This window comes from Comamonas sp. 4034, assembly GCF_050434545.1.
In the GTDB taxonomy this organism is placed as follows: domain Bacteria; phylum Pseudomonadota; class Gammaproteobacteria; order Burkholderiales; family Burkholderiaceae_C; genus Comamonas; species Comamonas odontotermitis.
This window is the reverse complement of the sequence record NZ_JBNDIT010000014.1, coordinates 1-110,616: the sequence shown is the minus strand read 5'-3', so window position 1 is coordinate 110,616 and position 110,616 is coordinate 1. Positions and strand designations below refer to the sequence as shown.

General features: G+C 63.9%; 107 protein-coding genes (1 of these 107 only partly in view). 63 read left to right on the top strand and 44 right to left on the bottom strand.

Going from position 1 to position 110,616, the window contains the following annotated elements; all coding sequences use genetic code 11:
- The 4 genes from ABIE32_RS15570 to ABIE32_RS15555 form a co-directional block, all read left to right on the top strand.
- Positions 1 to 216, top strand: the 3' end of a protein-coding gene (locus tag ABIE32_RS15570) for a GlcG/HbpS family heme-binding protein (RefSeq protein ID WP_184704932.1). Its footprint begins 261 nt before the window's first position; only the last 216 of its 477 coding nucleotides appear in the window; its start codon lies beyond the left edge, outside the window; it ends in the stop codon at positions 214 to 216.
- Between the two features lie 63 nt (positions 217 to 279).
- On the top strand, positions 280 to 1,311 hold the full coding sequence (locus tag ABIE32_RS15565) for a 2Fe-2S iron-sulfur cluster-binding protein (protein WP_429017496.1): 1,032 nt from the start codon (positions 280 to 282) through the stop codon (positions 1,309 to 1,311).
- A gap of 2 nt (positions 1,312 to 1,313) precedes the next feature.
- Positions 1,314 to 2,093 carry an SDR family oxidoreductase gene (locus tag ABIE32_RS15560; protein ID WP_429017494.1) on the top strand — a complete coding sequence of 260 codons (780 nt, stop codon included), beginning with the start codon at positions 1,314 to 1,316 and terminating at the stop codon, positions 2,091 to 2,093.
- A 201-nt stretch (positions 2,094 to 2,294) separates the two neighbouring features.
- On the top strand, positions 2,295 to 3,386 hold the full coding sequence (locus ABIE32_RS15555) for a ProQ/FINO family protein (RefSeq protein ID WP_429017492.1): 1,092 nt from the start codon (positions 2,295 to 2,297) through the stop codon (positions 3,384 to 3,386).
- 313 nt (positions 3,387 to 3,699) lie between these two features.
- Here ABIE32_RS15555 and ABIE32_RS15550 read toward each other — a convergent pair whose 3' ends face one another.
- The 3 genes from ABIE32_RS15550 to lplT all read right to left on the bottom strand — a co-directional run bounded on the left by ABIE32_RS15550 (position 3,700) and on the right by lplT (position 6,524).
- Positions 3,700 to 4,200, bottom strand: coding sequence for a glutathione peroxidase (locus ABIE32_RS15550; protein WP_429017490.1), 501 nt, complete (start codon positions 4,198 to 4,200; stop codon positions 3,700 to 3,702).
- A 9-nt stretch (positions 4,201 to 4,209) separates the two neighbouring features.
- The gene (locus ABIE32_RS15545; RefSeq protein ID WP_224151000.1) at positions 4,210 to 5,091 is read right to left on the bottom strand and encodes a DMT family transporter; all 882 of its coding nucleotides are present in this window, start codon (positions 5,089 to 5,091) and stop codon (positions 4,210 to 4,212) included.
- 128 nt (positions 5,092 to 5,219) lie between these two features.
- Complete coding sequence (gene lplT / locus ABIE32_RS15540; protein WP_224151001.1) at positions 5,220 to 6,524, bottom strand: lysophospholipid transporter LplT; 1,305 nt, start codon at positions 6,522 to 6,524, stop codon at positions 5,220 to 5,222.
- Between the two features lie 366 nt (positions 6,525 to 6,890).
- Here lplT and alr point away from each other — a divergent pair, with 366 nt between their 5' ends.
- The 9 genes from alr to ABIE32_RS15495 all read left to right on the top strand — a co-directional run bounded on the left by alr (position 6,891) and on the right by ABIE32_RS15495 (position 20,596).
- Positions 6,891 to 7,994: an alanine racemase gene (alr, locus tag ABIE32_RS15535; protein WP_429017488.1), complete on the top strand. Its 1,104-nt coding sequence runs from the start codon at positions 6,891 to 6,893 to the stop codon at positions 7,992 to 7,994.
- 179 nt (positions 7,995 to 8,173) lie between these two features.
- On the top strand, positions 8,174 to 8,758 hold the full coding sequence (locus ABIE32_RS15530; RefSeq protein ID WP_224151003.1) for a TetR/AcrR family transcriptional regulator: 585 nt from the start codon (positions 8,174 to 8,176) through the stop codon (positions 8,756 to 8,758).
- Between the two features lie 2 nt (positions 8,759 to 8,760).
- On the top strand, positions 8,761 to 10,425 hold the full coding sequence (locus tag ABIE32_RS15525; protein WP_429017486.1) for an MFS transporter: 1,665 nt from the start codon (positions 8,761 to 8,763) through the stop codon (positions 10,423 to 10,425).
- A gap of 27 nt (positions 10,426 to 10,452) precedes the next feature.
- The gene (locus tag ABIE32_RS15520) at positions 10,453 to 11,631 is read left to right on the top strand and encodes an HlyD family secretion protein (protein WP_429017484.1); all 1,179 of its coding nucleotides are present in this window, start codon (positions 10,453 to 10,455) and stop codon (positions 11,629 to 11,631) included.
- A complete protein-coding gene (locus ABIE32_RS15515; protein ID WP_429017482.1) occupies positions 11,628 to 13,067 on the top strand; it encodes an efflux transporter outer membrane subunit in 1,440 nt (479 codons plus the stop codon). The genes ABIE32_RS15520 and ABIE32_RS15515 overlap by 4 nt, the downstream gene beginning before the upstream one ends.
- Before the next feature lie 201 nt (positions 13,068 to 13,268).
- Positions 13,269 to 17,348, top strand: coding sequence for a Pls/PosA family non-ribosomal peptide synthetase (locus tag ABIE32_RS15510; protein WP_429017481.1), 4,080 nt, complete (start codon positions 13,269 to 13,271; stop codon positions 17,346 to 17,348).
- Positions 17,336 to 17,959 (top strand): hypothetical protein, encoded by a 624-nt coding sequence (locus ABIE32_RS15505; protein ID WP_429017479.1) that lies wholly within the window; start codon positions 17,336 to 17,338, stop codon positions 17,957 to 17,959. The genes ABIE32_RS15510 and ABIE32_RS15505 overlap by 13 nt, the downstream gene beginning before the upstream one ends.
- Before the next feature lie 62 nt (positions 17,960 to 18,021).
- Positions 18,022 to 18,867 carry a hypothetical protein gene (locus ABIE32_RS15500; RefSeq protein WP_429017478.1) on the top strand — a complete coding sequence of 282 codons (846 nt, stop codon included), beginning with the start codon at positions 18,022 to 18,024 and terminating at the stop codon, positions 18,865 to 18,867.
- A 190-nt stretch (positions 18,868 to 19,057) separates the two neighbouring features.
- Entirely contained in the window at positions 19,058 to 20,596 is a 1,539-nt protein-coding gene (locus tag ABIE32_RS15495; RefSeq protein ID WP_429017522.1) for an ABC transporter substrate-binding protein, read from the top strand.
- Here the strand turns inward: ABIE32_RS15495 and ABIE32_RS15490 are convergent.
- Positions 20,560 to 21,630 carry an ADP-ribosylglycohydrolase family protein gene (locus tag ABIE32_RS15490; RefSeq protein ID WP_429017476.1) on the bottom strand — a complete coding sequence of 357 codons (1,071 nt, stop codon included), beginning with the start codon at positions 21,628 to 21,630 and terminating at the stop codon, positions 20,560 to 20,562. The two genes, ABIE32_RS15495 and ABIE32_RS15490, sit on opposite strands and share 37 nt — an antisense overlap.
- A gap of 9 nt (positions 21,631 to 21,639) precedes the next feature.
- On the opposite strand from ABIE32_RS15490, the gene ABIE32_RS15485 reads away from it, so the two are divergent.
- On the top strand, positions 21,640 to 22,476 hold the full coding sequence (locus ABIE32_RS15485; protein ID WP_429017475.1) for a substrate-binding domain-containing protein: 837 nt from the start codon (positions 21,640 to 21,642) through the stop codon (positions 22,474 to 22,476).
- A gap of 67 nt (positions 22,477 to 22,543) precedes the next feature.
- Here ABIE32_RS15485 and ABIE32_RS15480 read toward each other — a convergent pair whose 3' ends face one another.
- Positions 22,544 to 23,164 (bottom strand): glutathione S-transferase family protein, encoded by a 621-nt coding sequence (locus tag ABIE32_RS15480; RefSeq protein ID WP_429017473.1) that lies wholly within the window; start codon positions 23,162 to 23,164, stop codon positions 22,544 to 22,546.
- Between the two features lie 155 nt (positions 23,165 to 23,319).
- Between ABIE32_RS15480 and radA the strand changes: the two genes are divergently transcribed.
- Both radA and ABIE32_RS15470 read left to right on the top strand, forming a co-directional pair.
- Positions 23,320 to 24,705 (top strand): DNA repair protein RadA, encoded by a 1,386-nt coding sequence (gene radA / locus ABIE32_RS15475; protein ID WP_224151012.1) that lies wholly within the window; start codon positions 23,320 to 23,322, stop codon positions 24,703 to 24,705.
- Positions 24,706 to 24,708: 3 nt separating this feature from the next.
- Entirely contained in the window at positions 24,709 to 25,401 is a 693-nt protein-coding gene (locus ABIE32_RS15470) for a phytanoyl-CoA dioxygenase family protein (protein ID WP_429017471.1), read from the top strand.
- A 51-nt stretch (positions 25,402 to 25,452) separates the two neighbouring features.
- Here the strand turns inward: ABIE32_RS15470 and ABIE32_RS15465 are convergent, their stop codons facing one another.
- From ABIE32_RS15465 to ABIE32_RS15445, 5 genes are all read right to left on the bottom strand, one after another.
- Positions 25,453 to 26,457 (bottom strand): aldo/keto reductase, encoded by a 1,005-nt coding sequence (locus ABIE32_RS15465; RefSeq protein ID WP_429017469.1) that lies wholly within the window; start codon positions 26,455 to 26,457, stop codon positions 25,453 to 25,455.
- Positions 26,458 to 26,541: 84 nt separating this feature from the next.
- Positions 26,542 to 27,639, bottom strand: a complete 1,098-nt coding sequence (locus ABIE32_RS15460; RefSeq protein WP_429017467.1) for an FHA domain-containing protein — start codon at positions 27,637 to 27,639, stop codon at positions 26,542 to 26,544.
- On the bottom strand, positions 27,636 to 29,105 hold the full coding sequence (locus ABIE32_RS15455; RefSeq protein ID WP_429017465.1) for a S1C family serine protease: 1,470 nt from the start codon (positions 29,103 to 29,105) through the stop codon (positions 27,636 to 27,638). The genes ABIE32_RS15460 and ABIE32_RS15455 overlap by 4 nt, the downstream gene beginning before the upstream one ends.
- Complete coding sequence (locus ABIE32_RS15450; protein ID WP_377780064.1) at positions 29,102 to 29,536, bottom strand: pyrimidine dimer DNA glycosylase/endonuclease V; 435 nt, start codon at positions 29,534 to 29,536, stop codon at positions 29,102 to 29,104. The genes ABIE32_RS15455 and ABIE32_RS15450 overlap by 4 nt, the downstream gene beginning before the upstream one ends.
- A gap of 89 nt (positions 29,537 to 29,625) precedes the next feature.
- Positions 29,626 to 30,345 carry a MarC family protein gene (locus ABIE32_RS15445; RefSeq protein WP_224151021.1) on the bottom strand — a complete coding sequence of 240 codons (720 nt, stop codon included), beginning with the start codon at positions 30,343 to 30,345 and terminating at the stop codon, positions 29,626 to 29,628.
- Positions 30,346 to 30,567: 222 nt separating this feature from the next.
- Between ABIE32_RS15445 and ABIE32_RS15440 the strand changes: the two genes are divergently transcribed.
- The 4 genes from ABIE32_RS15440 to ABIE32_RS15425 all read left to right on the top strand — a co-directional run bounded on the left by ABIE32_RS15440 (position 30,568) and on the right by ABIE32_RS15425 (position 33,554).
- Positions 30,568 to 30,999 carry a glycerate kinase gene (locus ABIE32_RS15440; RefSeq protein ID WP_429017463.1) on the top strand — a complete coding sequence of 144 codons (432 nt, stop codon included), beginning with the start codon at positions 30,568 to 30,570 and terminating at the stop codon, positions 30,997 to 30,999.
- Positions 31,000 to 31,239: 240 nt separating this feature from the next.
- Positions 31,240 to 31,446 carry a zinc-finger domain-containing protein gene (locus tag ABIE32_RS15435; RefSeq protein WP_224151023.1) on the top strand — a complete coding sequence of 69 codons (207 nt, stop codon included), beginning with the start codon at positions 31,240 to 31,242 and terminating at the stop codon, positions 31,444 to 31,446.
- On the top strand, positions 31,447 to 32,259 hold the full coding sequence (locus ABIE32_RS15430) for a glycosyltransferase family 2 protein (protein WP_224151024.1): 813 nt from the start codon (positions 31,447 to 31,449) through the stop codon (positions 32,257 to 32,259).
- The gene (locus tag ABIE32_RS15425) at positions 32,256 to 33,554 is read left to right on the top strand and encodes an O-antigen ligase family protein (RefSeq protein ID WP_429017461.1); all 1,299 of its coding nucleotides are present in this window, start codon (positions 32,256 to 32,258) and stop codon (positions 33,552 to 33,554) included. The genes ABIE32_RS15430 and ABIE32_RS15425 overlap by 4 nt, the downstream gene beginning before the upstream one ends.
- A 25-nt stretch (positions 33,555 to 33,579) precedes the next feature.
- Here the strand turns inward: ABIE32_RS15425 and pdxY are convergent, their stop codons facing one another.
- The 3 genes from pdxY to ABIE32_RS15410 are packed head-to-tail and all read right to left on the bottom strand — an operon-like array spanning position 33,580 to position 36,433.
- Positions 33,580 to 34,455, bottom strand: coding sequence for a pyridoxal kinase PdxY (gene pdxY, locus ABIE32_RS15420; RefSeq protein WP_429017460.1), 876 nt, complete (start codon positions 34,453 to 34,455; stop codon positions 33,580 to 33,582).
- 29 nt (positions 34,456 to 34,484) lie between these two features.
- Positions 34,485 to 35,537 (bottom strand): NAD(P)H-dependent flavin oxidoreductase, encoded by a 1,053-nt coding sequence (locus tag ABIE32_RS15415; RefSeq protein ID WP_429017458.1) that lies wholly within the window; start codon positions 35,535 to 35,537, stop codon positions 34,485 to 34,487.
- A gap of 29 nt (positions 35,538 to 35,566) precedes the next feature.
- Positions 35,567 to 36,433, bottom strand: a complete 867-nt coding sequence (locus ABIE32_RS15410) for a LysR family transcriptional regulator (RefSeq protein ID WP_429017456.1) — start codon at positions 36,431 to 36,433, stop codon at positions 35,567 to 35,569.
- 73 nt (positions 36,434 to 36,506) lie between these two features.
- Between ABIE32_RS15410 and ABIE32_RS15405 the strand changes: the two genes are divergently transcribed.
- The 7 genes from ABIE32_RS15405 (at position 36,507) to rbsD (ending at position 44,093) form a co-directional block, all read left to right on the top strand.
- A complete protein-coding gene (locus ABIE32_RS15405; RefSeq protein WP_429017454.1) occupies positions 36,507 to 37,778 on the top strand; it encodes a YbfB/YjiJ family MFS transporter in 1,272 nt (423 codons plus the stop codon).
- Between the two features lie 250 nt (positions 37,779 to 38,028).
- Positions 38,029 to 38,979, top strand: coding sequence for a sugar ABC transporter substrate-binding protein (locus ABIE32_RS15400; protein WP_395026440.1), 951 nt, complete (start codon positions 38,029 to 38,031; stop codon positions 38,977 to 38,979).
- A 25-nt stretch (positions 38,980 to 39,004) separates the two neighbouring features.
- Positions 39,005 to 40,579, top strand: coding sequence for a sugar ABC transporter ATP-binding protein (locus ABIE32_RS15395; RefSeq protein ID WP_429017453.1), 1,575 nt, complete (start codon positions 39,005 to 39,007; stop codon positions 40,577 to 40,579).
- Between the two features lie 110 nt (positions 40,580 to 40,689).
- The gene (locus ABIE32_RS15390; RefSeq protein WP_224152557.1) at positions 40,690 to 41,628 is read left to right on the top strand and encodes an ABC transporter permease; all 939 of its coding nucleotides are present in this window, start codon (positions 40,690 to 40,692) and stop codon (positions 41,626 to 41,628) included.
- A 10-nt stretch (positions 41,629 to 41,638) separates the two neighbouring features.
- Complete coding sequence (locus tag ABIE32_RS15385; RefSeq protein ID WP_429017451.1) at positions 41,639 to 42,691, top strand: LacI family DNA-binding transcriptional regulator; 1,053 nt, start codon at positions 41,639 to 41,641, stop codon at positions 42,689 to 42,691.
- Positions 42,688 to 43,677 carry a ribokinase gene (locus ABIE32_RS15380; RefSeq protein ID WP_429017449.1) on the top strand — a complete coding sequence of 330 codons (990 nt, stop codon included), beginning with the start codon at positions 42,688 to 42,690 and terminating at the stop codon, positions 43,675 to 43,677. The genes ABIE32_RS15385 and ABIE32_RS15380 overlap by 4 nt, the downstream gene beginning before the upstream one ends.
- Positions 43,674 to 44,093, top strand: coding sequence for a D-ribose pyranase (gene rbsD / locus ABIE32_RS15375; protein WP_429017447.1), 420 nt, complete (start codon positions 43,674 to 43,676; stop codon positions 44,091 to 44,093). The genes ABIE32_RS15380 and rbsD overlap by 4 nt, the downstream gene beginning before the upstream one ends.
- 7 nt (positions 44,094 to 44,100) lie before the next feature.
- Here the strand turns inward: rbsD and ABIE32_RS15370 are convergent, their stop codons facing one another.
- The 3 genes from ABIE32_RS15370 to ABIE32_RS15360 all read right to left on the bottom strand — a co-directional run bounded on the left by ABIE32_RS15370 (position 44,101) and on the right by ABIE32_RS15360 (position 47,621).
- On the bottom strand, positions 44,101 to 45,360 hold the full coding sequence (locus tag ABIE32_RS15370; RefSeq protein WP_429017446.1) for a sensor histidine kinase: 1,260 nt from the start codon (positions 45,358 to 45,360) through the stop codon (positions 44,101 to 44,103).
- Positions 45,361 to 45,420: 60 nt separating this feature from the next.
- Positions 45,421 to 46,149 carry a response regulator transcription factor gene (locus ABIE32_RS15365; protein ID WP_224152558.1) on the bottom strand — a complete coding sequence of 243 codons (729 nt, stop codon included), beginning with the start codon at positions 46,147 to 46,149 and terminating at the stop codon, positions 45,421 to 45,423.
- A gap of 119 nt (positions 46,150 to 46,268) precedes the next feature.
- Entirely contained in the window at positions 46,269 to 47,621 is a 1,353-nt protein-coding gene (locus ABIE32_RS15360; protein ID WP_429017445.1) for an AmpG family muropeptide MFS transporter, read from the bottom strand.
- A 239-nt stretch (positions 47,622 to 47,860) separates the two neighbouring features.
- On the opposite strand from ABIE32_RS15360, the gene ABIE32_RS15355 reads away from it, so the two are divergent.
- From ABIE32_RS15355 to ABIE32_RS15340, 4 genes are all read left to right on the top strand, one after another.
- Complete coding sequence (locus tag ABIE32_RS15355; RefSeq protein WP_429017444.1) at positions 47,861 to 48,571, top strand: helix-turn-helix domain-containing protein; 711 nt, start codon at positions 47,861 to 47,863, stop codon at positions 48,569 to 48,571.
- A gap of 137 nt (positions 48,572 to 48,708) precedes the next feature.
- Positions 48,709 to 49,677 (top strand): DMT family transporter, encoded by a 969-nt coding sequence (locus tag ABIE32_RS15350; protein ID WP_429017443.1) that lies wholly within the window; start codon positions 48,709 to 48,711, stop codon positions 49,675 to 49,677.
- Positions 49,678 to 49,809: 132 nt separating this feature from the next.
- Positions 49,810 to 50,586: a M48 family metallopeptidase gene (locus ABIE32_RS15345; protein ID WP_429017520.1), complete on the top strand. Its 777-nt coding sequence runs from the start codon at positions 49,810 to 49,812 to the stop codon at positions 50,584 to 50,586.
- 8 nt (positions 50,587 to 50,594) lie between these two features.
- Entirely contained in the window at positions 50,595 to 50,975 is a 381-nt protein-coding gene (locus ABIE32_RS15340; RefSeq protein WP_429017442.1) for a hypothetical protein, read from the top strand.
- 71 nt (positions 50,976 to 51,046) lie between these two features.
- On the opposite strand, the gene ABIE32_RS15335 is transcribed toward ABIE32_RS15340, so the two are convergent.
- Genes ABIE32_RS15335 through ABIE32_RS15325 form a run of 3 tightly spaced genes read right to left on the bottom strand, consistent with a single transcriptional unit; the run spans position 51,047 to position 54,117 of the window.
- A complete protein-coding gene (locus tag ABIE32_RS15335) occupies positions 51,047 to 51,685 on the bottom strand; it encodes an MBL fold metallo-hydrolase (protein WP_429017440.1) in 639 nt (212 codons plus the stop codon).
- A 59-nt stretch (positions 51,686 to 51,744) separates the two neighbouring features.
- A complete protein-coding gene (locus tag ABIE32_RS15330) occupies positions 51,745 to 53,817 on the bottom strand; it encodes a heavy metal translocating P-type ATPase (protein ID WP_429017438.1) in 2,073 nt (690 codons plus the stop codon).
- Positions 53,818 to 53,847: 30 nt separating this feature from the next.
- A complete protein-coding gene (locus ABIE32_RS15325) occupies positions 53,848 to 54,117 on the bottom strand; it encodes a zinc ribbon domain-containing protein (protein ID WP_429017436.1) in 270 nt (89 codons plus the stop codon).
- Between the two features lie 319 nt (positions 54,118 to 54,436).
- On the opposite strand from ABIE32_RS15325, the gene ABIE32_RS15320 reads away from it, so the two are divergent.
- Positions 54,437 to 56,101 carry a Re/Si-specific NAD(P)(+) transhydrogenase subunit alpha gene (locus ABIE32_RS15320; protein WP_377780067.1) on the top strand — a complete coding sequence of 555 codons (1,665 nt, stop codon included), beginning with the start codon at positions 54,437 to 54,439 and terminating at the stop codon, positions 56,099 to 56,101.
- 26 nt (positions 56,102 to 56,127) lie between these two features.
- Positions 56,128 to 57,540 (top strand): Re/Si-specific NAD(P)(+) transhydrogenase subunit beta, encoded by a 1,413-nt coding sequence (gene pntB, locus ABIE32_RS15315; RefSeq protein WP_224151043.1) that lies wholly within the window; start codon positions 56,128 to 56,130, stop codon positions 57,538 to 57,540.
- A gap of 148 nt (positions 57,541 to 57,688) precedes the next feature.
- On the opposite strand, the gene ABIE32_RS15310 is transcribed toward pntB, so the two are convergent.
- Together ABIE32_RS15310 and ABIE32_RS15305 are read right to left on the bottom strand one after the other, a co-directional pair.
- On the bottom strand, positions 57,689 to 58,513 hold the full coding sequence (locus ABIE32_RS15310; RefSeq protein WP_429017435.1) for a DUF2789 family protein: 825 nt from the start codon (positions 58,511 to 58,513) through the stop codon (positions 57,689 to 57,691).
- A gap of 135 nt (positions 58,514 to 58,648) precedes the next feature.
- On the bottom strand, positions 58,649 to 59,452 hold the full coding sequence (locus ABIE32_RS15305; protein ID WP_429017519.1) for an exodeoxyribonuclease III: 804 nt from the start codon (positions 59,450 to 59,452) through the stop codon (positions 58,649 to 58,651).
- A gap of 10 nt (positions 59,453 to 59,462) precedes the next feature.
- Between ABIE32_RS15305 and pyrE the strand changes: the two genes are divergently transcribed.
- The 3 genes from pyrE (at position 59,463) to ABIE32_RS15290 (ending at position 61,500) form a co-directional block, all read left to right on the top strand.
- Positions 59,463 to 60,173 (top strand): orotate phosphoribosyltransferase, encoded by a 711-nt coding sequence (pyrE, locus tag ABIE32_RS15300; RefSeq protein ID WP_429017434.1) that lies wholly within the window; start codon positions 59,463 to 59,465, stop codon positions 60,171 to 60,173.
- A gap of 83 nt (positions 60,174 to 60,256) precedes the next feature.
- The gene (locus ABIE32_RS15295) at positions 60,257 to 60,865 is read left to right on the top strand and encodes a DUF4124 domain-containing protein (RefSeq protein ID WP_429017433.1); all 609 of its coding nucleotides are present in this window, start codon (positions 60,257 to 60,259) and stop codon (positions 60,863 to 60,865) included.
- Positions 60,866 to 60,891: 26 nt separating this feature from the next.
- Positions 60,892 to 61,500, top strand: a complete 609-nt coding sequence (locus tag ABIE32_RS15290; RefSeq protein WP_224151047.1) for a DNA-3-methyladenine glycosylase I — start codon at positions 60,892 to 60,894, stop codon at positions 61,498 to 61,500.
- A 2-nt stretch (positions 61,501 to 61,502) separates the two neighbouring features.
- Here the strand turns inward: ABIE32_RS15290 and ABIE32_RS15285 are convergent, their stop codons facing one another.
- From ABIE32_RS15285 to ABIE32_RS15265, 5 genes are all read right to left on the bottom strand, one after another.
- Positions 61,503 to 62,045: a GNAT family N-acetyltransferase gene (locus tag ABIE32_RS15285; protein ID WP_429017432.1), complete on the bottom strand. Its 543-nt coding sequence runs from the start codon at positions 62,043 to 62,045 to the stop codon at positions 61,503 to 61,505.
- Positions 62,046 to 62,165: 120 nt separating this feature from the next.
- Positions 62,166 to 62,396 (bottom strand): hypothetical protein, encoded by a 231-nt coding sequence (locus ABIE32_RS15280; RefSeq protein ID WP_224151049.1) that lies wholly within the window; start codon positions 62,394 to 62,396, stop codon positions 62,166 to 62,168.
- A gap of 70 nt (positions 62,397 to 62,466) precedes the next feature.
- Positions 62,467 to 62,790 (bottom strand): hypothetical protein, encoded by a 324-nt coding sequence (locus ABIE32_RS15275; RefSeq protein ID WP_429017430.1) that lies wholly within the window; start codon positions 62,788 to 62,790, stop codon positions 62,467 to 62,469.
- Positions 62,791 to 62,812: 22 nt separating this feature from the next.
- Entirely contained in the window at positions 62,813 to 63,406 is a 594-nt protein-coding gene (locus tag ABIE32_RS15270; RefSeq protein WP_429017428.1) for a hypothetical protein, read from the bottom strand.
- 99 nt (positions 63,407 to 63,505) lie between these two features.
- Entirely contained in the window at positions 63,506 to 64,636 is a 1,131-nt protein-coding gene (locus ABIE32_RS15265) for an alkene reductase (protein ID WP_224151052.1), read from the bottom strand.
- 314 nt (positions 64,637 to 64,950) lie between these two features.
- Between ABIE32_RS15265 and serA the strand changes: the two genes are divergently transcribed.
- Complete coding sequence (serA, locus tag ABIE32_RS15260; protein WP_429017426.1) at positions 64,951 to 66,180, top strand: phosphoglycerate dehydrogenase; 1,230 nt, start codon at positions 64,951 to 64,953, stop codon at positions 66,178 to 66,180.
- 65 nt (positions 66,181 to 66,245) lie between these two features.
- Here serA and ABIE32_RS15255 read toward each other — a convergent pair whose 3' ends face one another.
- Positions 66,246 to 66,797, bottom strand: a complete 552-nt coding sequence (locus ABIE32_RS15255; RefSeq protein WP_224151054.1) for a nitroreductase family protein — start codon at positions 66,795 to 66,797, stop codon at positions 66,246 to 66,248.
- A gap of 86 nt (positions 66,798 to 66,883) precedes the next feature.
- The gene (locus tag ABIE32_RS15250) at positions 66,884 to 67,330 is read right to left on the bottom strand and encodes a PaaI family thioesterase (protein ID WP_224151055.1); all 447 of its coding nucleotides are present in this window, start codon (positions 67,328 to 67,330) and stop codon (positions 66,884 to 66,886) included.
- Between the two features lie 202 nt (positions 67,331 to 67,532).
- Between ABIE32_RS15250 and ABIE32_RS15245 the strand changes: the two genes are divergently transcribed.
- On the top strand, positions 67,533 to 68,879 hold the full coding sequence (locus ABIE32_RS15245) for a hypothetical protein (RefSeq protein WP_429017424.1): 1,347 nt from the start codon (positions 67,533 to 67,535) through the stop codon (positions 68,877 to 68,879).
- On the top strand, positions 68,876 to 70,057 hold the full coding sequence (locus ABIE32_RS15240; RefSeq protein WP_429017422.1) for a hypothetical protein: 1,182 nt from the start codon (positions 68,876 to 68,878) through the stop codon (positions 70,055 to 70,057). The genes ABIE32_RS15245 and ABIE32_RS15240 overlap by 4 nt, the downstream gene beginning before the upstream one ends.
- Positions 70,058 to 70,094: 37 nt before the next feature.
- Here the strand turns inward: ABIE32_RS15240 and ABIE32_RS15235 are convergent, their stop codons facing one another.
- Positions 70,095 to 70,970: an alpha/beta hydrolase gene (locus tag ABIE32_RS15235; protein WP_429017420.1), complete on the bottom strand. Its 876-nt coding sequence runs from the start codon at positions 70,968 to 70,970 to the stop codon at positions 70,095 to 70,097.
- A 305-nt stretch (positions 70,971 to 71,275) separates the two neighbouring features.
- Between ABIE32_RS15235 and ABIE32_RS15230 the strand changes: the two genes are divergently transcribed.
- Both ABIE32_RS15230 and ABIE32_RS15225 read left to right on the top strand, forming a co-directional pair.
- On the top strand, positions 71,276 to 71,431 hold the full coding sequence (locus ABIE32_RS15230) for a transcription initiation factor TFIID subunit D10 (protein ID WP_429017418.1): 156 nt from the start codon (positions 71,276 to 71,278) through the stop codon (positions 71,429 to 71,431).
- 34 nt (positions 71,432 to 71,465) lie between these two features.
- Positions 71,466 to 71,621 carry a hypothetical protein gene (locus ABIE32_RS15225; RefSeq protein ID WP_224151060.1) on the top strand — a complete coding sequence of 52 codons (156 nt, stop codon included), beginning with the start codon at positions 71,466 to 71,468 and terminating at the stop codon, positions 71,619 to 71,621.
- 206 nt (positions 71,622 to 71,827) lie between these two features.
- On the opposite strand, the gene ABIE32_RS15220 is transcribed toward ABIE32_RS15225, so the two are convergent.
- From ABIE32_RS15220 to gatA, 3 genes are all read right to left on the bottom strand, one after another.
- Positions 71,828 to 73,240, bottom strand: coding sequence for a GntP family permease (locus ABIE32_RS15220; RefSeq protein WP_429017417.1), 1,413 nt, complete (start codon positions 73,238 to 73,240; stop codon positions 71,828 to 71,830).
- A 348-nt stretch (positions 73,241 to 73,588) separates the two neighbouring features.
- The gene (gene gatB, locus ABIE32_RS15215; protein ID WP_429017415.1) at positions 73,589 to 75,043 is read right to left on the bottom strand and encodes an Asp-tRNA(Asn)/Glu-tRNA(Gln) amidotransferase subunit GatB; all 1,455 of its coding nucleotides are present in this window, start codon (positions 75,041 to 75,043) and stop codon (positions 73,589 to 73,591) included.
- A gap of 20 nt (positions 75,044 to 75,063) precedes the next feature.
- A complete protein-coding gene (gene gatA / locus ABIE32_RS15210; RefSeq protein ID WP_429017414.1) occupies positions 75,064 to 76,539 on the bottom strand; it encodes an Asp-tRNA(Asn)/Glu-tRNA(Gln) amidotransferase subunit GatA in 1,476 nt (491 codons plus the stop codon).
- Here gatA and ABIE32_RS15205 point away from each other — a divergent pair.
- Positions 76,538 to 76,693, top strand: coding sequence for a hypothetical protein (locus ABIE32_RS15205; protein ID WP_429017412.1), 156 nt, complete (start codon positions 76,538 to 76,540; stop codon positions 76,691 to 76,693). The genes gatA and ABIE32_RS15205 overlap by 2 nt on opposite strands.
- Position 76,694: 1 nt before the next feature.
- On the opposite strand, the gene gatC is transcribed toward ABIE32_RS15205, so the two are convergent.
- Positions 76,695 to 76,994, bottom strand: a complete 300-nt coding sequence (gene gatC / locus ABIE32_RS15200) for an Asp-tRNA(Asn)/Glu-tRNA(Gln) amidotransferase subunit GatC (RefSeq protein WP_224151066.1) — start codon at positions 76,992 to 76,994, stop codon at positions 76,695 to 76,697.
- A 212-nt stretch (positions 76,995 to 77,206) separates the two neighbouring features.
- Between gatC and ABIE32_RS15195 the strand changes: the two genes are divergently transcribed.
- From ABIE32_RS15195 to mrdA, 4 genes are all read left to right on the top strand, one after another.
- Positions 77,207 to 78,253 carry a rod shape-determining protein gene (locus ABIE32_RS15195; RefSeq protein ID WP_184704823.1) on the top strand — a complete coding sequence of 349 codons (1,047 nt, stop codon included), beginning with the start codon at positions 77,207 to 77,209 and terminating at the stop codon, positions 78,251 to 78,253.
- Positions 78,254 to 78,459: 206 nt separating this feature from the next.
- Positions 78,460 to 79,401: a rod shape-determining protein MreC gene (mreC, locus tag ABIE32_RS15190; protein ID WP_224151067.1), complete on the top strand. Its 942-nt coding sequence runs from the start codon at positions 78,460 to 78,462 to the stop codon at positions 79,399 to 79,401.
- Positions 79,402 to 79,435: 34 nt separating this feature from the next.
- Positions 79,436 to 79,954, top strand: coding sequence for a rod shape-determining protein MreD (gene mreD / locus ABIE32_RS15185; protein WP_224151068.1), 519 nt, complete (start codon positions 79,436 to 79,438; stop codon positions 79,952 to 79,954).
- Between the two features lie 25 nt (positions 79,955 to 79,979).
- A complete protein-coding gene (mrdA, locus tag ABIE32_RS15180) occupies positions 79,980 to 81,932 on the top strand; it encodes a penicillin-binding protein 2 (protein WP_224151069.1) in 1,953 nt (650 codons plus the stop codon).
- A 94-nt stretch (positions 81,933 to 82,026) separates the two neighbouring features.
- Here mrdA and ABIE32_RS15175 read toward each other — a convergent pair whose 3' ends face one another.
- The 3 genes from ABIE32_RS15175 to ABIE32_RS15165 form a co-directional block, all read right to left on the bottom strand.
- On the bottom strand, positions 82,027 to 82,749 hold the full coding sequence (locus ABIE32_RS15175; protein WP_429017409.1) for a DUF3053 family protein: 723 nt from the start codon (positions 82,747 to 82,749) through the stop codon (positions 82,027 to 82,029).
- Between the two features lie 83 nt (positions 82,750 to 82,832).
- Positions 82,833 to 83,591 carry a TSUP family transporter gene (locus tag ABIE32_RS15170; RefSeq protein ID WP_224151071.1) on the bottom strand — a complete coding sequence of 253 codons (759 nt, stop codon included), beginning with the start codon at positions 83,589 to 83,591 and terminating at the stop codon, positions 82,833 to 82,835.
- Positions 83,592 to 83,973: 382 nt separating this feature from the next.
- Entirely contained in the window at positions 83,974 to 85,659 is a 1,686-nt protein-coding gene (locus tag ABIE32_RS15165) for a GMC family oxidoreductase (RefSeq protein ID WP_429017407.1), read from the bottom strand.
- Between the two features lie 244 nt (positions 85,660 to 85,903).
- Here ABIE32_RS15165 and ABIE32_RS15160 point away from each other — a divergent pair, with 244 nt between their 5' ends.
- Genes ABIE32_RS15160 through ABIE32_RS15140 form a run of 5 tightly spaced genes read left to right on the top strand, consistent with a single transcriptional unit; the run spans position 85,904 to position 90,192 of the window.
- On the top strand, positions 85,904 to 87,028 hold the full coding sequence (locus tag ABIE32_RS15160; RefSeq protein WP_224151073.1) for an MlaE family ABC transporter permease: 1,125 nt from the start codon (positions 85,904 to 85,906) through the stop codon (positions 87,026 to 87,028).
- Between the two features lie 2 nt (positions 87,029 to 87,030).
- A complete protein-coding gene (locus ABIE32_RS15155; RefSeq protein WP_224151074.1) occupies positions 87,031 to 87,879 on the top strand; it encodes an ABC transporter ATP-binding protein in 849 nt (282 codons plus the stop codon).
- A 2-nt stretch (positions 87,880 to 87,881) separates the two neighbouring features.
- A complete protein-coding gene (locus tag ABIE32_RS15150; RefSeq protein WP_224151075.1) occupies positions 87,882 to 88,847 on the top strand; it encodes an MlaD family protein in 966 nt (321 codons plus the stop codon).
- 16 nt (positions 88,848 to 88,863) lie between these two features.
- The gene (locus ABIE32_RS15145) at positions 88,864 to 89,541 is read left to right on the top strand and encodes an ABC-type transport auxiliary lipoprotein family protein (protein WP_377780169.1); all 678 of its coding nucleotides are present in this window, start codon (positions 88,864 to 88,866) and stop codon (positions 89,539 to 89,541) included.
- A 9-nt stretch (positions 89,542 to 89,550) separates the two neighbouring features.
- Positions 89,551 to 90,192 carry a hypothetical protein gene (locus tag ABIE32_RS15140; protein ID WP_224151077.1) on the top strand — a complete coding sequence of 214 codons (642 nt, stop codon included), beginning with the start codon at positions 89,551 to 89,553 and terminating at the stop codon, positions 90,190 to 90,192.
- A gap of 45 nt (positions 90,193 to 90,237) precedes the next feature.
- On the opposite strand, the gene ABIE32_RS15135 is transcribed toward ABIE32_RS15140, so the two are convergent.
- The 6 genes from ABIE32_RS15135 to ABIE32_RS15110 all read right to left on the bottom strand — a co-directional run bounded on the left by ABIE32_RS15135 (position 90,238) and on the right by ABIE32_RS15110 (position 95,926).
- Complete coding sequence (locus ABIE32_RS15135) at positions 90,238 to 90,471, bottom strand: hypothetical protein (protein ID WP_224151078.1); 234 nt, start codon at positions 90,469 to 90,471, stop codon at positions 90,238 to 90,240.
- A complete protein-coding gene (creD, locus tag ABIE32_RS15130) occupies positions 90,468 to 91,886 on the bottom strand; it encodes a cell envelope integrity protein CreD (RefSeq protein WP_429017405.1) in 1,419 nt (472 codons plus the stop codon). The genes ABIE32_RS15135 and creD overlap by 4 nt, the downstream gene beginning before the upstream one ends.
- Positions 91,887 to 92,009: 123 nt before the next feature.
- Positions 92,010 to 93,470: a two-component system sensor histidine kinase CreC gene (gene creC, locus ABIE32_RS15125; protein WP_429017403.1), complete on the bottom strand. Its 1,461-nt coding sequence runs from the start codon at positions 93,468 to 93,470 to the stop codon at positions 92,010 to 92,012.
- Positions 93,471 to 93,473: 3 nt separating this feature from the next.
- Positions 93,474 to 94,205 carry a winged helix-turn-helix domain-containing protein gene (locus ABIE32_RS15120; protein ID WP_429017402.1) on the bottom strand — a complete coding sequence of 244 codons (732 nt, stop codon included), beginning with the start codon at positions 94,203 to 94,205 and terminating at the stop codon, positions 93,474 to 93,476.
- A gap of 3 nt (positions 94,206 to 94,208) precedes the next feature.
- Complete coding sequence (locus tag ABIE32_RS15115) at positions 94,209 to 94,955, bottom strand: SDR family oxidoreductase (protein ID WP_429017400.1); 747 nt, start codon at positions 94,953 to 94,955, stop codon at positions 94,209 to 94,211.
- Positions 94,956 to 95,044: 89 nt separating this feature from the next.
- On the bottom strand, positions 95,045 to 95,926 hold the full coding sequence (locus ABIE32_RS15110) for a helix-turn-helix transcriptional regulator (RefSeq protein ID WP_429017399.1): 882 nt from the start codon (positions 95,924 to 95,926) through the stop codon (positions 95,045 to 95,047).
- Positions 95,927 to 96,053: 127 nt separating this feature from the next.
- Between ABIE32_RS15110 and ABIE32_RS15105 the strand changes: the two genes are divergently transcribed.
- The 3 genes from ABIE32_RS15105 to ABIE32_RS15095 all read left to right on the top strand — a co-directional run bounded on the left by ABIE32_RS15105 (position 96,054) and on the right by ABIE32_RS15095 (position 100,222).
- Positions 96,054 to 97,271: an MFS transporter gene (locus ABIE32_RS15105; protein ID WP_429017397.1), complete on the top strand. Its 1,218-nt coding sequence runs from the start codon at positions 96,054 to 96,056 to the stop codon at positions 97,269 to 97,271.
- Positions 97,272 to 97,324: 53 nt separating this feature from the next.
- Positions 97,325 to 98,014, top strand: coding sequence for a dienelactone hydrolase family protein (locus ABIE32_RS15100; protein ID WP_429017395.1), 690 nt, complete (start codon positions 97,325 to 97,327; stop codon positions 98,012 to 98,014).
- A gap of 141 nt (positions 98,015 to 98,155) precedes the next feature.
- Positions 98,156 to 100,222 carry a bifunctional 2',3'-cyclic-nucleotide 2'-phosphodiesterase/3'-nucleotidase gene (locus ABIE32_RS15095; RefSeq protein ID WP_429017393.1) on the top strand — a complete coding sequence of 689 codons (2,067 nt, stop codon included), beginning with the start codon at positions 98,156 to 98,158 and terminating at the stop codon, positions 100,220 to 100,222.
- Positions 100,223 to 100,282: 60 nt separating this feature from the next.
- On the opposite strand, the gene ABIE32_RS15090 is transcribed toward ABIE32_RS15095, so the two are convergent.
- Both ABIE32_RS15090 and hemB read right to left on the bottom strand, forming a co-directional pair.
- Complete coding sequence (locus tag ABIE32_RS15090) at positions 100,283 to 101,524, bottom strand: magnesium transporter CorA family protein (RefSeq protein ID WP_224151087.1); 1,242 nt, start codon at positions 101,522 to 101,524, stop codon at positions 100,283 to 100,285.
- Positions 101,525 to 101,616: 92 nt separating this feature from the next.
- Positions 101,617 to 102,624: a porphobilinogen synthase gene (gene hemB / locus ABIE32_RS15085; RefSeq protein ID WP_429017391.1), complete on the bottom strand. Its 1,008-nt coding sequence runs from the start codon at positions 102,622 to 102,624 to the stop codon at positions 101,617 to 101,619.
- Positions 102,625 to 102,767: 143 nt separating this feature from the next.
- Between hemB and ABIE32_RS15080 the strand changes: the two genes are divergently transcribed.
- The 9 genes from ABIE32_RS15080 to ABIE32_RS15040 all read left to right on the top strand — a co-directional run.
- Complete coding sequence (locus ABIE32_RS15080) at positions 102,768 to 103,187, top strand: CopD family protein (protein ID WP_224151089.1); 420 nt, start codon at positions 102,768 to 102,770, stop codon at positions 103,185 to 103,187.
- Positions 103,188 to 103,211: 24 nt separating this feature from the next.
- Positions 103,212 to 104,378: a VanZ family protein gene (locus tag ABIE32_RS15075; protein WP_429017389.1), complete on the top strand. Its 1,167-nt coding sequence runs from the start codon at positions 103,212 to 103,214 to the stop codon at positions 104,376 to 104,378.
- An 82-nt stretch (positions 104,379 to 104,460) separates the two neighbouring features.
- On the top strand, positions 104,461 to 104,814 hold the full coding sequence (locus ABIE32_RS15070) for a (2Fe-2S) ferredoxin domain-containing protein (RefSeq protein WP_429017387.1): 354 nt from the start codon (positions 104,461 to 104,463) through the stop codon (positions 104,812 to 104,814).
- Between the two features lie 66 nt (positions 104,815 to 104,880).
- Positions 104,881 to 105,522: an alpha/beta hydrolase gene (locus ABIE32_RS15065; protein WP_429017385.1), complete on the top strand. Its 642-nt coding sequence runs from the start codon at positions 104,881 to 104,883 to the stop codon at positions 105,520 to 105,522.
- An 83-nt stretch (positions 105,523 to 105,605) separates the two neighbouring features.
- A complete protein-coding gene (locus tag ABIE32_RS15060; RefSeq protein WP_429017384.1) occupies positions 105,606 to 106,778 on the top strand; it encodes a D-alanyl-D-alanine carboxypeptidase family protein in 1,173 nt (390 codons plus the stop codon).
- 276 nt (positions 106,779 to 107,054) lie between these two features.
- Positions 107,055 to 107,432, top strand: coding sequence for a 30S ribosomal protein S12 (rpsL, locus tag ABIE32_RS15055; protein WP_013517317.1), 378 nt, complete (start codon positions 107,055 to 107,057; stop codon positions 107,430 to 107,432).
- A 164-nt stretch (positions 107,433 to 107,596) separates the two neighbouring features.
- The gene (gene rpsG, locus ABIE32_RS15050; protein ID WP_184704770.1) at positions 107,597 to 108,070 is read left to right on the top strand and encodes a 30S ribosomal protein S7; all 474 of its coding nucleotides are present in this window, start codon (positions 107,597 to 107,599) and stop codon (positions 108,068 to 108,070) included.
- A gap of 154 nt (positions 108,071 to 108,224) precedes the next feature.
- The gene (fusA, locus tag ABIE32_RS15045) at positions 108,225 to 110,336 is read left to right on the top strand and encodes an elongation factor G (protein WP_224151094.1); all 2,112 of its coding nucleotides are present in this window, start codon (positions 108,225 to 108,227) and stop codon (positions 110,334 to 110,336) included.
- Positions 110,337 to 110,497: 161 nt separating this feature from the next.
- A partial coding sequence (locus ABIE32_RS15040) for a GTP-binding protein (RefSeq protein WP_229470601.1) occupies positions 110,498 to 110,616 on the top strand: 119 nt, incomplete at its 3' end.

Genomic DNA, 110,616 nt, shown 5'->3' with positions numbered 1-110,616 from the left:
GAAGCCTTCGGTATTCAGTGGAGCTTTGAAGGCAAGTTTGCGGTCTTTGTCGGGGGCTACCCCATCGTCGTCAATGGCGAAGTGATCGGCGGCGTGGGCCTGTCGGGCGGCAACGGCGAGCAGGACACCGCCTGCGGTGTGGCGGCCTTGCAGGCGCTGCGCGAGCACCTGGGCGCCGCTGCCGACGTGGTGGTACAGGCTGATATCAAAAAGTGAGCTAATGGCGCTTGCCAGTTGGGCGCTAGAGCCATATTGAACCAATGGAGCGCGGGGTGTGCAATGAACTACCACGTACTGTGGCTGCAGACGCAGCAATCGTTTGAGGTAGGCGCGGACGAGTCGGTGCTGGACGCCGCCACGCGCCAGGGCGTGAGCCTGCCGCACGACTGCACCTTTGGCGGCTGCGGCACCTGTCGCATGAAGGTGGAAGAGGGCCGTTTTGCCTATGCCGACGGCGAATTGCCGCTGGCCATGGCGGAGGAAGAGCATGCGCAGGGCTACGCACTGGCCTGCCAGGCGCGTGCGCAGTCGGACCTGGTCATCAGCGTGGAAACCGGCCCGGCCTGCTCGCCGCCGACCATGCTGCGTGCCACGGTGGCCGAGCTGCGCATGCACACGCCCGATATCTACCACCTGGCGCTCGACCTTCCCGAAGGCCATGGTGTGCAGTATGCGGCCGGGCAGTACCTCAACATCTGCCTGGCCGATGGCGAGCACCGCAGCTTTTCGATGGCGACGCCGCCGCAGGGCAATCGCGTCACGCTGCACATACGCAAGATTGCGGGTGGCCGCTTTACCGAAGGCGTGCTGGCCAGCGCCCAGCCCGGCGATGTGTTCGATGTAGAGCTGCCGCACGGCACCTTCTGCTACCACGCAAGCGACTACCAGCCCATGGTGTTTGCCGCCACCGGCACCGGCTTTGCGCCGATCAAGGCCATACTGGAGTCGCTGCTGGACGATGAGGATTGCCCGCCTATCCACTTCTACTGGGGCATGCGCTGCGAAGCCGATCTGTACCTCCTGGATGAAATCGAGGCCTGGGCGGGCCACCTGTACGAGTTCACGTTTGTACCCGTGCTCTCGCGGGCATCGGACCGCTGGACGGGTCGCCGGGGCTATGTGCAGGATGCGATTGCCGAAGATTTCGGCGACCTGTCCGAGCATTCGATCTACCTGTGCGGATCGCCCCACATGATCGCTGACGCCAAGGCCGTGGTGGCGCTGTCAGGGGCGGCCATGGACAAGATATACAGCGACAGCTTCATCTTCCAGAACGAAGCGGCCACGGTGGCTGAAATGAACGAGGAGTGAGCATGGATCTGGGACTGAGCGGTAAATCCGCACTGGTATGGGGCGGCAGCAAGGGCATGGGCTATGCAGCGGCGCGCTGCCTTGCGTTGGAAGGGGCGGATGTGGTGATTGCTGCGCGCACCGAGGCCACCTTGCAGGGCGCTGCGCAGGCGCTGTCGCAGGATTGCGGCCGCACCGTGCGCTACGTGGTGGCAGACATCACCAGCAACGCCGGGCGCGAAGCCGCGCTGGCAGCCTGCCCGCAGCCCGATATCCTGGTGAACAACTCCGACGGCTACCCGCCCGGGGATTTTCGCGAATGGACGCAGGAGACCTGGCACCAGGCGCTGGACATGATGATGGTCGGCCCCATCGACATGATCCGCCGCGTGGTTGATGGCATGCAGGAGCGCCGCTATGGCCGCATCATCAACATCGTCTCGCGCAGCGTGAAGGTCGCGCATGCGGAGCTGGGCCTGTCCAACGGCGCGCGTTCGGGCCTGGTGGGCTTCGTGGCGGGCCTGGCGCGCCAGACGGTGCGCCACAACGTCACCATTAACAACGTGCTGCCCGGTGCATTCGATACCGATGCCCAGGCGCGCCACATCGACAAGCTCGCCCGGCAGACCGGAAAACCAGCGGACGAGGTGCGCAGAAGCCGCGAGGCCGGCAACCCCGCAGGCCGCTTTGGCAGGCCTGACGAGGTGGGCGCGCTGATTGCCTACCTCGCATCCGCCCATACCGGGTACATCACCGGCCAAAGCTGGCTGATCGACGGCGGAGAGTACCCGGGCACGTATTGACGCGCCGACGGCCCGCTGGCGGGTCGCCACAAACCCCTCTCAAGTTTGCAGCTGCTTACTTGGTGACGAATAGTGATTCGTTATACTTGCAGTCCTGCCTTGGGTGACCAAGGCGTTTTGCTTTAGAACGTGTTTACGAACTTATACCAGTGCAGCCGCTGATGGCGGGTCTGCACTTTTTTCTGTGCAAGCCCTGTTGATATGACCGAACCGACCTCCAACACCCCTTCTGATGCCTCCGCACCGGCGCAAGCAGCTCCGGCGGCGCCCGCAGCGGGCGGTGATACGCGTCACCAGGGCCAACGCAAGCAAGAGCGCCGCGAGCCGCGCGCCGACCGCCCCGCAGGTGGCAAGCAACTGCTGAATTCCGCCATGGCAGATGCGCTGCGCGCTGCCACCAAGGGCCATGCCCTCGAAGTGGTAGAAGCGCCTGCAGAGGCTGAAGCCCCCGCTGCGGCCCCCCGTCAGGAGCGCGCTGCAGGCGAGCGCCCTGCGCGCACCGGCCAACGCCCTGAGCAGCCACGCCGCAGCAACAAGCCCGGCAACGGTGCCCGCCGCGATGGCGCAGGCCAAGGCCCCCGTGGCCCACGCCGCGATGCGGCCCCTGCCGCGCCCAAGGCGCCTCCCCGCCCACGCCACCCGGTGGTCGAAAAGCTGGCTGGCATGTACCCGGCGCTCTTTGGCGAGCAGCCGCTGCCGCTCAAGCGCGGCATCTTTCAGGATCTGATGGCTGCCCACCCCGACGCGTTCGACAAGAACGAGCTGAAGGTGGCGCTGGGCCTGCACACGCGCTCCACGCGCTACCTGAACGCCGTGGCCATGGGCCAGCCGCGCCACGATCTGCAAGGCAATGTGGTGGAAGCCATGGCACCCGAGCACGTGTTCCACGCGCTGGTCGAGGCTTTCCGCCGCCGCAAGCCGCGTGACGGTGAAGACCTGCAGGTCAAGCTGCGTCGCCGCATGGGCATGGCCTACATCGCCTCCAACCTGTCGCGCGACGCCTTCCTGGAGCGTGTGCAGGTGAAGGACGAAGCCACCCAGGCTCTGCTTGGCGCTGCCATGCAGGAAGTGGCCGAATTCGATGCCAAGGCCGAGGCGCTGGCTACTGCCCACGCTGCCAGCGGCAAGAGCGTGGCCGAGTTTGCTGACATGTACGGCATGCACCCAGCCGCTGCCGAGCGCCACCTGCAACGCGCTGCCCAGATCAAGGCCATTGCCGCGGCGCCTGCTGCAGCCCCGGCAGCCCCTGTGGCAGCTGAGTCTGTAGAAGACGGCGAAGCCGCTGCCGAATAAGCAGCACACACAATAGACAGCAAAGCGTCTATTGCTCCAAAAATATTAGCTGCTGGCGCTCTACCAATGAGCACCAGCAGCTATTTTCATATCAAAAACACGCTTGATGCAGTGGTTGCTGCCGCGTACACTGGCAGCAACCAGGAGAAGCCTATGTCCCCCACCCCCTCCCGTCGCCGTTGGCTGCGCAAGTTCTGGGGCGCGGTGTGCGTGATTGTCGGCCTCGTCAGCATCGCGGCAGGCCTGGAGTCGGTGACTCTGGAATAGAGGCCAGACACAGGGCGCTCTCGCGCCTTGTGCTTCATGTCGTGCCTCAGCGGGCCGACAGCGCCCGCTCAATCGCCGCCTGCAGCCTGGCGGGTTTGGTCATCGGCGCAAAGCGCTGCACCGTGCGGCCATCGCGCCCCACCAGAAACTTGGTGAAGTTCCACAGAATGCGGCCACCCAGCACCCCCGGCGCCTGGGCCTTGAGCCAGGCAAACAGTGCATCGGTGTGCGGGCCATTCACTTCCACCTTGGCCAGGCTGGGAAAGCTGGTTGCAAAGCGAGCCTCGCAAAACTGCGCAATCTCGGCATTGCTGCCCGGCGCCTGTGCGCCAAACTGGTTGCACGGCACACCCAATACCTGCAGGCCCTGGGCGCCGTATTGCTGCTGCAGCGCCTCCAGTCCCGCCAGTTGCGGCGTGAAGCCGCAGGCCGTGGCAGTGTTGACGATCAGCAGGACCTGATTTTGGTAGCGCGACAGCGGCACGGGCTGTGCGCTGGCATCATGCAGAACAAAATCTTTGACGGAGTGGGTGGTGTTGGGCGCCATGCCCGCATGTTACGGCAGCTTGGATTCAATGGCTGCAATCAGCGATGCCGACAGCACCAGCGCGCCGCCCAGCAGCAGGCGGCCCGAGAGCACGGCGCCTTCGATCAGCACGTTCGACGCGCTGGCAAATACCACTTCGGACAGCATCACCACGGCCGCCGTGGTGGCAGCAAGGCGCGAAGCGCCGTATTGCAGCGTCCAGTTGCTGAGCATGATGAGCACAGCCACCACCAGCACCATCAGCGGCCAGCCCCATTGCAGCGCGGGCAGAGGCGAAATGCGGCCCAGGTAGAGACCCAGGAGCGACATCAGCCCGGCAGCGATCACGCCGCCAAAGAACATGGCAAGCATGCGCGCCTCACCCGGCACCTTGTACTGGCTGCGCAGGACGACATTGGTTCCGGCAAAGGTAAAGCCGCCCGCAATGGCCAGCAGGTCGGGCAGGGAGAGGTTGGCCGTCAGGCTCGCCCAGGTGGCGCCAGGCGGAATCATCACGATCAGCACGCCGCTGAAGGCAAGGAAGAGGCGCAGGATAGAGTACTTGTTGGGTTTTTCACCCAGAAAGTACCAGGCCAGCAAGACCGACCAGGCGGGCATCAAATAGAACAGCAGCACCACGCGCACCACATCGCCCGTGGTGGCCGCCCAGTTGAACAGCACATTGGTGGTGCCCGAGGTGAAGGCGAGCAGCAGCAGCAAGGGGTGGCGCCGCGCAATGCCTGCCGCATGGGGCTTGAGCAGCAGCAGGCCGCAGAACAGGATGAGATACACCAGCGCCGTGCCCAGCACCGGGTGCACGCCCAGCGCTTGCAGCTGGCGGAAGGGCCACCAGATCGTGCCCCAGATCAGGGCATTGGTCATCAGGGCGAGAAAGGGCAGCGCAGTTTGCATGAAAAACGGTGCTTGCGCCCGTCTGTCAAGCGCTATTAGCTATATATTTTGTAGTGGTAATGGCCCGTGGCCACGGTATGGCAGTGCATGGCAATGCCTGCGGCCTGCCGTTTTCCGCCTCTCGCCTGCTAGTGGCAGTGGTCGTTGCGGGCGATATCAAGCAGCCGCTCGACCTCTTGCGTGTGCTGTTTGCAATTATGCCGGTGCCACAGGCCAATCAGCCACATGATGCCCGCGACCAGCAGGCCGAAGCAGGTGATGGCGCCATAGGCCGACAGGCCCATCTTGGTGAACAGGCTGTAGACCACGCCCAGCGCCAGGATGCAGGCCTGCTCGTTGAAGTTCTGCACGGCAATTGAGCGGCCCGAGCCCATCAGGTTGTGGCCGCGGTGCTGCAGCAGGGCATTCATTGGAACCACGAGGAACCCGCCCAGGCCACCCAGCACGATGAGGAAGGGTACGGCCAGCCAGATGTTGTGGATGAAGTTCATGCACACCACCAGCAAGCCCATGGCGATGCCCAGCGGGATGACCTTGGTGGCGCCATCGAGCTTCATGCGCATCGATGCCAGCACCGCGCCTACGGCCGTGCCGATGGCGACCACGCCCACCAGCGCCGACGCCTTGGTGGTGCTGTAGCCCAGGGCCACGGCGCTCCAGGCCAGCACGATGTAGCGCAGGTTGCCGGAAACCCCCCAGAACAAGGTGGTGGTGGCGAGCGAGATCTGGCCGAGCTTGTCTCGCCATAGGCGACCATTGCACTGCCAGAAGTCGGGCAGCAGGTCCATGATGTTGGAGGCCATGCTGCGCGACGCATCCTGGCGCAGCGGCACCAGCTCTGTGTTGGTGCGCGGAATGCGGGTGTTGAACCAGGCGGCGATGGCGTACAGAAGGCCGATCACGCAGATGGCAGCTTCCGACGGTGTGTCGATGGGGGTATCGATCAGCGGTAGATCGAACGACAGCAGCCAGCTCGACACCTGCACACCCACCAGTTGCCCGCCCAGCAGCACGCCCAGGATGATGGAGGTGATCGTCAGCCCCTCGATCCAGCCATTGGCACGCACCAGCTGGCTGGGGGGCAGCAGCTCGGTCAGGATGCCGTACTTGGCGGGAGAGTAAGCGGCCGCTCCCAGGCCCACCACGGCGTAGGCCATCAGCGGATGGGAGCCGAACAGCATCAGAAAGCATCCCACCACCTTGATGGCGTTGCTGACAAACATGACCTTGCCCTTGGGATACGCATCGGCAAATGCACCCACAAAAGGCGCCAGCACCACGTAGAACAGGGCAAACATGGGCACCAGGGCGGCGCGCTGCCACTCGGGAGCGCCGGCATTGATCAACAGGTCAACCGCCGCCACGAACAGTGCATTGTCGGCCAGCGAGCTGAAAAACTGCGCCGACATGATGGTGTAGAAACCGCGCTTCATTCGATAGGAGAAAGATAAGGTGGGCTAATGGCGCGAGAAATATATGCAAGCTGCGGGCAAGCAGGCGTGGTTATAGCACGCAGGGTGGCCGGCAAGGTGCCAGAATATCAAGGCGTTTTCACTTAGATCCGCTAACACAACCCTTGTATGTCGTTGCTACGTCGGGGGCGCCTGGCCTTTTCGTACGGTTTTGTACTGCCTGCGGCTTCGCCTGACGCTGCCCGGCCTGACGTGGCCCGGCGCTTGGTCTCAACCGCAAATCTGCGATTTGCTGGCTTGTGTCAGCGGACGATCTCTTCGCGCCGCTGCAGGGCACCGGTGACAACGCCCCTGAGGTTTTCCATTGTCTTGTTGTGAGTCTTCTCCATGCCGCGTCCCATTCTAGCCACCATTCATACCGCTGCTGTGCAACATAACCTGGCGCGCGCCAGACAGGCCGCACATGACGCCAGATTATGGTGCGTGGTGAAAGCGAACGCTTACGGCCATGGTATTGAAAACGTGTTTGAGGGCATGCGCGCCGCCGATGGTTTTGCGCTGCTGGAGCCTTCGGAGGCTGAACGCATCCGCAATCTGGGCTGGCGCGGGCCTATTTTGCTGCTTGAAGGCGTTTTTGACGCGCGCGATCTGGAACTGTGCTCGCGCCTGAACCTGTGGCACGCCGTGCACTGCGACCAGCAGATCGACTGGCTGGCCGCCCACAAGACGCAGCAGCCGCACCGCGTCTTCCTGAAGATGAACTCGGGCATGAACCGCCTGGGCTTCACGCCCGATCGCTACCGCTCGGCCTGGGCACGCCTCAATGCGCTGCCCCAGGTGGACGAAATCTCGTTCATGACCCATTTCAGCGATGCCGATTCCGCCAAGGGCATCGGCCTCCAGCTTGCCATGTTTGAAGAAACCACCCGCGATCTGCCCGGTGAGCGCTCCATCTGCAACAGCGCTGCCATGCTGCGCTACCCCGACATGCCCGCCCAGGCACGCGGCGACTGGGTGCGCGGCGGCATTTTGCTGTACGGCAGCGCGCCGGATTTCCCCGAAAAAACCGTGGATGACTGGGGCCTGCAGCCGACGATGACCCTGTCCACCAAGGTGATCGGGGTGCAGAACCTCCAGCCGGGGGACACCGTGGGCTATGGCTCGCGCTTTACCGCCGAGCAGCCCATGCGCATCGGCGTTGTCGCCTGCGGCTATGCCGACGGCTACCCGCGCCACTGCGGCACCGGCACGCCGGTGCTGGTGAATGGCCAGCGCTCACGCCTCGTGGGCCGTGTCAGCATGGACATGATCACGGTGGACCTGACAGGCATTGCCGATGCGGGCTTTGGCAGCGAGGTCACGATGTGGGGCCGTGCCTCGAATGGCGCCGTGCTTCCCATCGACGAAGTGGCGCAGGCGGCAGGCACCGTGGGCTACGAACTGATGTGTGCAGTGGCCCCGCGCGTGCCGATGGTGGTCGACGGCCGCTAACCTCCATTCATCCGAGCCATAAAGCTGCCTGGCGCCCAATGAGTGGGCACCAGCAGCTATTTTTTTGATAGTTGCTGAAGCCTTTGAATGAATGCGGGTTTTCCCTGGCTGCAACAGGGTTAGTGCAGAGATATGCCGTTTAACGTACAGTTTTGTACGGATAAACCATTTGCATACCTATGAACACCCGAGAACGCCAACCCCGCAGCGATGCGCTGGCCCACCGCAGCCAGCTGCTGGAAGCGGCCCTGCACGTATTCACCGAGCAGGGTGTGACCGTGGCGCTGGACGTGGTGGCCGAGCGCGCCGGCGTCAGTCGCACCACGCTCTACCGCAATTTTGCGGACCGTACTGCCTTGATTGCTGCGCTGCTGTGGCACATCGTGGACCGTCTGGACGAAAAGGCCCGGCGGCTGCAGGTCAGTGAAGGCGACGGCGCGCTGTTCGAATTTCTGCGCCTGTGGGCGCGCGAAGCGGTGCTGACCGTGCCGGTGACGGATTACTGGCGCTCGCTGCCGCAGGACAACCCGCTGGTGCAGGACCTGCGCGAACGCCTGCTGGGCGTCGTCGAGCCGCTGCTCTCGCGCGCCGTGCAGGCGGGCCTGTGCCGGGCCGATCTGCAGCCCGCCGACCTGCTGTTGATCGTGGGCATGTTCAGCGCCGCGCGGCGCGGCCAGACGCCGCAGGAGCGTCTGGCGCTGAGCGACCGTGCCTGGCTCCTGATCACCGAAGGGCTGCGGCCCGCAGCGCAAGAGGCGCGCTAACCATGCAATACCGTTACGTGGAGCAGCCCCCCGACTGGGAAGAGCACGAGCGCCCTGCGATGCCCGGCTCTCCCGCGCGCCTGCACCACTCGCTGGCGCGGCGTCTGGCCTATGTGGCGGTGGGTCTGTTTGTGGGCCTCGTGGGGGGGCTGGGCAATGGCCTGGTGACTGCCAACCTCACGGCCATTCAGGGCCAATTGGGGCTCACCCAGGTCGAGGCCGCCTGGCTGCCCGCTGCCTATGTGATGGTGAACGTGACAGCCAATCTGCTCGTCTTCAAATCGCGCCAGCAACTGGGCCTGCGCGTTTTTGCCGAATGGGGGCTGGGTATTTATGCGGTGCTGGCGCTGGCCCACGTATTTGTCGAGGGCTACACCATGTCGCTGGTAGTGCGAGGTGTCAGCGGCTTTGCAGGCGCCACCACCACGTCGCTCGCCGTGATGTATGTGATGCAGGGCCTGCCGATGGCGCGTATTCCGGCGGCGCTGATTCTGGCGATGAACATGTCGTCGGTGGCCGTGCCTCTGGCCTGGGTGCTTTCGCCAGCGTTGGTCACCATCAATCCCTGGCCCCATCTCTATGCCTTTGAAGCGGGCCTGGCCCTGCTGGCGTTTGCGGCGGTGGTGCTGCTCAAGCTGCCCAAGGGCATGCAGATCCATGTGTTCGAGCCGCTTGATCTGCTGACCTTCGCCCTGGTGGCGCCCGCCGTGGCCCTGCTGTGCGCGGTGCTGGCCCAGGGCGTGAATGCCTGGTGGCTGAATGCGCCCTGGCTGGCCTATGCCTTGATTGCATCGATCGTGCTGTTCACGCTGGCGGGTATTCTGGAATACAGCCGACGCACGCCGCTGATTCAGCTGCGCTGGCTGCTGCATCCTTCTACATTGATGTTCATGGCCGGTGCGCTGTTGATGCGCTTCATGATTTCGGAGCAGAACTATGGCGTGATCGGCCTGCTGCGGGCCATGGGCCTCACCTCGGATCAGCTTCAACCCCTGTACGGCGTGATTCTGGCGGGCATGCTGGTGGGCGTGGTCGCCGGGGCGCTCACCTTCAGCGCCAATACCATCCTGCCGCAGATTCTGGTGTCCATCCTGCTGATCAGCATTGGCGGCTATCTGGATCTGCATTCCACCAGCCAGAGCCGCCCGCACGATTTCTTCTTCAGCCAGTTTCTGGTGTCCTGCGCTGCAGCACTGTTCATGGGGCCGCTGATGATGATCGGCTTCAAGCATGCCATGAGCCAGGGCGCAGACCACATGATCACCTTCATCGTGCTGTTCTCCGTTACCCAGAGCGTGGGCGGGCTGATGGGCTCTGCCCTGCTGGGCACCATCCAGCAGGCGCGCGCTCAGGTGTATACCCAGGCCATTGCGCGCGAAATGCCTGCCACCGATGCGCTGGTCAACCAGCGCCTGGCCCAAACCCAGGCCAGCTACAGCAAGCTCATCACCGACCCCGTGCAGCGCAACGCCCAAAGCCGTGCGCAATTGGCGCAGACCGTCAAGCGCGAGGCGGCTGTGCTGGCCTTCAACGACGTGTTCCGCGTGATCGGCACCATGGCGCTCAGCTTTCTGGGCTGGGCCCTTTACCGCGCGCTGCGCCTGCGCTTTCTGGCCTGGCTGGGCGGTCGCCGCGCGGCGCGGGCTGTTGCTGAGGCCTCCTTTTGAATCCGTGCGTCCAAAGCAAATAAAACAATGACAAATCCTGTATCCACACCCTCTACCCCATCGGCAGCCCCTGCCGCTCCTGCTCCTGCCGCACCTGTGGCGGCACCTTCCCCCACCGCCAAGCTGATCCGTCCCAGCTTCAAGGCCATCGGCCTGATGCTGCTGGTGGCGGTGGTTGGCATTCTGCTGGTGCTCTGGGCCTGGAAACTGCCGCCTTTCGCGTCTTCTACCATGCGCACCGACAACGCCTACGTGCGGGGCCAGATCACCGTGCTGGCACCGCAGGTGAGTGGTTATGTGAATGAAGTGAACGTGGCCGATTTCGGCCATGTGAAGCAGGGCGATGTACTGCTGCGCATTGACGACCGTATCTACCAGGAGAAGGTGGCACAGGCCCGGGCGCAGCTCGACAACGCCCGCGCGCAGCTGGCCAATTCCGACCAGACCCAGGCGCAAAACCGCGCCAACCTGGGCGCGCGCAAGGCCAGCCTGTCTGCTGTTGCCGCAGAGTCGCGCCGCGCCGCTGCAGATCTGCAGCGCGTGGAAGAGCTGGCCGCCAAGGGCTCGGTGTCGTTGCGCGAGCGCGACCAGTCGCGTGCCACCTCGCAGCTGGCCAAGGCCAATGTGGAAAAGGCCGAGGCCGACATCCATATCGGCGAGCAGTCCATCAAATCCACCCAGGTGGCGCGCGCCAGCCTGGAGGCGCAGGTCAAGGCCGCCGAAGCCCAGCTGGGGCTGGCCCAGATCGACCTGGACAACACCGTGGTGCGTGCGCCGCGCGATGGGCAGGTGAGCGAGTCGTCGGTGCGCACCGGCCAGTATGTGGCGGCGGGCTCGCAGCTGCTGTTTCTGGTGCCCGACAAGCTGTGGGTGGTGGCCAATTTCAAGGAAACGCAGACCGCGCACATGCACGTCGGCCAGCGGGCCAGCTTCACGGTCGATGCCTTGGAGGGCGGGAAGCTGAACGGCTACATCGAACAGATTGCACCCGCAACGGGTTCGGAGTTCAGCGTGATCAAGGCCGACAACGCTTCGGGCAACTTCATCAAGATCGTGCAGCGCCTGCCTATCCGCATTGCGATCGATGCCGATCAGGAGCTGGCCGCGCGCCTGCGCCCGGGCATGTCGGTGGAGGTATCCGTCGACACCCGCGCCGCCGAGCAGGCCGCCAAGGAAAAAGCTGCAAAAACAGGAGCGGTAAAGTGATCAGCAGCAAGCGCACGCTCTTCTTTTTTAGCCCCCTCATAGCTGCGGCCTTGCTCAGCGGCTGCGCGCCTGCACTGCGCCAGGCGCCACCAGACAGCCGTGCAGGCCTGCCTACCCGCTGGGCCTACCAGGGCGAAGGCGATCAGGGCACATCCACCCCCATTGCGGCGCAGTGGTGGCAGGCGCTGGGCGATGCCGAGTTGAGCCGCCATGTGGAGGCAGCGCTGGCACGCAACGCCAACCTGCAGGTGGCCGGTACGCGCGTGGCGGCAGCGCGCGCGCAGTTGCAGGCGGCCGACGCTGCGCTGCTGCCCAGCCTCAACCTGGGCGCCAGCGCCGGGGTGACGCATACCTTGACGCCCGTGGGTATCACCACCTCGCGCAGCCTGCAGCCGCAACTGCAGGCGAGCTGGGAGCCTGATCTGTGGGGGCGCCTTGCGGACAGGGCCAGCACCGCCGATCTGCAGTACCGTGCCACCCAGGCCGACCGCGACGCCGTGGCACTGACGGTGGCCGCCACCACGGCGCAGACCTATGTGGACCTGCTGGCGCGCGAAGCCCAGCTGGCCCAGACACGCCAAACACTGCATACCCGGCGCCAGGCCTTGCAGCTGGCGCAGGACCAGGAATCGGTCGGCTACATCTCCAAACTGCAGGTAACGCAGGCGCAGGCCGAGATGGAATCGGTGCAGCAGCAGATTCCCGCGCTGGAGATGGCCATTGCGCGCCAGTTCAATGCCTTGCAACTGCTGGCAGGCGATGTGCCTGCGCGGCGCGATACAGCGCAGGCCGATGGCAAGGCCTTTGCCGCCCTGGCGGTGCCTGCGGTACCGGCCAGTCTGCCGTCCGAGCTGCTGCGCCGCCGGCCTGACCTGGTGCAGGCGGAACTGGCCCTGGCCGCCTGCGATTCCAATCTGCGCGCCAGCCGCGCGGCCTACTTGCCGCAGGTCAGCCTCAGCGCCAGTGCGGGGCGCCTGTTTGTCAATGCCCTCGGCTACAACCCGATCAATGTCTGGAGCCTGGGCGCAAGTGCGCTCGCCCCATTGTTCGATGGGGGGCGGCTCGACGCGCAGTACGGCACGGCCACTGCGCAGCGCGACCAGGCGGCCTACGCCTACCGGGGCGCGGTTCTGTCAGCTTTGGGCGATGTGGAAAACGCCCTCGTGGGTGTGGATCGACTGGATGTGCAATTGCAGACGGCCAAGCGCCGCCGCGCCGTGCTGGCGCAAACCTATGGCTATGCCAAGGACCGCTATGACGCAGGCTACGCGTCGTACCTGGAGCAGATCGATGCCCAGCGCAACCTGTTTCAGGCGGAGATCGAAGTCATCAACCTGCGCCAAAGCCAGATGGACAACCTGATTGCCCTGTACCGCGCACTGGGGGGCGGGTGGTCGGCTGCGCAAGTTTTGCCTGCAGACTCTGGCGCACATTAAGCAGCGCTTAATGCCTGCCGGACTGGCCAGACCCAGCGTTGCGCCAAATCCTCAGCATTGCAAGCAATCTGTGATCGGAAGGCTGCTTATATTCAAAGTATTTTATCGCCGTTCCATAATGCGCAATGCCCCATTTTTGGGCGTTCTTGCAGACCACGAAGGCGCACGGTTGCGCCTGTGCAGGCGCCTGGCATTGTATTCATGTCCGAGACCGTTGTTTTGCGTGGGCCCGAGCGGCCCGATCTGTTGCGCCACGAAGTGCTGGCCGACCTGTTTGAAGCCACCGCCTATGCCCACCCGGAAACCACGGCGCTGATCGCTGGCGGCCAGCAGTTGAGCTACGCACAGCTCGATGCCGACGCCAGCCGCGCCGCGCATCGGCTGATTGAGGCGGGTATCGGCCCTGGCGATATGGTGGGACTGTGGCTGCCGCGCGGCATTGCGCTGCTCACCCTGCAGTTGGCCATCGCCAAGACCGGGGCTGCCTGGCTGCCGTTCGACAGCGAAACCCCACCGGAGCGCATTGCCACCTGTCTGGACGACGCACAGGCCAAAGCGCTATTGATTGCAGAGCAGACACCGCGCGACGGACTTACGCAAGCAGGTGTTCTGGCCTTGATGCTGGATGACGCGCAACTGCTGGCGCCGCTGCCGGGCGGCACCGTGCTGCGCCGCCGCAGCCATGCGCAGCCAGGCGACCCCGCCTATGTCATCTACACCAGCGGATCGACGGGCAAGCCCAAAGGCATTGCCATCACGCAAGGCAGCATCTGCCATTTTCTGCGCAGCGAAAACGCGCGCCTGGGCGTGCGTCTGGGCGACAAGGTCTACCAGGGCTTCTCGGTCGCGTTCGACATGTCGTTCGAGGAAATCTGGATCAGCTACCTGGTGGGCGCCACCTTGTGGATCGCGCCACGCGAGATTGCGGGTGACCCCGAAGCCCTGCCCCGGGCGCTGGTCGAGCAGCAGGTGACGGTACTGCATGCCGTTCCTACGCTGTTGGCATTGTTTGCCCACGATGTGCCCAACCTGCGCATCATCAACCTGGGCGGTGAAATGTGCCCCGAGGCGCTGGTGTCGCGTTGGGCGCAGTCCAGCACCGGTTCGCCGCGCCAGATGTTCAACACCTATGGGCCGACCGAAGCCACGGTGTCGGCAAGCCTTGCCGAGCTGAAGGCGGGCGAGCCCGTCACCATCGGCACACCCCTGCCCAACTACAGCATGGTGGTGGTGCAGGTGATCGATGCGGACAGCTTTCCCGCAGGCACGGCGCCGACCCTGGTGGGCCTGCCAGCGGGCGAGACGGGCGAGCTGTGCATCACCGGCCCCGGCGTGGCTGCCGGTTACCTGGGCCGCCCCGAGCTGACGGCCGAGAAGTTTCTGGACAACCCCTGGCCCGCCGGGCCGCACGACATGCGTCTGTACCGCACGGGCGATCTGGCGCGCATTGACGAACACGGCCAGATGCAATGCCTGGGCCGGGCCGATGACCAGGTGAAGATCCGGGGCTTTCGCGTGGAGCTGGGCGAGATTGAAGCCGTACTGGCCCAGCAGCCGGGCGTGGGCACCACGGCGGTGCTGCTGCGCCGTGACGACGGCATGGACCAGCTTGTCGCCTTTTATGTACCCACGGATGTGCCGGGCACCTCGGTGCCGCCCACGCACACTACCTTGCGCAATGCCCTGGCCGAGCGCCTGCCTCCCTACATGGTGCCCGCGCGCTTCGAGGCACTGGCAGAGATGCCGCGGCTGACCTCCGGCAAGATCGACCGCAAGGCACTCAAGGCCATGGAACTGGCGGCAGCGGTGAACAGCACCGACTCCGACACCGCACAGACGCCTGCGGAAGAAGTGCTGTTTGCCGCGCTCGCCAAGCTGTTCCCGGGCCAGCCGGTACGCCGGTCGCTGGATTTTTTCAGCGATCTGGGTGGCCACTCCCTGTTTGCTGCGCGGCTGACATCGCAGCTGCGCGCCGACCCGCGCTTTGCGCAGGCCACGGTCAGCACCATCTACCAGCAGCGCCAGATTGGCCGCATCGCGGACGCCTTGCAGTCTGCGATGGCCGATGAAAGCGCTCCTGCATCCGAGCGGCCGTTTCGCACGCACTCTGCGCTGCGCCGCTGGCGCTGTGGCGCGGCGCAGGCGGCGGCCATACCGTTTCTGGTGCTGATCAAGATGGCGCAGTGGCTTGCACCGTTCTTTACCTATCACTTCTTCACCGGCGACGAAAATGACTCGGTGCCGTTTGCCATCGCCATCTCGGTGCTGGCATTTGCCATTGCCACGGTGTTGGAGTTTGCCGTGGCCTGGGCGGGCAAATGGCTGGTGGCTGGCAGGCTCAGGGCAGGGCGCTATCCGCTGTGGGGGCTGACCTACTTCCGTTGGTGGTTTGCCGACCGGCTGGTGGAGGCCGTGCCGGTGGCGATGATCACCGGCTCCTCGCTCTTCCCGCTATGGCTGCGCGCGCTGGGTGCCAGGGTGGGCAAGGAAGTGGTGCTGGGTTCGCTCACGGTGCGTGCACCCGATCTGCTGACCATTGGCGACGGTGCCAGCGTGGGCAATGCCGTCAACCTGGAAAACGCCCGCGTCGAAGGCGGCTGGCTGCTGCTAGGCGGTATCGATATCGGCGCCAACGCCTGCATTGGCTCCTACGTGGTGCTGGAAGGCAATACCCGCCTGGGCGACTGGGCCCACCTGGAAGGGCAGTCCGCTCTGACCGATGGGCAGGCACAGCCCGAGCGTACAGTGTGGGCAGGCTCGCCTGCGCAGCACGTATCGGCTTTTGATGAAACCGCCATGCCCGAGCGCATCTCGCCCAGTGCGGCCTGGCGCAGCTGGGAGATGCTGGTGTTTGCCATGGGGGGGTTGCTGATTGCCACCCTGTTCTTCATGCCAGTGTTCCCTACCTTCCTGCTGATCGACTGGCTGGATGTGGATTCGATCTCGGTACGCCCTTTGATCGAAGACGGCACGGTCGATGCGCTGGGCGCGTTCATCCTGCGCTTCTTCAAATTCTTCGTGCTGGCGCTGCCCGCCAGCCTGGTGCTGGTGGTCTGCACCATGCTGGTGGCCGCGCTGATCCGCTACCTGCTGCTGCCCCGGCTGCGGCCGGGCACCTGGTCGGTGCACAGCAAGCGCTACCTGGGCAAGTGGCTCACCAACCAGATCCAGGAGGCCAGCCTGGGAACCCTCCACGGCATTTATGCCACCGTGTATTCGGCCACCTGGTACCGCATGCTGGGCGCCAAGGTGGGCAAGCGCACCGAGCTGTCCACCGCCCTGGGCGTGGTGCCCGACATGCTGACCCTGGGGGATGAATGCTTTGTGGCCGATGCAGTGATGCTGGGCGACGAGCGCATCGACGGCGGCTATATGACGGTGCAGCCAACGGTGGTGTCGCGCCGCAGTTTCATTGGCAACGGCGCCTATGTACCTGATGGTTCCACCATTCCTGAAGGCGTGCTGATCGGTGTGATGTCGGCTGTGCCGCGCAATGCCGACATGCAGGACGGTCAGACCTGGATCGGCTCGCCTGCGATGAATCTGCCTGCGCGCGAAGTGGTGCAGGGCTACCCCGATCACCTGACCTTTGCACCTTCGCGCAAGCGCATCCTGGGGCGGGGCCTTGTCGAGGCCTTCCGCATTGGCGCGCCGCACGCACTGGTGATTGCCGCGGGCTACGCCATCGTGCTCGATGCCATGCCGCTCGCGTCTGCAGGCCGCTGGGGTGCGGTGGTGCTGGATCTGGCCATGGCAGGCATCGTGTTTGGCCTGGGGGCATTCCTTGCGGTGGCCTTGTTCAAATGGCTGCTGGTGGGGCGCTACAGCAAAAAGGCGGTGCCGATGTGGACGCCCTTTGTGTGGCTGTCCGAAGCGGCCACCAGCATGTATGAAGGTATCGCCATCCCCAACTTCCTGCGTTACCTGCGCGGCACACCGTTGCTCAATCTGGCCATGAACGCCATGGGCAGCAGGATCGCCATGAGCGCCTACCTGGACACGACCGATATCACCGAGCACGATTGCGTGACCGTGGGTGCGCACAGTGAGTTGAACGCGCTTGCGTGCCCGCAGACCCATTTGTTTGAAGACCGGGTGATGAAGATCGACCATGTGGTCATTGGCGAGCGGGTGACGATTGGTGCGCGCTGCACCGTGCTGTACAGCGCCCAGGTAGGCGATGGCGCGCAGCTGGGACCCATGACCCTGGTGATGAAGGGCGAAAACCTGCCTGCGGGCACCCGCTGGCACGGCGCTCCTGCAGCGCCATGGCGGGCCTGAACGCGGCGCAGCAGGCGGTACCGCTGCCTGCTGCCTGTGAGAGCACGGCGCAGGTGTTTGCGGTTTGCCTGGCGCCCACTGCGGGGCCGCCAGCATCCTTGCGCGAAAGCCTGCGCCATGCAGTGCACCAGTCCATCTGCAGCACGCTGGCGGAGGTACTGCAGTGCGATGCGCGACAATTGTCTGTGCAGCGCATGCCCGGCCAGGCACCGATGCTGCTGCTGGGTGGCAGCGTGCATGCTGCCATTCGCCTCTCGGTCGCCTATGCCGGTGCGTCTGCACTGTGGGCATGCTCGGATCGTGCTGCCATTGGCGTGGATGTGCAGGCGGTGCCCGCCGATGCCGATGGCGATGACGCCGAATGGCACGCTGTGGCGCGGCAGTTCATCGGGCCTGCTGCACAAGCACTGGCACCGCTGCAGGGCACGGCCTTGCGCGCTGCCTTTGCCCAACAGTGGGCGCAGCTGGAGGCGCGGCTCAAATGCGCTGGCCTGCCGCTTTCAGAAGCGGATGCCCGCCCTGCCGGCTGGGATGCAGGCGTGCAGTGTGTGCCACTACCCTGGCGCACGTCTGGGGGTGTTGCCGCATTGGCCCTGGCCTGGCGTTCTTAAGGGGTTGAGCCCGGCAGCGGCACTGCTACACTGCGGGCGTCCTCACTCCTTCCCTCAAGCCGTTGGCACCAACACCCAAACGCCGCCCCGGCCACCATGCACGGCGCTATTCGAGCTGGTGGGCGCTGCGCATGCAGCCCCAGCGCATGGCCGCTGCCTTGCAGCAAAAACACTGGTTGCGCATGCATGGCCTGTGCATGGGCTTGCTGGTACTGTTGGTGATGTGGGTGGTAACCGCTGCCATGCTGAAGGCGGGGGTGGAATCGATGGCGGTGCGCTACGCCGCAAGCCTGGGCGTGGGTTATGCCGTGTATCTGGCGGTGCTGCGGCTGTGGGCAGCCTATCTGGTGCGCAACGCATACGAGCGCAGGCGCGAGGAGTCTTCGGCAGACGGCCCGGATGTTCTTGATGGGTTTCCTGATCTGCACCACCACCATGGCACCTCCGATGTGCAGTCGGGTGGCGGCGGCGATTTTGGCGGCGGTGGCGCGTCGGGCAACTGGAGCAGCGCGGCAGATGTGCCCCAGGGCGGCAGCGGCTCCTGGGTTGACAGCGTGGACATTGGCGATATTGGCGGTGGAGATGAAGGCATCGTGATCGTGCCGATCCTTGCCGTCTTTGCGGGCTTGGTGCTGGCCTTTTTTGGCCTCGGTGCCCTGCTGTGGCTGTACTTCGGGGTGGATGTACTGCTGACGGTGGCAGTCGAGCTGGCTTTTTCGATGATGACGGCGCGCGCGCTGGTACGTGTGGAGCGCGCGGGCTGGCTGGCCTCTGCGGTAAAGCTGACCTGGAAGCCGCTGCTGGGCGCCCTGGTATGCGCTGTGGCTGTCGGAGCGTTGGCCGACTGGTGGGTGCCCGAGGCAGACACCTTGCGCGAGGTGGTCACCCATGTCCGGGACTCGCGCTGACGGGCAGATGCCGACCATATGGATACAACCAAAGGTTTGTTGGTAACCCGCGGTTTCGCTGCCATAGTACGGGTTTGGTTTTGGTATGAATAAGAAGGAATCTGTGATGTATCCCACCACATTCTTGCAGCACCGAGCGGCCCTGACCCGGGCGGCATCGGCACTGGCGGTTGCCGGCGCGCTTGCAGCCATGGCGCTGCCCGCTCAGGCGTCCACCTTCCGCTGGACACGCTCTGCCGATCTGTCGTCCTGGGACATCCATGCGCAGAATGTCGGCGTCAACAATTCGGTGCACCGTGCGGTGTATGAGGCGCTGGTCGAATACAACAGCCAGACCCAGAAGCCAGAGCCGTCGCTGGCCGCCAAATGGGAGCGCATCAACCCCAAGCAGCTGCGCGTCACCTTGCGCGAAGGCGTCACCTTCAGCGACGGATCGCCGCTGACGGCCGATGACGTGAAGTTTTCGCTGGAGCGCGCCAAGGCCAAGACCTCGGGTTTCGTGGTCTATACGCAGGGCATCGACCGCGTGGAAGTGGTGAACCCAACCACCGTCGATATCTTCTCGGACGTGCCCAACCCGGTGCTGGTGAACCAGCTGACCGAGCTGCGTATCATGAGCAAACCCTGGGCCGAGAAAAACAACTCCACCGTGCCCAAGGACATCAAGGCCAAGGATGAGAACTATGCCCACCGCCATGCCCTGGGCACCGGACCACTCGTGCTCGATTCATGGTCGCCCGATTCGCGCCTGGTCCTCAAGGCCAACCCTCACTGGTGGGGCAAGGGCAAGTACCCCACCAATGTGACCGAGGCGGTATACACGCCCATCAAATCGGATGCCACGCGCACGGCAGCGCTGTTGTCGGGCGAAGTCGATTTCATCATCGACCCGAGCATGAACGATCTGCAGCGCATCAAGCAGGCGCCCAATCTGCAGGTGCTCGAATCGGCAGCGGACCGCACCATGTTCCTGGGGATGGACCAGTACCGCGATGAACTGGAGCATTCCAGCGTCAAGGGCAAGAACCCGTTCAAGGACGTGCGCGTGCGCCAGGCGCTCTACCAGGCGATTGACATGGGCACCATCCAGCGCGTGGTGATGCGCGGCCTCGCCCAGCCCACCGGCACCTTGATCGCCCACCATGTGAACGGCTGGACCCCGCAGGTCGACAAGCGCCTGGCATTCAACCCGGAGGCATCGAAGAAGCTGCTTGCGCAGGCGGGCTATCCCGATGGCTTCGAAGTGGAATTCTCGTGCCCTGCGGGCCGTTACCCGAGCGACGAGGCGCTGTGCCAGGCCATCAGCGCGCAATGGGCAAAGGTGGGTATCAGGGCCAAGCTGCGCACGCAGCCGTTTGCCACCTATTTTCCGATGATCCAGCGCTACGAGGCCAGTGTCTACCTGCTGGGCTGGTCGGTACCCACGTTTGATGCCTACTACAGCCTGCAGGCGCTGATCCGCTCGCCAGGCGGCGGTGGTGACGGCAACTTCAACCTGGGCCGTGCATCCAACCCGCAACAGGACGCGATGATCGAGCGGGTCAAGACCGAAACCGATCTGAAGCTGCGCAACCAGCTGATTGAAAAGGTGCTCCTGAACGAACACCAGGCCATCTCGCACATCCCGCTGTTCAACCTGATCACGCCCTGGGCCACGGCCAAGAAAGTGCAGATTCCGACGCGGGCAGACAACTATATTGATTGGCGTGCGTTGAAGGTAGGGAACTGAGTCTGATCAGAAAGCTGCTTTGCAAGTTTGCGCAAAGCAGCTTCGCCTTCTAGTCCTTGCAAGTGCTGGGCGGGTAGCGCAGTGATGCCGCGTGCGGCGCCATAGATACTTGCTGCCATTGCTGCGATGGTGTCCACATCGCCCTGCATCTGCTGGATATAGCGCAGCATGGCATCAAAATCCTGGGTCATGAAGCGTGCAGCTACATAGAGGGCAGATACACAGGAATCGATGGCGACTATACCGTTGCCCAGAACCCGCGCTACGACTTTCGCGTCGGGGGGATCCTGTGAACCGTCAAGCCAACTGGTCGCCTGTCTAAGGCGCTGATGCCACGTCGCACGTGAGTGCAACTGTGCTTGCTCTGCCACTTGCTGCGGCCAGCCACTGGGCTTGAAAGACCTAACTTCGATGAACAATGCCAGATGCACGGCTGCGGCAACCAGTGCTGCGCCATCCTGTGCCAATTCATGGGCATGGGTAATGGCCGCTTGTTCGCGTGCCAGGGTCACCGCCGAAGGGCAACCAAGTTGCCCAGCCCATAAGGCCATGACTGGCGCACGCATGGCGCCGCCATTGCCCCATGAGCCCTGTGGAAACACATGCAGACGTGCTTCTTGCCATGGGACACCTGCGCGGATGCGTTTGAGGACTTTGGCGGCGCCAGGCCCATAGCCCCGGTTCCAGCGATAGCTGTGGGCAAAGCGCGCAGCTGCATCATCGGGGCACCAGGAACCACACGCAAGTAGCGACTCAAGTAGATCGATGCTCATCTGTGTGTCATCGGTGAATCGGATTCGGCCATCTCGCGTGCGCCCCAACGCACGCCACAGCAATTGCTCTGCCCAGCTGCCTTCATAAGGAGCTCCTAGCGCATCGCCAAGCGCCAATCCCAGTAAAGATCCAGTGATACGACTTTGAATATCGGGTTCAGTCATTTTGTTTGAAGAACGAGAATGTTTGAAATATCGACGGTGATTTGGCAGATATTTGGTATTTCTGAGAGGTGAGGGATCATGGGGGATTGCGCCCATAATCAACGCATGCCATCCATGCACCGCCGCCGCTCTTTCCTGCTCTGTCTGGCCGCTGCCGTGCTGGCGGGCTGTGCGTCTGATGGGCCGGGTGTTCAGCGAACGCCGGATGACGAGGCGCTCGCCAGCCTGCCCGTCAAGGTACTGATGGTTCAGGGCTTTGCCGATGTGCATCGGGCGTTGGCGGCGCGGCTCATCATTCCCACGCAGATCCAGACCGAGACGGGTTACGGCACCATTCCAGCCATTGCGCTGGCCATGGCGCCGCATCTGCAGGAAGGCGACTCGGTGGATGTGGTGGTGGCACCGGTTGCGGTGCTGGAGCAATTACAGGCCCAGGGGCTGGTGCGGCGGGGCAGCCTGCTGCCGGTGGTGCAGACGCCGCTGGCGGCTGCCGTGGCGGCGGGCCGAACACTCCCGCCACTGCAGAGCGAGCAGGATGTGCGCGCGCTGTTGCAGTCGGCGCGGGCGATTGCCTACCCGTCTTCAGAAGGCAGCGCCTTCATCGAAAAGCAGTTGCTGCCCCAACTGGGCATGGCGGATACCGTGCTGCCCAAGAGCATCAAGGTGTTCGGCCCGCAGGTGGCGCAATTGGTGGCGCGGGGGGATGCCGAGCTGGGCCTGCAATTGCGCAGCGAGCTGCAGCAGTCAGGCGGTATTCGCATCGTCGGTGACCTGCCAGCGCCACTGGCCTATGCTGCCGTGTATGGCGTGGCCATTGCGGCGCACGCGCCCAGCGCAGCCGGTGCGCAGGCGCTGGCCCGCTTCTACCAGCGCGAAGCTGCGCAGCACGACTGGGCAGGAACGGGCTGGGAGGCTCCCGCAGCAGGGCGCCAGGAGCGTTGATCGGTTTATCGGTCGGGTGTTGAAAGCTGTCGTTCTGATCGCATTCACCCGCCACCAGACGTCTGGCTCAAGCCAGCGCCCGCTGCACCGCAGGCCGGGCCTTGACGCGCTCGAAATGCGCAGCCACACGCGGGAACTCCTGGATATCGACGCCGTCGCTCTTGAGCCAACCGGCCATGGTGAAGAGGTAAGGGTCGGCGACGGAGTACTCGTCGCCCAGTACCCAGGTCTGGTCGCCCAGGTAGTGTTGTTCGATGAGGGTGAAGGCATCGCGCATGTTCTGCGGCACCTTGGCCTGCATGGCTTTGTGCGCGGCCTCGTCGTCTGCCCAGCGTGCTGCACGGGGGCGATGGGCGTGGTTGATATGTACGGTCGAGGCGAGGAAGCTGTTGAATTCCTGCATATGCGCGAGGCGGAAGGGGTCGTCCAACGGCGCGAGCCTGGCCTGTGGGTGGGTTTGCGCCACGTACAGAAGCAGGGCCAGTGTTTCCGACAGCACGCCCTGCGGTGTGTGCAGCGCAGGCACCCGGCCCTTGGGGTTGATGGCCAGATAGGCGGCGCTGCGCTGTTCGCCTTCGGCCATATTCAGCCGCTTGGCTTCAAAGTCGGCGCCGGCTTCGTGCAGCGCAATCAGCACGGCCTGGGCGCAGGTGCCGGGGGCGTAGTACAGGGTCAGGGGGGCGCTCATTACAATCTCCTTGGGTAAAAATCAATGGTTGGCGCCCATCCATCAAGCGCCATCAGCTATGGTTTTCATACTAAACCAAGCCTTCAAACCAGGGTGTCGCGTGCCGGTCCGCCAGCACGTATACCATTGGCGGCAGTATCAGCAATCGCGGTGACATGGCCAAAGACAAATCGATTTATACCTGCAACGAATGCGGCGGCACGAGCCCGCGCTGGCTGGGCAAGTGCCCGAGCTGCGGTGCCTGGAACAGCCTGGTGGAGACGGCGGCCGAGCCTGCAGGCGGTGGCAAGAACCGCCTGAGTCAGACCGGGCGCACCGGTTATGCCGGCCAAGCGCAGGCGGTCACCCCGCTGTCGGCGATCGAAGCCACAGATGTGGCGCGCACGCCCAGCGGTATCAGCGAACTGGACCGGGTGCTGGGCGGCGGCATTGTCGAAGGTGGCGTGGTGCTGATTGGCGGAGATCCGGGCATTGGAAAGTCCACCTTGCTGCTGCAGGCAGTCGATGCGCTGCAGCGTGAGGGTTTGCCTGCGCTGTATGTGACGGGTGAGGAGAGTGGCGCGCAGGTGGCGCTGCGCTCGCGGCGCCTGGGGCTCGACAACAGCCAGGTCAATGTGCTGTCCGAAATCCAGCTGGAAAAGATTCTGGCCACTTGCGAGAGCACGCAGCCCGCTGTGGTGGTGATCGATTCGATCCAGACCATGTACTCCGACCAGCTCAGCTCGGCACCCGGCTCGGTGGCCCAGGTGCGCGAATGCGCGGCGCACCTCACGCGCATGGCCAAAAGCACCGGCATTGCCGTCGTCCTGGTCGGCCATGTGACCAAGGAAGGGGCACTGGCCGGCCCGCGCGTGCTGGAGCACATGGTGGACACCGTGCTGTATTTTGAGGGCGACACGCACAGCAGCTTCCGCCTCGTGCGCGCCATCAAGAACCGCTTTGGCGCCGTCAACGAGATCGGCGTGTTTGCGATGACGGAAAAAGGCCTCAAAGGCGTCTCCAACCCGAGCGCTATTTTCTTGTCGCACCACACCGATCCGGTACCCGGCAGTTGTGTGCTGGTGACCCTGGAAGGCTCGCGCCCGCTGCTGGTCGAGATTCAGGCACTGGTCGATGACGGTGGCCCCAGCCCGCGCCGCCTCTCCGTGGGACTGGACCGCGACCGCCTCGCCATGCTGCTGGCCGTGCTCAACCGCCATGCTGGCGTGGCCTGCGCTGATCAGGACGTTTTCGTCAATGCCGTTGGCGGCGTGCGCATTGGCGAGCCTGCGGCTGACCTGGCGGTGATGTTGGCCATTACCAGCAGCCTGCGCGGCAAGGCGCTGCCCAAGGGCTTCATCGCATTCGGCGAAGTGGGCCTTGCAGGCGAGGTGCGCCCCGCCACGCGCGGACAGGAGCGCCTGAAGGAAGCCGCCAAGCTGGGCTTTACCGTCGCCGTCGTCCCCAAGGCCAACGCACCCAAAAAGCCGATCGAGGGGCTGACCATCCATGCGGTGGAGCGGGTGGACGACGCCATGCAGATTGTGCGGGGGCTGGAGTAGGGAATGCAGGCTGTCTTGGCGGCTGCATTCATGCGCGATGGCTTTGTGACTGTGCCTGATGTGTTGGGCATAGAAGAATGTATTACTGCGCTGGCAGAAGTTCAGGGCTGGTCGGGCAATGGGCCTGGCTCGCGCCATCTGCTGTCTTTGCCATGGTGCAGGCAGTTGGCCGCCCAATTGCGCGAAGTCAATGGTCTGGCTGCACTGATTCCTGAAAGCCATATCGCCGTGCAATGCACCTATTTTGAAAAATCCCGAGACACCAACTGGCTGGTCGCTCTACACCAGGATATGGGGATTGCGGTGCGAGAGAGGATCGAGCACCCTGCGCTTACAGGTTGGTCGATCAAGGAAGAGACGCATTTTGTGCAGCCTCCGCGGCACGTACTGGAGCAACTGGTGGCGGTGCGCCTGCATCTGGACGACTGTGGCGCAGATGACGGTCCCTTGCGTGTGGTGCCCGGTTCGCACAACATGGGTGTCATGGATGGTACGCGTGCAGCGGAAGTGCGCAATGAACGGGGCGAAGTGTCATGCCTCGTTGCCGTGGGGGCTGCCTTGGTAATACGGCCCCTGCTGCTGCATGCCTCGTCCAAAGCCACGGGCAGCAGCCGTCGGCGTGTACTGCATTTCCTGTTTGGCCCTGCGCATCTGCCTTATGGACTGGACTGGGCTGCAACAACGGGTTGGGTATAAACAGGCTGGCGTTTGTTGGACAAACGCCATTTGCTGTCAAACAGACCGTTCCTAAGCCAACCGCCCCTGCGGCCACAGGTGCGCAGGATCGTTGTACCCGGGCGTTGATGGATGGCCTGGGCTGACCAGTCCGTTGATGAGGCGTTCGTCTTCCACCGTTATCTGGTAGTCCAGCGCGGGCAGGTAGTCCTGCCACTGCTGCAGGGTACGCGGGCCGGCGATGACGGCGCTGATGGCCTGGTGGGCCAGCACCCAGGCGGTGGCAAACTGTGCGGCGCTGATGCCTTGCTGCTGGGCGTGTTGCTGCACCTGCTGCGCAATCAGCAGGGATTCGGGGCGGAACTCGGTCTGCATGATGCGCGTATCGTTGCGGCCAGCACGGCTGTCCTTGGGCGGCTCCATGCCGGGCTGGTACTTGCCGCTGAGCACGCCACGCGCAATCGGGCTGAAGGGTACGACGCCGATGCCGAAATGCTGGCAAGCGGGCAGGATGTCGGTCTCGGGCATGCGGTTGAGCAGGTTGTAGTATGGCTGGCACACCACGGGCGGCGGCAGGCCGATCTGGCGGGCGATGAACACGGCCTCTGCAATGCGCCAGCCGCGGAAGTTGGAGATGCCCCAGTAGAGAATCTTGCCGCTGTCGATCAGGTGCTTGAGGGCGTACAGGGGCTCTTCCAGGTTCAGCCCGGCGCGGTCGCGGTGCAGGTAGAGGATGTCGATGCGGTCGGTTTGCAGGCGCTGCAGGCTGGCCTCTACTTCGCGCAGCATCCAGGCGCGCGAGTAGTAGCCCTGGTTGGGCCTGTCGCCCATGGGGTTGCCCAGCTTGGTGGCCAGCACCCAGTCATCGCGCTGGCCTTGCAGCAGGCGGCCCACCATGCTTTCGGAGGCGCCCTTGCTGTAGATGTCGGCCGTGTCGATGAAGTTGACGCCGCGTTCGCGCGCATCGGCCACGATGGCGGCAGCCTCCTGCGCATCGGTCTGGTCGGCAAACATCATGGTGCCCAGGCACAGGGCAGAAACCTGAAGCGGGCTGGCACCGAGTTGGCGGTAGTGCATGGCAATCCCTTTGGCAAATGGTGGGGCTATCGTAGCCATGCACGGCACCGCTGTCTGTCGCTTGGGGTGCGCAGGCGGCACGCTTCAGTCGAGGCCGCTGTCTTCCTCCGCGCCATCTTCGTCTTCGTCCTTTTCCAGCTGGCTGCGGGTCTGCAACTGCTGGCGGATGGCATCCGTGTCCTGCACGAAGCGGTCCACCGGTACAGTGGGCGCCATGCGCCACTGCGGCGGCATGAGGTTGGACATGTACAGCCCGTCACCCAGGCGCTTTTGCGATTGCCATTGCAGGCCCAGCTTGGCGCCCACGCCCAGCACCAGCAAGCTCAGCATGGCGATGGCAAGCGTGCGGCTGCCCACCTGGGTTGCCGCGCGCAGGTGGAACCACAGCACTACCACCAGCAAGGCGATGGCCACGCTGGAGTCAAACCGCGACAGCAGCGGCATCGACAATGCAAATGCGCCGGCTGACAGCAGCTTGCCCACCAGCGCCGTGGTCACCATGCCGACCGAGGCGATGCAGACATGGCGCCAGAAGGCGGTGGCTCCCGTGAACAGTTTGCCCATCAGCGACCAGAGAAGAGACCACACCAGCAGGCCGCCAAACAGCCACAGCAGCATGGATGGCAACTGGCGCGCCATGGTTCCGGTCTCGGTGGCGCCCAGCCAGGTCTCCAGCGCTGCCAGCAGGGCAAGCGCTACCAGCGCAAAGGCCGTGAGCATGCCTTGCGCGCGCGAGAAGGGCCGCCAGCGCTGCGTGGGTGCCAATGGTTGCGCCGTGGTGCGCAGCGCCAGTTGTACGCCGCGGCCCAGAACGAGGCGGGTGCCCGGCGTCCAGGTGCAGCGCTCCCCCGCGCTGCAATGGCGCTTGCCCAGCCAGATGCCGTTGACGCTGTCGAGCACTTCGATTTCGTACTGGCCATCGCCGCTGCGGTGCAGGCGCACATGCTCGGGCGCGATGCTGGTGTCGGTCAGCACCAGATCGGCGGTGGCGGCGCGGCCAATGGTGCAGGGCCAGGCAAACACCGGCAGCGCGAGCGCCAGGCGGTGGCCGCGTTCCACCAGTTCCAGCACGGCGCCTTCGGGCGGCGCAGCGGCGGGCTGCGCGGGGGCTGCGGCATCCAGGGCCGCCATTTCGGTATCGGGCGCGACTTCGGTCAGCTCGGGGTAATCGTGTTCGCTCATCGCGCACTCTCGCTGGAAAAACCTTGCAGGAAATGGCTGGCCAGGCGCTGGGCGTTGTCAAAACTGACGGCGCTCACGTTCAGCCTGCCCAGTACGCCCTGGCGCGGCTGGTCTACCGAGACGGCCAGCACGGTCAGGTCGTACAGGCCGCTGAACTTGCGGTAGGCCGACATGCAGACCACGGCGCGCAGCGGCAGTTTGGCGTCGCCCGCGACAAAGTCTTCGCGGCATTCAAAGCCGGTGCGCACGCGGTTGCCGCGCTTGCGCATGGGCTCGTTGGCAAAGCTCTGGCTGTAGGTGTTGGCAAACTGCCAGGGATTCAGGCGCGGGGCGTCGTAGGCCTCGTAGCGCAGCCCCAGGCCGCCCACATCGCCGTCGCCGGTAAAGACTTCGCTGTCGATGCGGCACTGGCTGCGCTCGAAATCGAACAGCGATTCGCTGCGTCGCTCGCGGCCATCGCCCCAGCAACGGGCCAGGCTCTCCGATGGCACAGGCACGCGGTAAGGGCCGTAGCGCTCAGTGCGCGCCGGGCCTGCGAGCAGCCGGTCGGTCAGGGCCTGCTGGTGTTCGGTGAGCTGGCGGGTCAGCTCGGCATGCAGCGCGCCTTTGACGGGTTCCGCACTGCGGCTGCGTGCGAGCAACTGCTCGACAAATTCCACCGGTACCAGAAAGCTCACCTGCTCGGCGCCCAGGCGCTTGGCCACGTTCACGCCCACCACGCGGCCCTGGGTGTCGATGGCGGGGCCGCCGCTCATGCCGGGGTTGAGTGTGCCGCCAAAGAAGATGCGGGGGTAGAAGCTGCGCTGTACCAGGCCGTTGTAGGTGCCTTCGGTGATGGCAAAGCCCACATCGAGCGGGTTGCCCAGCGAAAAGATGCGCTCGCCGCCGTTCAGCGGGTTGTTGGCGGGCCGCAGCGAAAGTGCGCCGTGGTGGGGAGCGTCGCCGTCCTTGTCTGCCTTGGCAATGCGCAGCAGGGCGAGGTCGTGCAGGGCATCCACGGCCAGCAACTGCACGGGGGCTTCCTTGCCATCGACGGCCACCAGCACGGCCCGGTGGCGTTCGGGCTCCAGCGCCAGCTGGCTGATCACATGGTAGTTGGTGATGAGCAGGCCATCGGCTGATACGAAAAAGCCCGATCCGGTGCTGCTTTGGGTGTTGGTCTGGCGCCGCAGGGTGCGGATCTGCACGAGTTTGTCGCGCGCGGCCATATAGGCCTGCTGGGCGTCGGGCGAGGGCGGCGGCAACGGTGCATCAGCGACCGAAACGGCCGGGCGAGATGGTGGCTGGGCGGTTGCTGCAGCTGCCGCGTCCGCAGGCGCAGCCTGCGGGTGGGCGGCGGTAGGGGCCGGTTGCGCGGTGCTGGCCAGTGGCGTGGCGGCTTCGGCCTGCGGCTGCGCCATGGCCGGGCCTGCCAGCAGCGCAGCCAGTATGCCGGCCAAGCAGTTGATTCGGGTCAAGGATGTCATGGTTCGGGGCGTTCCCAGTCGGCAATCGGGCCGGGGCCCGGCTGCAGCAAAGGATGGCATTGCGGATCGGTGGTGTGGCGCCATTGCTCCCACAGCGCCGGGTTGCGTGCCTGCAGCTTGCGCAGCAGGTGTTCCCATTCGTAGGCCATCTGGCCGCTGGTGACGGCAATGGGCGCCACTACGGAGTTGGGGCCGAGCTTGCTGCTGTCAAAACGGTAGCCGCGCTCGGTGGCCTGCTGCTGCACGGCCCACAGGTAGGCATCGATGGCCAACTGCGGCGTGGCGTGGGCTTTGAAGCGGTTCAGCTGGGGGTGATTGCGATAGCCCTTGGTGAGGCCATGGAGCACATGGCGCGCGAGCAGGCCCTCGCGCCACAGCGCAACCAGGCCCTGCGGATCAAGGTACCGGGGGTGCACAGACCAAAGACGCATGGGTGAATGCTATCAAAATAAAAGTGCTTGCGCGCATGGTACGGACGCCAGTGGCTGAAATTGCTTCAAAACCACTGTGTGCCACGGCTTCAGCTGCGCAGCTTGTAGGCCTCGGTCACGCCGTGTTCGATGGCGTCGCTGATCAGGTTGCCCAGGCCGCTCCAGGCAATCTGTATGCCCAGGCACAGCAGGATGAAGGCCGAGATGCGCAGGAAGACGATGGTACCGGTCTCGCCCAGCGGCTTGAGCAGCTTGTCCGCATAGCGGTTGCACACCAGCAGGATGACGCCCACCACAATGCTGCCGACCGTGGCGCCGATGACGTTGACGACGGTGAGTGCGGGCGAGCTGCGGTCCAGCAGGCTGACACCGATGGTGATGGTGGCGGCCAGGCTGCCGGGCCCATAGGTGAGGGGAAAGGTCAGCGGGTAGAAGGCGCGGCGGCGTGCCATCTCGGGGGTGAAGGCCTCGGCCAGCTTCTCGGTCCGGCCTTCGGAGGAGTTGGTGTTGATCATGTTCCAGCCGATCACTGCCACCAGGAGGCCCCCGCCCAGGCGCACGATGTCGATTGACAGGCCGAACATTTCCAGCATGTACGAGCCGATCAGCATGAAGAAGATGATCAGCAAGGTGACATTGATGGCAATGCGCGTGGCAATGGCCCGCCGGGTTTCGTGTGATGCGCCCTCGGTCAGGGTCAGAAAGATCGCAGACACGCTGACCGGGTTGAGGATGGGCAGCATGGTGGCGACCACCAGCAGAAAACTCTTGCTGAAGGCGGCAAAGGCGATGGCGAAACTCAGAGACATGAAAGCGGTTCAAAAAGATATAGCGCGCAAGCATGCCAGCCAACGCCTGTGCGCGCCAGAGGCAGATACCGGGTTGTAGGGACAAACCAGAAGAGGACGCGTTGCCCGCAGGTCGAAATTTGCACTGCCCGCTGTAGCTACCTTCGGCAGCTACCCAACGGAGCCCGGTCAATTGGCCCCTGGCGTTGGCACTGCCCGCCCGGCAGTGGACAATAGCGCCCCATGAACTGGAGAAACATACTGATTCCCATTGGTTTGCTGGTGCTGCTGGGGGCTGCTTACCAAAATTACAAATGGATGGGGGTGCTGGCCGTGGGCGGCGGCATCGTGATGTGGCTGATGCTGCATTTCACCCGCTTGATGACGATCATGAAGCGCGCTTCCGAGCGCCCGCTGGGCTATGTGGCCAGTGCCGTCATGCTCAACGCCAAGCTCAAGCCCCAGATGCCGCTGGTGCACGTGGTGGCGATGACGCGCTCGCTCGGCCTGCGCCAGTCCAAGGACCTGGAGCAGCCTGAAGTCTTTGTGTGGCGCGACAACACGGACTCGACCGTGACTTGTGAATTTGTGGGTGGACGGCTGCGCAAATGGGCGCTGGAGCGCCCTGCAGTGGCGGAATCCGCGCCCATTGCAGGCCCCGGCAACCTGGATTGAGGGCGCAGAATTTGTAACAAAAGGGCCTTGCCAGTGCCCGGCGCGGGGTAGGCGGCTGCCTTGGTCAGGTACTCAGGGGGGTAGGCAATCCCTCATATTGTGTAAAGCGGGCTCCCGTCCACGTAAAATCTCAGCCCAGCATGAAGACGGGTGCCAGATACCGGGCCACTCGTCTCGCACAATCATCGATCGTTGCCAGGGCAAAGGGGCGCCTGGCAAGCACAGGAAAGTTTGAACACCATGACGCAGGCAGTTGTTGAGTTGCTGGCCAAAGATCTGAACGCGCAGGGCGGCGTGTTCTGTCCCAATCCCAAGGCGGATATGAAGCTGTGGAACGGCCACCCCCGCGTCTTTCTGGACGTGGGCCACTCCGGCGAGGCCAAGTGCCCGTACTGCGGCACCGTGTATCGACTCAAGGCAGGTGAAACCTTCCACGGCGGCCATTGAGTGACAAACTCTCCATTGGGCGGTGCTGCAGCTTCCCGCAAGCTGACGCTGACCATTGGCATCCTGACGCTGAACGAGGAAGACAACATCAAGGCCTGCATCAGCAGCGCCTCGTTTGCAGACCAGGTGATCGTGGTGGACAGCGGCAGTACGGACCGCACCACCGCCATCGCCTGCGAGCAGGGAGCCCAGGTCTACCGCTACGACGACTGGCAGGGCTTTGCCGTGCAGCGCAACCGCCTGCTCGCGCATGCCACGGGCGACTACGTCTTCTTTCTGGACGCGGATGAAGTCATTTCGCCCGCGTTCCGCGAAGAACTGCAGGCCATCGTGCAATCGGGCACCGAAGCCATCTGGATGGTGCGCTGGCGCATGGTGGCCTTTGGCAAGGAACTGAAGTACCTGCGCTCCACCGCCAAGGTCGAGCGCCTGTTCTGGCGTGGCCTGCTGCGCGAATACACCGGCGTGGTGCACGAAGAGGCGCAGCTCTCGCGCGGCGATGTGCCGCGCCATCTGATGAAGACGCCGCTGCTGCATTACTCGCGCAATACCGTGCATTCCAGCCTGGAAAAACTCACCCAGTACGCCATGCTCGGCGCTGCCAAGCGTGCGCAGGAAGGCGCGAGCGGTGGCATCTGGCGGGGCATGGCCTCGTCGGTGGCGATGTTTCTGCGCCTCTATATCCTGCATTTTGGCTTTCTGTGCGGCGGCGCGGGCTTTCTGTACTGCGTGTTCGTCGCGCTGGAGAGCTTTTTCCGCTATGTGGCGCTGGCCTACGACCGACCTTACCTGAGCGGAGACGTACGCCGATGACGCGCGCGGCGGCCGTGCCGCCTGCATCCACGCTGGCCTTGCGGGCCAGCCAGCTGGCCGCTTTCCTGGTGCCGGGCGTGGCGCTGTCCGTGCCTTCGGGCTATTCGGTCGGGGCTGCGGTGCTGGCGCTGGCCGCGCTGGTGTTCGTGCGCCAGTGGTGGGGCCAGCCCTGGGACCGGCGGGCCGTGCTGCTGGGCGGCCTGATTGCTGTCATGGGCGTACTGTGGTCATTGAGCTTTGATGGCTGGTCGCTCAAGCCGCGCAACGACCAGTTCTACAAGTACCTGTTCGCCATTGCCGGCCTGGGCTTCCTGCAGCTGTATGCGCCCAAGGTACGCCCGCTGGGCTGGGGCATGCTGGCCGGTGCCCTGGGCGCAGGCCTGGTGGCCGCCTGGCAGGCGGGATGGACCGACGCGCACCGGGCCAATGGCTTTACCAATGCAATCCAGTTCAGCGGTCTGGCGCTCATTCTGGCGCTGGGCTGCTGCTTTGGCGTATTGCTGCTGTGGCGTTCGCTGGCGGCCTGGCAGCGCGCGCTGGGACTGGTGTGCAGCCTGTTTGGCCTGCTGGCGGTTGTTCTGTCGGATACGCGCGGCAGCTGGATCGTGCTGCCCGTGGTGCTGCTGATGGGGGCGTTGATGCTGTGGCGCTGCGGCCTGCGCAAACCCGTGGGCCTGGGGCTGGTGGCTGCAGTCATCGGCATCGGTGGGTTGGTGGCCGTCAAGGGCGCAGAGATGGCGCAGCGCTACCACACGGCAGTGACCGAGGTGGAGCAGTACCAGGAGCAGCACCAGGGCGCCGCGCAGACCTCGGTGGGCCAGCGGCTGGCGCACTGGCAACTGGCCTGGGAGATGGGGCGCGACAAGCCGCTGACCGGCTGGGGTTTGCAGGGCTATATCGATGAAAAGGAGCACCGCGTGCAGGCGGGGCGTGCCAGCGCGTCGGTGCTGGGCTACGACCATGCGCACAACGAGGTGCTGGACATGTTTGCCAAGCGCGGGCTCATTGGCGTGGCGCTGCTTCTGGTTTTCTATGCAGTGCCGCTGGCCATCTTCTGGCCCACGCAGCGGCGCATGGCCCAGTGCCCTGGCACGCCGATGGATCGCCAGATTCTCTATCTGCGCATGCTGGGCACGATGGTGCCGCTGTGCTACATGGGTTTCGGCCTGACCCAGGTCTTCTTTGCCCATAACAGCGGGCACATGTTCTATGTATACATGCTGGTGGTGCTGCTGGGTGCGCTGATTGGGCGTGAGCGCGCACTATCTTTGGCGTGCGGTTCTCAAAAGCCCTGAGGGCTGATCGCTCACGACGCAATCCTCACAGTGCAATTGCCTGCGCAGCAAAGTGCGCGGCAGGCTCCACGAGTTGCATCTGCTCGGCAATCAGCGGCAGATCGCGCGAGCCGGGCGTTGTGGCCTTCACCAGCGAATATAGGGTAGCCGTTGCCAGCTCCAGGGCCTGGGGTAGGGCTTTCCCGTCCACCAGTCGGCCCAGCAGGGTGGCGGCAAACACATCGCCCATGCCATTGGGCAGCGGATGCAGGTCGATGCGGGGCGTGGTCACCAGCCAGGCGCCTGTGCCGTTGACGGCCAGCGTGCCAAGCTGGTCGGCCGCGATGTCGGGTGTGGCCAGGCTGGTGATGATGATGGTGTCCGGCCCACGGCCACGCAGCTGGCGGGCCACGGCGACGGCTTCGCCAACGCTGGCGAGCTTGGCGCCGGTCAGCAACTCAAATTCAAACTGGTTGGGCGTGATGATGTTGGCAAACGGAATGGCCTGGTCACGCAGGAAATTGGGGATGGCAGGGTTCACGAACAGGCCGCGCCCGACATCACCCATCACCGGATCGCACAGGTAGCGCAGTTGCGGGTTGGCGTGCCGGATGTCGCCCACCGCGTCGAGAATGACGCTGCCGGTTTCCGCATTGCCCAGGTAGCCCGACAGCACCGCGCCCACCTTGTGCAGCACGCCACGCTCGCGCAGGCCGGTCAGGATGCTCTGGATGTGCTCTGCGCTCAGGATCTGGCCGCGAAACTGGCCATAGCCCGTGTGGTTGGAAAACAGCACCGTGTGCACCTGCAGCACCTCAAAACCCAGGCGCTGCAGCGCGAACACCGCCGCCGAGTTGCCCACATAGCCCCAGGCCACGTGGGATTGGATGGACAGGATGATGGGTTTGGCAGGGGTGCTCACGGCGGCAATCCTTGTAAAAAAGAGAGCGCCTATTGTCCGCCAGCGGCGCGCCACTCGTCTTGCAGGTGCTGTAAAAGCTGTGCGGCAGGCAGGGCGCGCGCCTGCGCCACGCCCTGCCCGGCCCAAAGCGACAGGTATTGCGCATCGCCCGCTGCACCAGCGAGCTTGCGCAGTGCGCCTGTCAGCGCGTTCTGGACCGGGTAGGCCGGAATATCGGCCTCGTCGGGCTCCAGCGCGCTGATCATGGCATTGCGGACACCGCGTGCCGGGCGGCCCGAGATGGTGCGCGTGGTGACGGTGTCCGTCGCATGTGCTCCGGCCAGTGCGGCGCGGTATGCGGCGTTGATGGCCGATTCCGGGCAGACGAGGAAGGCCGTGCCCATTTGCACGGCCTGCGCGCCCAGCGCGAGCGCAGCGGCAATGCCCGCGCCATCCACGATGCCGCCTGCGGCAATCACCGGCACTTGCAACTGCAGCACGCAATCGCGCACCAGCGGCAGTGTGGCGACCATCGACGAGGCGTAGTCGGCCAGGAAGGTGCCTCGGTGGCCACCAGCTTCGAGGCCGCTGGCGATCACCGCATCGGCGCCCACGGCCTGCCAGGCCAGCGCCTCGGCCACCGTGGTGGCGGTGCCCCATACGGCAATGCCTGCGGCATGCAGGCGCTGCACCTGGGCTGCTTCCAGAATCCCGAAGGTGAAACTGGCCACGGCCGGGCGCAACTCGATCAGGGTATTCAGCTGCTGTGCAAAATCCTCGCACCACTGCGCGGGCAGCGTGGGCTCGGTGCCAAAGCGCGCATAGAACGGCGCCAGGCGTTGCATGGCGCGCTGCACCTGTGCGGGATCGGGTGTAGGTGTGGCCTGCACGAACAGATTCATCGCAAAGGGTTGCTGCGTCTGCGCGCGCACGGCAGCAGCGGCCTCGCGCATGGCCTGGGGCGAGCGCATGCCGCAGCCGAGCGAACCCAGCCCGCCGCCGGCGGAGACGGCAGCCGCCAGCGCGGGGCTGTCGGACCCGGTCATCGGGCCTTGCACCACAGGCAGGTGCAGGCCCAGTTGTTGCATCAGTGCAGTTGGCATGGCGTCATCCTTCAAGGTCAAAACGATCGCTATCGCGCATCTGGCGAGCGGTGTGATTTCAAAACAGATAGCAATTGCTGCACCGCCGGTGTGCGATAACCACTGCGGGTGATGAACATGGTGGTGCAGGGGGCCAGCGGCAAGGTGGTGATGGGCAAGGGGTCGCGTTGCAGGTCGAGCACAGCCTGTGGCGCCACGGCTACCGCGCTGCCAGCGGCTACGCTGGCGAGAATGGCGTAGTACGAATGCAGCTGCAGCACTTGCGCAGGAGGCGCACCACGCGTCTTTTGCATCCAGTCCTCGCCAATGCGGCGGTAGGTGCAACCATCGGTGAAGGCGGCCAGGGTCGACGGGGCGTCGCGCTCCGTGCTACCGGCAGGCAACAGCAGGCGTAGCGGCTCTTCGTACAGGGGCTCCAGCGTCAGCGGCAGTGGCTCGCCCAGGTCGGGGGCCGGCCAGGCCACCAGGGCGGCGTCCAGCGCGTGGTCCAGCAACTGCTCCACCAGCTGGCGCGAGGGCGCGGTGGACAGCACCAGTTGCACATCGGGATGGCTGCGGTGGAACTGCGCCAGCGGCTGCGGCAGGCGCACGGCGGCGGTGCTTTCCATCGAGCCCAGGCGCAGCCGGCCGCTCGGCGCATCGGCGCGCAGGTTCTGCTCGGCCTCTTCGGCCAGCGACAGCAACTGCCCGGCGTAGCGCTGCAGGCGCAGGCCTTCGGGGGTCAGCACCATGCGCCGGGCCTCGCGCACAAAGAGCGGCACGCCCAGGGATTCCTCCAACTGCTGGATGCGCGTCGTCACATTGGACTGCACGCGCCCCAACTGCTGCGCGGCACGCGTGATGCTGCCCGCTTCGGCAACCTGCAGAAAAATGGAGAGCGAGGCAAGATCGAGCATGGTTGGTAAAAATATCTATCTTTTTATGGAATGGTAATTTATCATTTAATCTCAAAAAAAGATAGATAGAGCCATGTCCATCTCTGCACCCGCATCTTCTGCCGTGTCTTCGGCATCGGTATCCACTGCTTCCGCCCTGAGTCAGCGGCCCTGGCTGGTGGCCATTGCCGGCATGATTGCCATGGCATCGGCCATGGGCATCGGGCGTTTTGCCTTCACGCCGCTGCTGCCGATGATGCTGCACGATGGCACTGTCACCCTGGCCCAGGGCAGCTGGCTGGCGATGAGCAACTATATCGGCTACTTTGTCGGCTCGCTCGTGTGCATGGCACTGCCCTGGGTGGCCAGGGGTGTGGTGCAGCGCTGGCACCCGGCGCGGATGGTGCGCTGGTGGCTGTTTTTCACCGCAGTGCTGACGGCTGCCATGGCGCTGCAATGGCCTGTCGCCTGGGCCAGTCTGCGGTTTGTATCGGGTGTGGCAAGTGCCGTGGTGTTCCTCAACATCACCTTGTGGTGCATGTCGCAGCTGGCGCATCTGGGCAGGCCTGCGCTGGGCGGGCTGGTGTTCTGCGGGCCGGGCCTTGGCATTCTGGTGACGGGCCTGGCCACCAGCGGCATGGTGACGGCAGGCTGGCATGCGGTCAGCGGCTGGCTGGTGTTTGCGCTGCTGGCAGGGATCTTCTGGCTGCTCGTACTACCTGTGGTGCAGGGTGCGCTTGCGCCGCTGCCCGCCGCCCAGCCGGGTGCAGCAGTGGTGCCTGCAGCGGAAGGGCCGCTCGACCGAGCCCTGCTCACCGCAGCCTACAGCTTTGCCGGGCTGGGCTATATCGTTACCGCGACGTATCTGCCGGTGATTGCCCGCGGCGCATTGCCGCAAGGCTCCGTCTGGCCCGATCTGTTCTGGCCCATGTTTGGCGGTGGCGTGGCACTGGGTGCCTACCTGTCGACCCATGTGCCCATGCAGTGGGACAGGCGCAAGCTGCTGATGGCAGGCTATGGCATCCAGGCGCTGTCGATTGTCATCAGCTTTGTCTGGCCCACGCCCGTGGGTTTTGCACTGGGCAGCCTCTTGCTGGGGCTGCCGTTCACCACCATTACCTTCTTTGCACTGCAGGAGGCACGGCGCATATGGCCCGCTGCCATCAGCAGCTTTCCAGGCTTGCTCACCGCCGCCTATGGCCTGGGGCAGATCCTGGGCCCGCCCATGGTGGCCTACATGCTCGCCCACACCGCCAATACCCAGACCGGCTTTGCCTACGGGCTGGCGGTGGCCGCAGGTGCGCTGGTGCTGGGCATGCTGCTGTATGCCTGGATGATGGCGTGCCATCCGCAGCGCAGCGTGTGACGGCAGTCCGGGCAATTCCACGCGCCTCGCGGCTTTGTCTCGGCGGAGAAATATGCTGTCCGCACTTCACTGACAAGCGCTGGCAGCTATCAAAAACAGAGTCGGTGGATTTTGGTAACCGGGGTGTAACCTTGGGGTAAACTCCGGTGCGCAAACGTTTGCGTCATGCAAACATGCGGCTTCTTGCGGTAACTGCCATGGTTGTATTTTTGCAGAGCCGCATTTGCATACCTATTTTCTGGAGACTCTCATGCGCTTTTCCCGCCGTACCCTGACTGCCGCGCTGGCCCTGGCTGCCGTGGCTGGTTTCTCCCACAACGCTGCTGCGGCTGACAAGCCCAAGGTGGCGCTGGTGATGAAGTCGCTGGCCAATGAATTCTTCCGCACCATGGAAGATGGCGCCAAGGCGCACCAGAAGGCGCATGCTTCCGAATACACCCTGCTGGCCAACGGCATCAAGGACGAGACCGACACGGCAGCCCAGATCAAGATGGTCGAGCAGATGGTGGCCCAGCGTGTCAATGCCATCGTGATTGCACCGGCCGACTCCAAGGCGCTGGTGCCCACGCTCAAGGCCGCCGCCGACAAGGGCGTGCTGGTGATCAACATTGACAACAAGCTGGATGCCGATGCCTTGAAGAGCAAGGACCTGAGCGTGCCCTTTGTCGGCCCCGACAACCGTGCAGGCGCCAAGCTGGTGGGCGATTTCCTGGGCAAGCAGCTCAAATCCGGCGACAAGGTGGGCATTGTGGAAGGCGTGTCGACCACCTTCAATGCACAGCAGCGCACTCTGGGCTTTCAAGATGCGATGAAGGCCGCTGGCATCAATGTGGTGAGCGTGCAGTCCGGCCAATGGGAAATCGACAAGGGCAACACCGTGGCAGCCGGCATGCTGCGCGAAAACCCCGACCTCAAGGCCATTCTGGCCGGCAATGACAGCATGGCGCTGGGTGTGGTTGCAGCCGTGAAGGCCTCGGGCCGCACCGGCAAGGTGGATGTGGTGGGTTACGACAACATCGCCGCCATCAAGCCCATGCTCAAGGATGGCCGCGTGCTGGCCACTGCCGACCAGTTTGCCGCCAAGCAGGCCGTGTTCGGCATCGAGATTGCGCTGAAGGCTCTGGCCGAGAAGAAAAAGCAGAACGACATGCCTGCCGAGGTGAAGACCGATGTGGTGCTGGTCACCAAGGACACCAAATAAACGCTGCGCAAACGGTACAACGGCCATGAATGCGATGGAGAACCCGGGCACGCCGCGCGTGCGCCTGCAAGACATTGGCAAAGCCTATTCCGGCACCACCGTGCTGCAGGGCGTGAGCCTGGAGCTGCATGCGGGCGAAGTGCTGGCGCTGACCGGCGAGAACGGGGCAGGCAAGAGTACCTTGTCCAAGATCCTGTGCGGTCTGACCGATCCGTCGCAAGGCAGCATGCAGCTCGATGGCCAGCGTTTTGCACCTGCGTCACGCCGCGATGCCGAGCACCATGGCGTGCGCATGGTGATGCAGGAGCTGGGCCTGATACCGACCCTGTCGGTGGCAGAAAACCTGCTGCTGGGCCGCCTGCCTCACCATATGGGCTGGCTGGACCACGCTGCCATGCGCGACCTGGCCGTGGAACAACTGGCCAAGATCGGCATGACTGGCATCGACCCGGACACACCGGTGTCGCAGCTGGGCATCGGCCAGCAGCAGATGGTGGAGATTGCCCGCAACCTGCGGGACGGCACGCGTGTGCTGGTGCTCGACGAGCCCACCGCCATGCTCACGCCCAAGGAAACCGAACACCTGTTCGAGCAGATTGCCCTGCTCAAGGCGCGTGGTGTGGCGCTGGTTTATGTGTCCCACCGGCTTGAAGAGCTGCAGCGCATTGCCGACCGTGTGGCGGTGCTGCGCGATGGCCGCTTGGTGGACGTGCGCCCCATGGCCGGTGTGCACGAGCATGAGCTGGTGGAGCGCATGGTGGGCCACGCCGTGCAGGACAACGAAGGCCGCCCGCGTCGTGCGCGTGGCGCGCTGCGCCTGTCTGCCAGAAACATGCAGCGCGGCAGACTGGTGCGTGGCGTGAGCCTTGAGCTGTATGCGGGCGAGATCATGGGCCTGGCTGGCCTCGTGGGCTCGGGCCGCACCGAACTGGCGCGCCTGCTGTTTGGTGCAGACCGTGCCGATGCAGGCGAGATCACCGTGCATGCCGGGCCAGCGGGTGCGGCCGGCGCCCGCACGTCTACAAGCGTCACGCCCAACTGGCGCAATCCGGTCGATGCCATCCGTGCGGGCATCGGGCTGGTGACGGAAGACCGCAAGTCGCAAGGCCTGCTGCTGTCGCAATCCATACGCGCCAACACCACGCTCGCAGGCATGCGCAAGGTGGCTCGCGCAGGCTGGCTGCAGCGCACGCAGGAGAGCGCAGTGGCGCAGCACTTCATCGAGCGGCTGCGTATCCGTTCGCGCGGGCCGGAGCAGGCCGTCTCCACCTTGAGTGGCGGCAACCAGCAGAAGGTGGTGTTTGCCCGCTGGCTGCACCAGCCCTGCGATGTGCTGCTGCTGGACGAACCCACACGCGGCGTGGATGTGGGCGCGCGCGCTGATATCTACCACGAGGTGGATCGCATGTGCGACGACGGCAAGGCCGTGCTGATGGTGTCGAGCGATCTGCGGGAGCTGATGGCCATGTGCGACCGCATCGGTGTGATGCACAACGGCCAGTTGGTGGCCGTGTTTGAACGTGGCGAGTGGACGGACCAGCAACTGCTGGCCGCAGCATTTGGCAATACCGGCACCGCCGGCGCAACCCTGGCGGCGTGAGCCGCTGCATTGATTGATCTAGACAGAGCAGGCGAGGACGAGAAGCCATGACAACACAACCCAACGCGCAGCAAGGCGGAGCCGCTGGGGCGGCTGCGCCCGCAGGCTTCATGCAGGCCTGGGGAACCTATGTGGGCCTGCTGGTGGTGCTGGTCGGCATGATCGCGCTGTTCAGCTTTCTCTCCGAGTATTTCTGGAGCAAGGAAACCTTTGTCACCATCGCCAACGAAATCCCCGCGCTCGCGGTAATGGCGGTGGGTATGACCTTTGTGCTGATCCTGGCGGGCATCGACCTGTCGGTGGGATCGGTGCTGGCGCTGTCGGCGGCAGTGGCTGCGCAGGCCATCCTGGTGTGGGGGCTGGGTCCCTGGGCAGCAGGCCTGCTGGGGCTGATCACCGGCCTGCTGTGCGGCGCGGTGACGGGCGCTGTGTCGGTGGCTTGGCGGCTGCCCAGCTTCATCGTGTCGCTGGGCATGCTGGAGGCGTTGCGTGGTGGCGCCTATCTGGTGACCGACTCGCGCACCCAGTATGTCGGGGACGCGATCTCCGGCTTGGCCGCGCCCATTGTCGATGGGGTTTCCGCAGCCTTTCTGATCGCGCTGGCGATTGTCGTCCTTGGCCAGATCGTGCTGACGCGCACGGTGTTCGGCCGCTACGTGATCGGTATCGGCACCAATGAAGAAGCCATGCATCTGGCGGGTATCGACCCGCGCCCGATCCGCATCATCGTGTTCGCGCTCACCGGCCTGCTCGCGGGCCTGGCAGGCCTGATGCAGTCTGCACGCCTGGAGGCTGCCGACCCGAATGCAGGCACCGGCATGGAGCTGCAGGTGATCGCTGCCGTGGTGATTGGCGGCACCAGCCTGATGGGCGGCCGCGGCTCGGTGATTGCCACCTTCTTTGGCGTGCTCATCATTGCCGTGCTTGAAGCCGGCCTGGCCCAGGTGGGCGCGAGCGAACCGGCCAAGCGCATCATCACCGGCGTGGTGATCGTGGTGGCGGTAATCATTGATACCGTGCGTCAGCGCCGTGCGGCGCGCCGCGCATGATCGGGCGGTGATGACAAGCATTAAGGATGTAGCGCGCGTTGCCGGGGTGTCGGTCACCACGGTGTCGCATGTGCTCAACAAGACGCGGGCGGTATTGCCCAGCACGCAGGAGCGCGTGCTGGACGCGGTGCAAAGCCTGGGATACGTGCCCAGCGCCGTGGCACGCAGCCTCAAGATGAACGCCACGCACACCATCGGCATGCTGGTGCCCAATAACTCCAACCCCTATTTCGCCGAATTGGTGCGCGCGGTGGAAGACGCCTGCTTTGCAACGGGTTATGCGCTGTTGCTGTGCAACACCGATGACAACGCCGACCGCCAGAAGGTCTACCTGGATGTGCTGTCGCAAAAGCGGGTGGATGGCCTCATCGTGGCCTCGACCAGCGATGATGAGACCATGTCGCGCCACCTGGCACACACTGCCATTCCGATGGTGCTGATCGACCGCGCAATTGCCGGGCTGGAGCGCCCCTGCGTGCAGACCGACCATGTGCAGGGCGGCTTGCTGGCGACCGAGTACCTGCTGGGCCTGGGCCACCAGCGCATTGCCTGCATTGGCGGGCCCGAGCATCTGCTTTCCAGCGCGCAGCGCGTGCAGGGCTGGCGCCAGACCTTGCAGCGGATGGGCCATGGCACAGACCTGCTGGTGCATGCCGATTTCAGCGTCAACGGCGGCTATCTGGCCATGCAGACTTTGCTGCAGGGCCCGGCCAGCGCTCGGCCCACGGCAGTGCTGGCCTGCAACGACCTGATGGCCATGGGCGCCCTGCGGGCGGTGCATGAATACGGCCTGCAGGTGCCGCAGGACGTGGCCGTGGTGGGTTACGACGATATCGAACTGGCCAGCTACACGCAGCCGCCGCTCAGCACGGTGGCACAACCTGTCAAGGCCATGGCGCAACAGGCGCTGGCGCTGCTGCGGGAGGGTATGCAGGCAGGCAAGTCGGCGCAGCGGCCGTCATCGGCCACCGTGCAGATGCTGGCGCCAGCACTGGTCAAACGGGCGAGCAGCAAGCCTGCGGGCCATCGTGCAATGCAAACTTTGGGCGGAGGAATGGTGTGAACGCACCGATTTTGAGCCAGGCGCCGCGCATCGTGGTGCTGGGCAGTCTGAACATGGACCTGGTGCTGCGCGTGCCGCACATGCCGCGCGCGGGAGAAACCATGCTGGGTCAGTCGCTCGCGCAGGTACCTGGCGGCAAGGGCGGCAACCAGGCGGTCAGCTGTGCGCGCCAGGGCGCGGTGGTGACCTTGCTGTCGTGCGTGGGCGAGGATGCCTATGCCGAGCAACTGCTGGCAGGCCTGGTGGCAGACCATATCGACGTGCAGCATGTGCAGCGCACTGCGCTGGCAGGAACGGGCGTGGCCGTCATCAGCGTGGACGATGCGGCGCAGAACCAGATTGTGGTGGTGCCCGGCGCCAATGAGCTGCTGCGGGTGCCGCAGGCGCTCCTGCAGGCGCAGCTGCAGAATGCAGATTACGTGGTGCTGCAGCTGGAGACACCGCTGGCCGAGGTGGAGCAGGCGCTGCACCTGGCCCGCCAGGCGGGCTGCAGAACGGCATTCAACCCATCACCCATGCAAGCTTTGCCGGACGGCTGGTGGCCGATGGTGGACCTGTTGGTGGTCAACGAAAGCGAAGCGGCGCAGCTGTGTGGCCAGCCGGTGGATACGCCCCAGGCCGCCGCTGCCGCTGCGCGCCAGCTGCAGGGCCGGGGTGTGGCGCAGGTGGTGGTGACGCTTGGCGCCCTTGGCGCCGTGGCGTGTGATGCGGCTGTTGCCGATGATGACGGCACGGTGGCGACCCCAGCTGTCGCCCACTGGCACGAGGCGGTGCAGGTGCAGGCGGTGGATACCACGGCTGCGGGGGATACCTTTCTGGGCGCACTGACGGTGCAGCTCGCGCGAGGCCTGGGCCTGAACGAAGCCACCCAATGGGCCATGCGCGCGGCCAGCATCTGTGTGACCCGTGCGGGCGCGCAGCCTTCCATTCCCTATTTTGCCGAAGTCGAAACCCTGACTGGCGCTACCCGCTGGAGTCTCTTATGAAGCGCAGCCCTTTGCTCAATATCGAACTGTCCCAGGTCATTGCCGGCATGGGCCATGGCGATGTGCTGGTGATTGGCGATGCCGGCCTGCCAGTGCCGCCCGGCGTGCGGCGCATTGATCTGGCAGTGTGCCAGGGCGTGCCAATGGTCAAGCAGGTGCTTGCTGCCGTTCTGAGTGAACTGCAGGTGGAGCGCGCCGTAGTGGCCAGCGAATGCCTGTCTGCCAATGATGGCAATGGCGCCAGTGGTGCGTTGCCTGACTGGTATGCCAGCCAGGGCGACCGTCTGCCTGCTGCTCCGCAATCCATCTCGCACGAAGATTTCAAGGCTTTGACTGCCCGGGCCGTTGCCGTGGTGCGCACGGGCGAGTTCACGCCCTATGCCAACGTGGCACTGGTATCGGGCGTCGTCTTCTAAACACGTTCTAAAGCTTGGTAGCGGGCCCGCTGGCAGGCATCCGCGATGCCATGGGCGCCAGCGGCAGGCGCAGCACGAACACCGCGCCACCGCCTTCGCGGGCTTCGCAGTGCACATGGCCGTCGTGCCGCTCGGCAATCGAGCGCACCAGGGCGAGGCCCAGACCCACGCCGCCATGGCGCTCGCTGGCGCCGGGCATGCGGTAGAAGGGCTCGAAAATACGGTCGCGCTGGTCTTCGGGAACCCCGGGGCCGCGGTCTGCGACCCGTATTTCCGCATAGGCACCCTGTTTGCCCAGGAAGAGGGTGATCGGCCCCTGCGTATAGCGGCGGGCATTTTCCAGCAGGTTGCGAATGGCGCGGCGCAGCAGCTTGGCAATGCCGCGCACTTCGATGTCTGCATCGGCATGTACATCCAGCTCGGCGTCGATGCGGGCGCATTCCTCGGCGCACAGGCCCATCAGGTCAATCAGTTCGGACGTGCCCACGTCGGCCTCGCGTGCATCCAGCCGGCTGGCCAGCAGGATTTCGTCCACCAGCTGGTCCAGTTCGGCAATGTTGCGCTGGATTTCCTGCTTGAACGTGGGCGAAGGCTTGTCGCCCATCAACTCCACCCCCATGCGGATGCGGGTGAGCGGGCTGCGCAGCTCATGCGATGAGTTGGCCAGCAGTGATTTGTGCGACTGCACCAGGGTTTCGATACGCGCCGCTGCGGCATTGAACTGCTGGGCCAGCTCGCCCACCTCGTCGTTGCCACGTACATCAACGCGCACCGACAGATCGCCATCGCCAAACTGCTTGACGCCGTTGCGCAGGCGCTCCAGCCGCCCCATCAGGCGGCGGATGATGGGGAACACCCCCACGATCACAACGACGCCGATGAGGCCCAGCATCCACAGAAAACCGAATGGAGGCTTGACCCAGAACCACCAGGGGCCCAGGTTGGGCGGCGGCCGGTGCGGGCCGCCCCGATCGCTGCGGCGCTGCAGTTCCATCTCGAAGCTGCGGCCCGTGTCGTCCTCGATCAGGTAGAGCACCTTGTCGCCCGGCTCGCCCGGCTGGCGCACGGCTTCGCCGTGCAGCAACACAGAGCCATCCGTCCCCCGGATGTACAGCTCGCGCGCAGGCGGCTGCATGGGGGTTGCGTTCTTTTCTGCCGCCACCTGCCAGGCCCAGCCGATCACCAGAATCAGCACCGCCACGCCGCCGACCACGGTGAGCCAGATGCGGAGGTAGAGCCGTTCGGCGAAGTACTTGTACAGCTGCATTTCTATGAGAAGGCTTCTGGCGCCCGATGGTCGAGCGCTATCTGCTATTGATTCTGTAGTCTAGTCCTGCTGCTTGGCAAACACGTAGCCCACGCCTCGTACGGTGAGGATGCGGCGCGGGTTTTTCGCGTCGGCTTCGATGGCTGCCCGGATGCGGCCCATGTGCACGTCGATGGAACGGTCAAAGGCTTCGAGTTCGCGGCCGCGTACGGCTTCCATGATCTGGTCGCGCGAGAGCACGCGGCCCGCACGTTCGGCCAGGGTGACGAGCAGGTCAAACTGGTAGCTGGTGAGGTCAGCCGGTTTGCCGCCCACGGTCACGGTGCGTGCATCGCGGTCGATCTCCAGGCTGCCAAAGCGCAGTACCTGGGCGGGCTGGGCAGCGGCGGCGCCTCCGTCGCCCCGGCGGCGCAGGATGGCGCGGATGCGGGCAAGCAGCTCGCGCGGCTCAAACGGCTTGGGCAGGTAGTCGTCGGCGCCCACTTCCAGGCCGATCACGCGGTCCATCGGGTCTCCCTTGGCGGTCAGCATCAGGATGGGCACCTGGGCGGCCGGGCTGCTCAAGGTGCGGATGCGGCGGCAGACTTCCAGACCGTCGATATCCGGCAGCATCAGGTCGAGGATGACCAGATCGGCCGGCTGGCCACTGGCAGGCTCCTGCAGTGCCTGGAGGCCGCTGGCGCCATCGGCCATGTGCGTGACTTGCAGGCCCGACTGGTTCAGATACTCGGTCACCATATTGGCCAGGCGCTCGTCATCTTCGATCATCAACAGTTGGTGGGTATGCATCGCAGTCATGGTGGTGGGCGGGCGGGCCCGCGGATTTCAACAGTGGAACATGCTGGCACGCCGCCATGGCGCAGGCTTGTCCCGTCCGTAAAGTTTGGTAAACCGGCTCTCTGTGGCTCCTACTGGTTTTCGGGTGGTGCGCTGTGCACCGCATGCACGCGCGAGGCAAGCCACACCAGCACCAGCACCGGCAAGCCCAGAAGCGCGGTCGAGACGAAAAACTGCGCATAACCGAAATGGTCGACATACAGCCCGGAGAAACCGGCGATCCATTTTGGCAGCAGCACCATCATCGAGCTGAACAGCGCGTACTGCGTGGCCGAATAGTTCACGTTGGTCAGGCTTGAAAGATAGGCGATGAACGCCGCGGACGCAATGCCACCGGCCAGATTGTCGGCCGAAACCACAACGATCAGGCCCGTCAGATCGTGGCCGCGCGTGCTGAGCCAGGCAAACAGCAGGTTGCTGGCGGCCGATAACACCGCACCGAGCATCAGCACCTGCATCACGCCGATGCGCATGCTGATGATGCCGCCGACAAAGGCGCCAACCAGGGTCATGATCACACCGAACACTTTGCTGACCGAAGCCACTTCGGCCTCGGTATAGCCCATGTCCACATAGAAAGGATTGGCCATGATGCCCATCACCACATCCGAGATGCGGTAGACGGCAATCAGCGCGAGGATCAGAGCCGCGTGCCATCCGTAGCGCTGCAGAAAGTCGGCAAACGGTGCCACCAGGGTCGATTGCAGCCACTCCCGGGCATTGCGCGCGGCAGGCAGGGCCTTGGCCTGCGGCTCGGGTGACAGCAGCACGGTGAGCACGCCCACGGCCATCGAAGCTGCCATCACGCAATAGGCCATGCGCCAGGCCTGCGGCTGGTAGTCTCCGGCACCGGACTGCAGGGAGGCTGCCACCAGCCACAGCACGCCAGCACCGGCCCAGATCATGGCGATGCGGTAACCCGTCTGGTAGGTGGCTGCCAGCGCAGCCTGCTTGTCGCTGCTGGCCGATTCGATGCGGTAGGCATCGAGCGCGATATCCTGCGTAGCCGAGCCAAAGGCCGTCAGAACGGCAAAAGCCACCATGGTGTTCAGGTGCTGCTGCGGATCGGTGAAGGCCATGCCCAGAATGCCGCCCATCACCATGCACTGCGCCAGCAGCAGCCAGCTGCGGCGTCGGCCCAGCAGCCGGTACAGGCCGGGCAGGGGCAGGCGATCCACCAGCGGCGACCAGACCCACTTGAAGGCGTACGCCAGACCCACCCAGCTGATGAAACCGATGGTGGCGCGCTCGATACCGGCCTTGCGCAGCCAGAACGACAAGGTGCCCATCACCAGCAGGAACGGCAGCCCGGCGCTGAAGCCCAGCGCCAGCATGCGCAGGCTGGCTGGCTCGGTGTAGACGCGGAATGTCTCGCTCCAGGAGCGGCGAGCGGGTGTGTCGGTAGAGGTTGCGGAATCCGCCATGGATAAGCTGTGCCAAAACGTGGTGCGATTGTGACAAACCGAAGGCGTTGCGGGCGTTTTCCTGGGGAAAACGCCCCGCATGTGCCCGGCTCGCGTCCACCGCACCTGAATCAATTGCGGCGCAACGCTGTGCGGGGCCGCAGACTGCTGCCAATATACGCTGTTTGGACAGTGCTTTTGGCGGCCGCTGGTTGTGGGGCGCGGCGGGTAAGATAGGCATTCTTCTCAGCCGCATCGCCATGTCGGATCCGCACCTGCATTTACCGCTGCTTGCCCCGGATTACTCTGTGCGCCACTACAGCGGCGAACAGCAGGCGCACAGCCACGGCCATGTGCAGCTGCTGTATGCGCTGGCAGGGCGCATGGAGCTGGAGGTGGACGGCAAGGCTGCCTATGTGGATACGGCCAGTGGTGTGGTCATTCCCGCCGGGGCCACGCATGCCTACCTGGCCCAGCATGGCAGTGCGATTGCCGTGGTGGATGCTCCGGTGCAGGCGGGCCTGGCCCAGTTGCGCCGCTTTGCTGCGCCCACGGCAGCATGGCTGGGCACGCATGCCTCGCAAGGCACCATGGCCGAAGCCTATCTCGCCTGGGTGCTGCAGTCACCCGTGCTGCTGCAGCGCCGCGCGCTCGATGTGCAGGCCATCACCAAAGCGGTGCAGGCCGATCTGGCGGCTGACTGGCCAACGGCGCGGCTTGCGGCGCTCGCGCACCTGAGTGCTCAGCGCTTTCATGTGCGCTGGCAGGAGTTGACCGGCCGCACGCCGCAGCAATGGCTGCGCGATCTGCGCCAGGATGTCGCAAGCCGGGCACTGGCTGCTGGCGAGCCGTTGGAGACCACCGCCTTGCGCTGCGGTTACAGCAGTGCCAGCGCGCTGGCCTATGCGCTCAAGCGCGACCGTGGCGTGGGCAGCCGCAGCCTGCGCAGGCAAGCGTCTTCAAGCCGATGATTTCTATCTTTTTGATAGCTGATAGCGCTTGTTGAAAGGGCGCTGAAGCCATTTTTGATATAAAAATTCGGTGCAAGCGTTTCTCGACATTTGCAGGCCGCTTGCAGGCGCACCATAGCGGCATGAATCCTTCTGCCATGTCCCCCTCATCGTCTGCGGCTGTTTCTTCGTTGAAGGCAGGCCCTGGCGTGCCATCTTCGTCGGTGCAAGGCATTGCGCTGGTGGCGCTGGCCGGGGTGCTGTGGGGCACCAGCGGCACTGCCCAGTATCTGGGCGCTGCAGGCCTTTCGCCTTTCTGGGTGGGGGCGGCGCAGCTGGCGGCGGCCAGCGTGTTTTTGGGGCTGGCCCTGTGGTGGGCGTTGCAGCGCAGGCCGGGCAGTCTGGTACTGCGCCCGCGCGCGGCGGGGTTGCGCTGGTCGTGGTTTTTCTGGGCATCGCTTGGCATTGGCGGCTACAGCGTGTTCTTCTACGAAGGGCTGCAGCTGGCGGGCGTGGGCGTGGGCACGGCGGTCGCCATAGGCAGCAGCCCCATCTGGGCGGGCCTGTTGCAGGCGCTCGTACTGCGCGCGCCGTTGTCTGCACTTTGGTGGCTGGGTACGCTGGTGAGCGTGGCGGGCGGCGCCGCCATGGTGCTGGGCAAGGGCGCAGGTGGCAGTGCTTCGTGGCAGGGTTTGGTGATGTGTCTGCTGGCGGGGTTGTCTTATGCAGGCTATGCGCTCATCAACAAGCGCCTGGTGAGCCACATGGCGCCCAAGGTGGTGAACTTCTATGTGTTCACGGGCGCCGCGCTGCTCGCAGCTCCCGTGGCCTGGGCGCAGGCGGGCCTGCCACAGTGGAGTCTGCCCTCCGTGCTCGTCGTCATCTACCTGGGGGCGGTGGTCTCGGGCATTGCGCACATGCTGTTTTCGATTGGCTTGCGCCATATCTCTGGGCCCACTGGGGTGGCGCTGAGCTTGATCGAGCCTGTTGCCGCTTTCGTTCTGGCGGTGTGGGTGGTGGGCGAGCACCAGCCACTGGTGGCCTGGCTGGGGTTGGCGGGCGTGCTGGTGGGCCTGTTGGTGGTGGTGCGCGCCGAGATGGCGGTGGCTGCGCCTTCTGCCGTTTGATGGAGCAGGCATTGGCAAGGGCGTTCTCTCTCGACGGCCTCCTTGCCTGCTTTCATAATGGAGGCCATGCACCTCACCAACGCATTCCTTTCCTCTCTGCAACAACCCAAGCGCCTGCTGCACGGGCTGACCATGGGTGCTGCAATGCTCGTCATGGCCACGCCCGTAGTGGCGCAGGTAGAGGTCGGCAAGTCATCGGCCATGCGCAACCTGGTGCCTGCCGAGACGCTGGAGCAGGCTGCTGTTCAGCAGTATGGTGAGTTGCTTGCGCAGGCCCGGCAGCAAGGCGCGCTGGCGCAGCCCGGCAATCCGCAGTTGCAGCGCCTGCAGACGATTGCGCAGCGGCTGATTCCGCAGGCGCTGGCATGGAACGACCGTGCCAAGGGCTGGAAGTGGGAGGTCAACCTGATCGGCAGCAAGCAGATCAACGCTTTTTGCATGCCTGGCGGCAAGATCGTTTTCTTCACCGGCCTGATCGACCAGCTGCAGCTGACCGACGACGAAATCGCCATGGTGATGGGCCACGAGATGGCGCATGCGCTGCGCGAGCATTCGCGAGAACAACTGGCCAAGACACAGGCTACCGATCTGGGCATCCGCCTGGGGGCGGCGATTTTCGGGCTGGGAGACATGGGCACGGCCGCCGCCAACCTGGGTGGCAAGCTGCTCACGCTCAAGTTCAGCCGCTCGGATGAATCGGACGCCGATCTGGTGGGGCTGGAGATGGCTGCGCGTGCGGGCTACAACCCACAGGCATCTGTCACCCTGTGGGAGAAGATGGGCCAGGCCAACGGCGGCGGTGGTATCGGCTTTTTGTCCACCCACCCCACGGGCCCGGATCGTATCGCCAAGCTGCAGGCCAATGTGCCCAAGGTGGCAGGCCTGTACGAACAGGCGCGCAAGCGCTGACAGCCGCCATGCGATGGCCGGCGGCAACCCCCGTGCTGGCGCTGGCTGCTGCAGCGGCGCTGCCGCCAATCGCCCATGCCAAGGAGCCTAAGCCCCCATTGCCGCCGGGGCGCTACACCTTTGAACACCGCTTTGCCGAGCAGCCCAGCCTGCTGCATGCCAAGGTGCTGGTCATCATCCGCAAGCAAACCATCCAGGTGATCAACATGCAGGCGCACCCGCCTTTTCCCAAGGGTGTGATCGCGCAGGGCCCGCTGGTGTGGAACCGGCCGACCGGGCAGTGGATCATTGGCGAGGGAGCAGGCGACCGTATGGCGACCGAAGTAGGCGGTTGCAGCGACGGGCCCGAGGTGGTTGATCTGGTGAAAAGGATCTATTGGACCTGCTGACCATGGAAAATCAGTTGCTATTATTTATGTAGCGAAAGGCGCTTTTCTGTAAAGCGCTGATGTCACTTTTATCAGGTGCCCGATACATACGGATTCATCTTGCGCTCGCGGCCAAATGTGCTCTCGGGCCCGTGGCCGGGGATGAAAACCGTCTGGTCGCCCATCGGCCACAGGCGCTGGGTGATGGAGTCGATCAGTTGTTGGTGGTTGCCCAGGGGGAAATCCGTGCGGCCAATGCTGCCGGCAAACAGCACATCGCCCACAAAGCAGCGATCGATCTGCGGCGCATGGAAGACAACATGGCCCGGCGTATGGCCCGGGCAGTGGCGTACGTTCAGGGTTTCCTGGCCAATCGCTACCGTATCGCCATCGTGCAGCCAACGCGTTGGCGTGAAAGGCTGCACGGGTGGAAAACCGAACATCTGGCTTTGCTGGGGCAGCCCGTCAATCCAGAACTGGTCGCCTTCCTGCGGGCCGATGATGGGCAACTGCATTTTCTCCGCCAGTTCACCCGTGCCGCCTGCATGGTCGATATGCGCATGGGTCAGCCAGATGGCTTTGAGCGTGAGGCCCAGGCGTTCGATTTCCCAGCCGATCTGCTCCAGATCACCGCCCGGGTCGATGACGGCGGCCTCCATGGTCTGGTCGCACCACACCAGCGAACAGTTTTGCTGGAACTGGGTAACGGGAACGGTGTGGTAGTGGAGCATGGCAGGCAGAGGTGATGAAAGGCAGGGCCGTATTATCGGCGCTCTGCCCATGCGCGCACTCAAGCCTGCTGACGCAGCGGATCGCGATAGGCGAGCAGGCGCAGTGCGTTGATCACCACCAGCAGCGTCGAGCCCTCATGCACCGCCACGGCGGCGCCGATACCCAGCCCCATGATGGTGGCTGGCACCAGAAACGCCACAATGCCCAGGCTGACAAAAACGTTCTGGCGAATCACGCCGCGCGTGTGGCGGCTCAACCCCACGGCAAACGGCAGGTGGCGCAGGTCGTCGGCCATGAGCGCCACATCGGCGGTCTCCAGGGCAACGTCCGAGCCCGCCGCGCCCATGGCAATCCCGACCGAGGCATTCGCCATGGCCGGCGCGTCGTTCACACCGTCGCCCACCATGGCCACCGGTGCCTGCGCGCGCAGCTTGCGAATGGCGCTGACCTTGTCCTCGGGCATCAGGTTGCCCCAGGCTTCGTCCAGCCCTACATCCTTGGCCACGGCTTGGGCCACGGTGGTGTGGTCGCCCGAGATCATGACCATGCGGGTGATGCCCAGTTCCCGCAATTGCTGGAGCGCCTCGCGGGCGCCGGCGCGCGGCGTGTCCATCAGCCCGATGACACCCAGATCGCGGTTGCCGCGCCGTACCACCATGGTGGTGCGGCCTGCCTCGCGCAACTGCGCGACAGCCGCAGTGGCTGCCTGCCCGAGCGTGCCGGCGTCGCCGCTGCCAAACATTTCGGCCTTGCCGATCCATACCGTCTCGCCCGCGATGGTCGCAACCACGCCTTGCCCCGTGAGGCTGCGCAAATCGGTGGCTGCAGGCAACTCCACGCCGGTTTCGAGGCGTTCGCGCCCATCGCGCACGATGGCTGCCGCCAGCGGATGGTCGCTCAGCGCCTCGACAGCCACGGCCACCGACAGCAACTCCTGCGGATCAATACCGTCCCCTGGAACCACATCGGTGATACGGGGGCGGCCCTCAGTCAGCGTGCCGGTCTTGTCGAAAGCCATGGCCTGCAGAGCGCCCAGTTCCTCAAGCGGTGCGCCGCCCTTGATCAAGACACCGCTGCGCGCGGCGCGGGCAATGCCCGAGAGCACGGCACTGGGCGTGGCGATGGCCAGCGCACAAGGGCTGGCTGCGACGAGCACGGCCATCGAGCGGTAAAAGCTGTCGCGGAACGGCTCGTCCACCACCACCCAGGCAAACAACAGCACCACTGCCAGCAGCAGCACGAGCGGAACGAAGATGCGCTCGAATTTGTCGGTAAAGCGCTGCGTGGCGGACTGGCGGGTTTCCGCCTCGCTCACAAGGCGCACCACACGGGCCAGCGCAGAGTCGCCCGAGCGGCGTGTGACCTCGATCTCGATCGCGCCAGCGCCGTTGATGGTGCCGGCAAACACCCGCGATGCCGCATCGACCCCCGCATCGGGCCGCGCGCGGGCCAGCGCGACATCGGGCACCGGCCGCTTGTCCACCGGGATGCTCTCCCCCGTGACCGGTGCCTGGTTGATGCTGGAAGTGCCCAGCACCACGAACCCGTCGGCGGGCAGGCGCTCATTGGGGCGCACCAGCACGACGTCGCCCGGGATCAGCTGCTCGACGGGGATCTCCACGGGCTGTCCGTCGCGGCGCACCACGGCCGTGGTGGGGGCCAGCTCAGCCAGCGCCTCGATGGCGCGTTTGGCGCGGCCCATGGCGTAGTGCTCAAGCGCATGCCCCAGGCTGAACAGAAACAGCAGCAGCGCCCCTTCGCCCCATGAACCCAGCGCCGCCGCTCCCGCTGCGGCCACCAGCATCAGGGTGTCGATCTCGAAGCGCTTTTTTCGCAGGTTGCCGATGGCTTCGCGCAAGGTGAAAAAGCCGCCAAAAAAGTAGGCTGCTACGTAGCACGCCAACGGCAGCCATGCAGGAGCGCCTGCCACCCACTTGCCGATGGCTGCGCCTGCTGCAAGCAGCAGCCCGCAGATCAGCGCAAAGGCCATTTCGGTATTTGCGCCAAACAGACCTGCGTGGCTGTGCCCGTCATCCTTGCCACCTTCGGTGTGGCGGTGGCCGGGGCTGCCGTGGCCTGGGTCAACGGCTGGGACAGTGGACTGCTCGGTATTGGTTGGTTTGTCGTCCATGGGGGTCGCTTTCTTTCGCTGCCTTGCCGATCAGCTTGCAGTGGATTTGCCGCATTGATCGCAGAATCGCGCGCCTGCAGATAGCCCGGCGCCGCACTGGAGGCAGGCGGCTGGCACCAAGGACTGGCCGCATTGCGGACAGAAGCGCGTGCCAGCTGCCACAGCGGTGCGGCAGCCGGGGCAGGTGCTGGCGGCTGGCGCCGACCCGCCCGAAGGGGTGTAGTAGGGCCTTGCACCATGGCCGCCACCGTGGTGCCCGCCATAGCCGTGGGATTGAAAAAGCCGACTCAGTATTCCCATGATGATTTCTCCTGTTGCTACACCATTTACTGTCGTGTTGACGCCAGTTATATAGCTTCAAGAGCCGGGCAGGTGGCCCTGGTTCCATTCATGACCCAAATGTAATCTGTGCGTCATGTGTTCAGCGGGTGGGCATGCACAGGCGGCCGCATGCCAGGCCGGTATTGGGGCTTTGGGGTATCTGGGTCACCATGTTGCTGTGTCTTGCGCTGGAATAAGGCATAGGCACAGACGCGCATAGCCCAAACAGGGCGATCATGCTACAACCCGTGTGAAATGCGCCAGCGCGCCATGAATGCAACACGATAGGAGATGAGCCATGTCCAGCAACGAGAGCCCGGCCTCCGTGGGAGGAGGTGCCCTGCCAGGTGATGTCCCGCGCGATGGCGCCCAACCCAGTGCCGCCCAACGCATTGGCGTCCTGAAGGAGACTTTTCCGCTGGAAAAGCGTGTGGCCACCGTGCCCGAGGTGGTGGAAAAGCTCACCAAGCTGGGCTTTGGCGTCTGCATTGAAGCGGGTGCCGGTGAAGCCGCCAACTGCAGCGACGACGCCTACCGTGCGGCCGGGGCTGAAGTGCTGCCCGATGCGGCCTCTGTCTGGGCCGCAGCCGACGTTATTTTCAAGGTGCGCCCGCCCAGCAGCGAAGAAGTGGCGCAGATGCGCGCAGGGCAGATATTGATCGACTTCATCTGGCCCGCGCAGAACCCCGAGCTGATGGAGCAGCTTGCTGCCAGAAAGGCGACGGTGCTGGCCATCGACTGCCTGCCGCGCACCCTCTCGCGTGCGCAGAAGATGGATGCGCTGACGTCGATGGCCGGGGTTTCCGGCTACCGGGCCGTGGTGGAGGCGGCCAACGCCTTTGGCCGCTATTTCAATGGCCAGATCACGGCGGCAGGCAAGGTGCCCCCGGCCAAGGTCTTCATCGCGGGCGCCGGTGTGGCGGGCCTTGCTGCCATTGGTACGGCAGCCAACCTGGGCGCCATCGTGCGCGCCAACGACACGCGCGCCGAGGTGGCTGATCAGGTCAAATCACTGGGCGGCGAGTTTGTGGCGGTGGATTATGAGGAGGAGGGCTCGGGCGGCGGCGGCTATGCCAAGGTGATGAGCGAAGGCTTCCAGGCCGCGCAGCGCAAGATGTATGCCGAGCAGGCCAGGGACGCCGACATCATCATCACCACCGCCTTGATCCCCGGCAAGCCCGCGCCCAAGCTCATCACGGCCGAGATGGTGCAGAGCATGAAGCCCGGCAGCGTGATCGTCGACATGGCGGCCGAGCAGGGCGGCAATTGCGAGCTGACGGTGCCCGGCCAGGCCGTGGTGCGCCATGGCGTCACCATCATTGGCTATACCGATCTTGCCTCGCGGCTGGCCAAGCAGTCGTCCACCCTGTACGCCACCAATTTGCTGCGCCTGACCGAGGAGCTGTGCAAGGCCAAGGACGGCGTGGCAGTGGTCAATATGCAGGATGACGCGATCCGGGGCTTGACCGTCATCAAGGACGGCACTGTCACCTGGCCCGCACCGCCACTCCCGCAGGCTCCGGCCCCAGCACCCAAGGCGGCGGCGCCCGTAGCCGAGAAAAAGAGCGGCCACGGCCATGGCGCGGGCGCGCCCATGTCCGCCAAGGCGCTGGCCATCCTCTTTGCCGTGGCGGCCGTGCTGTTCTGGCTGATCGGTGCCTATGCGCCGGCGGCCTTCCTGGGGCATTTCACGGTGTTCGTGCTCGCCTGCTTCATCGGCTACATGGTGGTGTGGAACGTGACGCCAGCCCTGCACACGCCGCTGATGAGCGTGACCAACGCCATCTCCAGCATCATCGCCATCGGGGCGCTGGTGCAGATCGCCCCACCCGAGGCTGGAGCGAACGGACGGCCTGACGGGCTGATCATGTGGCTGGCCTTTGCTGCGCTTGTATTGACGGCCGTCAATATGTTCGGCGGCTTTGCCGTGACCCGCCGCATGCTCGCCATGTTCCGCAAGTAACAACTACAACAAGAAGGAAGACGAACATGTCCCAAAGCATGGCTACGGTGGCCTATCTCGGTGCCGCCATTCTCTTTGTTCTCAGCCTGGGTGGCCTGTCCAACCCGGAAACTTCGCGTCGCGGCAACCTGTTTGGCATGATCGGCATGGCGCTGGCAGTGCTGGCCACGGTCTTCGGCCCACGGGTCAGCCCCTCGGGCATCGCCTGGATTGTGATCGCACTGGTCATCGGCGGGGGTATCGGCCTCTATGCAGCCAAGGTTGTGAAGATGACCCAGATGCCCGAGCTGGTGGCGCTGATGCACAGCCTGGTGGGCCTGGCGGCCTGCCTGGTGGGCTATGCCAGCTACGTGGATACGTCCGTTCAGTTCACGGGTGCAGAAAAGGCGATCCACGAGGTGGAAATCTACGTCGGTATCCTGATTGGCGCGGTCACCTTCTCGGGCTCGCTCATCGCCTTTGGCAAGCTCAATGGCCGTATCGGCGGCAAGCCGCTCCTGCTGCCGGGGCGCCACTGGCTCAACCTGGTCGCGCTCCTGCTGGTGATCTGGCTGGGCCAACGGTTCCTGGGCGCCCACGATGTGCAGGCTGGCATGCTGCCGCTGGTGGTGATGACGGTCATTGCGCTGCTGTTTGGCGTGCACATGGTGATGGCCATCGGTGGTGCCGACATGCCGGTGGTGGTGTCCATGCTCAACAGCTATTCGGGCTGGGCGGCGGCGGCAACCGGCTTCATGCTCAGCAACGACCTGCTGATCGTCACTGGCGCACTGGTGGGCTCGTCCGGCGCCATCTTGAGCTACATCATGTGTCAGGCGATGAATCGCAACTTCATCAGCGTGATCGCGGGTGGTTTTGGCTCTGGCGCAGGTGCGCCAGCCAAGAAGGGCGATGCGGCGGAGCCGCAGGGCGAAGTGGTGCCTGTGACAGCGGCCGATACGGCCGAGCTGCTGCGCGAGGCCAAGAGCGTGGTCATCGTGCCCGGCTATGGCATGGCCGTGGCGCAGGCGCAGCACACGGTCAACGAGATCGTCAAGACGCTGCGTGAGCGCGGTGTCAATGTGCGCTTTGCCATCCACCCCGTGGCGGGCCGCATGCCGGGCCACATGAACGTGCTGCTGGCCGAGGCCAAGGTGCCTTACGACATCGTGCTGGAGATGGACGAGATCAACGAGGACTTTCCGGACACCGACGTGGCGATGGTGATTGGCGCCAACGACATCGTGAACCCCGCTGCGCAAGACGACCCGGCCAGCCCCATCGCGGGCATGCCGGTGTTGGAGGTGTGGAAGGCCCGGCATTCCATCGTGATGAAGCGCTCGATGGCGTCGGGCTACGCCGGTGTAGACAACCCATTGTTCTACAAGGAAAACAACCGCATGCTCTTTGGCGATGCGAAGAAGATGCTCGATGAGGTGCTGGCAGCACTTCGGGCGTGAGGATGCTCTGAAAAAAGGAGCGGTTGGCGCTTGGTGGTTGTCCTATTCAAACCAAAACAGTTTGAATCGGGCTTGTGCAAGGTGCCAACTGCTCTCTTTTTGCGAGAGCCTGGTTTGCAGGGGCTTTCACATTCAGCCCCTGCGCATGTCAGGCTGCGCTTGATTTCGCCGCCTTGGAGAGTTGCACGAATTCATGGAAGCCGTTCAGGTAAGCGCCCAGGCTTTTGCGGGCGGCCTCGTCTGCCAGCGCACCTTCAGGGGTGAAGGCATTCTGCGCACGCGACACCAGCACCGAGCCACCGCTGTACAGCGTAACGCCCAGCAGCTTGAGCGTGGGCAGCCAGGCGGCCTGGGAAGAGACGGTGCCAAATCCGCTCATCGAGGCGCCGATGATCCCCGTGGGCCGCTTGGCAAAGATGGCCTTCATGTCTGCGCGCGAGAGCCAGTCGATGCCGTTCTTGAAGACACCGGGCACACCGTTGTTGTATTCGGGGGTCACCATCAGCAGGGCGTCGGCTTTCAGAATCTGTGCCTTCAATTGCAGCACGGCAGCGGGGATGCCCTCGCCCGCTTCCGTGTCGCCGTCATACAGCGGAATACCGTGCAGCGTCGCCACTTCAATCTCCATGCCCTGGGGCGCCATGGATTGCGCTGCGCGGGCAAGCGCCGTGTTGAAGGACGCATGGCGCAGGCTGCCCGATAACGCCAGCACCCGGCATGCGTTGCGGATATCGGGCGTCTCGCGCAGTGCCTCGCTCAGCTGGTCGATCAACTGCGTCCATTCGGGCGCATCCTGCAGCTTCTTCTCGCGAATGAACTGCGCCTGCGCCTCGTCCCAGAAAGGAGCGTCGGCCAGCAGCGTGTCATTGGGCAGGGGGCGGTGCTGCGCGAGGAAGGCGGCAATGGCCTCAGGCGAATTGGGAAGGCCCAATTGCGCAAACAGATCATGAAAACGGAAGAAGTTATCGGACATGAAGATCGCTCCTGATGACTGAAGGAAGAGGGCGGCAGTGCGCGTGGGTGCGGTGGCGGGCCTTGCCAAGCAAGCTCGCCGGGCAGGCCGCTGCAACGGAATGCAGCATTCTGGCTGGGCCTGCCACCGGCCGGATTACAGCTTGTACTCGTAGTCGATGGTGATGGGCGCGTGGTCGGAGAACTTCTGGTCTTTGTAGATATGTTCACGGCGTGCCAGGGCTGCGATGGCGGGGGTGGCCAGGTGGTAATCCAGACGCCATCCCACATTGTTGGCATAGGCCTGGCCTCGGTTGCTCCACCAGGTGTAGCAGGCGTCGGTGGTATCGGGTTGGAGCACGCGGTAGACATCCACCAGGCCACCGGCCTCGGTTTCCTTTTCCAGGATCTGCGTCATCCAGGCGCGCTCTTCGGGCAGAAAACCGCTGTTCTTCTGGTTGCTGCGCCAGTTCTTGATGTCGGCATTGGTGTGGGCGATGTTCACATCTCCGCACAGGATGAAGTCGCGCTCGGCCTTGAGGCGCATCAAGTGTGGATGCAGCTCGGCCAGAAAGCGGTACTTGGCGGCCTGGCGCTCCTCGCCCGAGCTGCCGCTTGGAAAGTAGCAGCTGATGATGGAGAACTTGCGCTGCGGGGTGTCAAAGCGCAGTTCCACATAACGGCCTTCGGCATCGAATTCACCCGGAGAGAAACCGATCATGACGTCGCTGGGCTCATGCCGCGTGTAGACGCCGACGCCGGAGTAGCCCTTTTTCTGCGCAAACTGGAAGTACCCGCGCATCTCGTCGATGATCTCGAACTTGTCCAGCATATCCGCTTGCTGTGCCTTGACTTCCTGCACGCAAATACAATCGGGCCGGGTCGCTTCGATCCAGGGAATCACACCCTTGGTGGCGGCAGAGCGGATGCCGTTGAGGTTGAGGCTGGTTAATTTGAACAAGGATTGGGTCATGGCAGAGAGTCTCCCACAGTCGGGTGAAGCGGCACAGATGGTGCAGGATTTGGCGCAGGATTTTGTACGCTTCGCCGTCGATGCAGGCGTGCTGCGGTTTGGAGAATTCAAAACCAAGGCCGGCCGCATGAGCCCGTATTTCTTCAACGCCGGGCTGTTTGACGACGGCGCCAAAATGGCGCAACTGTCCGAATTCTATGCAAAAGCGATCCTCGCCAGCGGCATCGAGTTCGACATGGTGTTCGGCCCGGCCTACAAGGGCATTCCGCTGGCCGCCACGGTGGCGGTGGAGCTGGCGCGCCAGGGCAGGAACGTGCCCTTTGCCTATAACCGCAAGGAAGCCAAAGACCATGGCGAAGGCGGCTCGTTGGTCGGCGCTCCGCTCAAAGGCAAGGTCTTGATCATTGACGACGTGATGAGCGCGGGCACCGCCGCCCGCGAATCCATTGCGCTGATCCAGGGCGCCGGTGCCACGCCACACGCCATGGCCATTGCGCTCGATCGGCAGGAAAAGGCCACCGAGAACGGGCGGGACGTGCCCCATAGCGCCGTACAGTATGTACGCGATCACCTCGGCCTGAAGGTTGCAACCATTGCCAAGCTTGAAGACCTGCTGGCCTTCCTTGACCAGGGAGACGCGGCCCAAGAGATGCGTGAACACCACACTCGCGTGCTGGCTTACCGACGGCAGTATGGCGTGCGCGATTGATGTTTAGAATGCCATAGCTTGTTTCGTTTTGAAGAGGTATATGGATGCGTAAGGTGGCTTGTGTCGTGGCTATCGCTTCGGTGATGACTGTCCTCACCAGTGCCTGCTATGCGCAAAATACCGGCGCGGCCACTGCGGTGTACAGCTGTGTGGACGCCATGGGGCGCCGCCTGACGGCAGACCGCCCCATTGCCGCCTGCGCAGACCGGGAGCAGCGCGTCACCATGCCGGGTGGCGCGGTGCGCACCATCGGCCCCACGTATTCCGAACGCGAAAAAGCAGAGCAGGCCGCCCAGAACCGCAAGGAAGCGGAAGAGCGTTATCGCGCAAGCGATGGCAAACGCCGCGAACGCGCGCTGGCCGTGCGGTTTCCGAACAAGGCGGCCCACGACGCCGAGCGCGCAGAGGCCGTCGAGACCCTGATGACGCAGATCAAGGTTGTGCAGGAGCGCAAGGTGTCCCTATTGGAAGACCGCAAGAAGATCGATGGGGAAATGGAGTTCTACAAGAAGGACCCCGGCAAAGCACCGCCATCGCTGCAGTCTCGCCTCAAGTACAACCGCGAAGACATCAAAGAGGTGGACGAGCAGGTGGCCTCGATCAACGAAGAAATCAAGCGCACCAACCAGCGCTTTGACGAAGAGGCCCAGACGCTCAAGCAGTATTGGGTGCCCGCACCCGCCAGCAAGTAAGCAGAAGGCAGAAGGCAGAGACTTCCATGAAAGCACTGGCCCCGGGCCTGGCCCAGGCAGAAGACGGTATTGTGCGTTGCGCCTGGTGCATGGCCACCCCGCACTACCAGCACTACCACGACCACGAATGGGGCTTTGCGGTGCATGATGACCGCCGGCTGTTCGAGAAAATCTGCCTGGAGGGCTTTCAGGCGGGGCTGAGCTGGCTCACCATCCTGAACAAGCGGGAAGGCTTTCGCGCCGGATTTGCCAATTTCGATGCCGAACAGATCGCCCGCTTTGGTGAGCCGGACATCCTGCGCCTGCTGGCCGATCCGGGCATCGTGCGCCACCGTGGCAAGATTGAGGCGGTGATCAACAATGCCCAGCGTCTGCTGGAGCTCAAGGGCGAATTCGGCAGCTTTGACGCCTATCTGTGGCAGTTCGCACCCGCTGCCAACAGCAGACCCAAACGCGTGACCCTCGAATCCGTGCGCGAGATGGGTGTGCCTCCACAGGCGCATGCACTGTCCAAGGACTTGAAAAAGCGCGGCTGGAAGTTCGTGGGCCCCACCACCATGTACGCCTTCATGCAGGCCATGGGCATGGTCAACGACCATCTGCACGGCTGCCATACCCTGCAGGCCAGGGCGTAGGCCTAGGCGCCAAGCTCACTGGCCAGCAGCGAATAGCGCTGCAGCGACACATAGCGCCCCTTGCGCCTCGTGCAATCGCGCAGCAGGCCTTCCAGCGTGAACCCGGCCTGGCTCAGCAGGCGGCTGGAGGCGGTGTTGTCCGGCTCCACATAGGCCACCACGCTGTGCAAGGCCAGGCGGCGAAAGGCGGCAGGCAACCATTGGCGCAGAGCATTTTTCATGATGCCCTGGCCCCAGTGGCCCGGCTGCAGCCAGTAGCCCAGTTCGGCGCTGTCGCCATCGTCATCACGGTCATACAGACCTATGCCGCCAATGGCTTGTGCGCCGCTCGCGTCCATGCAGATGGCTTGCCACCAGCCTTCGCCGTCCGCCCCCAGTTGGCGGTACCAATCGAGCTGTTCGCGCGCAATGGCGTGTGCATCGGTGTGGCGGGTCTCCAGACCGTAGAACTGCGTGACGCGGGCATCGCCCATGGCCTGCGCTAGCACGGGCAGGTCGGGTTCGCGAAAATCACGGAAAGTGAAGGGAGCGGTTGCAGTCTGCATGCGGACAGCCTAGCACCGTTGCAGGGTGTGCTGCACCGCAAAGAGAATAGAGGTATTCATGAAACAAGCTGTCAGTGCATGTGGGTTATGTGCTGACAGCTCTTGTTTTGATAGCAATTACTACTGCATGGCGTGCCAACGCATGGGCTGGGTGGCGCTGACTTCCTGAATCCCCAGCAGCGCCGCATTGCGCTGCAGCAATGCTTCAAACTGATCGCGGCTTGCGGCAATCTGGTCGGTCGCACCGTCCCAGTAATCGGCGGCGATCTGCGCTGCGGTGAAATCGCTGTGCGCAAACTTCTGCACAATATTGCGCAGCTTGTCGAGGTTGATGCTGTGGATGTCGGTCATGGCAAGCCTCCTGTGCATGCACCCAGTGTGGCGCAAATAGCCGGGCTGTCAATGGGCATAAATCACCAAGTCAGGACGGACGGGCCGCCCGCAGCAAACGCACCGCCAGCAAGGCCGCCGCCCAGGCAATGCCGCCGATCCACAGCGGCACCGTCACGTAGCTGCTGGCACGCGCCCATTGCGCAAACTCATCAAGCCCGTGCAGGGGCCAGAGGGCGAGAACAAAGCCGAACAGCCACCACAGCAGGGCGAAGGCGGAAAATAGCAGTGTGGTGGCAGGCACCAGCCGCTTTCTGGCCCATAGCATAGCGGCCACCACCAGCACGGCAGACAGGGCCACGGCCGCCGACCACCACAGTGGCACCGGCAAAAAGAAAAGAGACAGCGTGTTCATGGCTCGGCTCTGGCAACAGCGCCTATTCCTTCTGGCACAGCATCTCGTCTGCCAGGCTGCCTGCGACCACGCGCATGTTCCGGCCCTGGTGGGCCTGCACAGTCCAGGTGTCGCTCAGGTCCTCGGGCACCAGGTCCTTGTCGTTGACCAGTTCGGGGTGCTTGATCTCGGAGCGGTCCTGCTTGACGACCTTGGGCACAATCAAGGTGATGGTGTTGCCTTCGATGCGCCAGTTTCCCTCGCCCTGCACGACAAAGCTGTATTTCTGCTTCGTGCTGGGCATGTCGTAGACCAGATAGGCCTGGGCCTTGAGCGTGCCGTCGGGGTTGAACTGGTCGGTATAGGTGAAGTGGGCGCTGTCTTCCCCCATCTTGACCTGGAAATTGCACTCCCACACGCCGTGCAGGCTGGCGGGGCTGATGCTGCCGCTGCCTGCCGCCGGCGCCTGAGGCGCCGCTTTGCTGCTGGTGGATGGATTGGGTGCACTGCTGCTTTGCGGCGCTGGCGCGGTTTCTTCCTTTTTCTTGCCGCCAAAGGGCCACAGGCTGGAGCAGCCTGCCAGCGCCGGAATCAACAGCAGACACAGGGTGGAGCGGAGCAGAGATTGGTATTGCATGGCCTGCACTCTAGCAAATCCCGCCGCGCCCCTGTGTCAGCGATTTCAGCCAACACAGGCGATCAACGGTGATCACCGATGATCGCGAGGAGCGGAGGGTCAGCCCGCCAGGGCCGGGTAGTCGGTGTAGCCCTTTTCGCCGCCGCCGTAGTAGGTGCTGGTGTCGCCCTCGTTGAGCGCGGCCTGCTTGCGCAGGCGATCCACCAGGTCGGGGTTGGCGATGAAGGCCTTGCCAAAGGCCACCATGTCGGCCTCCTGGCTGGCCACTACCTCCTGGGCCATGGCGCGGGTGTAGCTGTTGTTCACCATCCACGCGGCCTTGCCACCGGCCTGGCGGTAGGCTGCCTTGAAATCCACATAGTCGAACGGGCGGCCTTCCACTTCGCGCGGGCCGCCGGTGGCGCCTTCGATCACGTGGATGTACGCCAGGCCCAGGGGTGCGAGCTGGCGCACCAGGTATTCGAACAGCGACTGCGGATCGCTGTCTTCAATACCGTTGGCAGGAGTGACGGGCGAGAGGCGGATACCCACCTTGCCCCTGCCGACGGCATCGACCACGGCGCGCACCACCTCCAGCGTCAGACGGCAACGGTTTTCGATGGAGCCGCCGTAGTCGTCGGTGCGCGCATTGGCGCCGGTCTTCAGGAACTGGTCGAGCAGGTAGCCATTGGCGGCATGGATTTCCACACCATCAAAGCCGGCCGATTGCACCGCGTTGCGTGCTGCGGTGGCATAGGTGTGCACGATGCCGGGCAGTTCTGCGGCATCGAGCGCGCGCGGCACGGATGTGGGCACGAACTGGCCCTGGCCCGTGGCGTGGTCGATCAGGTAGGTCTTGGTCTTGGCCACGATGGCCGAAGGCGCCACCGGCGGCTGGTTGCCCGGCTGCAGGCTGTTGTGCGACACGCGCCCCACATGCCACAGCTGGCAGACGATCTTGCCGCCAGCCGCGTGCACGGCGTCCGTCACCCGGGCCCAGCCTTCGATCTGGTCTTCCCCGTACAGCCCCGGCACATCGGAGTAGCCCTGGCCCTGGTGGCTGATGGCGGTTGCCTCGGTGATGAGCAGGCCCGCGGTGGCGCGCTGGGCGTAGTAGGTGGCCGTCATGGGCCGGGGTACGGCGTTGGGAGAGCGGTTGCGCGTGAGCGGCGCCATGGCGATGCGGTTGGCCAGTTGCATATCCCCGACCTGGATGGCATCAAACAGGCTGTGGGCGTGGGATTGGGTCATGCAGAACTCCTTAGCTGCGTGGAGAACGCTGTGAACGTTGGCACGTTCTCCGGTTTGCGAATGGCATTTTTTTACCATGCAGGATTGGCCTGTGCAGCGAAAGGTTTAACGTATCAACTCACTAATTGATAGCTAAATCTGTAGTGAATATGGGCTCAGATGGCGTTTTTTAACATTCTTTCCTTGCATGGCCACCTTCTTGGCGGACTTGCGCGCATGGGCCTGGGTTGCGCCATCTCAACCCGATAAGCCGTAATGGCAAAGCTTCTGCGCCATCATCAAAAGGCTATTTGTGAAACAGGAAGCGCGCATCCATGACCAAGACATCGCTGGACAAATCGAAGATCAAGTTTTTGCTGCTCGAAGGCATTCACCCCTCAGCCCTCAAGGTGCTGCAGGCGGCGGGCTACACCAATGTGGAAGCGCTGACGGGGGCGCTGGACGGCGAAGAGCTCAAGCGCAAGATCGCCGACGTGCATTTTGTCGGCATCCGCTCGCGCACGCAGCTCACCGCCGATGTGTTTGCCGCCGCTCAAAAGCTCGTGGCCGTGGGATGCTTTTGCATCGGCACCAACCAGGTGGACCTGAGCGCGGCCCGCGAGCGCGGTGTGGTGGTGTTCAACGCACCGTTCTCCAACACGCGCTCTGTGGCCGAACTGGTGCTGGCCGAGGCCATTCTGCTGCTGCGCGGCATTCCGGAGAAGAACGCCGTTGCCCACCGTGGCGGCTGGAAGAAAAGCGCCGACAACTCCTTCGAGATCCGCGGCAAGACGCTGGGCATTGTGGGCTATGGCTCCATCGGCACGCAGCTGTCGGTACTGGCCGAAGGCCTGGGCATGAAGGTGGTCTTCCATGACGTGGTCACCAAGCTGCCGCTGGGCAATGCTCAGCAGGCCGCCAACCTGAACGAGCTGCTGGGCCAGGCCGATATCGTGACCCTGCATGTGCCGGAGCTCCCGTCTACCCACGGCATGATGGGCGCGACCCAGATCGCGGCGATGAAGCCGGGCAGCATCCTCATCAATGCCTCGCGCGGCACGGTGGTCGATATCGAGGCACTGGCCGGGGCGCTGCAGGCGGGCCAGCTGCTGGGCGCGGCGATCGATGTGTTCCCCACCGAGCCCAAGAGCAACAAGGACGAGTTCCAGTCGCCGCTGCGTGGCATGGACAACGTCATCCTCACACCGCACATCGGCGGCTCCACCATGGAAGCGCAAGCCAACATCGGCCTGGAGGTGGCGGAAAAGCTCGTCAAGTACAGCGACAACGGCACCACGACATCGGCCGTCAACTTCCCCGAAGTGGCGCTGCCCGAGCACCCCGGCAACAACCGCATCCTGCACGTGCACGAAAACCGCCCCGGTATCCTGTCGGCCATCAACCAGGTGTTTGCCGACAACGGCATCAATATTGCGGGCCAGTACCTGCGCACCGACGAGAAAGTGGGCTACGTGGTGATCGACATCGACGCGCAGTCGTCGAAGCTGGCACTGGAAAAGCTCTCGCAGATTGCGGGCACCATCCGCTGCCGCGTGCTGTTCTGAGGCGGCCCACCCATGAAAAAGGCTCCGAAAGGAGCCTTTTTTATGCGCTGCAGCCTGCCGGGCGATCAGGCCAGGGGGCCTGCGCTCAGAATCTCAGACAGCGGCTTGCGGGGCGAGGGCACTTCGCGCTCGGCCAGATCGGCAGGCAGGCTGGACTTGTCGCCGCGCTCGCCAATGGCCACCAGGCACTCGACCTTCCAGTTGTCGTCCAGCTGCAACACCTGACGGGCAGCATCGAGCTCGATGCCGGCCATGGCATGCGTGGCCAGGCCCATGGCGTGTGCCTGCAGCGCCAGGTAACCCCAGGCGCAGCCGGTATCGAAGCTGTGCGTGGCCGATTGCTTGTCGGACAGCACCACCAGCAGCGCACCTGCGTTCAGGCACCAGCGGCGGTTGAACTCGTTGGGGATGGTGGAAAACGCCTCCCAGTTGGCATCGCCGTTGATCGAGTAGGCAAAGTGCCAGGGCTGCTTGTTGCTGGCCGAGGGCGCCCAGCGCGCGCCTTCAACAATGGTTTCGATGTCCTGGGCCGTCAGCTTCCTGCCGGAAAAGGCGCGGGGCGACGAGCGGTCCAGAAACTGGGAGGCAACAGGGTGGGTGGATTGACGGGTGGTCATGGTCAATAGGTCGTTGGGTAAGCAAACAGGCCGCCAGCATGCCATATCTGAGGCGCCCTTTTGCAGGCAGCCCTTTTAGCCGCCTGCTATTTGCGCTCCACCAGTTTGAAAGTGCCGGTGGCCATGCCCAGCAGCTCGCCCGCTTCGCTTCGCAGCTCTCCGCGCACAAAGCTCAGGCTTCTGCCGCGCTTTTCGCAGACCGAGGTGCAGATCACATCGCCTGCCGCCGGCGCCATGAAGTGAATGGTCAGATCGACCGTGACCACGCCATAGCGCAGCGGATCGTGGGCCCGCGCCGCGCATGACAGGCCCACGTCCAGCAAGGTGGCAATGGCGCCGCCGTGCATGTCGCCCCGGCTGTTGGTGTATTGCTTCTGGTAGGGCATGCGTACGCGGGCGCGGTCGTTGCCAATGGCTTCGCCATGGAGCCGGAAGGACTCGGCCATGGCCATGGGCAGTCCGAATATGGTGTCTGCGGGCTCGCTGGCGGTATAGGGCGGGATGGTGGCCGGGCTGGCAATGGGGTCGTGCATAGGGGTGGGGCGCTGGCGCTTCGAAGAGGTGCTGGGGCCGATGGTAGCGGCTGGCACTGCTGGTTGCACCCCGCAGCTGACGCACAGGCGCTAGCTGCCTGCAAGGTAGAGTGCGGTGTCTGTACAAAAATACCGAGGCACACCATACAGGCGGGCGCAGCCGTTAAGCTGTGCGCCAGTTCCGGTTTGCCGAATTTCCGATATGTCACCCTGGTCGTCCCCTTATTGCCCGCGTTGCGGCGCTGCAGATTGCCGCAGCGCCGGGCCGCGCAATGCCTTTGCCTGTCTGCAGTGTGGCGCGCAGTTCAGCGTCGACCATGGCCAGGGTCTGCCGCAGGTTCGCATGCACACCCCGGCGTCTGGCCTGGCACGGCTGCAAAGCCATATGCGGTGGTTGTTTCCACTGCTCGTGGTGCTGATGGTGTTGCCATGGCTGGTGCCGCATGTGCAGCAGTTTTTCAAAAGCGACATGAAGCCTTACGAGCTGCGCCAGGCCCTGGGCCGCAGCGAGGGCGCCACCATCGTGGAGCGCAATGGACAGCGCCTGCTGGTGCAGCTGTTCGAGAACCGTGAGCAGGACCAGACGGTCTACCGGGCGGTGATCAGCGACATGGTCAGCGGCAAGCCACTGGCCGAGCCGCAGCGCTTTTCCATGCACTGGGCGAGCGGCTCCGGTCGCGCCGAGCTGCGGTTCTTCTCGGATGGACAGCTGTATCTCACGCTGCAGGAACGTGGCTTGTGGCGGCTGGACCCGGCGACCCTGCGCTTTGTCGATCTGCTGCCCCAACTGGGCGAGCGTTTTGGCCCCCAACTGGGTGCGGGCGTGGTGGGCGTTGCCATCCAGCGCCGGGGCCGGCCTGACAGCCTGGAGGTGACCAGCAGCACGGGCAGCAAATACCTGGTGTACTGGCTGCTGGGCCAGATCGTGCCTGCCGCAGAAAGCAGCAGCCTGTACCAAAAGGCCCAGGCCAGCTACAGCGAGCGCATCCCTTACTACCGCTACGAGCGGCTGCCACGCCCGACCGGAGAGGAGGATCGGGCGCTGCTGGTGCGATCCTGGTGGCGCTACGAGCCCGGCCAGCCAATCTTCTTTGACTACTTCGACCTGCTGCCCACCGATAGCCAGGCGGTGCGCGACTGGCCTCATCACTACATCGCCATCGGTGGCGGGTTTTCAACGAGTGCCTATGCGGTCAAGGACCGGGGCCTGCTGCGCATCGATGTGGTGCAGCCAGCGGTACCCCGCTTTCACGCCGATATCCTGGCTGAAAACACCACCCGCGTGCTGCTGACCTATACGCCGACGCCTGTGCGCCAGGAGGGCCGGGTCATCCAGCTGCTGGACAAGGCCACGGGCCAGGTGGTGTGGAGCCGCACGGTCGACCAGCTGCCGCAACTGGGCAGCCGCGAAGGCGGCCTTTATGTGACGGGCCAGGCCGTCAATGGCGGTTTTCTGCTTTTCAACGACCTGCAGCAGCCCGCGCTGCTGATCGGCGACGACGGCCAGACCGTGCACGATTTCAGCCCTCCGGCCAAAACTGCCCGATGATCAAGCGCATCCCTCCCCTCTACCAGATGGCGGGCGCTCTCGTGCTGCTGTTTTTTGTGCTGCCTTACGGGCTGACATGGCTGCAGGCGCTGCGACAGTCGGGGCAGTCGAAGGAGCTGCCGCTGGGTGACGTCGAAGCCTCGGCGGTCTACCAGGCCGACGACGGCAGCCTGCGCATGCTGCGGGTGATGAAGCACACCACCGAGCGTGAGGATGTGTTCCAGATCCTGCACAACGACCTGCAGGCGCGGCAGTTGATCGGTGAGCCCCAGCGGGTGACCCTGCCGCGTGATGCCTATGCCAAGTCTGCGCAGATGCGGGTGCAGGCCGATGGCCAGATCGCCCTGGTGCTCAATGGCCGTGACTGGTGGCTGTGGAGCGGGGAGCGCAGCCTGTTCGAGCCCATGAACGCCGCGCTGAGCCAGCGTTTTGCCGGGCAACTGGCCACCGGTGTGGCCAAGATGGCCTTTGGTGGCCAGCGCGAACCCGACCTGCTCGACATCACCAGCAACACCGGCGACCGCTACGCCGTGTACTGGCGCACGGGCGAAATCTATCCCTGGGGCGGGCAGCAGCAACGCCTGCTCCAGCGCCCCTGGGGCCAGTACCGGAACACCGTGGAGCGGATCGACTACGCCGACTTCAGAACCGATGTGGCCCGCTATGGCCTGCCCAGCACCCTGGTGCACTACCGGCAGAAACTGCGCGAAGGCGAGTTCCAGCAGTTGCCGCTGCTGACCGTGCATTCCACCTCCGACGCGGTGGTGCGCGCCGCGCCCAGGCGCTACCAGGCCGTGAGCGACGGCTTTGTGGTGGCACGCCAAAGCCTGCAGGAAGCGGGTGTTACCGACATTGCGCAGGTGGCCAGCGTGCCGGTGCAGTTCAGCGGCGAAGTGCTGGCGCGCAATGCCGACCGGGTGCTGATGCGCTACGAGGCTACGCCCACCACGCCCGCAGAGGTGGTGCTGCAGATGGTGGACGTGCACAGCCTGCAGCTGGTCTGGAGCCAGTCGACGCGTGCCATGCCGCAGTTACTGTCCGATGGTTACTACCTGATGGCGCAGCCCTGGAAGGGCGGCTTCTACCTCGTCACCACACAGAACCTGCCGGCCCTGGTGATCGACAACGCAGGCAAGACGCTTTTTGACTTTCAACCGCAAAAGCGCGAGCAGTTCTAGCAGGTGGGCAGTGTGGCGCGCGCAGGCTTGATGCGCGTCAATGCTGCGCGGGCACGCCTTCCACAAAACTGCGCAGGCGCGCTGCAAGGCCTGGCGCCTCCAGAATGTCGATGTGGTCGGCAGCAGCAAAGTTTTCCACCTCTACCGCTGGCCCCTGGCGATTGGCCAGCGCCCGCTCCAACGCATCGGTACGGGCAGGCAGCACCAGTGCGTCGCGGCCTGCGCGCAGCACGAGCAGGGGGCCACCGTAGTGTTGCAGCCGCTCATCTGAAGGGTAGCGGTCGCGCAGCAGCAGGCCCACGGGCAGCCAGCCATAGTGGTCGCGCACCGTGGCGACCATGCTGTCAAACGGCGTGATCAGCACCAGGTGTGTGGGCTGGCGCTGCGCGGCTACGGCGGCTGCCACACCGGTGCCCAGGCTGCGGCCCACTACGGTGATGCGGCCCTGCGGGTGGCGCTGCTGCACGGCGTCAAACAAGGCAATGGCATCGCGCTCCAGGTCTGCGCCCGTGGGCATGCCGTCGCTCGCGCCATAGCCGCGGTAGGCGAGGGCGTAGACGCTGTGCGTCGGCAGCCACTGGTGCAGCAGCGGAACCGCCTGCTCCACCCGCTCGGCATTGCCGCCCAGGTAGATGACTGCGTCGCGTGCGGGGGCTGTCGCCGCTGCGAGGCCCGGCGCGCCCGCGGTATCCGTTCTGGCCGTTGGCCCTGCCTGCGGGTGGCTTTGCCAGCCGCGCAGGGTCACGCCCGCCTGCTGCAGCGAGAAATTGGTGTGCGCAGCCTCCACCCGCGTCATCTGCGGAAAATACATCAGCCTGCGCTGCTGAAAGAACATCACCACGCACAGCGCCGCATACAGCACGGCGATCACCGCCAGGCCCCACAGAGCCACTTTGGCAAACAGATTGGTCATGGCATGTTTATAGCGGATGGCGGTAACCCTGCAGCCTGGGCTTGCGCGCTTTAAATTTGATAGCGCAATGCGCTTGATGGGTAAGCGGTAGAGGCCAAAAACACTGAAATGGGTGTGCCCAGGTCTATTGTCACCAGACGCAAGCAAATGTGCGCTGGCAGGTAGCGGCGCTTGCAAAACGTGTCCTGATTCACGTCTTGATGCACGGCGTCTGGCATCTCCTACAGCCAAGGCGTGCATGAGGCGCGACCATGAACCCATGGCAGGCACGGGGCCTCGCCAGTACCACTGAAGGAGTTATCGCCATGACACAGCAGAACCACCAACAGAAACCCGGCAGCAACCAGGTGAACCAGCAGCCGGGCCAGCAGCCCGGGCAGAAGAAGGATCAGCAGCACGAGCAGCAATCGCCGCAGCAAAAGCAGCCTGGCCAGCAAGACCGGCAGCAGCAGCAGCGCTAGTCGCCAGCGCTGGTCCGGACTGCAGGAGCGCGCCATGAAACAGCACACTGCCATTCCGAACCCAACGCCCTGGCCCTTGCAGCTGGGGCAACCATTGCGAGAGAAGAAGTACAGCCAGCAGCAAAGCAAATGCAACCATCGTCAACTTGGGTCGGAGCCCAAGACGCCGGACAACACGCAGATGCATTGATGCCCTGCCACTTCTGAGTGCTCCCTTGGCCCGCAAACGCGGGCCTTTTTGGACTTGCTATTGATTGGATAGCTGTTGGCGGCCCCGGCATACGAAGCCAGGCCGGATTTCAACCAAAACTTGAATAAAAAAACCGCTACACCCCCGGGGCATAGCGGCCTTTGCGTGTCTGCGCCTTTGCAGTTTTCGCTTTTGGGGCGAGGGTTTCAGAACGAACCGAACATGGTGCCCAGCGCGATCACCACCGACAGCGCAATCAGCGGCACCACGATCGTCATTGCCGCGATGTTGCCGTAGGACTGCTTGTGCGTCAGCTTGCAGATCGACAGCAAGGTGATGATGGCGCCACAGTGCGGCAGCGTATCGAACACGCCAGCCGACATCACCGCCACGCGGTGCAGCAGATCGGGGCTGATGCCCGCCGCGTTGGCCATGCGCAGATAGTCGGCGCCCAGGGTCTGCAGGGCAATCGACATGCCGCCCGATGACGAGCCGGTGATACCGGCCAGCACATTCATCGCCACCGCTTCGGAGATCAGCGGGTTGCTCGACACATTCAGCACCGCGTCGCGGATGATGGCAAAGCCTGCCAGGCTGGCGATCACCGCGCCGTAGCCCACTTCCGATGCGGTGTTGAAGATCGGCAACATCGAGCCCAGCACGCCCTTGTTGATGGTCTGCTGCAGATTGGCCCAGCGGCCCAGGCCGATGAGGATCAAGGTCACGCAGGCCACTGCCAGCGCAATGATCAGCGCCCACATGCCGGTCTGCTTGCTGGCATCCATGGTCGGGAAGCGCTGCTTGAGAAAATACCACTCCATGTTCGGGAAAATGCCGTACGTGAACAGCGCATTGATCCCGATCACCAGCACCAGCGGCAGCAGGGCCAGCAGCAAGGGAATGGTGCGGCTCGCATCGCCGCTCATATCGGCTTCGCCCACCTGGCCGCGCGGGCCGGTGTCGCTGTCGTCATGGTCGCCATAGCCTTCACCGCTGGCGCGGGCCGCCTTCTCGCGCGAGCGCAGCCACGCAATGCCCAGGCTGAACATGATGGCTGCGCCAATCAACCCCAGGCCGGGCGCTGCAAAGGTATTGGTGCCAAAGTAGGCGATCGGGATCGCGTTCTGGATCGCAGGCGTGCCCGGCAGCGCCGTCATCGTGAAGGTGAACGAGCCCAGCGCAATGGCCGGCGCCACCAGGCGCTTGGGAATGTCGGCATCGCGAAACAGTGTCTTGGCAATCGGGTAGATCGCAAACGCCACCACAAACAGCGACACTCCGCCGTAGGTCAGGATGCCGCAGGCCAGCACCACCGTCAGAATGGCGTGCTTCGAGCCCAGGGTGCGCTCAATCCATTTGGCAATCGCCGTGGCGGCACCCGAATCGGCCATCAACTGGCCAAACAGCGCCCCCAGCAGAAAAATCGGGAAGAACGCCAGCATGTAATTGCCTAGCGCCCGCATGAACGTCTCGGTATAGATGGGCAGCATCTGGCTCACCTCGCCAGACAGAATGACCGCCAGCGCCGCCATCACCGGGGCCAGCAGCAAAACCGTATAGCCCCGGTAGGCCAGATACATCAGCAGCGCAAGGGATAAAACAATAGCTAAGGTACTCAACACACTCTCCGCAAAACACCACACAAGGGGGAATGAACGACAGGCTGGCGCGCAGGCGCCTTCTTGGAACAGCTTCTTCGTGCAGAAAGCTGCATACATCCCGGTGCGGGATGGAATGGCGCATCACATGGGGCGCTTGCGGCATGCATGGATGCCGCAAGCGCGCATTGTTATGGTTTGGTATGCAACCATGATGAAAGCCGCCGCCACCATAACGGAAGGGGCCGCCGCCGTCCAGTCCGTGGAACTACGTTGGCTGTTGGTCGTCAGGCAACAGAGGGACGGGTGCGCGAATCATAAAAAAGCCTCCTTGCGGAGGCTTCGTTTATGAGGTGTGATGAGAAGTTGTTACGCCAGCTTCGCCTTCAACAACTCATTGACCTGCCCCGGGTTTGCCTTCCCCTTGGAAGCCTTCATCACCTGGCCGACCAGGGCGTTGAATGCCTTGTCCTTGCCGGCCTTGTATTGCTCCACGTTGGCCGGGTTGGCGGCGATCACCTCGTCGATGATGGCTTCGAGGGCGCCGGTGTCGTTCGATTGCTTGAGGTCCTTGGCGTCGATGATGGCGTCGACGTCCGTGCCTTCGGCGGTCCACAGCGCCTCGAACACCTGCTTGGCAGAGTTGTTGCTGATGACGTTGCCGTGGATGCGTGCGATGAGCGTGCCCAATTGCTCGGCGCTGACCTTGACCTGGTCCATGCCGATCTCTTCCATGTTCAGGCGGCGCGAGATTTCGCCCATGACCCAGTTGCTGGCCAGCTTGGGCTGGCCGCTTTGCCTGGCGGCAGCTTCAAAGTAGTCGGCCATGGCCTGGCTTTGGGTCAGGGTGGTGGCGTCGTACTCGGGCAGGCCGTAATCGGCCACAAAGCGGTCGGCGCGCTGGCGAGGCAGCTCGGGCATGTCGGCCTTCACGGCCTGTACCCAGCTGTCTGCAATGACGAGCGGCGGCAGGTCGGGGTCGGGGAAGTAGCGGTAGTCGGCCGCGTCTTCCTTGGTGCGCATGGCGCGGGTTTCGCCCGTGTCGGGGTTGAAGAGCACGGTGGCCTGCTGGATGGCGCGACCGTCTTCGATTTCTTCGATCTGCCAGCGGATTTCGTAATCGATGGCGATCTGCATGTTGCGGAACGAGTTCAGGTTCTTGATCTCGCGGCGCGTGCCCAGCGGCGCCCCGGGCTTGCGCACGGAGACGTTGGCGTCGCAGCGGAAGCTGCCTTCCTGCATGTTGCCGTCGCAGATGCCGATCCAGGTGACGATCTTGTGCAGCTCCTTGGCGTAGGCCACGGCTTCTTCGGTGCTGCGGATGTCGGGCTCGGTCACGATTTCCAGCAGCGGCGTGCCAGCGCGATTGAGGTCGATGCCCGACTGGCCGATGAATTCGTCGTGCACGGATTTGCCGGCGTCTTCTTCGAGGTGGGCGCGCACCAGGCGCACGGTCTTCTTGGTGTCGCCAACGAAGAAGCTCACTTCACCGCCTTGCACCACGGGAATCTCGAATTGCGAGATCTGGTAGCCCTTGGGCAGGTCGGGGTAGAAGTAGTTCTTGCGGGCAAAGATGCTGAGTGGCGCAATGTGGGAGCCCAGTGCTAGTCCTAATTTGATAGCGCACTCGACGGCCTTCTTGTTCATCACCGGCAGGGTACCGGGCAGGGCCAGGTCCACGGCGCAGGCCTGGGTGTTGGGCTCGGCGCCGAAGGCGGTGCTGGCGCGGCTGAAGATTTTGCTGTTGGCAGCGAGCTGGGTGTGGGTTTCAAAGCCAATCACCACTTCGTAGCCGTTGATGAGCTTGACGGTTGTTTCGGTCATGTTCTGTGTTCCTCCCCGCGTTATTTCGCAAGGCCAGTGGGCTGGCGCAGGTGGTGGTCGGTGGCTTGTTGCAGCTGGTGCGCGGCGTTGAGGAGCTTGGCCTCGCCATAGTAGTTGCCGATGAGCTGCAGGCCTACGGGCATGCCGCCTTCGCCAAACCCGGCGGGCACCGAGAGGCCCGGCAGGCCGGCGAGCGATGCGGGCAGGGTATAGATGTCGGCCAGGTAGTTGGCAAGCGGGTCGCTCTTGCCGCCCAGGGCCCAGGCCACGGTGGGCGCGGCAGGCCCGGCGATCAGGTCGCAGTCCTTGAAGGCGGCCTGGAAGTCGTCCGCAATCATGCGGCGGATCTTCTGCGCCTGCAGGTAGTAGGCGTCGTAGTAGCCGTGCGAGAGCACGTAGGAGCCGGTCATGATGCGGCGCTTGACTTCGTCGCCAAAGCCTTCGGCGCGGGTCTTCTTGTACATGTCGACCAGGTCGGTGTAGTCCTTGGCGCGGTGGCCGAACTTCACGCCGTCAAAGCGGCTGAGGTTGGACGAGGCTTCTGCCGGGGCGATGATGTAGTACACGGGGATCGACAGCTCGGTGCGCGGCAGGCTGATGGGCACGAGCCTGGCGCCGAGCTTTTCGTATTCCTTGAGGGCGCCGTCAACGGCAGCGCGCACGTCGTCCGACAGGCCATCGCCAAAGAATTCGGCCGGAATGCCGATGCGCAGGCCGTCCAGCTTGTCGCCCAGGCTGCGGGTGAAATCTTCTGCAGGGCGGTCCAGGCTGGTGGAGTCGCGGTCGAGGTCGGGGCCGCACATCTCGCTCAGCAGGATGGCGCAGTCTTCGGCGGTGCGGGCCATGGGGCCGGCCTGGTCGAGGCTCGACGCAAAGGCGATCATGCCGTAGCGGCTGGCGCGGCCATAGGTGGGCTTGATGCCGGTGATGCCGCAGAACGACGCAGGCTGACGGATGGAGCCGCCGGTATCGGTGCCGGTGGCAGCCGGGGCCAGGCGCGCAGCCACAGCGGCTGCCGAGCCGCCCGACGAGCCGCCGGGCACGCGGGACACATCCCAGGGGTTGCTCACCTTGCCGATGGCGGAGTTTTCGTTGGCCGAGCCCATGGCGAACTCGTCCATGTTCAGCTTGCCCAGTGTGACGGCGCCTGCGCCCGCCAGCCGGGCGACCATGGTGGCATCAAACGGCGACTGGTAGCCGGTGAGTATCTTGCTGCCCGCCGTGGTGGGGAAGTCCTTGGTGACGAACAGGTCCTTGTGGCCAATGGGCACGCCAGCCAGCTTGCCCGAGGTGCCTGCGGCAATCGCGGCATCGGCGGCCCGGGCCTGGGCCAGGGTCACTTCTTCGTTGATATGGACAAAGGCGCCCAGGCTCTCGTGGGCCTTGGCGCGGTCCAGAAAGTGCTGGGCGGCCTCCACGGAGGACACTTCGCGGCTTTTGAGCTTGGCGGCCAGCTGGGCCACGCTCAGGTCGTGCAATTGGGTAGGAGTGCTCATGCAAATCTCGCGTTCAGAGCGATCTCTCGATCTTGGTGAAAAGACGGGGCGTTGCCAGAGTGGTGATGGTTATATTGCTATATTTGTGATAGCTATTGCCGCTCACCAGGTGGGCGCTGAGGCCTCAAAAGGCCGAAACCTGAAAATGCTGTGAATTACTCGATGACCCTGGGCACCAGGAAGTAGCCCTTTTCCACGGCCGGAGCGCTCTTCTGGTTGGCCTCGCGGTTGTCGGGCTCGCTCACCACGTCCTCACGCAGTCGCAGCGTGATTTCCTCGATGGCCGCCACAGGGTGCGACAGTGGCGTGACGCCGGTGGTATCCACAGCCTGCATCTTCTCCACAATGCCAAAAAAGTTATTCATCTGCGAGAGCATGCGCTCACTCTCGGAGTCTGATAATTCGAGCCGCGCCAGGTTGGCGATGCGGGCAATGTCATCTTTTGTCAGTGCCATAGATCTTTGTATGTAAACCAGTCGTAAAAAAACGGCGCTGGAAAGCGTTGCCCTGTAAGTTATTCACAGGGGATGCGGTATTATCCCGTCTTTGACGCAATATCACTGCAACGTCGGTCATTGCGCATCAAAACCCCATCAGTCATCTCACCACACCCCAATGACGGGCGATGGAAGGCCGAAGCGCTGCCCATGCCCTAGAGGAATCTTGCATGTTCGGAGCGTTCCGTCGCTATTTTTCCACCGACCTGGCCATTGACCTGGGCACGGCCAACACCCTGATTTTTGCGCGCGACAAGGGCATTGTGCTCGATGAGCCCTCGGTGGTTGCCATCCGCCACGAAGGCGGCACGCATGGCCGCAAGGTGATCCAGGCCGTGGGCCGCGAGGCCAAGGCCATGCTGGGCAAGGTGCCCGGCAACATCGAAGCCATCCGCCCGATGAAGGACGGCGTGATCGCCGACTTCCTGATCACCGAACAGATGATCAAGCAGTTCATCAAGATGGTGCACCCCCGCACCCTGCTGTCGCCCAGCCCGCGTATCATCATCTGCGTGCCCTGCGGCTCGACGCAGGTCGAGCGCCGCGCGATCAAGGACGCGGCTCTCAAGGCCGGTGCCACCCAGGTGGAGCTGATCGAAGAGCCGATGGCCGCTGGTATCGGCGCGGGCCTGCCGGTGTCCGAAGCCTCGGGCTCGATGGTGGTGGACATTGGTGGCGGCACGACCGAAGTGGGCGTGATCTCGCTGGGCGGCATGGTCTACAAGGGCAGTGTGCGCGTGGGCGGCGACAAGTTCGACGAAGCCATCATCAACTACATCCGCCGCAATTACGGCATGATGATCGGCGAGCCTACGGCCGAGCTGATCAAGAAGAGCATCGGCTCTGCCTTCCCCGGCAGCGAAGTGCGCGAGATCGAAGTCAAGGGCCGCAACCTCTCTGAAGGCGTGCCGCGCAGCTTCACCATCAGCTCCAACGAAGTGCTGGAAGCCCTGACCGAGCCGCTCAACCAGATCGTCTCCGCCGTGAAGAATGCGCTGGAGCAGACCCCGCCCGAGTTGGGTGCCGACATTGCCGAGCGCGGCATGATGCTGACCGGCGGCGGCGCGCTGCTGCGTGACCTGGACCGCCTGCTGGCCGAGGAAACCGGCCTGCCCGTGCTGGTGGCCGAAGAGCCGCTCACCTGCGTGGTGCGTGGTTGCGGCATGGCGCTCGAGACACTCGACCGCAAGGGCGTCACCATCTTCACCAGCGAATAACAGTGCCCCATGCTTGCCCACCGTGCATGGCCGCTTCCCGCCTGGGGAACGATCAGTGCCGGGAGGCAGCCCGGCGGCGATAAATACGTCCACATACCGGTTTGCGTAATAATGGCGAGCGCCAGCTACTATGTTTAGCATAGCAAGCTGCATGCTCGCCATTGGCGTCTGGGCCGATGGCGGGCGCTTTTTGATCCGGTTTCAGCATGTCCAGCAACTCCTTCGATAGCGGCGTACCGACGTTCCGCCCACAAGGCCCCAGCCCCAATGTGCGCCTGGCCTTGTGCGTGGCGCTGGCCGTTTTCCTGATGGTGGCGGACGTGCGCTTCAAGCTGACCGAGCCGCTGCGCAAGGCGGTGGCCACGGTGCTCTACCCGCTGCAGTGGGTGATGCTGCAGCCGGTGCAACTGGTGCACCAGGGCGCCACCTACTTTGAAGACCTGCACACCGCGCAGACAACGGCTGCCGACGCCGAGAAGAAATCGGTGCAGATGGCCCAGCGCGCCACTCTGGTGGAGACGCTGGACCATGAAAACCAGCGCCTGCGCCAACTGCTGAACCTGTTGCCGCGCCTGAGCACCAAGGGTACGGCTGCGCAGGTGGTGTATGAAACCGCTGATGCCTATACCCGCCGTGTGGTGATCGACAAGGGCGAGCTGGCCAACATCCAGCGCGGCTCGCCGGTGATGGACGAGATGGGTGTGCTGGGCCAGGTGACGCGGGTGTTTCCGATGTCGGCCGAAGTGACCCTGCTGACCGACCGCGACCAGGCGATCCCCGTGCTCAATCCGCGCACCGGCGCGCGCGCCGTGGCCTATGGCGATCCGACCACGGCCTACGGCGGCGGCATCGAGCTGCGCTTCATGCCGAGCAATGCCGATATCCAGGAAGGCGACCTGCTCACCACCAGTGGCGTGGACGGCGTGTACCCGCCGGGCCTGCCGATTGCGCGCATCATCAAGATCGAGCGCCGTGCCGATTCGCCGTTCTCTCGCGTGTACTGCGAGCCGCTGGCGCAGATGTACGGCACGCAGTTCGTGATGGTGATCGACCCGCTGCCCGAAGACGCACTGCCGCCACGCCCCACGCCAGATGTGAAGAAGCAGGAAGGCCCGTCCTCCACCCCCCGAAAGGGCAAGCGCGGATGAAGCGCCATCACCACCACCAGCCAGGAGCGCCACGATGATCATGCCGCGTGGGCAGCCGCTGCTGCTTCCTGTCAACCCCTGGTTCATTGCGCTTTCCATTCTGCTGGCGCTGATGATCAACCTGCTGCCGCTGGGCCGCGGCATATGGATGCCCGATGTGCTGCTGCTGGTACTGGTGTTCTGGGGCGTGCATGAGCCGCGCAAGGTGGGCATGGCCTGGGCGTTTGTATTGGGCCTGTGCATGGATGTGCACCAGTCGTCGCTGCTGGGCCAGCATGCGCTGATCTATTCGGCGGTGATGTATGGCGTGGCCATGCTGCGCCGGCGTATTACCTGGCTGAGCGTGCTGGCGCAGGCGGTGCAGGTGCTGCCCCTTTTCATGGCAGCCGATGTGGTGCAGATGCTGATGCGCATGCTGCTGCGTGGCGGTTTTCCGGGGTGGGGCTTCATCACGCCGGGCCTGTGGTGTGTGCTGTTGTGGCCGGTGGTGAGCTGGCTGCTGCTGCTGCCCCAGCGCCAGCCGCCCAGCGATGACGAAAACCGGCCGCTCTAGTGCCGCATAGCGCAGCCCTTGCCCGATGACCGAAATCCACAATTCCGAACGCGACCTCAGCCAGTTCAAGCTGCGGGTGGTGGTGATCGGCCTGGTGGTGCTGCTGTGTTTTTCGCTCCTCGTCACGCGCCTGTATGTGCTGCAGGTGGAGCGCCACGATGACCTGCTGGCCCAGGCCGAGAGCAACCGCACGGCGGTGGTGCCCATCGTGCCCAACCGGGGGCAGATCTACGACCGCAACGGCGTGCTGCTGGCCACCAACTACTCTGCCTACACGCTGGAGATCACGCCCTACAAGGTGGCAGACATCGACGAGACCATCGATGCGCTGTCCGAGATCATCGACATCACGCCGCGCGACCGGCGCCGCTTCAAGCGCCTGCGCGAGGATTCGCGCAACTTCGATTCGCTGCCGATCCGCTCACGCCTGACAGACCAGGAGGTGGCCAAGTTCACCGCCCAGCGCTACCGCTTCCCGGGCGTGGATGTGAAGGCGCGCCTGTTCCGCAACTACCCGATGGGCGAGGTGGGTGCGCACATCATTGGCTACATCGGCCGCATCAACCAGCGCGAGAAGGAGCGCATCGACGATTCGGAAGATGCTGCCAACTACCGCGGCACCGAATACATCGGCAAGACCGGCGTCGAAGCCAGCTACGAGAAGGAATTGCACGGCCAGACCGGCGTGGAGCGCATGGAGACATCGGCTGGTGGCCACGCCGTGCGCAAGCTCGGCAGCGCGCCGGCCACGCCTGGCGAGAGCGTGGTGCTGTCCATCGATATCAAGCTGCAGAAGATGGTGGAAGACCTGTATGGCGAGCGCCGAGGCGTGGCGATTGCCATCGACCCGCGCTCGGGCGAACTGCTGACCATGGTGAGCAAGCCCACCTACGACCCGAATCTGTTCGTGGAAGGCATCGACCAGGAAAGCTGGAAGGCGCTGAACGAGTCCATTGACCGCCCGCTGCTCAACCGCGCACTGCGCGGCACCTACCCCACCGGCTCCACCTACAAGCCATTCATGGGGCTGGCCGGGCTGGAAACAGGCAGGCGCACGCCTTCCACCATCATCCAGGACGGCGGCAGCTGGACTTTTGGCGGCCATACCTTCCGCTCGGGCCATGCCCTGGGGCCGGTGGATCTGAACCGCGCCATCCAGCACTCCAGCAATGTGTACTTCTACACCCTGGCCAATGAAATGGGCGTGGATGCGATCCACGACTTCATGAAGCCGCTTGGATTTGGCCAGATCACCGGCATCGACCTGCCCGGCGAGGTGCGCGGCGTGCTGCCCAGCACGACCTGGAAGCGCGAAACCTACAAGCGCCCCGAGCAGAAGAAGTGGTTTGCCGGCGAAACCATTTCGCTGGGCATCGGCCAGGGTTACAACAACTTCACCATCCTGCAGCTGACGCACGCGCTGGCCACCCTGGTCGACAACGGCAACAGCCGCGTGCCGCATGTGGGCCGGGCCCTGATCGACCCGGTGACCAATACCCGCCATCCGATTGAGCAACCTGAGTCGGTCAACCTGGGCTACAAGCAGAGCAATGTGGATGCCGTCAAGCGGGGCATGGTGTCGGTGGTTACGGGCGGCACGGGCCGGGGATCATTTGGCAGCGCGCGCTATAGTGCCGGTGGCAAGACCGGTACGGCGCAGGCCATCACCATCGGCCAGAAAGAGAAATACAACGCAGCCAAGCTGGCCGAGCGCCAGCGCGACCACGCGCTGTATGTGGCATTTGCCCCGGCGGACAACCCCAAGATTGCCGTGGGCGTGATCGTCGAGAACGCCGGTTTTGGTGCGGGCAGTGCAGCGCCCATTGCCCGCCGGATCATCGATTACTGGCTGCTGGGCGATTACCCCAGTGATGCTGACATGGCCGCCATGCAGCGCGGGCAGGCCACAGCACCGATTGGCACGCCGCGCCGCGTGGAAGAAGTGAGCATTCAGCCACAGGCCGAAACACTACGCTGAAGCAGTGTACTGTTAACTATCAAAACAATAGCAAATGGCGCACACTGCTTGAGCGTCACCAGCCTTTTGGGCCAGATGGTTTTGCGCCCACCCGTCAGCTGCGGTTGACGGCCTTGAGCAACGCGTCCTGCGCCGCATTGACGGCCTGGCCCTTGCTGTTCAGGTCATTGAGCAGGGCTTGCAGCTCTGCCTGCAGCTTGGGGTCGCTCACTTCCAGCATGGCGCCGGAGACATTGATCTGGTCGCGGTGGGCGTCGAGATAAGCTACCACCTTGCCGACGCTGCCGAACATGGCATCGATGGCGGGGAACGTATCTTTGAACGCATTGGCGGGTACAGTCACGGTCTTGGCGTAGGCCTTGTCGAACACGGCCTTGAGGTCTTCGGGCTGCTTCATGGCTGCGTGCGCAGCATCGGCCTTGGCCAGATTTTCGTCCAAGGCCTTGCGCAATTGCTGCACGCCTTCCTGCATGGTTTTGATGTCTTCGCGGCGCTTCATGATGTCGCCCACGGAGTGAAAGCTGCCTTTGCTCAGCAGCGCACGCGCAGGTTTGCTGACCGAGTCGTTGAGCGCTTCGTGGAAGGTCTGAATCACGGCGTACTGGCTGGCGTAATCGTCACCTAGCTGCTCTCTGTCTTCCTTGCCCAGGAGCGGAATCGTGGCGCCGGGGCGATCCAGAATGCGGGTCTGCAGGAAGCTGATGAAAGCGGCGCGCTGCTTGGGCTCCTGCGAGCATCCCGCCAGCAGGGCGGCTGCCAGCCAGACCAACGCCAGCAGGCGGAGCAGAGAGTTTCGGTGAGAGAGGGGTGGACGCATGGCCGCTCCGGTAGCTGCAATGCAGCCATCGTAACGGCACAGGCTGACAACAGGCCAACAATGCCGCTGCTGGTGCTACGCGCTCAGCGCACAAAGGCGTCGTAGCCGGTCTTCAGGATGAGGGCGCTGACGACCACAATGAACATGCCGCGCACGAAGCCAGAGCCTTTTTTCAGCGCCATCCAGGTGCCCAGCATGCTGCCCACCACATTGGCAACGGCCAGCGGAATCGCAAAGTGCCACCAGACATGGCCCTTGGCGGTGAAGAGGATCAGCGCCGCGATATTGGTGGCCAGATTCAGGATCTTGGCACTGGCCGAGGCGTTCAGAAAGTCGTAACCCAGCCAGCGCACGAACAGAAAGACGAAGAAACTGCCTGCGCCGGGGCCGAAGAACCCGTCATAAAAGCCGATGCAGACGCCGATTGCGCAGGCCACCCAGGCCTCGGCGCGGCCACTGTAGCGCGGCTCATGCGTCTGCCCCAACTGCTTTTTGTACAAGGTGTAGGCCAGCACGGCCACCAGAATCAGTGGCAGGGCCTTGCGCAGCATGCTCGGGTCGACCACGGTGACCGTCCACGCCCCGAGCAGCGACGCCGCAAAGCCGGCAAGTGCTGCGGGCGCGATGGCGGCCCAGCGCATGTCCACGCGCCGGCTGAACTGACGCGCTGCAATCAAGGTGCCCCAGACGCTGGCACTCTTGTTGGTGCCCAGCAGGGTTGCCGGCGGTGCGGCCGGAAATGCGCCAAAGAGCGCAGGCACCAAAATGAGGCCACCGCCCCCCACCACTGCATCCACAAACCCCGCGAACATCGACGCCAGGGTGACAAAAATCCATTCCATGGCCGGGATTGTCGCACTGCAACAGGGCAGCGCGCACCGGATCACAGCGGGTAAATGCGCTGCTGCATACAGAACAGTGTTGCGGGGTGGAGACGCCGGGGGAAAAACAAAAAAGCGCCCGTAGGCGCTTTGGAAGGGGCATCTCTTTTTGTGATGCTTTATAAGATATTCGAGTTATCGAGATGTCTCCTCGGTCCTCTCGCAGAGCACTGTTTGAGTGCCTCGAGTGCCTCTACTATAGGGGATCGCACCGCCATGGTGCATCAGGATTTACCCCCACTGGCGCCGCACGGATGTAAAGTCGGCCGCCGCCTTGTTTGGGGCGGCGGCCTGTCCTACAGTGGTGCATGCGCAGGGGTGGGGGCACTCTCAGGCGGTTTGGTCATGGCCGGTGGCTGGCCAGAATCCATTCCGCAGCGCGTTCGGCAATCATGAGCGTGGGGGAGTTGGTGTTGCCGCTGGTGATGGTGGGCATGGCACCGGCGTCCACCACCCGCAGCCCGCGCACGCCTCGCACCCGCAGTTCGCTGTCGAGTACGGCCATGGGGTCGCTGTCTGCCCCCATCTTGGTGGTACCCACCGGGTGGAAGATGGTGGTGGCAATGTCGCCTGCAAGGCGGGCAAGCTCTTCATCGCTTTGGTATTGGGCGCCAGGCTTCCATTCCACGGGCCGGTATTTGGCCAGCGCGGGCTGGGCCGCGATGGTGCGGGTGATGCGCAGGCTGTCGGCCGCCACCTTGCGGTCTTCTTCGGTCGAGAGGTAATGCGGCGCAATGGCGGGCGCAGACCTGAAATCGGCGTTCTTGATCTGCACCGTGCCCCGGCTGGTGGGGTTGAGATTGCACACGCTGGCGGTGAAGGCAGGAAAGGTGTGCAGCGGGTCGCCAAAGGCATCGAGCGACAGCGGCTGCACGTGGTACTGGATATTGGGATAGGTGTGGTCTGCGCTGCTGCGGGTAAAGGCGCCCAGTTGCGAAGGGGCCATGCTCATCGGGCCGCTGCGCTTGGCCAGGTACTCCAGCCCGATCTTGGCCTTGCCCCACAGGCTGCCTGCCATCATGTTGAGCGTGGGCGCGCCATCGATCTTGAACACGGCGCGGATCTGCAGGTGGTCCTGCAGGTTGGCGCCCACCCCCGGCAGATCGTGCTGCACGTCGATGCCATGTTGCTGGAGCAGCTCGCCCGGGCCGATGCCCGAGAGCTGCAGAATCTGCGGTGAGTTGACGGCGCCGGCGCTCAGGATGACTTCCTTGCTGGCGCGTGCGGTCACCATCTCGGCTCCGGTCCAGACTTCGGCGCCGGTGCAGGCCAGTTGCCCGTCTGCCTGGCGCTCCAGCAGCAGGCGGCTGACATGGGCGTTGTTCCAGATCTCGACATTGGGGCGGCCGTAGCAGGTGGGGCGCAAAAAGGCCTTGGCCGTGTTCCAGCGCCAGCCGGCTTTCTGGTTGACTTCGAAGTAGCCGACGCCTTCGTTAGTGCCGCGGTTGAAGTCATCGGTGGCAGGGATGCCCGCCTGCTGCGCAGCCTGGGCAAAGGCGTCCAGAATGTCCCAGCGCAGGCGCTGCTTCTCGACACGCCACTCACCGCTGCTGCCAGTGCGGCGATTGCCGTGCAGTTGCGCAAAACTGGGGCTGGCATCGCCTTCGTGGTCCAGTCGCCAATGGTCCTCATGGCGCTTGAAGTAGCCCAGGGTTTCATTCCAGCGCCACCGGGCGTCGCCCGTCAGCTCGGCCCAATGGTCGTAATCGCGCGATTGGCCGCGCATGTAGATCATGCCGTTGATGCTGGAGCAGCCGCCCAGGGTCTTGCCGCGCGGGTACAGCAGGCTGCGGCCGTTGAGGCCGGGCTCGGGCTCGGTCTTGTAGAGCCAGTCGGTGCGCGGGTTGCCAATGCAGTACAGATAGCCCACGGGAATATGAATCCAATGGTAATCGTCGCGCCTGCCCGCTTCGATCAACAGCACGCGGTTGCGCGGATTGGCCGAGAGGCGGTTGCACAGCAGCGCGCCTGCCGTACCTGCGCCGATCACGATATAGTCGAAGGAAGTGTTGTCTCCGGGTGTCGTCATGCTTTTGGGGGTTTGGTGACTCGGGCCGCGAATGCTGCCCATATCTGGTAAAAACAGCCTGCAGTGTGCAAACAGTGTGCCGCGTTGCCAACAGGGAATCAACCGATGGAGACGGCGCCACTGTGTTCAACGCCACTGTGCCGGGCAGATATGCACTGCATGCGCCTGGGCGACACTCAGGCTATAGTGCGTAATCCATATTCGTATTGCGCGCGCAACAAGAACCAGCTCGCTTTTTCCATTCATGGCGGATTCCTCTCCTCACATTACCGATGCCAACGACGGCGGTCAGCGCTGGGCACAGTTGCGCGGGCGCTGGGGTGCGGCAGAGCTGGGGGACCGGAGCATCTGGAAGTCCGTGCGCGAGCAATTGCGCAAGCACCCGCCCGGCGAGGGCCAGGCCTGGGACTTGACCGCAGCAGACTGGCTGGACCATGTGGGTGCCCAACTGTTGTGGGATCACTGGCGCCAGCAGCGGCCGCAGCAATTGCGCATGACGGACATGCAGCGCCAGATGATGGAGCGCGTGGCCTCGCTCACGATTGCCTGCCCGCCCGAAAAGCAGGTCAACTGGTGGGGCTGGCTGATTCAGCTGGGCCTGGTGCTGCTGGGCTTTCTGGCCCATGCGCGGGCCATGGTCGAGATGGTGGGCCAGTTGCTGATCGATGTGCTGCGCCTGCTGCGCAACCCGGCGCGTGGGCCGTGGCGCGATTTTTCCGGCAATCTGTACTCGGTAGGAACCACGGCCTTGCCGATCACGGCGCTGGTGGGGTTTCTGATCGGCGTGGTGCTGGCCTACCTGATGTCGTTGCAACTGCGTCAGTTCGGCGCCGATGCCTTCATCGTCAATATTCTGGGTATCTCGCTGGTGCGCGAGCTGGGGCCGCTCCTGGGGGCCATTCTGGTGGCGGGCCGCTCGGGCTCGGCCATTACGGCGCAGATCGGCGTGATGCGGGTGAACGAAGAGCTGGACGCCATGCAGGTGATGGGTATTTCGCACGGCTTTCGCCTGGTGATGCCGCGTGCATTGGCACTGGCTGCGGCCATGCCGCTGGTGGCGATCTGGACCACTATGTGCGCCCTGGTCGGCGGCATGCTGGCAGCCGATGCAGCCATGGGCGTGTCGCCCGCCTATTTCGTGCAGGCCATGCCCGGTGCCGTGGATATTGCCAATCTGTTTCTGGCGCTGGCCAAATCGGTCACGTTCGGCGTGGCCATTGCCCTGATTGCGTGCCATTTCGGGCTGCAGGTGGAGCCCAATACGCAGAGCCTCGGTAGAGGCACCACTTCTTCGGTCGTGATCTCGATCACGGCGGTCATCGTGCTGGATGCGATCTTTGCGATTGCATTCCGCAACGTGGGGTTCTAGCCATGGCAATGACAGCCCCAACCGCAACAAACGCTCAAGCCGCTGACCAGCCTGTGGTGCAGATCCGCAAGCTGTGGACGGTGTTCGGCCGCGGGGACCATGCATTCGCCATCCACCAGGATCTGGACCTGGATGTGCGTCGCGGTGAAATCCTGACCCTGGTGGGTGGCTCGGGAACGGGCAAGTCCGTGCTGTTGCGGCAGATCCTCGGCCTGCTGCATCCGGCCAAGGGCGAGGTGCTGATCGAGGGCAAGCCCGTGGACGAGCTCAGCCGCCACGGCGCAGCCTCGCGCATCGGCATGCTGTTTCAGCAAGGCGCGTTGTTCTCGGCCTTCAATGTGCTGGAGAACATTGCCTTTCCATTGAACGAGCAGGGCACGATGCCCAAGTCCGTGGTGCGCGATGCGGCCATGGTCAAGCTGCAGATGGTGGGCCTCAAGCCCGAACATGCCACCCGCATGCCTTCTGACCTGTCGGGCGGCATGATCAAGCGCGTGGCACTGGCACGCTCGCTCATCATGGACCCGCCATTGCTGTTGCTCGACGAGCCCACGGCGGGGCTGGACCCGAACAGCTCCGACGAGTTCTGCGATCTGCTCAAGGACCTGCACGAGGCACTGGGCCTGACGGTGGTGATGGTCACGCACGATCTGGACACGCTGTTTGCCCTGTCCACCCGTGTGGCGGTGCTGGCCGAGAAAAAAGTGATCGTGACGGGAGCGCCGCAAGAGGTGGTGCATTTCCCGCATCCGTTTATCGAACATTTCTTCCTGGGTGAGCGGGGGCGGCGCGCGTTGGCGCCGGTCAGCGCGGCGGCCCCTGGAGGAGCGCTCGCTGGAGCAAAGGAGTAGCTATGGAAAACAAATCGCATGCATTGGCGGCGGGCTTGTTTGTGGTGGTGCTCACAGCCCTGGTCATCGGCATCAGCCTGTGGCTGGGCCGGGACAACACCACCTATACCAAGTACGAGCTGGCAACGGCCGAGAGCGTGAGCGGCCTGCAGCTGCAGGCGCCGGTGCGCTACAAGGGGGTGCCGGTTGGCAAGGTGCGCTCGATTGAATTCGATCCCGAGAAGAACGGCAATGTGCTGATCGTGATTGCCGTCAACGCCGAAGCTCCGGTCACGCAGACCACCTATGCCATGCTCGGTTTTCAGGGCGTCACGGGCCTCGCGCACATCCAGCTCGATGATGACAACATGAACACCACGCCGCTGCCCGCCGGCCCAGATGGCCTGCCGCGCCTGCCGATGCGTCCATCGCCCTTTGGCCAGATTGCCGAGCAGGGCCCGATCATCATGCAGCAGGTGGAAGACGCCACCCGCAAGGTGAACGACCTGCTCAGCATCGACAACCAGCGGGCGCTGATGGCGTCGGTGCAAAGCATGGGCCAGGCCGCGCAGAGCCTGGATGCATTGAGCAAGCGCCTGCAGGTGACAGTGGATACCAAGCTCGACCCGGCGCTGGCCTCGCTGCCAGCCGTTGCGCAGGATGCGCGCAAGACGCTGGCCGGCATCGACAAGACCTCGCGCGATGTGAGCAAAGCTGTGTCGGGTCTGTCGTCGAAAGACGGCGTGGTGGGCCAGATGGCGACGGCGGTCGACCAGGTCACCAATGCGGCAGACAACTTCAACCGTGGCACCCTGCCCAATCTGGGCCGTACCATGAGCGATGTGGGCTCGGCTGCGCGCCGCATGGGCGATACCGCCGATGCGTTCAAGAACAATCCGCAATCATTGATCTATGGCACGTCCAACGCCTTGCCGGGCCCGGGCGAACAGGGCTTTGTCGCGCCCGCTGCCGCAGGTGCATCGCGATAGAAAGGCTGAGTCCACCATGTCCACACTGAATCCGCATGCATTGATGGGCCATGCACGGCGCGCGCTGATGGCAGTTGGCGTACTGGCGCTGCTCGCAGGCTGCTCGGCGTTGCCCCAGAAACCGGCCCCCGTAGCGCGCTATGATTTTGGACTGCAGGCTCCGCAGACGGCGGGCGCTGCGGTGCCAAAGGCCTCTGTCCAGGCGCCGCTGGTACTGGCCAAGGTTCGGGCTTCGGGCATGCCGGAGGCAAGCGCCTCCATTCTGTACCGCCTTGCCTATGCCAATGACCGTGAACTGAGGCCCTACACCCAGGCCCGCTGGACGGCGCCTGCCGAGCAATTGATCCAGCAGCGGGTGCGAGATACCCTGGCACAGCAGCGCGCCGTGCTGCTCGACGATGACGGCGCAACCCAGGCCCTGCAACTGCCAGCGCTCCCAGCCATGCTGCGGCTGGAGGTCGAGGAGTTCAGCCAGGTGTTTGACTCCAGCACCAGCAGCCGGGGTGTGCTGCGTATGCGTGCCACCTTGACCGAAGTCACGCCACGCGGCGAAAAGTGGCTGGGCCAGCAGGTGTTCAGCCTGAGCCAGCCAGCAGCTTCCGCCGACGCTGCTGGCGGTACAGCAGCGCTCGCCACGGCCGTCACCGAGGCGGCCCAGCAGCTGGACGCATGGCTGCGCCAACAGGGTCGCTGAGTGCCTTGCATGCCCATCCCTGTGCACGACGCCGCGCGTAACCTGTTGCTGGCAGTTGCCTTGGGTGCTGCATGTAGTATGGGGCTGGTGCATGCTGCCGAGCAGCGTATGTCACGTGAAGCCTATGCTGCGGCCAAGGACGCGATCAACGAACGTCACAGCAAGGCATTGGCCCATTGCAAGACGGTGGATGGTGGCGCGCAGAGCCGCTGCCGCATGCAGGCCGATGGTCGGCGCAAGATCGATCTGGCCACATTGGAGTTGCGCTGGCACCCCAGCGCCAACAACAGTTTCAAGGCCAGCATGGCGGAGGTCGATCTGGCCTATGCCCTGGCCATGGACCAGTGCAAGAAACAGCACACCGGCAGCGACAAGGAATCCAAGGCAGCGCTCAAATCCTGCAGTGACAAGGCCAAGGGCAAGCGCGTGGCGGGCGAGCAGGCAGCACACCAGCAGGCGGCATTGCAGGCTTCGGTAGGCGCGCCGCCCAAGAGCGAGGCAGAACGCCAGCGCGAGGCCGATCTGGACACCGCCATCCGCAAGTGCGACAGCCTGTTGGGCGATGCCAATCTGCAATGCATGAACGCGTTGTCGCCCCAGGCACGCCAGCGCGCTGCCGACCGCAGCAGCGGAGCCGCGCGCCAGGATTGACGCAGGGCCTGCTCTTTGAACATGAACAGGCCCCGAAAACACGACTCAAAACCTGCGCTCGCGCAGCAGCAGGGAGCAGCGCAGCCGTAGCCACTGCAGGCGCCGTGCATTGGCGGGCAGGGGTAGGCCTTCGCCGCGTTCGAGCCAGCTGTGGCGCAGCTCGCGCAATTGCTGGCGTGTCAGCTGCTGCATGGCCTGGCGCCACTGCTGGCGCTGGCGGGTGATGGCGTCAGGTTTCACGGGTGTCTCGTGTTCGTGGTGGGCGGTGGCGCGGTTCATGCAGGCTCCTTGGGCAGAGGCCATGGCTGAGCGGGGGCCATGGGGGCGGGCGGAACAGATGCAGTGCCGTCGCCTTTGCCAAAGGCATACCAGTCAACCTTGCGGGTTGCGACCATCACGATGGCGAGCACGGCAAACAGGGCCAGCGAGCCGACGACCAGCGCGGTCTGCTCCAGCTGCAGCAGCACGAACAGCAGGCCGTACATCACGGCAATCAGCGCGGCAAACGGCAGGCCGCGCTGCGCGCTGCCCAGTATGTGGCTGGCGTAGTAGCCCAGCAGCAGCACACAGGCCGCAGCACCAATGGCGTAGGCCTTCTCAAAGCCCAGGTGTTCCGACAGGCTGATCAGCAGCAGAAAGAAGCTGCACAGCGCCGAGCCCACCAGCAGGTACTGCACCGGGTGCACGCGCAGCTTTTTCAGCACCTCGAACATGCCCACGGCCACAAAGGTCAGCACAACGAAGAGCAGGCCATATTTGGTGGCGCGGTCGCTCAAGGTGTAAGGGTTCACGGGGTCGATGAAATGCGTGCCGAACTGTTCCAGGCACTGGCTGCTTTCCTGCTCGAATCCGGCGTCCGGGTCGGCGGGCGAGCACAGGGGTTTGCCGGAGAGAAAGCCCTGGCGGGCGGATGAGGCAAGGGCCGAGATGTTCCAGGTGGCGTCAAAACTCGCATCCGTGATGTCGCGGCGCGACGGCAGGAAGTTGCCGCCAAACGAGGGGTGCGGCCAGTTGGCCTGCATGCTGACCTGGTTGGTGCCGCCCAGTGGCACAAAGCCCACGCGCTCGGTGCCCACCAGCTCCAGCGCCAGTTTCACCTCCATGGGGGCGTTGGCGTCTGCCGCTGCGGCAAGGGGCTTCGATTGCAGGCCGCGTGTGTACGTAGGATGGCCGGTGCCGGGTTCCAGCGTGACTTCCTGGTTGTTGATGCGCAGGCTGGCGGTGCGGATGCCGCGCGGGTCGCTCACCGGCAGCATCAGGCGCGGTGCGTCGCAGTGGCGCACATTGCTGGCTTCGGGCTTGCCCTGCAGCTGGTTGCCAGGGGCAAAGCGGGCGGTGAGCTGGTCGGCCAGCACAAAGGTGTTGACTTGGTAGAGCCCGCGTGTGCGCGGCTGCATCTGCGCGCTGGCGCTGTGCTGGAGGCTGTCGGGCAGCGCGTAGCGCTGAAAGCTCACGAGCCGGGTTTCTGCGCGGCCTTCGCTGTCCTTGGCGATGGCTTCGCGCGTGCATTGCTGCACCAGCACCGGCCCAAAGACGGTCTGCGATCCGGCCGTGCTGTTGACCACGCTCTGCACAGCGCGGTCTCGGTTGTAGATGCGGTCGCGTACCACGTCGCTGATCAGCATCAGCCCCACCATCAGCACGGCCACGGTGATGGCCAGGGTGATGGCCTTTTGTACCAGTCTGTTCTTCATGCACACCTCGTTGTTGGATTCAGGTGTGTGCAGTGTTCAAGCGGCCGGTGTGGCTGGCATGAAGTGTGTGAAGGCAGTGTGAAGTGTGTACATCTGCGGGCAGGCACAGCGCCTGCCAAGCGCTCAATGCGACACTGGAAAATCCAGGCTTGCGCGCAGGCCTGGGTGCGTATTGGCAAAGTGCAGCTGGCCGCCGTGCAGCTGCATGATGCGAAGCACGATCGACAGGCCCAGCCCCGTGCCGCTGCGCTCGCCATTGGGCCTGGGCGTGGTGAAGAAGCGCTCGCCCAGCTTGTGCATCAGCCCCTCGGGCACACCGGGGCCGCTGTCCTGCACCGTGATGCGGTGCGGCGCCAGTTGCACCACCACCTGGCTGCCGCCGGGCGAAAAATCCAGCGCATTGGCGACCAGGTTGCTGATAGCCAGCTGCACCAGCTGTGCATCCCAGGCGCCTGCACTGTCGTTGCCCTGCAGCGCCAGATGAATGCCCTTCTGCACGGCCGTCGCCTGCAACTGGCCCAGCGCAAGCTCGGCGCAGTCGCGCAAGCTGGTGGTCGGGCGCAGGGCGGCCAGCGGCGGGCGCTGCTCCAGCTGGGTCAGCTGCATCAGCTGGTCCACCAGGTTCTGCAGGCGCTGGCTCTGGTCCATCACCTGCTGGGCAAACAGCTGGCGGTCGGCGGCAGGCAACTCGTCCTGCAGCAACTCGCCAGCTCCGCGAATGGCGGCGACCGGGCTTTTGAGCTCATGGGTAAGCGCACGCACATAGCCTTCGATGTAGTCCCGCCCTTCCAGGCGCCTGCGCATCGAGTCCATGGCGAGGGCCAGGTCGCCCAGTTCGCCCGGTACCTCGGGCACCGGCGGCGCAGCAGGCGCGGGCTGGCTGCCATCGCCTTCGTGCAGGGTAGGGCCCTGCACGTGCTGTGCATAGCTGCGCAGCTTGCGCACCTGCGCCACCAGCCACCAGGTGATGGCAAAACCTACGCCAGCCGAGAGCAGCAGGAAGAGCACACCGCCGCGCAGCATTTTCTGCTCGCTGCTGTCGATGATGTTCTGCACGGCACGCGCCGCCTTTGATACGGTCAGCACGCCCACCACCTGCCCGCCTGCCACGATGGGGGCGGAGACATACATCACGCTGGTGGCCTCGTCCTCGGCCACATCGCGCGTGGTGCGGGCGCCGTATTCGCCGCGCAAGGTGCGCGATATGTTGCGCCAGCGCGAATAGTCGGCTCCCACGTCCTGGCCTGCCGAGTCGAACAGCACGCGGCCCTGCGCATCGGTGACGGTCACGCGAAGATCCAGTGCTGCCTTGCGCGCGTCCCAGATCCAGATCTGCACCGGCTGCTCTGCCACTGCCTGCACATGCCGGGCGAAGCGGCTGGTGGAGGGCGATGCGGCGAGGTTTCCGTTGGCCATGTCATCGCTGGCAAACGCTGCCAGCAGGTAGGCGGTTTCCACCAGCGTGTCTTCGGTCACCTTGCGCACGCTGGGTTTGATCTCGACCATGAACACGCGCAGCACGAAGAAGGCGGCCAGGCCATTGATCAGGAAGAAGGCGAACAGCAGCCGCAACCCCAGGCGCATGGCTCAGCCCTTTGCAGCTGCACCGGGCAGGCGCAGGCTGTAGCCCATGCCGCGGTGGGTGGTGATGAAGTCGCTGTCTGGCGCCGCAGCGCGCAGCTTGGCGCGCAGGGTCTTGATATGGGTATCCACCGTGCGGTCAGAGCTGTCGCTGTCGATACCCCATACGGCATTGAGCAGATGGTCGCGGCTCAGAATGCGGCCTGAGGCGGCGAGCAAGGTGCAGAGCAACTGGTGCTCGCGCCGCGTCAAATCCAGTAAGGTGCCTTGCAGGCGGATGCGCTGGCCTGCTTCGTCCACTATGAAAAAAGGAGCAGCAAGCGCTTGATCAGTGGATGACAGGGCCGGATTTTGTTTGGAAAACTCCTGCGAACGGCGCAGCAGCGCGCGGGTTCGGGCCACCAGTTCACGCGGGCTGAAGGGCTTGGTCAGGTAGTCGTCGGCGCCCAGCTCCAGGCCCAGCACACGGTCCATTTCTTCGCCCCGGGCGCTCAGCACCAGCATGGGTGCGGTCGATCCGCCGGCCCGTAGCTGGCGGCACCAGTCCAGACCATTGCCGTCGGGCAGGCCCACATCCAGCAGCAGTGCATTGAATCGCTGGCTGGCCCATTGCTGGCGCGCGTCGGCAATCAGGAGGCTGTGCGTGCAGCGGATGCCATCGCGCTCCAGTGCATAGCACACGGTGCGGGCAATGGCCGGGTCGTCTTCCAGCAGCAGCACGTGGGGCGCGGGGTGCATGGCCTAGCGCCCACCCGATACGTCGATGATCGCGCCGGTCGAGTAGCTGCTTTTGTCCGACATCAGCCAGCAGATGGCTTCGGCCACCTCGTCGGCTGTGCCGCCCCGGCCCATGGGCACGCCGGGCGCCAGGCGCGCAATGCGGTCGGGCTGGCCGCCGCTGGCGTGGATATCGGTTTCGATCAGACCGGGCCGCACCGCGTTGACGCGGATGCCCTGGCTGGCTACTTCGTGTGACAGGCCCAGGGTCATGGTGTCGATAGCCGATTTGGCGGCGGCGTAGTCCACGTACTGGTTGGCGGCGCCCAGGCAGGCGGCTCTGCTGGAGACGTTGACGATGCTGCCGCCCGCACCGCCTTCTGCCGTGCTCATGCGGCGTACGGCTTCGCGTGCGCAGATGAAGCTGCCGATCACGTTGATGTCGAACATGCGGCGCCAGCGAGCCAGATCCATGTCCTGCAGGCGCTGGGCGCGGTCCACCACACCCGCGTTGTTCACCAGGGCGCTGATGCGCCCCAGTTCGGCATCGACGCGTGCAAACATGGCCAGCACCTGCGCTTCGTCGGCCACATCGGCCTGCACGGCAATGGCACGGCGGCCCAGGGCCTGCACGGCCTGTACCACTTCGCGGGCGGCGCCTTCGTTGGCGCTGTAATTCACGGCGACATCCCAGCCCTGGCGGGCAGCGAGCAGGGCGGTGGCGGCACCGATGCCACGGCTGGCTCCGGTGATGAGGGCGATGGAAGTCATGGCAGGCAAGGATGGCTCTGTGCCGGGTGTGGTTGGAGGCCTTATCTTATTAGGGTTTGCTCAAAACAGCACAGCCCGGCGGGGCCGGTTCAAGGCGCGGGCAGCAGGGCCAGCTGGTCCAGCGCCTGTGCATCGGCTTCCCCCACGGGCAGGTAGACCACCATGCGCATGCCGCTGCGCGGTGCGGACCACCAGTAGGTCTGGCGCAGGTGGATGAGGCCGAGTACGGGGTGATCGAAGGTCTTTTCCTGGTTCTCGGGGCTGCGCACCTGGTAGCGCTCCCAGGCATTGCGGAAGGCGGGCGAGTGGGTGAGAAAGTAGTCCAGCCGCTCGGCAATGGCGCGGTCGCCGTTTTGCTGGGTGGATGCGGCCCGGAACATGGCGACCATGCGCTCGATGGTTTGCGGCTCATGGCGCACCACGCGCTGCCAGCGCGCATCGAACAGGCTCATGTGCAGGCAGTTGCGTTGCAGCGCGGGCAGGCTCTGCAGCGAGACGCCCATCAGGCGCTCGTAGGCGGCGTTGGCTGCGAGCAGGTCAAAGGCGGCGCTCTGCATCTGGGCCGGGTAGGGCAGCAGCTTGTCGAGCAGTTGCATGTGCAGGCAGCCCGGCTCGTCGGCAGCGGAGGGCGGGGGCTGGTCGAGTTTGATGCCTGCCAGCACCAGCAGGTGGCGCACCTCGTCGTCGTTGCACTGCAGCGCCCGGGCGATGGACTCGATGGCCTGCCGCGAAGGCTGGACCTCGCGGCCCTGTTCCAGCTTGGTGTACCAGGTTACGCCGATGCCAGCGAGCTGTGCCACTTCCTCACGCCGAAGGCCGGGTGTGCGCACACGGCCATAACGGGCCAGCCCCATTCCCGTGGCAGACAGGCTTTCGCGGCGCGCGCGCAGAAAGCGGCCCAATTCCTGCGGCTGGACAGAGGCCGCAACAGCAGGCGGGGCATGGGGCAGGGGCGGTGCAGGCAAGGTCATGGGGCAGTACCTTAGCGGGATTGGTGCACTGCAGTATAGGCCTTCCAGGCCTAGGCTACGTAGAATCTTGTACCAGTCTAAAAAACACAACACACTGGCGTCCTGTTCATTTCAGGCGCAGACCTCCATGCGAAGAATTACTGCTGACAACGCCTCGTTTGGCGTTTTCCTGGCCTTTTTGCTGATCCCGCTCTCGGGCATCGGCACCGACATCTACCTTCCCTCCATGCCAGCCATGGCCCAGAGCCTGGGCGGCACGGCAGCGCAGATCCAGCTCACGCTGACCTTGTTCATCGCCGGCTATGGGCTGGGGCAGCTGGTGGTGGGCGTGCTGCTCGACCGCTTTGGCCGCTGGCGGCCCATGCTGGTGGCGCTGGCATTGTTTGCGCTGTCGAGCGCGGCCATTGCCGCCAGCGACGATATCTGGCTTATCTGCGCGCTGCGCCTGCTGCAGGGCGTGCTGGGCGCGGTGGCCGTGGTGAGCAAGCGCACCTTCTTTGTGGATGTGTTCCGTGGGGCTGCGCTGCAGCGGTATCTCACCTGGATGACCGTGGTGTGGTCGCTCGGCCCCATCTGCGCGCCCTTCATTGGGGGCTTTGTGCAGACGCACTGGGGTTGGCGCGCCAACTTTGTCGTACTGGCGGCGTTTTCGGTGCTGGCGCTGGTGCTGGAATGCCTGGGCGGCGGCGAGACGCTGGCCAAGCCGCAACCGATCCGTCCGCGCGAAGTGGTCGCGCGGGCTTGGGAGATCGTGCGGCATCGCGCATTTGCGCGCGGCGTGCTGTGCGTGAGCGCAGCCTACGCCATGGTGATGGGCTGGAGCATGGCTTCGCCCTTCATCGTCGAGACGGTGTATCACCGCCCCCCCACCACCACCGGTGCGCTGGCGCTGCTGATGGGGCTGGCCTGGATGGGCGGCGGTCTGATAGCGCGCGCCGCCATGGCCCATTCGCTGGCAGTCAAGCACCAGGCGGCGGTGGTGGCCATGGCCTGCTTCATTGCACTCCTGGCGCTGACGGGATGGCTGCCGGCCTCGTGGCCTTCGCTGGAGGTGATGGCTGCCGTCGCCTTTTGCATCCACGTGGCGGCAGGGCTGGTGTTCAATATCCATTTCGCCAATGTGCTGTCCATGTTCCCGCAGAGCGCTGCGCTCTCGGGCGGGCTGGCAGGGGGGCTTGCCTTCTTGCTGACCTCGCTCTTCTCGTTGCTGGGCATCCACCTGGTGAATCCGCATTCGGCGCTGGGCATGGCGGTGGTGTATGGTGGGCTGGCCGTGGTTCTTGCAGCGGCCTGGCTTTCGATGGTGACGCGCCGGGCACCGGCCGTGCCGTGCACGGCGCCATAATCGGAAAGAACCCCGCCCCGAATCTGGAATCTGTTTAGCAAGGAGTGATCGCTATGGGTAATTTTGTAGATCTGAAGTCTGCCGACGGCCAGGTGTTTCCGGCCTACATTGCCGAGCCAGCGGGCAAGCCGCGTGGCGCCATCGTGGTGGTGCAGGAAATCTTCGGCGTCAATTCGCACATTCGCTCGGTGGCAGACCGCGTGGCGCAAAGCGGTTACCTGGCGATTGCTCCGGCTACCTTTGCGCGCGTCAAGTCGGGCGTGGAGCTGGGCTATACCGATGCCGACATGCAAGCGGGTTCTGCGCTGAAGGCTGCAGCCGAGCAGTTGCCGCCTCCTGGCGTGCTGCTGGATCTGCAGACTGCCATTGATGAAGGCGCCCGCCGCACCGGTGGCAAGGTGGGCATCACCGGTTTCTGCTGGGGTGGCCTGCTGGCATGGCGCGCGGCCTGCGAGCTGAACGGCCTGGCCGCTGCCGTGCCGTACTACGGCGGCGGCATGACGACGGCTGCTGAAATAGCACGCAAGCCCAAGTGCCCGGTGATGGCCCACTTTGGCGACAAGGACCACTGGATCTCGCTGGAATCGGTCGAGACCTTCAAGACCGCGCACCCCGAGGTGGAGGTGTATGTATATGCTGCCGACCATGGCTTCAACTGCGACCAGCGCGGCTCCTACGACGCGGCAGCGTCGGCGGCGGCCCGGGCCCGTACGCAGGCGTTCTTTGCCAAGCATGTAGGCTGACCCGCCCGCTGTTTCAACGCACAAAGCCTTGCAGGTGCCATGCCTGCAAGGCTTTGTTGCATCTTGCACAGCTGCTTGTAACACCTCCGTCATCGCTGCTGCCGATGATGCGCGCATCGCTTACTTTCAACCATAGCAATGATGCGACTCTCTTCTTTTGGCGCTGGCCGCCCGCAGGCTGCGCGCCGCTCCCGCCAGGCCCTGGCCGTTTTGGCAGCACTGGCTGCTGCGGCCATGCTCACCGCGTGTGGCGGCGGCTCGGGTGGCGACAAATCGGCCACTGCAACGCTGGCCGTTCTGGAAACCACCGATCTGCACTTCAACATCCGCAGCTACGACTACTTCAAGCTGGCGGACGATCCCTCGTACGGCTTTGAACGCACCGCCACCCTGATCCGCAAGGCACGCAGCGAGTTTGCCAATACCTTGCTGGTGGACAACGGCGACACCATCCAGGGCACGGCGCTGGCCGACTATGAGGCGCAGGTGGCCCCGATTGCCTGCGAGCAGCAGTTGTCCATGTACAAGGCCATGGGTGTGCTGCAGTTCGATGCGGGCACGCTCGGCAACCACGAGTTCAACTACGGTCTGCCATTCCTCAACCAGGTGTTGGGCGGAGGTCTGAAGGTTGACGGGGTGGATGCGAGCAAAAAATGCGCGGGCCCGGGCTTCCCGATGGCGTTGGCCAATGTCATCAGCACCCAGACCAATGCACCGCTGGTGGCGCCGTATGTGGTGCTGAACCGCGAAATCACCGGCGTAGACAGTGACGGGAAGGCCACCAGGCTGCCTATCAAGATCGGCGTGATCGGCTTTACCACGCCCGGCATCATGGGCTGGGACAAGCGCCACCTGGAAGGCAAGGTGCGGGTGACCGGCGCCGTCGAGGCGGCGCAGAAATATGTGCCCGAGCTGCGCAGCAAGGGCGCAGACATCGTGGTGGCGCTGCTGCACGGCGGGCTGGACGCCTCGGAATACCGCGCCGACATGGAAAACCCCGGCCTGTACCTGAGCAAGGTGGCGGGCATCGACGCGATGGTGATGGGCCACCAGCACAGCGTGTTCCCTGATACGGCAGACAAGCCTGCCTTCAGCATGGCGGGTGTGGACAACAAGGCGGGCACCATCAACGGCGTGCCTGCCGTGATGGCCAGCTCCTGGGGCAAGGCGCTGGGTGTGGTGGCGCTGTCGCTGCGCTGGGACGGCAAGGCCTGGAGCGTGGACAAGACCAAGAGCAAGTCGGAGCTGCGCAACACCGCAACTGGTAAGGATGCGGCGGGCAAGGCCACCTATGTGGCAGTCGATGGCAGCATCGCCCCGGTGGTGGAGGGCCAGCACCAGGCTGCCATCCGCTATGTGAAGACGCCGGTGGGCCAGACCGATTTCCGCATGGGCACGCAGTTTGCCGATGTGGGCGATCCGGGGGCGATCCAGATCGTCAACCAGGCGCAGCAGGACTATGTGCAGCGCTATGTGGCAGCCAATCTGCCGCAGTATGCGCAGTTGCCGGTGCTGTCGGTGAGCGCGCCTTTCAAATCGGGCTTCCAGGGTGGTGCGGACTACACCGACGTGGCCGCCGGGCCGTTGGCCATCTCCAGCGCCGCCGATCTGTACCTGTACCCCAACACCGTGTATGCGGTGAAGGTGACGGGCGCGCAGGTCAAGAGCTGGCTGGAAGCGGCGGCCCAGCGCTTCAACCGCATCGATTCGGCAGCTACCGCAGACCAGTGGTTGATCAGCAGCTTTCCGGGTTACAACTTCGACATGTTCACCACGGCCGACGTGCAGTACCAGATCGACGTGACCCAGCCGGTGGGCAGCCGCATCGTGGGCCTGCAGTACAAGGGCCAGCCGATCAACACCGCGCAGGAGTTCGTGATCGCCACCAACAATTACCGCGCCACCAGCGGCAAGGGCTTTCTGCCGGAGCTCGATGGCCGCTCCACCATCTACGCGTCGCCCGATGCGAACCGCGATGTGGTGATTGCCTACGTCAAGGCGCACCCGCAGATCACGCGTGCGGCCAATGGCGCAGCGCAGAGTTGGCGCTTTGCCAAGACGCCGACTGCCGGCAAGGTGCTGTTCACCTCGGCAGCGAATGCCCTGTCGGTGGCGCAGGCGGCTGGCCTGGCCAATATCAGTGTGGACAAGGCAGACGACGGCACGGGCACGCAGCGCGCGGTCTACCGCATCGATCTGGGCCAGTAAGCGGCGCCCCAAAGGAGAGCGGCTGGCGCGCCAGCCGCTCTCTCTTTGATGAAGCTGGGCTTATTTTCCTGTACGCGTCAGGTAGCGCTTGTACGAGAAAAAGCCAATCAGCGTCACCGTGATCAGCGCCATCACGCCCATGGCCCACCAGAAGCCGTCTTCCTTGTGGATCAGTGGAATGAATTCAAAATTCATGCCGAAGATGGCGGCGATCAGGTTCAACGGCAGGAAGATGGCGGTGATGGTGGTGAGCGTGCGCATGATGTCGTTGGCGCGGTTGCTCTGCACGCTGAAATGCATCTGCACAGCGGTTTCGGTGCTTTGCTCCAGCCGGCGCACATGGTGCACCACGCGCTCGATGTGCTCCAGCACGTCGCGGCTGCGAACCTTGAGCGCTTCCAGCTCGCGCTGTGCGCTTGCCGATTCGGGCAGGGGCCAGGTTTCGACGGCATCCACCCAGTCCTGTACGGCAGCGCGCTGGTCCTCGCAGATTTCGTCGAGCTGGTGCAGAGTCAGGCGTGCTTCGAGCAGGGCCTGCCAGTTGGCAATGCGCTTGCGCGGGGCCAGCAGCGCGCTTTGCCACTGGTCCAGGTGTCGCGACAGCTCGCGTCGCAGGTCCAGGTAGTTGTCCACGATGATGTTGACGGTGCGCATCATCAGGTCGGCGGGCGATGTGGGCAGGCGAACCGGCTGCACGCCGCTTGCACCCGCAGCGGGTGCGGCCGCCGGTGCGCGGTAGGCCTTGTCTTCGCGCGCGAGCCGCTCCTGCGTGGCGTTGGAGAGCGGATCGGGCTCGGCAGGCGCGCTGCCGCTCGCGTCGGTCCGCGCAAACTGCAGCAGACGCCGCGCATAGGCATCGCGCACAGTGCAGTCTTCCGGGTGTACCGACAGCAGCACCCGTTCCCAGGCGGCAAAGCCGACCGGTGTGGTGCTGATGTGGGGCGCGTCATCCGTGGGTTTGGCCGCTGCGGTGCGGCGCGCGGCGGCCAGGGCGGCAGAGCCGGTCTTGGAGGGGGTGGATGCCAGGCGGCGGATCACCAGCAGGTCGTACTGCGAGGTGTAGTCATAGTGCGACGGCAGCTGGGGGTTGAGCAGGTCGGACACATGCAGGTCTACCAGCGGCGCGCCCGAGAGCTTTTGCAATGCCAGCTGCAGGCTGCCCAGCTGTTCGCTGAAATAGCTGCGCGCACAGGCCAGCCACAGAAAGCCCTTGTCGGGCAGCTGGTAGGGCACGGCGGCCAGCTCGGTCGCTTCGTTGCCTGCGATGTGGAAGATGCGGATGCTGCTGGGGTTACTCACCATCAATTCCTGGATAGACTTCGCCCGCCAGCATGGCAAAAAAAACAGGCCTGCGCAAGCTGCGCAGGCCCTGTTTGTGCGGAGTGCTATTGTTTTTATGCCTTGAGCAGGCGTGCAGCGTCCAGCGAGAAATAGGTGAGGATGCCGTCGGCGCCCGCGCGCTTGAAGGCCAGCAAGGACTCCATCATCACCTTGTCGTGGTCCAGCCAGCCATTCTGGGCGGCAGCCTTGAGCATGGCGTACTCGCCCGATACCTGGTAGGCAAAGGTCGGCACCTTGAATTCGTCCTTGACGCGGCGCACCACATCCAGGTACGGCATGCCGGGCTTGACCATCACCATGTCGGCGCCTTCGGCCAGGTCCAGCGCCACCTCGCGCAGGGCTTCGTCGGTGTTGCCGGGGTCCATCTGGTAGACGTTCTTGTCGGCCTTGCCCAGAGCGCCGCGCGTGCCCACGGCATCGCGGAAGGGGCCGTAGAAGGCGCTGGCGTACTTGGCGCTGTAGGCCATGATGCGGGTGTAGATGTGGCCTTGGGCCTCGAATGCCTCGCGGATCGCGCCGATGCGGCCATCCATCATGTCGCTGGGCGCGACGATGTCGACACCGGCTTCGGCATGGTTGAGTGCCTGGCCGATCAGGATTTCCACCGTTTCGTCGTTCAGGATGTAGCCGGTCTCGTCCAGCACGCCATCCTGGCCGTGGCTGGTGTAAGGGTCGAGCGCCACGTCGGTCATCACGCCCAGATCGGGGAACTCCTTCTTCAGCGTGCGCACCACGCGCGGGATCAGGCCATCGGGGTTCAGCGCTTCCTTGCCGTCAGGGGTCTTGAGTGCTGCGTCGATCTGCGGGAACAGTGCCAGCACCGGAATGCCCAGCTTCACACATTCCTCGGCCACGGGCAGCAGCAGGTCCAGGCTCAGACGATCTACGCCGGGCATGGATGTGACGGCTTCGCGCTTGCCCTGCCCTTCATGCACGAACACCGGGTAGATGAAATCATGCGGCGTGAGCACATTCTCACGCACCAGGTTGCGGGTGAACGCATCACGGCGCAGGCGGCGCGGACGGTTGTGTGGAAATGGTGTAGGGCTGGACAGATGCATGCGCCGATTGTGCGCCAGATTGCCCGGGGCGGCTGTCGCCCGCTGCCAAAACTGCGTCAGTGGCTGCGGTTTGATTTGCATCAAGATTGCGAGCGCATTTTTCTTCTGCAACGGTGATGGCGCCAGCTACTACACTTGGGGGGATGCTGTGGATCAAAGCCTTTCATATCGTGTTCGTGGCCAGCTGGTTTGCCGGCCTGTTCTATCTGCCGCGCATTTTTGTCAATCTGGCCATGGTTCCGGCCGATTCGCAGGCCGAACGTGAGCGCCTGCTGCTGATGGCGCGCAAGCTGCTGCGCTTCATGACGATGATTGCCGTGCTGGCGCTGGGCTTTGGTCTGTGGCTGTGGCTGGGCTGGTGGCGCGGTGCGGGGGGCTGGCTGCACGCCAAGCTGCTGATCGTGGCGCTCATCATCGGCTACCACCATGCCTGCGCGGTGCTGCTGCGCAAGATTGCCAATGGCACGGACAGGCACTCGCATGTCTGGTACCGCTGGTTCAACGAGGTACCTGTGCTGCTGCTGATTGCCGCCGTCATCCTGGTGGTGGTCAAGCCCTTTTGATTTTTGACATGCGTCATTTCTGAAATGCAAGACCAGCTTGCTGCGCAGCAGCCCGCAGAAAACCACCGAACCATTGCCTGGCCGCTGGTGCTGGTGTATGCGGTGCTGATCGTCTTTGCCAGCCTGTTTCCTTTTGAGGGCTGGCGCACGCAGGGCATTTCGCCTGCGGAGTTTCTGCTGGCGCGGATTCCCCCGCCGTACTGGACCTGGTTTGACGTGCTCGTCAACGTGGCGGGCTATGCGCCGCTGGGCTTTTTGCTCAGCCTGGGGTTCTGGCGCCATGGCTGGCGCAGATCGGGCTGGCTGTGGGCGTTGCTGCTGGGCGGTGCGCTCTCGCTTGCCATGGAGTTTCTGCAGATATTCCTGCCCCAGCGGGTGTCGAGCAACATGGACTGGATGCTCAACAGCATGGGCACGCTGGCGGGGGCATTGCTGGTGCCGCTGTTTGTATGGGTGGGTATTTTGCGGCGCTGGAGCGATGTGCGCGACCGCTGGTTCATGCCCGATTCGCGCGGCGCCATCGTGCTGCTGCTGCTGTGGCCACTGGCGCTGCTCTTTCCGCCGCCGCAGCCCTTTGGTTTGGGTCAGGTGTTCGACCGGCTGGAGAGCTGGCTGGTCGATATTCTGGTGAATACCGCGTTTGAAGAATGGATGCCGAACTTCATGCAGGCCAATGAGCCCTTGTCGCCTATCGGCCAGTTGGTGGTGGTGATGCTGGGGCTGCTGATACCGTGCTGGCTGGCGTTCAGCGTGATGACGCACCTCACGCGTCGCATGGTGATGGTGGGGCTCATTGTGGTGGTGGGGATTGCGGTTTCGGCCCTGTCGTCGGCGCTCAGCTACGGCCCGGCATTCGCCTGGGACTGGCTGGACCATACCGCGCGTCTGGGCATTGCGCTCGCACTGGCGCTGGCGCTGCTGCAGGTCGGCCTGCCGCGGCGCTATTGCGTGCTGCTTCTGTTGATGGGCGTCATGATCGATGTGAACCTGCTCAACCAGGCACCGCCCAGTCCGTACTACGCCACGGCGTTGCAATCGTGGGAGCAGGGCCGGTTCATCCGCTTTTTCGGGCTGGGCCAGTGGCTGGGCTGGCTGTGGCCGTTTGCGGTGATCGTGTACGTATTGCTGCTTTTGGGACGCGTGCCGCGCGATGTGGTGGCGCGCCGCCGAAGACAAAGCGCCGGGCAGTGAAGCGCAACCGCGCTGCCGTCATGGGTGATGGCGGCCTGCCAAGCTGCCACAATAGCGCCATTGCATTTGACGAGAGCGAGCCATGAGTGAGCAGAACCCCGGCAACAAAGGCCAGTATTACCAACACCATGTGTTCTTCTGCCTGAACGACCGTGCCAATGGCGAAGACAGTTGCGCCCACCACGGCGCCCAGGCCATGTTTGACCACTGCAAGGCACGCGTCAAGGCCGAGGGCCTGAACGGCCCTGGCAAGGTGCGCATCAACAAGGCAGGCTGCATGGACCGCTGCGCAGGCGGCCCCATCATGGCCGTGTACCCCGAAGGGGTCTGGTACACCTATATCGACAACGACGATATCGATGAGATCATCGAGTCGCACCTGAAAAACGGCAAGGTGGTCGAGCGCCTCGTGACGCCGCCCGATGTAGGGCGTTGATTCTTTAAATAAATTGCCTTTGATGCTTATTAGGTAAGCGCCGGTAGCTATGGAGTTGATAGCGTCATGAATACGCAGACAGAACGATTCACCATCCACGGCCCGGCCGGAATTCTGGAGGTGGCCCGCGACGCGGCCGCTGCCTCCGACGGCGTCGTGCGCGGCACTGCCGTCATCGGCCATCCGCACCCGTTATTCGCAGGCACCATGGACAACAAGGTGGTGCAGACCCTGGCGCGCGCCTTTGTCGGCAGTGGCTGGAATGCACTGCGCTTCAACTTTCGCGGCGTAGGCCAGTCGGCCGGCACTTACGACGAGGGCCGGGGCGAGCGCGAGGATTTTCTGGCGGTGGTGGAGCAATTGGCACCGCAGGGGGCGCTGGCGCTGGCGGGTTTTTCGTTTGGCTCGTTCGTGATGAGCCACGCGCTGGCGGAACTTTGGCCTCGGCGCCAGATCGAGAAAGTGGTGTTTGTGGGTACGGCCGCGTCGCGTTTCACCGTGGCTGCGGTACCGCCCGAGGCGCACGAGCGCACCCTGGTCATCCACGGAGAGGTGGACGACACCGTTCCGCTGTCTTCAGTGATGGATTGGGCGCGGCCACAGATACTTCCGGTTACGGTTGTGCCAGGGGGTGCTCACTTCTTCCACGGACAATTGCCGCTGCTCAAAGGCTTGGTCATGCGCCACCTGAGCGCCGCTGCGGCTTGACCGTGGTGTAGTATTGCTATTGGTTTTGATGGTCTGCCGCCCGCTGCATGGGCTTTGGCAGGCAAGTTGTAAAGTTGGACGACATGAAATCTTCTTTGATGCCCACCCTGCGCACCTGGGCTGCTGCGGCCTTGCTGGCCCCCACACTGGCCCTGGCCCAGCTGGCGGCACCTGTACCTCCCGAAATCGCCGCACGCAATTACCTGTTGTTCGATGCAACCACCGGCCAGGTACTGGCTGCCAAGGACATTGATGCGCCGGTGGAGCAGGCATCGCTCACGAAGCTGATGACCGGCTATGTGGTGTTTGACGCGCTTCGCGCCAAGAAAATCAGCCTGGAGCAGACCCTGCCGGTGAGTGAGCGGGCCTGGAAGATGCCGGGCTCCCGCATGTTCATCGATCCCAAGATGCAGGTGAAGGTAGATGACCTGCTGCACGGCATGATCGTGCAATCGGGCAATGACGCCACCATGGCGCTGGCCGAAGGCGTGGGCGGTACTGCCGAGAACTTTGTGCGTCTGATGAACGAGCAGGCCAAGGCCCTGGGCATGACGAACACGGCCTACAAGAACCCGGAAGGCCTGACCGAGCCCGGCCATACGACGACCGCCAAGGACCTGAGCATCCTGGCCAATCGCCTGATGAAGGACTTCCCGGAATACATGCACTACTACTCGACCAAGCAGTGGTACTACCCCGGCACCCCCAAATCCAACGGCACCAATCGTAATACTTTGTTGTTCCGCGACCCCACGGTGGACGGCCTGAAGACAGGACACACCAATGCTGCGGGCTACTGCCTGGTATCCACGGCCAAGCGCCAGGTGCCCAATGCGGGCGACCGCCGCCTGATCTCGATCCTGCTGGGCGCTGCCAGCGACAAGGACCGCGCCAATGAAAGCCAGAAGCTCTTGAACTGGGGCTATACCGCGTTCGACACCGTCAAGCTGTTTGATGGCGGCCAGCCGGTGGCAACGCCCAAGGCCTGGAAGGGGGCGCAGGACACCGTCAAGATGGGCAGTGTCACACCAATCATCGTCAACGTGCCTGCTGGTACCGGTGGCAAGCTGGAAACCCAGGTGGTCAGTCAGGAGCCGTTGATCGCACCTTTCACCAAGGGCCAGAAGCTGGGTAGCCTGAAAGTGATGGCTGGCGGCCAGCAAGTGGCGGAAGTGCCGCTGGTGGCGCTGGAGGATGTGGGCGAAGCCGGCATCTTCGGCCGTGCCTGGGATGCGATCCGCCTCTGGATCAAGTAAGCGGCTCTGGGTGCCCAACCGCCCGGAAATCGAAAGAAAAGCGTGCCAAGGCACGCTTTTGCGTTTCTGAGTGCTCCAAAAACAGGAGCTATAAGTATTTGGCTGGTGCGCGTCATTGCGAAAAACCTGCCTTATGCAGCAAGCACACTACGGGTTCCCCCGTAAACATTTGCCGATTTTTGTCTTCGGTGGTACATTAGAGGGCTTTTCGGAATTTCCGAAGGGATTCACGTTTTCGCTTTTCAAAGCAAATTCACGTTTAGGGACGTTTAATTAATGCCAACCATTAACCAACTCGTGCGTCAGGGCCGCACGGTAGAAGTTGTTAAATCCAAGAGCCCTGCTATGGAAAACTGCCCGCAGCGCCGTGGCGTGTGCACCCGTGTGTACACCACGACGCCTAAGAAGCCTAACTCCGCGCTGCGTAAGGTGGCCAAGGTTCGTCTGACCAATGGTTTCGAAGTCATTTCGTACATTGGCGGTGAAGGCCACAACCTGCAAGAGCACAGCGTCGTGCTGGTGCGCGGCGGCCGTGTGAAGGACTTGCCAGGTGTGCGTTACCACATCGTGCGCGGTTCGCTTGACCTGCAAGGCGTCAAGGACCGTAAGCAAGCCCGTTCCAAGTACGGTGCAAAGCGTCCTAAGAAGGCTTAATCGCTTTTTCAAGACATTCCCGGTGTTTGTCAGCCAGGCAGGCTGTGCAAACGTAGTGACCCCAAAGGCAAGTGTTTTGCCCGGGTCGAGTAAGTGGGAGTCCATGTATTGGCTCTCGCGGTGTCTGAAAAGATGCCAACTGAAGCAAAGATAGAGGTGAAGAAATGCCACGTCGTCGCGAAGTCCCCAAACGTGAAATTCTGCCGGATCCAAAGTTCGGCAATGTAGAGCTGTCCAAATTCATGAACGTGATCATGGAAGGCGGCAAGAAGGCAGTTGCAGAGCGCATCATTTACGGCGCTCTGGATCTGATTGAGAAGAAGCACCCAGGCAAGGATCCTCTGGAAGCTTTCGTTGTTGCCATCAACAACGTCAAGCCCATGGTCGAAGTGAAATCCCGCCGTGTTGGCGGTGCCAACTACCAGGTGCCAGTGGAAGTGCGTCCTGTCCGTCGTCTGGCTCTGTCCATGCGCTGGATCAAGGAAGCTGCTCGCAAGCGCGGTGAAAAGTCGATGGCCCAACGCCTCGCCAACGAGCTGCTGGAAGCCACCGAAGGCCGTGGCGGCGCGATGAAGCGCCGTGACGAAGTGCACCGCATGGCCGAAGCGAACAAGGCATTCAGCCACTTCCGCTTCTAATCTGAGCGATCTCTCTCGATCCCCAAAGGCCGCCAGCAACAGATTTTTGCTTGCGGCCTTGCTTGGATTCAGACTGCCCTCATATCGTGGTTGATGTCTGTGCTACTCGCCAGTTTGCATCACCTCCTCCTCACTGATCAACAAAGGATCAATCATGGCTCGCAAGACCCCCATCGAGCGCTACCGCAATATCGGTATTTCTGCGCACATCGACGCAGGTAAAACCACCACGACCGAACGTATCCTGTTTTACACCGGCGTGACCCACAAGCTGGGTGAAGTGCACGACGGCGCTGCTACCACCGACTGGATGGAGCAGGAGCAAGAGCGCGGTATCACCATCACTTCCGCTGCAGTGACCTGCTTCTGGAAGGGCATGGACATGTCTTACCCAGAGCACCGCTTCAACATCATCGACACCCCCGGCCACGTGGACTTCACGATTGAAGTGGAGCGTTCCATGCGCGTGCTGGACGGTGCTTGCATGGTGTACTGCGCTGTGGGTGGCGTGCAGCCACAGTCCGAAACCGTGTGGCGTCAGGCCAATAAGTACAAGGTGCCTCGTCTGGCCTTTGTGAACAAGATGGACCGTACCGGTGCCAACTTCTACAAGGTCTATGACCAGATGAAGCTGCGCCTGAAGGCCAACCCTGTGCCTGTGGTGATCCCAATCGGCGCTGAAGAAAACTTCAAGGGCGTGGTTGATCTGGTCAAGATGAAGGCCATCATCTGGGACGAAGCTTCCCAGGGTATGAAGTTCGAATACCAGGACATTCCTGCCGATCTGGTGGAAACCGCCAACAAGTGGCGTGAAAACCTGGTGGAGTCGGCTGCCGAAGCGTCGGAAGACCTGATGAACAAGTACCTGGAAGAAGGTACCCTGTCGGAAGAAGAAGTGAAGGCCGGTATCCGTGCCCGCACGCTGTCGACCGAAATCCAGCCTATGCTGTGCGGCACCGCGTTCAAGAACAAGGGTGTACAGCGCATGCTCGACGCTGTGATCGACTATCTGCCTTCGCCAGTGGACATCCCTGACGTGGCAGGTACCGATCCTGACGACGAAGAAAAGAAGCTGACCCGTAAGGCTGATGACAGCGAAAAATTCTCGGCTCTGGCGTTCAAGCTGATGACCGACCCATTCGTGGGCCAGTTGACCTTCGTGCGTGTGTACTCGGGCGTGCTCTCCAAGGGCGACACCGTGTTCAACTCGGTCAAGGGCAAGAAAGAGCGTATCGGCCGTATCGTGCAGATGATGGCGAATGACCGCATCGAAGTGGACGAAATCCGCGCCGGTGACATCGCCGCCTGCGTGGGCTTGAAGGACGTGACCACGGGTGAAACCCTGTGCGATGTCGGCGCCCCTATCGTGCTGGAGCGTATGGTGTTCCCAGAGCCTGTGATTGCACAGGCTGTGGAGCCCAAGTCGAAGGCCGACCAGGAAAAGATGGGTATCGCTCTGTCGCGTCTGGCTGCAGAAGATCCATCCTTCCGCGTGCGTTCGGACGAAGAATCCGGTCAGACCATCATCGCCGGTATGGGTGAACTGCACCTGGAAATCATCGTTGACCGCATGAAGCGTGAATTCGGTGTGGAAGCCAACGTGGGCAAGCCCCAGGTTGCCTACCGCGAAACCATCCGCAGCACGGTCAAGGACGTGGACGGCAAGTTCGTTCGTCAGTCTGGCGGTAAGGGTCAGTACGGCCACGTGGTTCTGACTCTGGAGCCTCAAGAAGCCGGCAAGGGCTTTGAATTCGTCGACGAAATCAAGGGCGGTGTGGTTCCTCGCGAATACATCCCTGCGGTGGAAAAGGGCGTGATCGAAGCACTGACCTCCGGTGTTCTGGCTGGCTACCCTGTGGTGGACGTCAAGGTTCGTCTGACCTTCGGTTCGTACCACGATGTGGACTCGAACGAAATGGCGTTCAAGATGGCTGCCATCTTCGGTTTCAAGGAAGGTGCCCGCAAGGCCAATCCCGTCATCCTCGAGCCAATGATGGCCGTGGAAGTGGAAACGCCTGAAGACTACGCCGGTACCGTGATGGGCGACCTGTCGTCCCGCCGCGGTATGGTGCAGGGCATGGAAGACATGGTTGGTGGCGGCAAGGCCATCAAGGCAGAAGTGCCACTGTCCGAAATGTTCGGCTACGCCACCTCGCTGCGTTCGCAAACGCAAGGTCGCGCTACGTACACGATGGAGTTCAAGCACTACGCTGAAGCTCCTCGCAACGTGGCAGAAGCCATTGTTGCAGCACGCGCCAAGGCCTAATGAAAGTAGCGCTTGCGCCTGTTGATCGGGCGCAAGCAGCTATCTTTTTAATAGTTTGTCTACGATCCGGTGCCGCTTTGTTTCCTGTGCGAAGCGACCAAGCAATCGGGTGTAGACGTTAAACCCAACACAGGTTTTGCTCTTTATTTGGAGAATTTCTCATGGCAAAAGGTAAGTTTGAACGTACCAAGCCCCACGTGAACGTGGGCACCATCGGTCACGTTGACCACGGCAAGACCACCCTGACGGCTGCTATCGCTACCGTTCTGTCCAAGAAGTT

Excerpts from the sequence above, each read along its gene's own strand:
- ABIE32_RS15495 (WP_429017522.1), top strand. The coding sequence starts at position 19,058 with ATGGCGCTGCCCGCTCAGGCGTCCACCTTCCGCTGGACACGCTCTGCC.
- creD (WP_429017405.1), bottom strand. The coding sequence starts at position 91,886 with ATGAAGAACAGACTGGTACAAAAGGCCATCACCCTGGCCATCACCGTG.
- ABIE32_RS15070 (WP_429017387.1), top strand. The coding sequence starts at position 104,461 with ATGAGTGAGCAGAACCCCGGCAACAAAGGCCAGTATTACCAACACCAT.
- ABIE32_RS15415 (WP_429017458.1), bottom strand. The coding sequence starts at position 35,537 with ATGCCAACTGCACTGATGCAACAACTGGGCCTGCACCTGCCTGTGGTG.
- ABIE32_RS15285 (WP_429017432.1), bottom strand. The coding sequence starts at position 62,045 with ATGCAGACTGCAACCGCTCCCTTCACTTTCCGTGATTTTCGCGAACCC.
- ABIE32_RS15290 (WP_224151047.1), top strand. The coding sequence starts at position 60,892 with ATGAAAGCACTGGCCCCGGGCCTGGCCCAGGCAGAAGACGGTATTGTG.
- ABIE32_RS15480 (WP_429017473.1), bottom strand. The coding sequence starts at position 23,164 with ATGAGCGCCCCCCTGACCCTGTACTACGCCCCCGGCACCTGCGCCCAG.
- ABIE32_RS15320 (WP_377780067.1), top strand. The coding sequence starts at position 54,437 with ATGTCCAGCAACGAGAGCCCGGCCTCCGTGGGAGGAGGTGCCCTGCCA.
- ABIE32_RS15075 (WP_429017389.1), top strand. The coding sequence starts at position 103,212 with ATGCAAGACCAGCTTGCTGCGCAGCAGCCCGCAGAAAACCACCGAACC.
- ABIE32_RS15265 (WP_224151052.1), bottom strand. The coding sequence starts at position 64,636 with ATGACCCAATCCCACGCCCACAGCCTGTTTGATGCCATCCAGGTCGGG.
- ABIE32_RS15490 (WP_429017476.1), bottom strand. The coding sequence starts at position 21,630 with ATGGGCGCAATCCCCCATGATCCCTCACCTCTCAGAAATACCAAATAT.
- rbsD (WP_429017447.1), top strand. The coding sequence starts at position 43,674 with ATGAAGCGCAGCCCTTTGCTCAATATCGAACTGTCCCAGGTCATTGCC.
- ABIE32_RS15405 (WP_429017454.1), top strand. The coding sequence starts at position 36,507 with ATGTCCATCTCTGCACCCGCATCTTCTGCCGTGTCTTCGGCATCGGTA.
- ABIE32_RS15170 (WP_224151071.1), bottom strand. The coding sequence starts at position 83,591 with ATGGAATGGATTTTTGTCACCCTGGCGTCGATGTTCGCGGGGTTTGTG.
- ABIE32_RS15165 (WP_429017407.1), bottom strand. The coding sequence starts at position 85,659 with ATGACGACACCCGGAGACAACACTTCCTTCGACTATATCGTGATCGGC.
- ABIE32_RS15350 (WP_429017443.1), top strand. The coding sequence starts at position 48,709 with ATGTCCCCCTCATCGTCTGCGGCTGTTTCTTCGTTGAAGGCAGGCCCT.
- gatC (WP_224151066.1), bottom strand. The coding sequence starts at position 76,994 with ATGGCACTGACAAAAGATGACATTGCCCGCATCGCCAACCTGGCGCGG.
- ABIE32_RS15345 (WP_429017520.1), top strand. The coding sequence starts at position 49,810 with ATGGGTGCTGCAATGCTCGTCATGGCCACGCCCGTAGTGGCGCAGGTA.
- ABIE32_RS15325 (WP_429017436.1), bottom strand. The coding sequence starts at position 54,117 with ATGGGAATACTGAGTCGGCTTTTTCAATCCCACGGCTATGGCGGGCAC.
- ABIE32_RS15120 (WP_429017402.1), bottom strand. The coding sequence starts at position 94,205 with ATGCACCCCGCGCCCCACGTGCTGCTGCTGGAAGACGACCCGGCCATT.
- ABIE32_RS15195 (WP_184704823.1), top strand. The coding sequence starts at position 77,207 with ATGTTCGGAGCGTTCCGTCGCTATTTTTCCACCGACCTGGCCATTGAC.
- rpsL (WP_013517317.1), top strand. The coding sequence starts at position 107,055 with ATGCCAACCATTAACCAACTCGTGCGTCAGGGCCGCACGGTAGAAGTT.
- alr (WP_429017488.1), top strand. The coding sequence starts at position 6,891 with ATGCCGCGTCCCATTCTAGCCACCATTCATACCGCTGCTGTGCAACAT.
- ABIE32_RS15510 (WP_429017481.1), top strand. The coding sequence starts at position 13,269 with ATGTCCGAGACCGTTGTTTTGCGTGGGCCCGAGCGGCCCGATCTGTTG.
- ABIE32_RS15465 (WP_429017469.1), bottom strand. The coding sequence starts at position 26,457 with ATGCACTACCGCCAACTCGGTGCCAGCCCGCTTCAGGTTTCTGCCCTG.
- ABIE32_RS15295 (WP_429017433.1), top strand. The coding sequence starts at position 60,257 with ATGACTGTCCTCACCAGTGCCTGCTATGCGCAAAATACCGGCGCGGCC.
- ABIE32_RS15105 (WP_429017397.1), top strand. The coding sequence starts at position 96,054 with ATGCGAAGAATTACTGCTGACAACGCCTCGTTTGGCGTTTTCCTGGCC.
- ABIE32_RS15550 (WP_429017490.1), bottom strand. The coding sequence starts at position 4,200 with ATGGCGCCCAACACCACCCACTCCGTCAAAGATTTTGTTCTGCATGAT.
- ABIE32_RS15270 (WP_429017428.1), bottom strand. The coding sequence starts at position 63,406 with ATGCAATACCAATCTCTGCTCCGCTCCACCCTGTGTCTGCTGTTGATT.
- ABIE32_RS15460 (WP_429017467.1), bottom strand. The coding sequence starts at position 27,639 with ATGAGCGAACACGATTACCCCGAGCTGACCGAAGTCGCGCCCGATACC.
- fusA (WP_224151094.1), top strand. The coding sequence starts at position 108,225 with ATGGCTCGCAAGACCCCCATCGAGCGCTACCGCAATATCGGTATTTCT.
- ABIE32_RS15520 (WP_429017484.1), top strand. The coding sequence starts at position 10,453 with ATGACAAATCCTGTATCCACACCCTCTACCCCATCGGCAGCCCCTGCC.
- ABIE32_RS15485 (WP_429017475.1), top strand. The coding sequence starts at position 21,640 with ATGCCATCCATGCACCGCCGCCGCTCTTTCCTGCTCTGTCTGGCCGCT.
- lplT (WP_224151001.1), bottom strand. The coding sequence starts at position 6,524 with ATGAAGCGCGGTTTCTACACCATCATGTCGGCGCAGTTTTTCAGCTCG.
- ABIE32_RS15470 (WP_429017471.1), top strand. The coding sequence starts at position 24,709 with ATGCAGGCTGTCTTGGCGGCTGCATTCATGCGCGATGGCTTTGTGACT.
- ABIE32_RS15250 (WP_224151055.1), bottom strand. The coding sequence starts at position 67,330 with ATGCACGACCCCATTGCCAGCCCGGCCACCATCCCGCCCTATACCGCC.
- mrdA (WP_224151069.1), top strand. The coding sequence starts at position 79,980 with ATGACCGAAATCCACAATTCCGAACGCGACCTCAGCCAGTTCAAGCTG.
- ABIE32_RS15235 (WP_429017420.1), bottom strand. The coding sequence starts at position 70,970 with ATGACCAATCTGTTTGCCAAAGTGGCTCTGTGGGGCCTGGCGGTGATC.
- ABIE32_RS15065 (WP_429017385.1), top strand. The coding sequence starts at position 104,881 with ATGAATACGCAGACAGAACGATTCACCATCCACGGCCCGGCCGGAATT.
- ABIE32_RS15160 (WP_224151073.1), top strand. The coding sequence starts at position 85,904 with ATGGCGGATTCCTCTCCTCACATTACCGATGCCAACGACGGCGGTCAG.
- pntB (WP_224151043.1), top strand. The coding sequence starts at position 56,128 with ATGTCCCAAAGCATGGCTACGGTGGCCTATCTCGGTGCCGCCATTCTC.
- ABIE32_RS15335 (WP_429017440.1), bottom strand. The coding sequence starts at position 51,685 with ATGCTCCACTACCACACCGTTCCCGTTACCCAGTTCCAGCAAAACTGT.
- pyrE (WP_429017434.1), top strand. The coding sequence starts at position 59,463 with ATGGCAGAGAGTCTCCCACAGTCGGGTGAAGCGGCACAGATGGTGCAG.
- ABIE32_RS15435 (WP_224151023.1), top strand. The coding sequence starts at position 31,240 with ATGACGCAGGCAGTTGTTGAGTTGCTGGCCAAAGATCTGAACGCGCAG.
- ABIE32_RS15410 (WP_429017456.1), bottom strand. The coding sequence starts at position 36,433 with ATGCTCGATCTTGCCTCGCTCTCCATTTTTCTGCAGGTTGCCGAAGCG.
- ABIE32_RS15390 (WP_224152557.1), top strand. The coding sequence starts at position 40,690 with ATGCAGGCCTGGGGAACCTATGTGGGCCTGCTGGTGGTGCTGGTCGGC.
- ABIE32_RS15205 (WP_429017412.1), top strand. The coding sequence starts at position 76,538 with ATGCAAATCTCGCGTTCAGAGCGATCTCTCGATCTTGGTGAAAAGACG.
- ABIE32_RS15110 (WP_429017399.1), bottom strand. The coding sequence starts at position 95,926 with ATGACCTTGCCTGCACCGCCCCTGCCCCATGCCCCGCCTGCTGTTGCG.
- ABIE32_RS15145 (WP_377780169.1), top strand. The coding sequence starts at position 88,864 with ATGTCCACACTGAATCCGCATGCATTGATGGGCCATGCACGGCGCGCG.
- ABIE32_RS15400 (WP_395026440.1), top strand. The coding sequence starts at position 38,029 with ATGCGCTTTTCCCGCCGTACCCTGACTGCCGCGCTGGCCCTGGCTGCC.
- ABIE32_RS15370 (WP_429017446.1), bottom strand. The coding sequence starts at position 45,360 with ATGCAGCTGTACAAGTACTTCGCCGAACGGCTCTACCTCCGCATCTGG.
- ABIE32_RS15355 (WP_429017444.1), top strand. The coding sequence starts at position 47,861 with ATGTCGGATCCGCACCTGCATTTACCGCTGCTTGCCCCGGATTACTCT.
- ABIE32_RS15095 (WP_429017393.1), top strand. The coding sequence starts at position 98,156 with ATGCGACTCTCTTCTTTTGGCGCTGGCCGCCCGCAGGCTGCGCGCCGC.
- ABIE32_RS15140 (WP_224151077.1), top strand. The coding sequence starts at position 89,551 with ATGCCCATCCCTGTGCACGACGCCGCGCGTAACCTGTTGCTGGCAGTT.
- gatB (WP_429017415.1), bottom strand. The coding sequence starts at position 75,043 with ATGACCGAAACAACCGTCAAGCTCATCAACGGCTACGAAGTGGTGATT.
- ABIE32_RS15230 (WP_429017418.1), top strand. The coding sequence starts at position 71,276 with ATGACACAGCAGAACCACCAACAGAAACCCGGCAGCAACCAGGTGAAC.
- ABIE32_RS15450 (WP_377780064.1), bottom strand. The coding sequence starts at position 29,536 with ATGCGTCTTTGGTCTGTGCACCCCCGGTACCTTGATCCGCAGGGCCTG.
- ABIE32_RS15310 (WP_429017435.1), bottom strand. The coding sequence starts at position 58,513 with ATGTCCGATAACTTCTTCCGTTTTCATGATCTGTTTGCGCAATTGGGC.
- ABIE32_RS15245 (WP_429017424.1), top strand. The coding sequence starts at position 67,533 with ATGTCACCCTGGTCGTCCCCTTATTGCCCGCGTTGCGGCGCTGCAGAT.
- ABIE32_RS15425 (WP_429017461.1), top strand. The coding sequence starts at position 32,256 with ATGACGCGCGCGGCGGCCGTGCCGCCTGCATCCACGCTGGCCTTGCGG.
- ABIE32_RS15225 (WP_224151060.1), top strand. The coding sequence starts at position 71,466 with ATGAAACAGCACACTGCCATTCCGAACCCAACGCCCTGGCCCTTGCAG.
- ABIE32_RS15525 (WP_429017486.1), top strand. The coding sequence starts at position 8,761 with ATGCAATACCGTTACGTGGAGCAGCCCCCCGACTGGGAAGAGCACGAG.
- ABIE32_RS15275 (WP_429017430.1), bottom strand. The coding sequence starts at position 62,790 with ATGAACACGCTGTCTCTTTTCTTTTTGCCGGTGCCACTGTGGTGGTCG.
- ABIE32_RS15565 (WP_429017496.1), top strand. The coding sequence starts at position 280 with ATGAACTACCACGTACTGTGGCTGCAGACGCAGCAATCGTTTGAGGTA.
- ABIE32_RS15545 (WP_224151000.1), bottom strand. The coding sequence starts at position 5,091 with ATGCAAACTGCGCTGCCCTTTCTCGCCCTGATGACCAATGCCCTGATC.
- ABIE32_RS15560 (WP_429017494.1), top strand. The coding sequence starts at position 1,314 with ATGGATCTGGGACTGAGCGGTAAATCCGCACTGGTATGGGGCGGCAGC.
- ABIE32_RS15330 (WP_429017438.1), bottom strand. The coding sequence starts at position 53,817 with ATGGACGACAAACCAACCAATACCGAGCAGTCCACTGTCCCAGCCGTT.
- ABIE32_RS15555 (WP_429017492.1), top strand. The coding sequence starts at position 2,295 with ATGACCGAACCGACCTCCAACACCCCTTCTGATGCCTCCGCACCGGCG.
- hemB (WP_429017391.1), bottom strand. The coding sequence starts at position 102,624 with ATGCATCTGTCCAGCCCTACACCATTTCCACACAACCGTCCGCGCCGC.
- mreD (WP_224151068.1), top strand. The coding sequence starts at position 79,436 with ATGATCATGCCGCGTGGGCAGCCGCTGCTGCTTCCTGTCAACCCCTGG.
- radA (WP_224151012.1), top strand. The coding sequence starts at position 23,320 with ATGGCCAAAGACAAATCGATTTATACCTGCAACGAATGCGGCGGCACG.
- gatA (WP_429017414.1), bottom strand. The coding sequence starts at position 76,539 with ATGAGCACTCCTACCCAATTGCACGACCTGAGCGTGGCCCAGCTGGCC.
- creC (WP_429017403.1), bottom strand. The coding sequence starts at position 93,470 with ATGCGCCTGGGGTTGCGGCTGCTGTTCGCCTTCTTCCTGATCAATGGC.
- ABIE32_RS15255 (WP_224151054.1), bottom strand. The coding sequence starts at position 66,797 with ATGACCACCCGTCAATCCACCCACCCTGTTGCCTCCCAGTTTCTGGAC.
- ABIE32_RS15440 (WP_429017463.1), top strand. The coding sequence starts at position 30,568 with ATGAACTGGAGAAACATACTGATTCCCATTGGTTTGCTGGTGCTGCTG.
- ABIE32_RS15150 (WP_224151075.1), top strand. The coding sequence starts at position 87,882 with ATGGAAAACAAATCGCATGCATTGGCGGCGGGCTTGTTTGTGGTGGTG.
- mreC (WP_224151067.1), top strand. The coding sequence starts at position 78,460 with ATGTCCAGCAACTCCTTCGATAGCGGCGTACCGACGTTCCGCCCACAA.
- ABIE32_RS15060 (WP_429017384.1), top strand. The coding sequence starts at position 105,606 with ATGAAATCTTCTTTGATGCCCACCCTGCGCACCTGGGCTGCTGCGGCC.
- ABIE32_RS15100 (WP_429017395.1), top strand. The coding sequence starts at position 97,325 with ATGGGTAATTTTGTAGATCTGAAGTCTGCCGACGGCCAGGTGTTTCCG.
- ABIE32_RS15360 (WP_429017445.1), bottom strand. The coding sequence starts at position 47,621 with ATGGCGGATTCCGCAACCTCTACCGACACACCCGCTCGCCGCTCCTGG.
- ABIE32_RS15445 (WP_224151021.1), bottom strand. The coding sequence starts at position 30,345 with ATGTCTCTGAGTTTCGCCATCGCCTTTGCCGCCTTCAGCAAGAGTTTT.
- ABIE32_RS15175 (WP_429017409.1), bottom strand. The coding sequence starts at position 82,749 with ATGCGTCCACCCCTCTCTCACCGAAACTCTCTGCTCCGCCTGCTGGCG.
- ABIE32_RS15365 (WP_224152558.1), bottom strand. The coding sequence starts at position 46,149 with ATGCATACCCACCAACTGTTGATGATCGAAGATGACGAGCGCCTGGCC.
- ABIE32_RS15240 (WP_429017422.1), top strand. The coding sequence starts at position 68,876 with ATGATCAAGCGCATCCCTCCCCTCTACCAGATGGCGGGCGCTCTCGTG.
- ABIE32_RS15395 (WP_429017453.1), top strand. The coding sequence starts at position 39,005 with ATGAATGCGATGGAGAACCCGGGCACGCCGCGCGTGCGCCTGCAAGAC.
- ABIE32_RS15340 (WP_429017442.1), top strand. The coding sequence starts at position 50,595 with ATGCGATGGCCGGCGGCAACCCCCGTGCTGGCGCTGGCTGCTGCAGCG.
- ABIE32_RS15530 (WP_224151003.1), top strand. The coding sequence starts at position 8,174 with ATGAACACCCGAGAACGCCAACCCCGCAGCGATGCGCTGGCCCACCGC.
- ABIE32_RS15455 (WP_429017465.1), bottom strand. The coding sequence starts at position 29,105 with ATGACATCCTTGACCCGAATCAACTGCTTGGCCGGCATACTGGCTGCG.
- ABIE32_RS15115 (WP_429017400.1), bottom strand. The coding sequence starts at position 94,955 with ATGACTTCCATCGCCCTCATCACCGGAGCCAGCCGTGGCATCGGTGCC.
- ABIE32_RS15135 (WP_224151078.1), bottom strand. The coding sequence starts at position 90,471 with ATGAACCGCGCCACCGCCCACCACGAACACGAGACACCCGTGAAACCT.
- ABIE32_RS15505 (WP_429017479.1), top strand. The coding sequence starts at position 17,336 with ATGGCGGGCCTGAACGCGGCGCAGCAGGCGGTACCGCTGCCTGCTGCC.
- ABIE32_RS15080 (WP_224151089.1), top strand. The coding sequence starts at position 102,768 with ATGCTGTGGATCAAAGCCTTTCATATCGTGTTCGTGGCCAGCTGGTTT.
- ABIE32_RS15155 (WP_224151074.1), top strand. The coding sequence starts at position 87,031 with ATGGCAATGACAGCCCCAACCGCAACAAACGCTCAAGCCGCTGACCAG.
- ABIE32_RS15280 (WP_224151049.1), bottom strand. The coding sequence starts at position 62,396 with ATGACCGACATCCACAGCATCAACCTCGACAAGCTGCGCAATATTGTG.
- ABIE32_RS15385 (WP_429017451.1), top strand. The coding sequence starts at position 41,639 with ATGACAAGCATTAAGGATGTAGCGCGCGTTGCCGGGGTGTCGGTCACC.
- serA (WP_429017426.1), top strand. The coding sequence starts at position 64,951 with ATGACCAAGACATCGCTGGACAAATCGAAGATCAAGTTTTTGCTGCTC.
- ABIE32_RS15090 (WP_224151087.1), bottom strand. The coding sequence starts at position 101,524 with ATGGTGAGTAACCCCAGCAGCATCCGCATCTTCCACATCGCAGGCAAC.
- rpsG (WP_184704770.1), top strand. The coding sequence starts at position 107,597 with ATGCCACGTCGTCGCGAAGTCCCCAAACGTGAAATTCTGCCGGATCCA.